Origin of the sequence: Candidatus Nitrotoga sp. M5 (genome assembly GCF_927904885.1) — a bacterium.
GTDB lineage: Bacteria > Pseudomonadota > Gammaproteobacteria > Burkholderiales > Gallionellaceae > Nitrotoga.
In genome coordinates this window covers 1-96,453 of sequence record NZ_CAKMNW010000007.1, presented here as the reverse complement: position 1 = coordinate 96,453, position 96,453 = coordinate 1, and the positions used below count along the sequence as shown (strand labels likewise).

General features: G+C 46.2%; 86 protein-coding genes, 1 tRNA gene and 4 pseudogenes. 30 read left to right on the top strand and 61 right to left on the bottom strand.

The genetic code is table 11. From position 1 onward, the window contains the following. Positions 1 to 364: 364 nt before the first annotated feature. The 8 genes and pseudogenes from MJ770_RS03075 to MJ770_RS03040 all read right to left on the bottom strand — a co-directional run bounded on the left by MJ770_RS03075 (position 365) and on the right by MJ770_RS03040 (position 2,445). Positions 365 to 532, bottom strand: coding sequence for a hypothetical protein (locus MJ770_RS03075; protein ID WP_239250139.1), 168 nt, complete (start codon positions 530 to 532; stop codon positions 365 to 367). An 8-nt stretch (positions 533 to 540) separates the two neighbouring features. Beyond that, positions 541 to 807: a type II toxin-antitoxin system RelE family toxin gene (locus MJ770_RS03070; protein WP_239250138.1), complete on the bottom strand. Its 267-nt coding sequence runs from the start codon at positions 805 to 807 to the stop codon at positions 541 to 543. Beyond that, positions 791 to 1,018: a type II toxin-antitoxin system RelB family antitoxin gene (gene relB / locus MJ770_RS03065; RefSeq protein ID WP_239250137.1), complete on the bottom strand. Its 228-nt coding sequence runs from the start codon at positions 1,016 to 1,018 to the stop codon at positions 791 to 793. The genes MJ770_RS03070 and relB overlap by 17 nt, the downstream gene beginning before the upstream one ends. 88 nt (positions 1,019 to 1,106) lie before the next feature. Further along, on the bottom strand, positions 1,107 to 1,271 hold the full coding sequence (locus MJ770_RS03060; protein WP_239250136.1) for a type IIL restriction-modification enzyme MmeI: 165 nt from the start codon (positions 1,269 to 1,271) through the stop codon (positions 1,107 to 1,109). A gap of 12 nt (positions 1,272 to 1,283) precedes the next feature. Then, on the bottom strand, positions 1,284 to 1,439 hold the full coding sequence (locus MJ770_RS03055; protein WP_239250135.1) for a hypothetical protein: 156 nt from the start codon (positions 1,437 to 1,439) through the stop codon (positions 1,284 to 1,286). A gap of 3 nt (positions 1,440 to 1,442) precedes the next feature. Next, positions 1,443 to 1,496 (bottom strand): annotated as a pseudogene (locus MJ770_RS15480) (hypothetical protein); the annotation flags it as partial. 79 nt (positions 1,497 to 1,575) lie between these two features. Further along, positions 1,576 to 1,938: pseudogene (locus MJ770_RS15475) on the bottom strand (type IIL restriction-modification enzyme MmeI); the annotation flags it as partial. 431 nt (positions 1,939 to 2,369) lie between these two features. Next, positions 2,370 to 2,445, bottom strand: a tRNA-Arg gene (locus MJ770_RS03040). Positions 2,446 to 2,611: 166 nt separating this feature from the next. Here MJ770_RS03040 and MJ770_RS03035 point away from each other — a divergent pair. From MJ770_RS03035 to MJ770_RS03025, 3 genes and pseudogenes are all read left to right on the top strand, one after another. Then, positions 2,612 to 2,833 (top strand): annotated as a pseudogene (locus tag MJ770_RS03035) (JAB domain-containing protein); the annotation flags it as partial. A gap of 529 nt (positions 2,834 to 3,362) precedes the next feature. Continuing rightward, complete coding sequence (locus tag MJ770_RS03030) at positions 3,363 to 8,960, top strand: golvesin C-terminal-like domain-containing protein (RefSeq protein WP_239250132.1); 5,598 nt, start codon at positions 3,363 to 3,365, stop codon at positions 8,958 to 8,960. A 2-nt stretch (positions 8,961 to 8,962) separates the two neighbouring features. Next, complete coding sequence (locus tag MJ770_RS03025) at positions 8,963 to 9,304, top strand: hypothetical protein (protein WP_239250131.1); 342 nt, start codon at positions 8,963 to 8,965, stop codon at positions 9,302 to 9,304. Positions 9,305 to 9,364: 60 nt separating this feature from the next. On the opposite strand, the gene MJ770_RS15560 is transcribed toward MJ770_RS03025, so the two are convergent. The 17 genes from MJ770_RS15560 to MJ770_RS02945 all read right to left on the bottom strand — a co-directional run bounded on the left by MJ770_RS15560 (position 9,365) and on the right by MJ770_RS02945 (position 27,006). Beyond that, the gene (locus tag MJ770_RS15560; protein WP_445083118.1) at positions 9,365 to 9,478 is read right to left on the bottom strand and encodes a transposase; all 114 of its coding nucleotides are present in this window, start codon (positions 9,476 to 9,478) and stop codon (positions 9,365 to 9,367) included. Between the two features lie 519 nt (positions 9,479 to 9,997). Next, positions 9,998 to 10,465: a DUF2726 domain-containing protein gene (locus MJ770_RS03020; RefSeq protein WP_239250142.1), complete on the bottom strand. Its 468-nt coding sequence runs from the start codon at positions 10,463 to 10,465 to the stop codon at positions 9,998 to 10,000. 1,043 nt (positions 10,466 to 11,508) lie between these two features. Further along, complete coding sequence (locus MJ770_RS03015; RefSeq protein WP_239250130.1) at positions 11,509 to 11,913, bottom strand: DUF4332 domain-containing protein; 405 nt, start codon at positions 11,911 to 11,913, stop codon at positions 11,509 to 11,511. Positions 11,914 to 11,938: 25 nt separating this feature from the next. Continuing rightward, positions 11,939 to 12,355 (bottom strand): YidB family protein, encoded by a 417-nt coding sequence (locus tag MJ770_RS03010; protein WP_239250129.1) that lies wholly within the window; start codon positions 12,353 to 12,355, stop codon positions 11,939 to 11,941. A 409-nt stretch (positions 12,356 to 12,764) separates the two neighbouring features. Beyond that, positions 12,765 to 14,021: a TolC family protein gene (locus MJ770_RS03005; protein ID WP_239250128.1), complete on the bottom strand. Its 1,257-nt coding sequence runs from the start codon at positions 14,019 to 14,021 to the stop codon at positions 12,765 to 12,767. Continuing rightward, entirely contained in the window at positions 14,018 to 14,320 is a 303-nt protein-coding gene (locus MJ770_RS03000; protein WP_239250127.1) for a DUF3240 family protein, read from the bottom strand. Before MJ770_RS03000 ends, MJ770_RS03005 begins: the two co-directional genes overlap by 4 nt. After that, positions 14,313 to 17,396, bottom strand: coding sequence for an efflux RND transporter permease subunit (locus MJ770_RS02995; RefSeq protein WP_239250126.1), 3,084 nt, complete (start codon positions 17,394 to 17,396; stop codon positions 14,313 to 14,315). Before MJ770_RS02995 ends, MJ770_RS03000 begins: the two co-directional genes overlap by 8 nt. Beyond that, positions 17,396 to 18,520, bottom strand: coding sequence for an efflux RND transporter periplasmic adaptor subunit (locus MJ770_RS02990; RefSeq protein WP_239250125.1), 1,125 nt, complete (start codon positions 18,518 to 18,520; stop codon positions 17,396 to 17,398). The genes MJ770_RS02995 and MJ770_RS02990 overlap by 1 nt, the downstream gene beginning before the upstream one ends. Before the next feature lie 210 nt (positions 18,521 to 18,730). Continuing rightward, a complete protein-coding gene (locus MJ770_RS02985; RefSeq protein ID WP_239250124.1) occupies positions 18,731 to 20,062 on the bottom strand; it encodes an ATP-binding protein in 1,332 nt (443 codons plus the stop codon). A 1-nt stretch (position 20,063) separates the two neighbouring features. After that, complete coding sequence (locus MJ770_RS02980) at positions 20,064 to 20,744, bottom strand: response regulator (protein ID WP_239250123.1); 681 nt, start codon at positions 20,742 to 20,744, stop codon at positions 20,064 to 20,066. A gap of 78 nt (positions 20,745 to 20,822) precedes the next feature. After that, complete coding sequence (locus tag MJ770_RS02975) at positions 20,823 to 21,020, bottom strand: hypothetical protein (RefSeq protein WP_239250122.1); 198 nt, start codon at positions 21,018 to 21,020, stop codon at positions 20,823 to 20,825. Positions 21,021 to 21,664: 644 nt separating this feature from the next. Further along, positions 21,665 to 22,603 carry a lipoyl synthase gene (lipA, locus tag MJ770_RS02970; RefSeq protein WP_239250121.1) on the bottom strand — a complete coding sequence of 313 codons (939 nt, stop codon included), beginning with the start codon at positions 22,601 to 22,603 and terminating at the stop codon, positions 21,665 to 21,667. Positions 22,604 to 22,737: 134 nt separating this feature from the next. Next, positions 22,738 to 23,367 (bottom strand): lipoyl(octanoyl) transferase LipB, encoded by a 630-nt coding sequence (gene lipB / locus MJ770_RS02965; RefSeq protein ID WP_239250120.1) that lies wholly within the window; start codon positions 23,365 to 23,367, stop codon positions 22,738 to 22,740. A 4-nt stretch (positions 23,368 to 23,371) separates the two neighbouring features. After that, on the bottom strand, positions 23,372 to 23,638 hold the full coding sequence (locus MJ770_RS02960) for an HP0495 family protein (RefSeq protein WP_239250119.1): 267 nt from the start codon (positions 23,636 to 23,638) through the stop codon (positions 23,372 to 23,374). A gap of 150 nt (positions 23,639 to 23,788) precedes the next feature. Next, on the bottom strand, positions 23,789 to 24,646 hold the full coding sequence (locus MJ770_RS02955) for a D-amino acid aminotransferase (RefSeq protein WP_239250118.1): 858 nt from the start codon (positions 24,644 to 24,646) through the stop codon (positions 23,789 to 23,791). A gap of 23 nt (positions 24,647 to 24,669) precedes the next feature. Beyond that, positions 24,670 to 25,809 carry a D-alanyl-D-alanine carboxypeptidase family protein gene (locus MJ770_RS02950; RefSeq protein ID WP_239250117.1) on the bottom strand — a complete coding sequence of 380 codons (1,140 nt, stop codon included), beginning with the start codon at positions 25,807 to 25,809 and terminating at the stop codon, positions 24,670 to 24,672. Positions 25,810 to 26,121: 312 nt separating this feature from the next. Continuing rightward, positions 26,122 to 27,006: an HDOD domain-containing protein gene (locus MJ770_RS02945; RefSeq protein ID WP_239250116.1), complete on the bottom strand. Its 885-nt coding sequence runs from the start codon at positions 27,004 to 27,006 to the stop codon at positions 26,122 to 26,124. A 201-nt stretch (positions 27,007 to 27,207) separates the two neighbouring features. Here MJ770_RS02945 and MJ770_RS02940 point away from each other — a divergent pair, with 201 nt between their 5' ends. The 5 genes from MJ770_RS02940 (at position 27,208) to MJ770_RS02920 (ending at position 31,800) form a co-directional block, all read left to right on the top strand. Then, entirely contained in the window at positions 27,208 to 27,642 is a 435-nt protein-coding gene (locus MJ770_RS02940; protein ID WP_239250115.1) for a copper chaperone PCu(A)C, read from the top strand. A gap of 346 nt (positions 27,643 to 27,988) precedes the next feature. Then, positions 27,989 to 28,873 carry an acetylglutamate kinase gene (argB, locus tag MJ770_RS02935; protein ID WP_239250114.1) on the top strand — a complete coding sequence of 295 codons (885 nt, stop codon included), beginning with the start codon at positions 27,989 to 27,991 and terminating at the stop codon, positions 28,871 to 28,873. Beyond that, positions 28,870 to 29,511: a pyrimidine 5'-nucleotidase gene (locus MJ770_RS02930; RefSeq protein WP_239250113.1), complete on the top strand. Its 642-nt coding sequence runs from the start codon at positions 28,870 to 28,872 to the stop codon at positions 29,509 to 29,511. Before argB ends, MJ770_RS02930 begins: the two co-directional genes overlap by 4 nt. A gap of 198 nt (positions 29,512 to 29,709) precedes the next feature. Continuing rightward, entirely contained in the window at positions 29,710 to 30,825 is a 1,116-nt protein-coding gene (locus tag MJ770_RS02925; RefSeq protein ID WP_239250112.1) for a 3-deoxy-7-phosphoheptulonate synthase, read from the top strand. A 21-nt stretch (positions 30,826 to 30,846) separates the two neighbouring features. Next, positions 30,847 to 31,800, top strand: coding sequence for a cobalamin-binding protein (locus tag MJ770_RS02920; protein WP_239250111.1), 954 nt, complete (start codon positions 30,847 to 30,849; stop codon positions 31,798 to 31,800). Positions 31,801 to 31,888: 88 nt separating this feature from the next. Here MJ770_RS02920 and MJ770_RS02915 read toward each other — a convergent pair whose 3' ends face one another. The 4 genes from MJ770_RS02915 to MJ770_RS02900 all read right to left on the bottom strand — a co-directional run bounded on the left by MJ770_RS02915 (position 31,889) and on the right by MJ770_RS02900 (position 37,298). Then, positions 31,889 to 33,277, bottom strand: coding sequence for a hypothetical protein (locus MJ770_RS02915; protein ID WP_239250110.1), 1,389 nt, complete (start codon positions 33,275 to 33,277; stop codon positions 31,889 to 31,891). Position 33,278: 1 nt separating this feature from the next. Then, positions 33,279 to 34,466 carry a hypothetical protein gene (locus tag MJ770_RS02910; RefSeq protein WP_239250109.1) on the bottom strand — a complete coding sequence of 396 codons (1,188 nt, stop codon included), beginning with the start codon at positions 34,464 to 34,466 and terminating at the stop codon, positions 33,279 to 33,281. A gap of 238 nt (positions 34,467 to 34,704) precedes the next feature. Beyond that, complete coding sequence (locus tag MJ770_RS02905; protein WP_239250108.1) at positions 34,705 to 36,114, bottom strand: undecaprenyl-phosphate glucose phosphotransferase; 1,410 nt, start codon at positions 36,112 to 36,114, stop codon at positions 34,705 to 34,707. A gap of 5 nt (positions 36,115 to 36,119) precedes the next feature. After that, positions 36,120 to 37,298, bottom strand: coding sequence for a glycosyltransferase family 4 protein (locus MJ770_RS02900; protein WP_239250107.1), 1,179 nt, complete (start codon positions 37,296 to 37,298; stop codon positions 36,120 to 36,122). 348 nt (positions 37,299 to 37,646) lie between these two features. Between MJ770_RS02900 and MJ770_RS02895 the strand changes: the two genes are divergently transcribed. The 17 genes and pseudogenes from MJ770_RS02895 to MJ770_RS02820 all read left to right on the top strand — a co-directional run bounded on the left by MJ770_RS02895 (position 37,647) and on the right by MJ770_RS02820 (position 55,787). Continuing rightward, positions 37,647 to 37,895: a hypothetical protein gene (locus MJ770_RS02895; protein WP_239250106.1), complete on the top strand. Its 249-nt coding sequence runs from the start codon at positions 37,647 to 37,649 to the stop codon at positions 37,893 to 37,895. Next, positions 37,892 to 38,779 (top strand): ABC transporter permease, encoded by an 888-nt coding sequence (locus MJ770_RS02890; protein ID WP_239250105.1) that lies wholly within the window; start codon positions 37,892 to 37,894, stop codon positions 38,777 to 38,779. The genes MJ770_RS02895 and MJ770_RS02890 overlap by 4 nt, the downstream gene beginning before the upstream one ends. Then, complete coding sequence (locus MJ770_RS15370; RefSeq protein ID WP_256448788.1) at positions 38,769 to 38,903, top strand: hypothetical protein; 135 nt, start codon at positions 38,769 to 38,771, stop codon at positions 38,901 to 38,903. The genes MJ770_RS02890 and MJ770_RS15370 overlap by 11 nt, the downstream gene beginning before the upstream one ends. Positions 38,904 to 39,093: 190 nt before the next feature. Continuing rightward, a complete protein-coding gene (locus MJ770_RS02885) occupies positions 39,094 to 40,464 on the top strand; it encodes an ABC transporter ATP-binding protein (protein WP_239250104.1) in 1,371 nt (456 codons plus the stop codon). Between the two features lie 221 nt (positions 40,465 to 40,685). Continuing rightward, the gene (locus MJ770_RS02880) at positions 40,686 to 41,606 is read left to right on the top strand and encodes a sulfotransferase family protein (protein WP_239250103.1); all 921 of its coding nucleotides are present in this window, start codon (positions 40,686 to 40,688) and stop codon (positions 41,604 to 41,606) included. Positions 41,607 to 41,848: 242 nt separating this feature from the next. Then, the gene (locus MJ770_RS02875; protein ID WP_239250102.1) at positions 41,849 to 42,862 is read left to right on the top strand and encodes a sulfotransferase family protein; all 1,014 of its coding nucleotides are present in this window, start codon (positions 41,849 to 41,851) and stop codon (positions 42,860 to 42,862) included. Positions 42,863 to 42,974: 112 nt separating this feature from the next. After that, positions 42,975 to 44,054, top strand: coding sequence for a DegT/DnrJ/EryC1/StrS family aminotransferase (locus tag MJ770_RS02870; protein ID WP_239250101.1), 1,080 nt, complete (start codon positions 42,975 to 42,977; stop codon positions 44,052 to 44,054). Beyond that, on the top strand, positions 44,051 to 45,244 hold the full coding sequence (locus MJ770_RS02865) for an ATP-grasp domain-containing protein (protein ID WP_239250100.1): 1,194 nt from the start codon (positions 44,051 to 44,053) through the stop codon (positions 45,242 to 45,244). Before MJ770_RS02870 ends, MJ770_RS02865 begins: the two co-directional genes overlap by 4 nt. Positions 45,245 to 46,144: 900 nt before the next feature. Next, positions 46,145 to 46,960 carry a sulfotransferase gene (locus MJ770_RS02860; RefSeq protein WP_239250099.1) on the top strand — a complete coding sequence of 272 codons (816 nt, stop codon included), beginning with the start codon at positions 46,145 to 46,147 and terminating at the stop codon, positions 46,958 to 46,960. Next, positions 46,953 to 49,625, top strand: a complete 2,673-nt coding sequence (locus MJ770_RS02855) for a glycosyltransferase (RefSeq protein WP_239250098.1) — start codon at positions 46,953 to 46,955, stop codon at positions 49,623 to 49,625. Before MJ770_RS02860 ends, MJ770_RS02855 begins: the two co-directional genes overlap by 8 nt. Before the next feature lie 123 nt (positions 49,626 to 49,748). Beyond that, positions 49,749 to 49,961 carry a hypothetical protein gene (locus MJ770_RS02850; protein WP_239250097.1) on the top strand — a complete coding sequence of 71 codons (213 nt, stop codon included), beginning with the start codon at positions 49,749 to 49,751 and terminating at the stop codon, positions 49,959 to 49,961. A 234-nt stretch (positions 49,962 to 50,195) separates the two neighbouring features. Next, the gene (locus MJ770_RS02845) at positions 50,196 to 51,551 is read left to right on the top strand and encodes a glycosyltransferase family 4 protein (RefSeq protein WP_239250096.1); all 1,356 of its coding nucleotides are present in this window, start codon (positions 50,196 to 50,198) and stop codon (positions 51,549 to 51,551) included. A gap of 96 nt (positions 51,552 to 51,647) precedes the next feature. After that, positions 51,648 to 51,860, top strand: coding sequence for an FAD/NAD(P)-binding protein (locus MJ770_RS02840; protein ID WP_239250095.1), 213 nt, complete (start codon positions 51,648 to 51,650; stop codon positions 51,858 to 51,860). A 27-nt stretch (positions 51,861 to 51,887) separates the two neighbouring features. After that, a pseudogene (locus MJ770_RS02835) lies at positions 51,888 to 52,243 on the top strand (GDP-mannose 4,6-dehydratase); the annotation flags it as partial. Positions 52,244 to 52,277: 34 nt separating this feature from the next. Continuing rightward, the gene (locus MJ770_RS02830; RefSeq protein WP_239250094.1) at positions 52,278 to 53,288 is read left to right on the top strand and encodes a GDP-L-fucose synthase family protein; all 1,011 of its coding nucleotides are present in this window, start codon (positions 52,278 to 52,280) and stop codon (positions 53,286 to 53,288) included. Between the two features lie 41 nt (positions 53,289 to 53,329). Beyond that, complete coding sequence (locus MJ770_RS02825) at positions 53,330 to 54,271, top strand: NAD-dependent epimerase/dehydratase family protein (RefSeq protein ID WP_239250093.1); 942 nt, start codon at positions 53,330 to 53,332, stop codon at positions 54,269 to 54,271. 154 nt (positions 54,272 to 54,425) lie between these two features. After that, positions 54,426 to 55,787, top strand: coding sequence for a glycosyltransferase family 4 protein (locus tag MJ770_RS02820; RefSeq protein ID WP_239250092.1), 1,362 nt, complete (start codon positions 54,426 to 54,428; stop codon positions 55,785 to 55,787). 589 nt (positions 55,788 to 56,376) lie between these two features. Here the strand turns inward: MJ770_RS02820 and MJ770_RS02815 are convergent. From MJ770_RS02815 to nth, 5 genes are all read right to left on the bottom strand, one after another. Then, entirely contained in the window at positions 56,377 to 57,318 is a 942-nt protein-coding gene (locus MJ770_RS02815; RefSeq protein WP_239250091.1) for a right-handed parallel beta-helix repeat-containing protein, read from the bottom strand. Between the two features lie 73 nt (positions 57,319 to 57,391). After that, the gene (locus tag MJ770_RS02810) at positions 57,392 to 58,312 is read right to left on the bottom strand and encodes a NosD domain-containing protein (RefSeq protein ID WP_239250090.1); all 921 of its coding nucleotides are present in this window, start codon (positions 58,310 to 58,312) and stop codon (positions 57,392 to 57,394) included. Between the two features lie 644 nt (positions 58,313 to 58,956). Then, a complete protein-coding gene (locus tag MJ770_RS02805) occupies positions 58,957 to 59,493 on the bottom strand; it encodes a cob(I)yrinic acid a,c-diamide adenosyltransferase (RefSeq protein ID WP_239250089.1) in 537 nt (178 codons plus the stop codon). Continuing rightward, positions 59,493 to 59,915, bottom strand: a complete 423-nt coding sequence (locus tag MJ770_RS02800) for a DUF1841 family protein (protein WP_239250088.1) — start codon at positions 59,913 to 59,915, stop codon at positions 59,493 to 59,495. The genes MJ770_RS02805 and MJ770_RS02800 overlap by 1 nt, the downstream gene beginning before the upstream one ends. After that, positions 59,915 to 60,547, bottom strand: coding sequence for an endonuclease III (gene nth / locus MJ770_RS02795; RefSeq protein ID WP_239250087.1), 633 nt, complete (start codon positions 60,545 to 60,547; stop codon positions 59,915 to 59,917). The genes MJ770_RS02800 and nth overlap by 1 nt, the downstream gene beginning before the upstream one ends. Positions 60,548 to 61,012: 465 nt before the next feature. Here nth and mobB point away from each other — a divergent pair, with 465 nt between their 5' ends. The 5 genes from mobB to moaC all read left to right on the top strand — a co-directional run bounded on the left by mobB (position 61,013) and on the right by moaC (position 63,311). Further along, a complete protein-coding gene (mobB, locus tag MJ770_RS02790) occupies positions 61,013 to 61,528 on the top strand; it encodes a molybdopterin-guanine dinucleotide biosynthesis protein B (protein ID WP_239250086.1) in 516 nt (171 codons plus the stop codon). Then, positions 61,518 to 61,841 (top strand): MoaD/ThiS family protein, encoded by a 324-nt coding sequence (locus MJ770_RS02785; protein WP_239250085.1) that lies wholly within the window; start codon positions 61,518 to 61,520, stop codon positions 61,839 to 61,841. Before mobB ends, MJ770_RS02785 begins: the two co-directional genes overlap by 11 nt. Positions 61,842 to 62,104: 263 nt before the next feature. Next, positions 62,105 to 62,359 (top strand): MoaD/ThiS family protein, encoded by a 255-nt coding sequence (locus MJ770_RS02780; RefSeq protein WP_239250084.1) that lies wholly within the window; start codon positions 62,105 to 62,107, stop codon positions 62,357 to 62,359. Between the two features lie 2 nt (positions 62,360 to 62,361). Next, positions 62,362 to 62,835, top strand: a complete 474-nt coding sequence (locus tag MJ770_RS02775; protein WP_239250083.1) for a molybdenum cofactor biosynthesis protein MoaE — start codon at positions 62,362 to 62,364, stop codon at positions 62,833 to 62,835. After that, entirely contained in the window at positions 62,832 to 63,311 is a 480-nt protein-coding gene (gene moaC, locus MJ770_RS02770) for a cyclic pyranopterin monophosphate synthase MoaC (protein WP_239250082.1), read from the top strand. The genes MJ770_RS02775 and moaC overlap by 4 nt, the downstream gene beginning before the upstream one ends. On the opposite strand, the gene mog is transcribed toward moaC, so the two are convergent. From mog to MJ770_RS02635, 27 genes are all read right to left on the bottom strand, one after another. Beyond that, entirely contained in the window at positions 63,312 to 63,860 is a 549-nt protein-coding gene (mog, locus tag MJ770_RS02765) for a molybdopterin adenylyltransferase (protein WP_239250081.1), read from the bottom strand. 193 nt (positions 63,861 to 64,053) lie between these two features. Further along, positions 64,054 to 65,358, bottom strand: a complete 1,305-nt coding sequence (locus tag MJ770_RS02760) for a putative O-glycosylation ligase, exosortase A system-associated (protein WP_239250080.1) — start codon at positions 65,356 to 65,358, stop codon at positions 64,054 to 64,056. A gap of 4 nt (positions 65,359 to 65,362) precedes the next feature. Then, positions 65,363 to 66,193, bottom strand: a complete 831-nt coding sequence (locus MJ770_RS02755; RefSeq protein ID WP_239250079.1) for a formyl transferase — start codon at positions 66,191 to 66,193, stop codon at positions 65,363 to 65,365. Next, positions 66,186 to 67,409: a hypothetical protein gene (locus tag MJ770_RS02750; RefSeq protein WP_239250078.1), complete on the bottom strand. Its 1,224-nt coding sequence runs from the start codon at positions 67,407 to 67,409 to the stop codon at positions 66,186 to 66,188. The genes MJ770_RS02755 and MJ770_RS02750 overlap by 8 nt, the downstream gene beginning before the upstream one ends. A gap of 16 nt (positions 67,410 to 67,425) precedes the next feature. After that, on the bottom strand, positions 67,426 to 68,847 hold the full coding sequence (locus MJ770_RS02745; RefSeq protein WP_239250077.1) for a phenylacetate--CoA ligase family protein: 1,422 nt from the start codon (positions 68,845 to 68,847) through the stop codon (positions 67,426 to 67,428). Positions 68,848 to 68,849: 2 nt separating this feature from the next. Then, on the bottom strand, positions 68,850 to 69,965 hold the full coding sequence (locus tag MJ770_RS02740; RefSeq protein ID WP_239250076.1) for a glycosyltransferase family 4 protein: 1,116 nt from the start codon (positions 69,963 to 69,965) through the stop codon (positions 68,850 to 68,852). Positions 69,966 to 69,970: 5 nt separating this feature from the next. Then, positions 69,971 to 71,185 carry a TIGR04063 family PEP-CTERM/XrtA system glycosyltransferase gene (locus tag MJ770_RS02735; RefSeq protein WP_239250075.1) on the bottom strand — a complete coding sequence of 405 codons (1,215 nt, stop codon included), beginning with the start codon at positions 71,183 to 71,185 and terminating at the stop codon, positions 69,971 to 69,973. A gap of 153 nt (positions 71,186 to 71,338) precedes the next feature. Next, on the bottom strand, positions 71,339 to 72,361 hold the full coding sequence (locus MJ770_RS02730; protein WP_239250074.1) for a bifunctional UDP-4-keto-pentose/UDP-xylose synthase: 1,023 nt from the start codon (positions 72,359 to 72,361) through the stop codon (positions 71,339 to 71,341). 359 nt (positions 72,362 to 72,720) lie between these two features. Continuing rightward, a complete protein-coding gene (locus MJ770_RS02725) occupies positions 72,721 to 73,692 on the bottom strand; it encodes an acyltransferase family protein (RefSeq protein ID WP_239250073.1) in 972 nt (323 codons plus the stop codon). 4 nt (positions 73,693 to 73,696) lie between these two features. Beyond that, the gene (locus MJ770_RS02720; protein WP_239250072.1) at positions 73,697 to 75,610 is read right to left on the bottom strand and encodes an XrtA/PEP-CTERM system amidotransferase; all 1,914 of its coding nucleotides are present in this window, start codon (positions 75,608 to 75,610) and stop codon (positions 73,697 to 73,699) included. 23 nt (positions 75,611 to 75,633) lie between these two features. Further along, on the bottom strand, positions 75,634 to 76,791 hold the full coding sequence (locus MJ770_RS02715; protein ID WP_239250071.1) for a TIGR03088 family PEP-CTERM/XrtA system glycosyltransferase: 1,158 nt from the start codon (positions 76,789 to 76,791) through the stop codon (positions 75,634 to 75,636). Further along, complete coding sequence (xrtA, locus tag MJ770_RS02710) at positions 76,781 to 78,379, bottom strand: exosortase A (RefSeq protein ID WP_239250070.1); 1,599 nt, start codon at positions 78,377 to 78,379, stop codon at positions 76,781 to 76,783. The genes MJ770_RS02715 and xrtA overlap by 11 nt, the downstream gene beginning before the upstream one ends. Then, on the bottom strand, positions 78,376 to 79,665 hold the full coding sequence (locus MJ770_RS02705; RefSeq protein WP_239250069.1) for a TIGR03087 family PEP-CTERM/XrtA system glycosyltransferase: 1,290 nt from the start codon (positions 79,663 to 79,665) through the stop codon (positions 78,376 to 78,378). Before MJ770_RS02705 ends, xrtA begins: the two co-directional genes overlap by 4 nt. Before the next feature lie 5 nt (positions 79,666 to 79,670). Continuing rightward, positions 79,671 to 80,723, bottom strand: coding sequence for a FemAB family XrtA/PEP-CTERM system-associated protein (locus tag MJ770_RS02700; RefSeq protein WP_445083117.1), 1,053 nt, complete (start codon positions 80,721 to 80,723; stop codon positions 79,671 to 79,673). Then, the gene (locus MJ770_RS02695; RefSeq protein WP_239250140.1) at positions 80,720 to 81,571 is read right to left on the bottom strand and encodes an XrtA system polysaccharide deacetylase; all 852 of its coding nucleotides are present in this window, start codon (positions 81,569 to 81,571) and stop codon (positions 80,720 to 80,722) included. Before MJ770_RS02695 ends, MJ770_RS02700 begins: the two co-directional genes overlap by 4 nt. A gap of 223 nt (positions 81,572 to 81,794) precedes the next feature. Beyond that, positions 81,795 to 82,958, bottom strand: coding sequence for a non-hydrolyzing UDP-N-acetylglucosamine 2-epimerase (gene wecB / locus MJ770_RS02690; protein ID WP_239250068.1), 1,164 nt, complete (start codon positions 82,956 to 82,958; stop codon positions 81,795 to 81,797). A gap of 595 nt (positions 82,959 to 83,553) precedes the next feature. Continuing rightward, complete coding sequence (locus tag MJ770_RS02685; protein WP_239250067.1) at positions 83,554 to 84,561, bottom strand: XrtA/PEP-CTERM system-associated ATPase; 1,008 nt, start codon at positions 84,559 to 84,561, stop codon at positions 83,554 to 83,556. 17 nt (positions 84,562 to 84,578) lie between these two features. Then, the gene (locus tag MJ770_RS02680; protein ID WP_239250066.1) at positions 84,579 to 86,138 is read right to left on the bottom strand and encodes a TIGR03016 family PEP-CTERM system-associated outer membrane protein; all 1,560 of its coding nucleotides are present in this window, start codon (positions 86,136 to 86,138) and stop codon (positions 84,579 to 84,581) included. Then, positions 86,131 to 87,003 carry an XrtA-associated tyrosine autokinase gene (locus MJ770_RS02675; protein ID WP_239250065.1) on the bottom strand — a complete coding sequence of 291 codons (873 nt, stop codon included), beginning with the start codon at positions 87,001 to 87,003 and terminating at the stop codon, positions 86,131 to 86,133. Before MJ770_RS02675 ends, MJ770_RS02680 begins: the two co-directional genes overlap by 8 nt. Before the next feature lie 133 nt (positions 87,004 to 87,136). Continuing rightward, positions 87,137 to 88,687: an XrtA system polysaccharide chain length determinant gene (locus MJ770_RS02670; protein ID WP_239250064.1), complete on the bottom strand. Its 1,551-nt coding sequence runs from the start codon at positions 88,685 to 88,687 to the stop codon at positions 87,137 to 87,139. Positions 88,688 to 88,849: 162 nt separating this feature from the next. After that, positions 88,850 to 89,482 carry an XrtA/PEP-CTERM system exopolysaccharide export protein gene (locus MJ770_RS02665; protein ID WP_239250063.1) on the bottom strand — a complete coding sequence of 211 codons (633 nt, stop codon included), beginning with the start codon at positions 89,480 to 89,482 and terminating at the stop codon, positions 88,850 to 88,852. A gap of 1,131 nt (positions 89,483 to 90,613) precedes the next feature. After that, complete coding sequence (locus tag MJ770_RS02660) at positions 90,614 to 91,750, bottom strand: GNAT family N-acetyltransferase (protein ID WP_239250062.1); 1,137 nt, start codon at positions 91,748 to 91,750, stop codon at positions 90,614 to 90,616. Then, on the bottom strand, positions 91,740 to 92,357 hold the full coding sequence (locus MJ770_RS02655) for a DUF938 domain-containing protein (protein ID WP_239250061.1): 618 nt from the start codon (positions 92,355 to 92,357) through the stop codon (positions 91,740 to 91,742). Before MJ770_RS02655 ends, MJ770_RS02660 begins: the two co-directional genes overlap by 11 nt. A 967-nt stretch (positions 92,358 to 93,324) precedes the next feature. Next, a complete protein-coding gene (locus tag MJ770_RS02650) occupies positions 93,325 to 93,669 on the bottom strand; it encodes a hypothetical protein (protein WP_239250060.1) in 345 nt (114 codons plus the stop codon). A gap of 1,144 nt (positions 93,670 to 94,813) precedes the next feature. After that, complete coding sequence (locus tag MJ770_RS02645; RefSeq protein ID WP_239250059.1) at positions 94,814 to 95,239, bottom strand: hypothetical protein; 426 nt, start codon at positions 95,237 to 95,239, stop codon at positions 94,814 to 94,816. A 25-nt stretch (positions 95,240 to 95,264) separates the two neighbouring features. After that, positions 95,265 to 95,810, bottom strand: a complete 546-nt coding sequence (locus MJ770_RS02640) for a helix-turn-helix transcriptional regulator (RefSeq protein WP_239250058.1) — start codon at positions 95,808 to 95,810, stop codon at positions 95,265 to 95,267. Continuing rightward, entirely contained in the window at positions 95,707 to 96,204 is a 498-nt protein-coding gene (locus MJ770_RS02635; protein WP_239250057.1) for a hypothetical protein, read from the bottom strand. The genes MJ770_RS02640 and MJ770_RS02635 overlap by 104 nt, the downstream gene beginning before the upstream one ends. Positions 96,205 to 96,453: the final 249 nt, after the last annotated feature.

Here is a 96,453-nt window from a genome sequence, read left to right as displayed (position 1 = left end):
CTTTCCAGTCTCTCAAGAATGAGCCAGAAACACCATACAAGCTTGTCGAAGGGCTCCAGTTGCGAAGCGGGTGGTTCGACAAGCTCACCACGAACGGTTAAGTGAACAGCATTGTGGTTAGACCAATGAGTTGAATCCGGATAATCCATTAGCCCGGTTATTCCTTGTCACCCTCGCGAAAGCGGGGGGCAGGAGGGAATCCAGCAAAATAAACTGCCCGCGAAGCGAACAAAACTTACCGCTTGCGGTAAGTTTGAGGGGCGGACTAACCTTGAGATTGCGCGGCGAAAACCCCTTCATAGTTGGGAAAGCGGCGAGTTCAGGGCGGGAGGCGCTTCATTCATGCTCATTTTTGTCCTCAATCTCAAATCTCAAGACGCAGCTCCAAACGCGGAACATCGGCAGAAGTCGGGATATCTTCGCGCAGGGGGAAATCAGCAAAATGTTCCACCAATGCCCAGCCATCGAACGCGATCTGTGCTGCGTTCTTCTCGACACCGGTCATCAGGACCAAACGCTGCTTTGCCTCCATGAATCCAATTATCGGTAAATCTCGCGCCGGTTGCCAACCTGCACCACGAGCACGCGCAATACACCGTCTTGAATGTCGCAAATCACCCGGCAGTCACCCACGCGATAACGCCAGAAACCACCCAGCGAGCCGGTCAGCGCTTTGCCTGAGTCGCGCGGATTTTCCCGTCCGGCGACCCGCTCATCCATAAAATCAACGATGCGCCGCGCCGTCTGCTTGTCCAGCTTGCTTAGCTGCGCTTTGGCCGTCTCCGCGTAATCAATTGTCCAGGCCAAGGTCTTTTCTCACGTCAGCAGCGGAATGCACCTGTTCTTGTCCCTTGCGAACACGCTCCAGCACGTCGGCGGCAAGGTAATAGTCCTCCATTTCCTCGATGCCATGCTCGATGATTTCGCGCAGGTAGTACGCTTTAGTGCGTCCGGTATGGGAGGCGAGGTAATCAAGCCTTTGCTCGATTTCAGGGGCAAGGCGAATCGAAGTTGCCATATTAAAGTTTCTCCAATTGAATGCGTGTATTCACTGTATCACAACGCTATTATTCTGACCAACCGTTGCCACCCTGCTTGCAACGCCCCTACTTGCGGCCTTTGCCCTGCTTGCCTGAACCAGCCGTCATCTTCGTATAAAGTTCAAACAGTTTTTCCAGCCGCTCAGTATCGTTCTTGAAGCAGCGGCCGGTGTAAATGCGCTCCAGCACTTCGTCGTTGCGCTCGTGGGCGTGGCGCAGGTTGTCTGGCATGTTGTCCGGGTCTTACAGCTCGGCAATGGTGGCGGGGAAATGGGCCTCACGCGCCAGCAGGATGGACTCGGCGCAGGCGGTCAAGTCGGCCTTGTTTTGTTCGATGAACAGCGGTATGAGGAAGGTGTTCCAGCCGAGGGTGTTGGAGTACGAAAAGTCAGTGCGCATCCGCACGCAGACTGTGCCAATCCAGACCCAGTGCAGGCGCGAGGCGATAAGCGCCATGTTCCAAAGGGGGGGCGTCGAAGAGGGCGAAATTTCGGTCGCCGATGATTGTTTCACCTTCGATCAAACCCATTGGTAAGTATGGGCGATTTTCGGAACTTACCCTCGGCACAACAATGGTGACTTTGCTAGATTGATGTCGAATTTCGGTAAAGCGATAAGGTGTGTTGGCTTCCTGTTGTGTTTGCTTCTTTGGGCTTGCCAAGCGCATCTGGCGAACTCGCTCAACACGCTGTTGAATCTCAGAAATCTTGACCGCTTATGCTGCATCATCCACATCCAACCAAAGACAATACCTTTGTTTGCCATTGATGAATTCTTCAGAATTGGAAAAATTGCGGATAAAGGCTTGGGCTTGCGGCCATGCTTGGATTAGTTGCTCCTTTTCCTGAAAATCAAAGAAAAGATGACCACCATCAACTGGTCCGCTACCACGATCCATTGCCGTAATCTCAGCCAGCGGACTTACAACCTTCTCCACCACTGTGTTCATACCGGGCACCAAATAGGCATTGATGTGCTCGACTTCTTGGACGAGTGAACTACCGTCATCACCCATTGAGAAAATCCGGCGCAGCTTGCCTGTGTGATTTTTGCACGCTCGTATCCGGCTGAGGTTCAGTGATTGTGGGGCACTGAAGAGTGCTCCATTGTAAATGGTTGTTTGTGAGATCTCGTAGTGTTTCGTATTAATTTACGGGTACTAAACAGTGGCCGCAACACACGGGGATATGATCATACGGGACGGGACATGTGATTTTATGTGATGGTTTGTTGATGCCACAAAGCCCGAAAATTCTTACACTGGCCTTACACGGCGCAGAAACAACTGGAAGTTCAAACGGCCTGAAACGCTGAAAACTTTATGGATATTGGTACCCCGGAGACGAATCGAACGTCCGACCTACCCCTTAGGAGGGGGTCGCTCTATCCACTGAGCTACCGAGGCGCGTGTGCATTCTAACGCAAATGAGCTTTGATCACACCTTTGCTACTCAGCATTTATTTAGTCAGAGTTATTCAAAACAAAGTGAGGTTCAGGTCTAACATTCTAACAAAATATTGGAATGTTAGACCTGAATCTCTGGTTATTTCGCCCCCACTGATTTTTGTAAGTATATCCACGAGATGTGGAACGGGCTGCGTTGAAGCGAAATGCAGCAGCGCATATTTTTACTCATAACCATCCGTCGGGACTGGCAGAACCTAGCAAATGTGACGAAAATTTAACCGAGAAGTTTAAGCGCGTATTGGCACTGGTGTATGTTCGCGTCCTTGATAATCTCGTTGTCGGAGGAGAAGTGGCGATGAGTTTTGCTGAACGAGGGTTGTTATGAATAATATACTTTGGCCTCCAAGACGGGTGGTCATTTTGGTGTGCTAGACGGTATGTATGAAACATAGGTATCGTGTAGACTGATGACTTATAACAGCTAAATTATTGAATTTAAAATTAATATATTTTTAAAACGATCTCCTTAGTCGGACAAAATATCTTGCTGACCAAGATTTTGTCAGGTCATATATTTTTAAATATATGATTTTAGACATGTCGTACATCTATCTGCTTGAAGAAATAAAACTAAAAGGTAAAACTGAAAAACCTGAAATTTCAATGAGTTGTAATACTGAAAACTCTGGAAACTATAAACAAGATTTACTTCTTTCTAAACATTGAAAATGTTGAAGGTGTAAATGACTTAAAAGAAAATCAAGCAATTGAATTTAGTTCCAACCTGACAATTATCTTTGGTGCAATTGGTTCAGGTATATCAGGCTATGTACGATTGCTCAAAAAAGCATTTTATTCATAAGCCCCATCGTAATTTCCTCTTCCCTATTAAGGATTAACCGGATTATGTACACATGAAAATAGCTTTTTTTTCTTCGCTGGTTTTATTGTTGTCCGCTGGAAATTCTCTTTCCTTACAACTGTCGCCAGTTTCTGACACTGTTCCGCCAATTGCAGCGCCTGAGTCTATGCCTGCTATTCCTTCTTGTCAGTGGCTCTTTGATGCAACTGTTACCCTTGGTGGTTGGCAGCCTGATACTGATTTTCCTGTACTTATAGATACTATATGCCGTGTCAAATTTTTTCAATTAGACACATACTGGTCTTATCAGACTGGTCCAACTAGCCCGACTTGTCCTTCCGGGTATGGTTTAGATGCTCCTTATTGGATGTGCTATAGATCGGCTTCTTATGTTCCTCAATGCCCTGACGCTTCTCCTGCATATACTTACTCTGCTTCTACTGGATTGTGTTCGCGCCCTGCTGTAACGTCAGGCTTGCCTCTGGGTGTCCGACCTGAAGAGTTAGGCGCAAGTTCTGCGAGTTGCTCCGCTGATTCTGATCCATTATCAATGAATGGATACGACACACCAATCTGGAGTGGCGACGATTCGGGCAACAATAACTTTGCTGGCGATCCAATCAACACTGCCATCGGCAATGTTGTTGAATCAGCACGTGACTACCGAGGCAGCGGGCCGTTCCCAGTAAATTTTTCCAGGACCTACAATAGCTTGCCAACGCTGGTTCCTGGCATTGTCAACAGCTTGGGGGGGAACTGGCGTGGTACTTACGATGCCAATATCGTTACCCATGATGGTGATATTTATGTATATCGGCCCGATGGGAAGGCAGCTAAATTTTCCCTTGTCAATGGTGCATATGCGTCGGCAAGCGACGTTGTCGCCACACTGACGCCTGTGCAGGCAAACGGGCAGCCAGCGGGATGGGTTTATACGACAGCAATCTACACAGTCGAAACATATGATGTCAATGGTCTTTTGAAGTCCATAGCAAACAGAAACGGCTTGGTTCAAACATTGGCGTATGACGGCAATGGTTTGCTCTCCAGCGTAACTGATCCTTTTGGGCGCGTGCTGCAATTTGCCTACGATGCCTCAAGTCGGCTGGTGACACTTACCGGACCGGATTTCACCACGATTCAGTATACTTACGATGCGAATAACAACCTGATCTCAGTTACCTATCCAGACAGCACAACGACAGGATACCAATATCAAAACAGTGCATTCCCAAGCCTGCTGACCAGTCGAATTGATGCAGAAGGTGTAATCGTCTCTACCTGGGTCTATGATAGTCAAGGTCGCGCGATCGGCAATCAGTTGGCAAATGGAGTAGCAGCTATCACTGTCCTGTACAACCAGGACAGCACCGATGTTACTGATGTCCGCGGCGTGACTCGCACACGCCAGTTCCTACGTATTGGCAGCAGCAAGAAATTCGTCAGTATGACAGTAGCGTGCAGTGACTGCGATACGGGTCTAACGCGCACTGTCAGCTACGATAGTAACGGATTTGAAACCGGCAGTACCGATTTCAGTGGTCTCACGATCCAGAACACACGCGATTCGCGTGGATTGGTGTTAACCAAGACAATTGCAGTGGGAACACCACTGGCGCGCACCATCAATTACACTTGGCATCCTATATTTCAAAAACTGACTAGTATTGTTTTACCTAATAACCAGAATTCTCAGTTCGAATACGACGACAAAGGCAATCTCACTAAACGAACGATGACGGCCGATGGTGTAAGCAGAGTCTCGACATACCAATATAACGCTATTGGACAGCTGATCCAGGTAACGAATCCCGGCGCCGATGGCAAGAATGTCACAACCTTGACCTACGATGCGCAGGGCAACCGTGCCAGCGTAACGAATGCATTAAATCAATCCGTACTTTTCACCCAATACGATGCCAACGGCCGTTTACTCAGCCTGACCGACGCGCGTGGCCGTTCGACAAGCTTCACATACGATGTCCGAGGCCGATTATTAAGCCAAGATACTGCCGGAAGTGTCATCACCTTTAACTATAACGCCACAGGCAATATCACCCAAATTCGCCAAAACAATGGCCAAATACTCAACTATACCTATGACAGCGCCCATCGCCCAACAGGCTATAGCGATACCAGAGGTAATAGCATTGTCTACACTCTCGATGCGGCCGGCAATAAAATACATGAAAATATCTATGATCCCAACAACCAACTCAGCCGTACCCATAGTTATATCTATGACGAACTCAATCGTCTTCGAATTGATATCGGCGCCGACAACCAAACAGCCAATTTAGATTACGACACCAATGGCAACCTTACCGACCAAACCGATCCCAAAGGCAACCCAACCAGCTACGCCTTTGATAGTTTAAATAGACTAATAGATACCACTGATGCCAATAATGGCCAGACTAGCTACAGCTATGATGACAGAGACAACCTTACATCGGTTGCCGATGCCAATGGCAACACCACAACGTACAGTTACGACGCATTTGATAACCTAATTGAGCAAAACAGCCCCGATACTGGGCTCAGCACGTTTAACTATGACCAAGCCAATAATCGACTGAGCAAAACCGATGCCAGAGGCCGCCTCACCAGCTATCAATATGACGTGATCAACCGCCTCACCCATGTTAACTATGCCGATACCAGCCTCAATATTAATTACTACTATGACAACTACGCACAAAATGATAATTACCCAGACCAGCACGGTATCGGCAGATTAACCGGCCAAACAGATAACAGCGGGACAACCGACTATTACTACGATATCCGTGGCAACTTAAGCCATCAACTCATTCAGCGAGGTGAGCAAACATATAGCCTGAACTATCTCTATAACAACACCGACCAACTCACCCAAATCATTTACCCCGATGGCAGAACCGTTGATTATAGTTATGACACAGTCGGTAATATCAGCCAAGTCACCACCACCGATGATCTGGCGACTACCCAATCCATTCTAAACAGCATGCACTACCAAGCCTTTGGCCCGACGACCAGTCAAACCGTTGGTAATGGTATAACCACTAGCCAAATTAACGACTTAAACTACCGTAATGCGCAACTAGTTACCCCTAATATACTAGAGCGCACTTACGATTTTGATGCCAATAGCAACATCATCAGCATTACCGACTGGCTTGAAGCCAACAACAATCAGCAATTTGACTATGACAAGTTAAACAGACTAACCGATGCCAACAGTGCCAGCTATGGTGACATCTACTATCAATACGATAGCGTTCATAATCGCACCAACAAAGCCACTCTGTACAACAGCTTAACGCAACAACAAGGCACCGTCTACGACACAGAGAGTAACCAAATAGTCAGCATTATCAACAACACCGTCAAGACCTACCATTACGATGCCAATGGCAACATCACCGACGATGGCCGCTACCAATTTAGCTACGGTGACGATAATCGCCTACATTCCGTCAGACAAAACGGCTCAACTATTGCAAATTATAGCTACAACGCTCAAGGCCAACGTAGTCTTAAAAAAGCCGGTAACACCACCACTTATTATTTTTATAGCCCAAGCGGCCAACTGCTAACTGAAATCGACAGCTTAGGCAACACCCAAAAAAACTACCTCTATGCCAATGGACAATTAGTCGCGATCGCTCACACAGGTGCGACTACAACTGCACAAGAACTGATTTTAGATAACCTTGATGCCAGCTATTCAGACAACTGGCCTTTATCAACAAGCGTTCAAGGTTATACCAACAGCAATTACCAATATCATGCTAAAAGCTCAGGCAGTACCAGTACCGCTGATGTAGGTACGCCGATTGATAACTTACAAGCGACTTACAGTGACAACTGGCCGCTTTCGACCAGTGTTAATCAATACTATGGTACTAACTACCAATACCATGCACCCAGCAGCAGTACCACAACGGATACACTAGGTACGCCAATTGATAACCTACAGGCAAATTATGTAGGTACATGGCCACTTTCAACGAGCGTGGCTCATTATTACGCAAGCAACTATCAATATAATGCAGCCGGCACAGGCGCTAACACCGCCACATGGACAAGCAATATCAGCACCACCGCCAGTTATGATGTCTATGCCTACTGGACAGCAGCAGCGAACCGAGCCAGCAATGCCCAATACACCATTTATCACACATCAGGCAATGATACGGTTACCGCCAATCAAAAAGAAAACGGCGGGCAATGGAATCTACTTGGCACATACACCATGGATACTGCTAGCACCATCGTCTTAAGCGATAATGCCGATGGCTATGTCATTGCCGATGGCGTGACAATTGTACCGGCAGGCACCCAGCCCAATACCACCATCCAAGCTGAAACCGCGACATGGCCACTTAATGTACCGAGCACAGCCAGTTATGATGTCTATGCACACTGGGCAGCTGCACCCAACCGAGCAAGTGATGCTAAATACACCATTAACCATAGCAACGGCTCAAATACCGTGACCGTCAACCAACAACAAAATGGTGGGCAATGGAATCTACTGGGTACCTATACCTTAGATACAACTAGCACCGCAGAGTTAAGCAGTGATGCTAATGGCTATGTGATTGCTGATGGCATGACTATCCTGCCAGCAGGCACACCACCTGACCCAACAGCGCCAACCTACGAAATCGCGACATGGACACCGAATCAAGCAGGTAGTTATGAAGTTTATGCACGTTGGACCGCAGCAAGTAATCGCGCCACGGATGCTAAATACACCATTAGCCATACAGCAGGCAGTGACACCATTACTGTCAACCAACGTCAAAATGGTAGTGGCTGGCGGTTATTAGGAACATATACATTAGATGCGACAAGCAGCATCACATTAAACGATGATGCCGATGGCTATGTGATTGCCGATGGATTAAAGCTGACGCCAATCACCACCACGACCACAACTAACGGTCTGTACTATGTACATAATGACCATCTAGGCACACCGCAAACGATAACAGACCAACAGCAACAAATTGTTTGGCAGGCCAATTTCGATCCCTTTGGCAAGGCCACACTGCTTGTCAATACACTCGAAAACAATGTCCGTTTCCCGGGGCATTATTTTGATGTGGAGACGAGTTTAGATTATAACTACTTTAGATATTATGATCCTGAGGTAGGCAGATACATTACCAGTGACCCTATTGGTTTGGCAGGGGGGATTAATACTTGCAGCTATGTTAGTAGTAACCCATTAAGCAATGTTGATCCGACTGGATTAGATGTAACTGTTGCACTTTATCCTGGTGCTTTAAGCGCCGGGCACGTTGGTATCGGTGTTAATTCTTCCAGTACGACTGGATTTTACCCATCACCGGGATCATCTAGTTTGTCTTTGGCGTTTAGCCAAACTGTCCCAGGTGCGTTGCTTCCTGATATCCGTACTCCAATTGTAACTATCATAATTCCTGCAACGCCAGCACAAGATAAAGCAATTCAAGATTTTATCTACGTAGGTAGATTTTTTCCAGGTAACTATAATTTATACGGTAAAGATGACGGTGAAAATTGTGCAACGACTGTAAGAGATGCGCTTGGTGTTGCTGGAATTAATACGCCATCGACAATTTATCCACGAGAGATTTTGAAAAACCTACAACAAAAATTTATACTGGGACGATAATAATGATGCGATTCGTTGGTTTGTTTGCGTTGGCTGGGATGCTCATTCCAATAGTACTGAGAGGAGCTTGGGTATTAGTGGATCGCTACCTAGGTAGCAATCTTGATATTCAAGTTGCTATTCAGAAATTGACTCTTGTGTTGTGGCCTAGCTGGTTGATGGGTCTAGCTGATGTTCCTAATAACCAAGAAATCCAATTATTTCTAATTTTGCTTGCAGTTAATATTATCTTGTATGCCGTTCTTGGTGTACTAATTTGGTTGGGTTTGAAAAGTCATGTTAGTTTTTATGGGATTGCGGGCATTATGATGGTTGCGCTGTGGTGGTGGGTGTTGACACTTTAAAAAAGTTCGTTAAAAAAACTGTGGTTCAGGTAGCTTACCAAGTGCATGATACAGTGACAATTATAACATTTCGTATGTCTTATAACCGTAAGCTTTTCTCATAGTAACTTTGGCCTTGTTATTTAATCCCTCAACAACGCCGCTTGAAAACGCTTTTTTGGCCTGAAATAGCAAGCGTAGCCTAAACTAGCGTAGGTTGGCGCTGATCTTGCGAAGCCCAACATCACAAGTAAAACACAGGGGCAAGTCTAGCCAAGTAGCACAACCCCTCTTGTTGTTCTTCTTCAATAAACCAGGATAATCCATTAGGCAATTTAACCAGCCTCGCCCTTTGAAAAAGATGGATTAAGGGGGATTTTTGTGTACCTGCAATGCTCAAATCCCCCCTAGCCCCCCTTTTTCAAAGGGAGATGTGAAGTTATCGCGCGAATCAGGTCTAATGGATTATCTGGGATAAATAAAAAGCCACCCACCTCCGTTATTCCGGAAGCGAGTGGCCTTTTTATAACAACTATTGTTGAACCGATTTAAGTGTTGCGCTATCAAAAAGATCTGACGTAAGTTGCAAAAAGTGGACAATGCGGATCCGAGTCCGGAAGGTCGCTTTGAACCGCTTCATCATTCAGTTCGAAGGGCAGATTGAACTTAGTTAATCACCCCTCGTTTACACGAAATTCCGGCTTCCTCTGCAACTCAGTTAACAAATGCTTTACGAATAGTTTTTTCATCGGGCAATGCACTTACATGCCAACGTATGAGCTCTATTCCCGCAGCGGACAGCGCCTTCACCTTCTTAGCATCAGCTTTAACGCGTATTTTTTTCTGATTTGATTTGTCATCAAGCTCTACGGCGGCGATGACAGTTGAATCCTTGAGACATACAATAAAATCTAGGCTCATACAATTGATACGGTTGTTCCACACACTGCAATTACAACCCTTATTCACGGCAAGCACTTGGGATAACTGCACTTGTGCTAATACAATGCACTGAGGCAGTGCTGCAACAAGGCGATGATAAAGAATTTGCTCTGGCCCTGACAGTGGTTTTTTTGCATGGTATGGCCAAGCTTCATTGCTTTCACCAGAAGATTTACGCATTTTTAAAAAAACAATAATAAATGCAACAATTATTATTAGAACAATTGCAGCTAATAGCATCTTCTCCACACGATTTCCTTAAAAATGTATTAAACGATCTAAACCTCCATTTAAGTATCAAATTTGAATTAGAAAATGATACAGAGGGAATTTAAATTTTTGTTAAAGTGCAGCTCGTTCGAACACTATAGCTTGCCACTAAAGCTATAGCGGCATTTGTAGTCTAATCTTCAATTGAAATAGAACAATTACTAATTACTATCCGCCTGTTCGGGCAGTTCGATGTAACTGCCATATCTTAGTTCCCGTTCTCGAAAATTTTTCGTCAAGCATCGCAATGATTTTGCTGTTGTTGACTTGGCTTAAAAGTCTAACTTGTCTGTTTATAAAAGAAATTATTCTTCGTTGTCCAAATAAATTAAGGTGGCACCTTGCTGCAATTTAAGCGTAGATTACAAGTGAATCGAAGCAAAAGACTTCCTGGTAAGTTTAAGAGGCAGCATTGGCCCACCAATAGCTTGTAGCCAAAGCTCACTTGTCGGTCTTATGAGGAGCTCTACATAAGTCCGACATCCTGACGGGCACAACGTTTATCCTGATGTCTGCTTCAAGATGTAATTTGATTGGAATATTTTGTTAGCTTACGGGACTTTGTGAGGCTGTAAATGGAATTGAGTAAATCTAAGATTGAGTTTGCGACACGCAGTTATAAACAGGCGGGATTTGGCAGCTATTGTAGGGCACCTTTTAAAATCCAATTTAGCGAGCAGCCGTTTTGCGGCTTGCCTGCTTACCCGTTTCGTTTCAATACTGCGTTACTTGAAAATTTATCACTAAGTTATCAATAAATATGCTGCGCTCTAAATTTTTATTCGCGACTTATCCTGCTTAGCAAATTGAATTTGTTGAGGCACCCTTAAAGGAAATCGGCTGCAAATTTAGCTGAGCGGTGACTATTCCGCCACTTTTTTGGCAATAGAGCTGCTCTTACCCTGCAAAATCGTCTAGTGAGATAAACAGGTATTTCGCCGTAAGGTGAAAGTTCGCACAAACTATCCGCGCTCAGCTAAATTTCGCTACGATTCTTTAAGTCCGAAAGGCTGCTAGTGAGTAACAATTTTGGGTAAGTTTTTGGCTTGAGCACACCAGTTTTCAACTGAAGACAGTGGCGGAACTTTTTTTACCAGATTTTTCTCTTCATTGACTTCTGCCATCTTCATTTGGAGATTTTCAGCGTTTCGTTGCGCTAATTCAGGCACTGTATCCACTCCTGCATGTTCGAGCAGATCAGCATACTGAGTGCTTACACCCTTAATTCTTGACAAGTCAGCTCTATTTACCCAACTCAGTAGCATTTTTTCACTAATACCGCTTTTCTCAGCAATATCTTTACGGCCTTTTTTACTACAACATATTTCCAGAAAAGTTGTTTCTGATGTTAAACCAGCAGCTTCAAGTTTTGCTGCGTAAGCTGGGCCAATGCCTTCAATTTTAGATAGTTTGGTCATTGCATTCTCCAAGTATTTTAATTGTTTAAAATAATTTGTTCAGCATACCCGCAGCGCCGCCTAATCCGCCCAGCGAATCAAGAACAGAACCGTCAGAGCTGCCTTTGTCAACCATTTGTGGAATAACTTTCGACAAGCTTTCTAAAGCTGTGCCTTTATCAATCCCTAACTTTTCAGAGAAGTTTGATATCTTATTCTCACCGAAAATTTCTTGGACCTGATGTGGTTCTATTTCTTTATTGGCGCCATCTCCTAACCAGGAAGTAGCTAAACCTGCTAAAGCATTGTTACCCATCATTTTGGTAACAATTGTGGCAATATCAAAATCTTTGGATCCTGATTTAAAAAGGTCGCTAAGCGCGGAGGTGATTTGAGAGGTGTCTCCACGACCGCCTAATTGTGCTTTTAAAAGATTCGTTCCAATTTCGAGTAGGTCCATCATGTCTCTCCTTGTATAAACATAAGAATAGCGTTTATCTGCCGCCCCGCCCAAACTTACTTAAACCGCGTCCCATATTGGAAATAGACAAGCTTTGTTGAATTTAACATTATGGAGAGCGGAACCTATGGGGATTGTAAGGTTTTGCGGCGAGTCGTCAACTTGTATGATCGGGAGTACGTCAGCGTGAGCTCTGCGTGGCGATGGGTGCCGCCACGGAGTGACAGAATAAAGACATGCGTTCATGTTCCTGCAACCTTTATCAGCGCTCCGCAATATATATGTGCTGGTGCATTGATCACCGCCAGTATCTTCGCCATTGCCAACGTTGCTGTTCGTCATGGAACAATTGCTCGCGTGAGGGGGAGGTTATGCTGGCGCTTCTAAAAATTTGATACAGCCATAGCAATTGTTAGCTATGTTCTAAATCCCAAATCATATGAGCATCGACAAGCAGTTTGTAATAGGCTGTCAAGGCCGCGACTTGCGCTTGCAGCGCATGGGTCATCGCAGCGGTTGCTTGGCGACGCGCCAACAGCATGGCTTGTAATCCCGCTTCGCCGAGCGTATAGGCGCGCTGCATCAGCCTGGCATTTTCCTGTACGATTGCTGCGCTTTCATTGGCAATTTGCAGGCTGACATAGGTACCACGCGCAATCATGACGGCGCTCACGATTTGAGACTCAAGCTGACGTTTTTTGAGTTCGACTTCTTGGCGCGAGACTTCAACGGCTGCGATTGCTTTGGAGCTGCGCGAGTCACGAACGCCGCTAGGGAAGGGAATGCTGAGCATTAATCCGGATATACGCTCGCGTCCATCGATCTCCGAAGCATGAAATATTCCCACCGTGGGATCTGGAGTCTTGTTGGCACGTGCTCGATCTGCATAGGCTTGAACCTTTTGCATTTGAGTTTGTGCAACCCGAAACTCATCGTTTGTATCCAAGATGTGGTCGCGCCAAAATGCCGTATCCTCCTCGATAGGCAACGGCATTGGAAGTGGCATAATCTGACGTTTTATACCGGGAAAGCGGATGGATAGACGCGACCAAGCCGCAGCGGCCTGAGTCTTCACGTCGTTGCTTAAGCGTCGTTGCTCGGCCAATTCGGCACGGGCGATGCTCAAATCCAATTTAGAAGCATCGCCGGCACGGACGCGTTTTTGTACAGCTGCAAGGCTGGTTTGAGTTGACTGAAGGCTGTTTTCGGCCAACTCGCGGGCACGCTCTGCCGCCAGCCAATCTATCCATAAAGTCATCAATTCACGTGCCGCTTCGTGTATTGCCTCACCGTAGCGTGCATGAGACTCTTCGACGGTTGCTTTACCGATATTGCGATCGGCCTCGGCTTTTTCAGGAAGCCGGAAAGTTCGCTCGATACCTACATTCCACTCCTCGCGATTGCCATTAGAGATATCATTGGGGCCGTAATTTTGAACTCGGCGTTGTCCCATAACCTTGGCAGTCCATTCATAAGGCGATTTATCGAGAATGCCAGCCTCTTCCAGAGCAACGTTAAGGTTGGCCCGCAGGGCAGCTACGCCAGGATCCTGCTGCAGTAGTTGCTGCGCAATTTCGGTTGGCAAGAGTCCCGGTGGATTCACAGTCTGCACTGCTTGTACGGAACCAGAGACGGTCAACAGTCCTATCAGGAACAATCGAATTATCATGCAATTTCTCCCGCTTCAACGACTGTCGTTACCCAATAGCGCAGACCTGTGCCAGCTAATTTCTGGCGAATAGTATCGAGCAATATTGCTTTGTCTGCAGCTGCAAGAATTACCTGTATTTCGGTGACATGCGCCTGCCCCATTACCTGCTCAGCTTGACTTAAATCCCAGACGACCACGCCATGCGCAGCGGTGGGCTTGCTGGTAAAAACAATAGTGCTGGGCAACATGAGTAGCAAATCGAGCAGCTTTTCTTTAATCGTTGGCGGACACAATAGCGTTAAACATAGTTCAGACATGGGGAATCTCCTGCTTCGACAAACCGAAACGTAAATATAAAATTGGCAATAGCATCAGTGTCAGCGTCGTGGCTGTAACCAATCCACCGATTACGACGATGGCAAGTGGGCGCTGGATTTCGGAACCTGGTCCCGATGCGAACAGCAGTGGCATCAGCCCAAAAGCCGTACTTGAGGCAGTCATTAACACTGGGCGTAAGCGTCGCTTTGCTCCTTGCACAACAAGCTCGCTTAACTTCATGCCTTCGCTTTGTAGTTGATTGAAATAGCTGACCAGAACTACACCATTTTGGACGGCGATACCTAGCAGTGCTATAAAGCCTACAGACGCAGGTACAGACAAATATTCGCCGGTGATCCACAAGGCGACGATACCGCCGACCAGCGCGAATGGAATGTTGCTCAGAATCAACAAAGTCTGACGGACCGAACCAAAGGTTGAGAACAACAGTACGAAAATGAGCCCAAGAGCGATCGGCACAACAATCGTCAAACGTTTAGCCGCTTGTTGCTGGTTTTCAAACTGTCCACCCCAAGTGATGTAGTAGCCAGTGGGTAAAAGCAGGTTCTGCCCGACAAGGGCTTTGGCTTCTTCGACAAAACCGACCAGATCACGACCGCCGACGTTGGCGATAACTACGCTGTAGCGGCTAGCCATCTCGCGATCGATCTTTACCGGACCTACAGCGCGTTCTAATTTTGCGACGCTAGTCAATGGCACCGTGCTGCCATCTTTAGTTGTGATCCGCATGGCCCCAAATTCGGCTGGCGATATGCGAACCGATTCAGTGCCACGCAATATGATCGGCGTGCGGCGGATACCCTCGATTATGACACCGGCTCGTTGACCATCAATTTGTGCGCGCAGAGAATCCTGGATCTCTTCAACGCTCAAGCCCAGACGGCCAGCTTGCAGGCGATCTACCGCGACCCTCAAATACTGCACACCATCGTTTTTAATCGTATACACGTCTTGATTGCCGGGGACCGTCTTGATGAGTGATTGAACTTGGCTCGCATACTCATTGAGTTTGTTGAGGTCGGGACCAAAAATTTTGACCGCTAGATCACCGCGCACGCCTATGATCATTTCCGACACGCGCATTTCGATCGGTTGTGTGAAACTGTATTGGATGCCGGGCATGGGATCGAGCACCTTACGCACTTCGTCCTTCAGCGCTTCCTTATTCTTCATGCGCCATTCGCCTTTCGGCTTCAACAGTAAGTAGGTGTCGGTCTGGTTGAGGCCCATCGGGTCGAGTCCGATTTCATCTGAGCCGACACGGGCTACAATTCCATATACTTCCGGGATAGCCTGCATGATGGCGCGTTGAATTTTTAGATCGAGCGCGGTGCTTTGTTCCAGGCTGATGGACGGTAGTTTCTCAATGCCGACTATTAAGTCACCTTCGTCCATCGTTGGAATAAAAGTCTTGCCGACCTGGGTATAGATCACAACGGCTGCAACCAACATCAAGACCGATACCCCAGCTACGATGCGTTGTCGGCGCAGGGCCCATGAAAGCATTGGTTCGTAAAGCGTCAGCAGCTTGCGGGGTAGCCACGGCTCTTCGTGCTTGATTTTACGCAGCAGATATGACGCCAGTACCGGAATAATGGTTAATGATAAAATCAGGGATCCAGCCAAGGCGAATACAATAGTGAGCGCTACCGGCACGAAAAATTTTCCTTCGAGGCCCTGAAGCGTCAGGAGCGGCAAAAATACAGTAATGATGATCAATACCCCAGAGGTGACCGGAACCGCAACCTCTCTCACTGCACGATATATTGTGTGTAAGCGTGGCAATTTACCGGCAGTGGGATCAGTCGCTAAACGCTGTACAATATTTTCGACCACCACGATGGAGGCATCGACCAGCATACCGATTGCGATGGCCAAGCCACCCAAACTCATCAGGTTCGCCGACATGCCGAAACCGCGCATCAGAATAAAGGTAATCAGTGCAGCCAGGGGCAGCACAAGGGCCACTGTAATTGCAGCCCGGATATTTCCCAGGAACAAGCCAAGCAAAATGATAACCAGAATGGTTGCTTGGATCAGCGCGGTCGAAACTGCCCCAACTGCCTTGCTGACAAGGGAGGCGCGATCATAGAAAACGTCCAATTGCACGCCTTGCGGCAGCGTTGGCTGCAGCTCGTCCAGTTTTTTTCGGACGCCTTCGACGACTTGTTGTGCATTAGCGCCAGCCAGCCCCAGCACCAGCCCCTGGACGGCCTCTTCCGTACCATTTTTGGTCACCGCACCATTGCGTGTCACCATGCCGATCTTGACCTCGGCTATATTACCGATACGGACCAATGCGCCATCTTTTATCGTCACCACGATTTCACGCAGATCGTCCAAGGTCGTGATCTTCCCCTCGCTACGCACCAGAAGTACTTCGTCTCCTTCGCCAAGTCGGCCCGCGCCATCGTTGCTGTTATTGGCGCTGACCGCCTCCTTGAGCTGTGCTATCGTCACACCGCTGGCAGCCATTTTGAGGGCATCCGGTACGACTTCGAAAGCACGAACGACGCCACCCAGCACATTTACGTCAGCCACGCCGGGCACGGTTCTGAGCACGGGACGTATGACCCAATCAAGCAGACTGCGTCGCTCGGTCAGAGACAAGCCTCCTCCATCGACGGTAAACATAAACATTTCCCCGAGCGGGGTTGTGACCGGCGCCATACCACCCACGATGCCATCCGGCAAAATATTCGCTAGCCCGCCTAGGCGTTCACTGACTTGCTGTCGCGCCCAATAGATGTCAGTGCCATCCTCGAAATCGATCGTCACATCGACCAGGCCATACTTGGAGACAGAACGTAGAATTTTGGTTTTAGGGATGCCGAGCATTTCCACTTCAATCGGCACCGTGATGAGACTTTCGATTTCCTCTGGCGTCATGCCAGGGGCTTGCATAATGACTTTAACTTGGGCGCTCGACACATCAGGGAAAGCGTCAATCGGCAACCCCATGTACGCATACAACCCCGCACCTGCGACAACCAGCGTTGCCAGCAATGTGAACAGGCGCTGTGATAATGAAATCTGGACAAGGTGGGAAAGCATTATTTGCTCTCCATCGCATTAAGCCATGCACCCTTGAGTACAACCACGCCGCTGATCGCGATCTGTTCGTTAACCTCAAGTGCGCCTTGCACGCGCACCAGCTGCCCAGCGCTCACCACCACCTTCACAGGTCTGGCTTCAAAGCCCTGTGAAGTACGGACGAACACAAATGCATGGTTGCCGTCGTGGGCTACAGCAGAAAGCGGCACATCCCAACTGCCTGGCGTGGCCGTCAGAGGCAATTCAACCGTCACAAATTCTCCAGCTCGAATCTGGCTAGTATTGCCTTCGACTTCTGCACGCAACTGCACAATCTGACTACTGGAAGAAACGATCGGACTGACACTCAAAATTCGTGCTGCAACATCCCGGCCGATCACTTTGACTTTTGTTCCAGCTGGCCAATTTGTATTGTCCGACATCGGAAGTTGAATGTTGAGCCTGAGTGAATCGGTTTGTGATATCTGTAATAATGAAGTTGTAGGCTCGATCCGTTGACCAGGTTTGACCTCAATACTGGTCACGATTCCAACCTGCGTCGCTGTCAGTGTAATGCTATCTTGTGGTTTGCCAGAATCAGCAATACGCTGGATTGTAGCGGCCGACATGCCGCTTAAACGAAGCGCCGCCTTGGCTTGGTGGAGTGCGGCTTCAGCTTCCATCAAAATTGATTGAGCCTCTTGCGTCCGGCGCTTCGGAGTGATGCCTTCATCGAACAAAGCTTGTTCACGCAGTGCCGATTGTCTTGCAAGTTTGGTGCGGGCAGTGGCTTGCAGCAACTGCAACTGTAACTGGCCAAGTTCTGAGCTGGCGATGCGTACCAGCGGTGTGCCCGGTTGCACTGCCTGATTTTGCTGAACCAGTAATTGCGCCACTAAACCGGCCACCGACGAGCTGACAACTTGTCTCGCTGTTGTGGAGGCGACCACCTCCGCAGGAAATCGCGCTTTTATCAAGTCGATTTGGCTCTGTAATGCCACGGTCTTAATACCCAATATCTGAATCTGATTATTTGGAACAATAAATTGGACCGACCGATTGGTCGCTTGAGCAGTAGCCGTTAATGCGTATGCCATCGTTATGACGCAAGCACACAAATGGAAACGTAGATTTTTCTTATTCATAATCAACCTTATATTATTGCCTGTCGACATAGCAAATATGGCTACTGCGCTCGTTAAGCCGTGGGAAAAGAATCGTGCTAAATCCACAAGTTGTTCTGTTAATGCTAAAAATCGCAATTTGCGTAGCCACGCCAAGAATCGCGAATATGGCTTGTCAGAAATTAAGTGCAATTTTAAAATTATTTATTTTCAAGTTATTTCAGTTCAGTATCATGATTTAAAAATTACCTTTACACTCAATCCATTGCCTTCATCATGAGGCGCGATTTGCAGAGTGGCACCATGAACTTCTGCGATACGATGGACAATAGGTAACCCCAAACCACTACCGCTCGCGCTTGTGCCAAGGGGGCGATAGAATCTTTCCAAAACTTTTGTTAATTCCGTTGCTGGGATGCCAGGCCCATTATCATTCACCGACAGACAAGCCAGCCCTTGCTGACGGGTAATGCTTACCCAAACCGATGTTCCCGGCTGTGTGTGGCGCACGGCATTGTCGATCAGATTGCGCAATAAGATTCGTAGTAAAACTGGGTTGCAACGCACTTCCACTTCGGCACCTTCTATCAATTCGAGATGTACGTGCTGACTCAGTGCAGTCGGGGCGATTTCAGCGATGACCTCAGCAGCAACAACTCTTACTTGGCAGGTTTCAGTCACGTCATTACCCAAAGCGTCGATGCGTGTGAGGGCCAGCAATTGTTCAATCAGATGGGCAGCTCGATTACAACCGAGAATCGCGTTGTCGAGCGCATGGTTGCGTTCTGCTTCGCTGCAAGCTGCTCTGGCAACTTGTGTTTGCGCCTTGATTGCGGCCACCGGGGTGCGTAATTCATGTGCGGCATCTGCAGTAAAACGCCGTTCTTTTTGCAAGGAGGCTTCAATGCGGGCGAACAGCCGGTTAAGCCGTTCGATCAGTGGCACCACTTCACGTGGGGCGGATGACGCATCCAGCGCCGCCAGGTTGTCTGGTTCGCGCTGTTCCACTTCGCAAGTCAGCTTGTCCAGTGGGCGCAATCCGCGCGCAACAGCGATCCATAGCAGAAGTGCCAGTAGCGGCAAAGAAATAAATAGAGGCTTAAGCATATTTCCAGCGATGCCGCGAGCCAAGTCGTCTCGGCCATCGGAACGTTCAGCCACCTGGATCAAATATTCGGCGGATTCATTCCAGGCGCTGAATACGCGCCAGCGGTGACCGTCGAAGGTGTGATCGCTAAAACCTCGCTCCTCATTTGCCAGAGGGTGTGACGGAGCATTGGCGGAATGCAGGCGGAGCTGCTTATCTTTATTCCATACCTGAAACGCGACCTGCCGGGCATATTTGTGCAGCAGCGGTGCATGGCCTGTTTCAAGTTCATTCAGCTCATGTGAAGATTGGACAATCAGCAGCGCAGCCGCCTGCGCTAAATGCGCATCCAGCACCTCGTCGAATTCCTCGCGCGCATTTTGGTAAGTAAATGCAGCCGAACCGAGCCAGACTAACGTGATCGTCGTTAGCGTCAATACAAGCAGTCGTCGCTTAAGTGATGCGCGTCGCCACATTTCAGGCCACCTTGTCGCGCGGCATCAAATAGCCCACACCGCGTATAGTTTCAATCAGTGCAGGAAAAAGCTTACGTCGCAGATGATGGATATGCACTTCCACCGTGTTACTTTCGACCTCATTGCCCCAAGCATAAAGTTGTTCTTCAAGCCAAGCGCGCGACAGTACTTTTCCCGAGTTGAGCATCAGGGCATGCAGCAATGCGAATTCCTTGGCCGAAAGCTCAACTGATTGATCCTGATACACAACACTGTGTGCAGCGGGATTAAGTTTGACTCCGGAAATTTGCAGTAGCGGATCAGTTTTTCCGCTGGCTCGTCGAACCAGTGCACGCAAGCGCGCCGCCAATTCCCCCATGTCGAATGGCTTGACCATATAGTCATCAGCACCGGTATCCAGCCCTTTAATGCGGTCATCCACTGCATCCATCGCGGTCAGGATCAACACGGGTATCTGGGCATTTATTTGTAGATTACGGCTGCGTAGACGGTGCAGCACTTCCAGTCCTGAAAGACGAGGTAGTCCCAAATCCAGTACCACTGCCGCGTATGGCTCAGTAGTGAGCGCCAGCTCTGCCGAAACTCCGTCTTTCATCCAGTCCACGGCATAGCCAAACTGTCTCAAACCAGCTTGAATCGCATCCCCTAACAGGGCATCGTCTTCGACTACTAATATGCGCATATTTATACCGTAACAATAACTCAGAACTGATGTTGTTGCGTTAAATATTATTGTATTAAAACAAATAATTAATTTAAGTTATGATTGTGATGTCCAGTTTGCGCCACAAGTTTTACTTGTTGTCATCAGGTCGCTTTCCGGGTAATCAATCCAGTATGTCGTAATACCCATCAGAATGATGATCCTTAGCCAGAGATATGAGCGACGGATACCTTCTTTCGGTTCTGCGATTTTGAAACTGGCGACCATGGAGCGTACCAGATTCTCGCGATGCATTAAGCGACTCACCACCCCCCAGCTATGTGGGTCAATATCACAAGTGGCATGGCATAGGACATAACCTTCTGCATTGCATTAAGTGATGCGTAGCGTAAAAGAGTAAGCTTAAGGGTTACTTAAGAAAAAATATTTTTTGAAGGATTTCAGAAATAAGGGGATCTCTAAAAATTTAAATTTGAGTCATTCCTGCCCTCGTGGGAATGATAAATTTTTAGAGGTACCCTTGATTAACAATTGCAGAAAGGGCGTCTCAACATGCGTGTGGAAGCTGTCGCACTGGCATATTCATTACCGAAACTCCAGTACGAGATAGTTGGCAACTGTATGCAGGATTGCTATGCAATCAAATTGCGCGCAACCGAATACCGACTGATTTATCAGGCGACAGCAAAACGCAATAAATTATCAAGATAAATTTAGCCACGGTCCTTAAGATGCGCAAAGTACGGATTGGGTAAGCGTAGGATTTTGTCTCCGATTTGGAGTTCGAAATTTTGCTGGCGAGAATACCAAAGGTATCAATATGCAATATAAAGAAGTAATTTACTTTCTCCCCAACTACCCCAAGACTATTCCATTTTTATTACGTTAAATTAAGGCCGTGTCGCATTTACTTGTTAAATTTTATTTGAATGTTATGGTTATATAGCGCCAGCTTGATGCGCTTGCTCATCAGCATGGTAGCTGCTACGCACCATCGGGCCACAGGCTGCATGAGAGAATCCCATTTCAATTGCGGCCTGCTCGAACATTTTGAAGGTATCAGGATGGACATATCGTAACACCGGCAGATGACTGTTGGAGGGTTGCAAATATTGCCCCAGCGTGAGCATTTCTACATCGTGTTCACGCATCTCTCTCATGACCTCTAGCACCTCTTCGTCAGTCTCACCCAGTCCCAGCATCAGGCCGGACTTGGTTTTTACATGTGGAAAGCGTGATTTGAAATCTTTTAACAATTTCAGCGAATGAGCGTAGTCCGCACCAGGACGTGCCAGTTTATAGAGGCGCGGCACAGTTTCCATATTGTGGTTAAGAACGTCAGGCAGGCTATTGGCCAGAATGTCTAATGCAGTTTCCAGGCGGCCACGAAAATCCGGGACCAGTGTTTCCAGTTTGGTATGGGGTGAAGCGGCACGAATGGCAGTCAGGCAATCGACAAAATGTTGTGCGCCACCATCCCGCAGATCATCGCGATCCACGCTCGTAATCACTACATACTTAAGCTTGAGTATCTCAATGGATTGAGCCAGGTGTGCCGGTTCGTTCACATCTGGCGCCAGCGGTTTGCCATGTCCTACGTCGCAGAAGGGGCAGCGTCGAGTGCAGAGGTCGCCTAAAATCATGAAAGTGGCCGTACCCTTGCTGAAGCATTCGCCAATGTTGGGGCAAGAGGCTTCTTCGCATACCGTGTGCAATTTGTGTTCGCGCAGCAGGCGCTTGACGTCGTGGTAACCCTGTCCACTGCTAGATTTAACGCGTATCCATTCTGGTTTGCGTAGTCGTTGCTCTAGCTGAACAATTTTGATTGGGTTACGTGTTGTTTTAGCTGCGCCAGTTTGCTTTTCTATAATAGTCATAATGGATTTTTCTTTCTAGCTGGTTTGCGTGTAAAGCGTGCTCTTACATAAACCATTGTTCATTTTGATGTAAGTGCGTGTCTTGTGAGAAATGTTACAAGTTGGCAGGTGCCTGCTTCTGCTAATGTGATCTATCAAGCGGATTTCTCTGATTTATGTTGCTGCAATAATTCGATCAAATTCTGTGCAAGTTGCTGCTCCAATTTGGGCTGTGGAACGCAGATACCTAAGTCTTTAGCTTGGATAACACGCAGTCCGGCAAAGCCACATGGGTTAATGTAATCGAACGGGGCAAGGTCCATATCTACGTTGAACGCCAACCCATGATAACAGCATCCATTGCAGATTTTTAAGCCGAGTGCGGCAATCTTTGCGTCATCAACATACACGCCCGGTGCTTCATCCCGTCCCTGTGCTATTACGCCGAATGGTGTAAGTAAATTTATCACAGCTTGTTCCATTAGCCGTACTAACCCACGAACGTTAATCTTCCAACGGCGTAAATCCAGCATAAGATAGGCGACGATTTGACCGGGGCCATGATAGGTGATTTGGCCGCCGCGGTCGATCTTGACCACTGGTATGTCGCTGGCATGCAGCAGGTGTTCTGGCTTTCCTGCCAAGCCTTGGGTATAGACTGGAAAATGATTTAATAGCCAGATTTCGTCTCGCGTGTTGGCGTTACGTTCACTGGTGAACTGTTTCATTGCTTGCCAGGTTTGCTGGTATTCGACTAGTCCTAGATGTTTAATCAATGGTGTCATTTCACTAAAGCACCATCGTTACTTGTGGGTGGTTGCACAATTCTTGGTACAGCGCATCGAGTTGTTCGCGTGAAGTGGCGCGTACGGTGCAAGTCAGTCCGATATAGCGTGCGCCACTACTGGGGCGCATTTCAATAGTGGCGGCGTTAAAGTTGTGGTCGTAACGTACTATCACCTCCGCCACTGTTTGTGCGAAGCCCTGATGCGCTAGCCCCAGCACTTTGATGGGGAAGTCGCATGGATATTCGATAAGACTGTCAGTATGCGTCATGTAGGACTTAATAAGTTAATGATTATTATAAGATAATAAAGGGATATGTTAGATTTTTAGGTATGCTCTTTATATAAAATTTGCTAATCCCGAGATCTGCAAAATTGCTGGCTGATTGAACGAGAATACCAAAATTTCTTGCGGGTGCCTTTACGTTTTTCGCATCACGTCGCGCTTAAAGTCCTGATAATGTTTATGTAGTTTGGCGAACATCACCCCTGGTTTACCATTGCCTACCGGTTTATTATCCAATGTGGTGACGGCAAGCACTTCCTTGGTAGAGGAGGTGAGTAATAGCTCGTCGGCGTTGAATATTTCCTCCTTGGCAATCTTGCGAACTTCAAATGGGATGCTGTTGGCAGCGGCGATTTCCAGCAATACGTCGTAGGTGACTCCAGGCAGCATAAGGTTATCTTTAGGTGGCGCGAGAAGGACACCATTTTTTACTATAAAAATGTTGCTGGCTGCACCTTCGGTTAAAAAACTGTGATCACGGATCAAAATCGTTTCGACACAGCCAGCGTCGATCGACATTTGGCGTAACAGCACGTTAGGTAAAAGTGAGATGGCCTTGATGTCGCAACGTAGCCAGCGGTTATCCGGCGCACTGATGGCTCCCACGCCGCTAGCTAATAACGCGGCAGGTGGTGTGAGAAGCGGGTTACTCATCATAAATACGGTCGGCTGAACCGCAGGGTTAGGGAAAGCGTGGTCGCGTTTGGCCACTCCGCGCGTGATATGCAGATATAAATATTGATCTTCTGCTGTGTTGCGCTTGATCAGATCCGTGATGAGCTTAGTCCATTCACGGTCACTGTGCGGGTTTGTCAGGCGTATGCCGTCCAAGCTGAATTGCAGACGTTTGAGATGTTCAGCCAGTCGGAAAGCAACGTGCGAATACACAGGGATAACTTCATACACGCCATCGCCGAAAATGAAGCCACGGTCCAGCACAGGAATGCTGGCTTCTTCAATGGGCATGAATTGCCCGTTCAAATAGACTGTCATTTTAACGATCCTTAAAGAAATCTTTATTTGAAAAGTAAACGGATGCTGTCCCACCCGCGTGAAAATACATTGGCTCGTGGCATAGGTTCCAGCGCTACCAGCTTGTACTCGGCATAGGGTTCGCCGCCAAGGGTTATTTTCAATATGCCAACTTGTTGTCCGCCCGCAATTGGTGCAATAAGAGGCTGTTGAGTTTCCATGGTTGCTTTCAACTGTGTCATTTGTCCCGTAGGAATGGACAGGAACAGGTCGCTGCGGAAACCGATTTTAACCGTGCTCTCCGTACCTTTCCACAGACGTAAGCTGGCTACCGGTGCGTTCTTTTGATACAGGCGTACGCTCTCAAAATTTTTGAAGCCGTAATTTAACAGCTTCTGGCTTTCGATAGCGCGCGAGTTTTCGGAGGATGCGCCTAGTACCACTGATATAAGTCGCCGTTGGTTGCGTTTGGCCGAAGCAACTAAGCAGAACCCTGTACTTTCTGTATGTCCCGTTTTTATCCCATCCACATAGGGATCCATCCACAATAAACGGTTACGGTTTGATTGCTTGATATCGTTGTACTGAAATTCGCGCAAGCTATAAAGCTTATAGTGCTCGGGAAAATCGCGCACTATGGCAGCGGCGAGTAGCGCTGTATCGTAGGCACTGGAATAGTGCTGCGGATGTGGCGTTCCGGTGGAGTTGATGTAATGCGTGTTGCCCATGCCCAACCGCTGTGCTTCCTGGTTCATCCGTTTGGCGAAATTTTCCTCGCTGCCAGCTATGGTGATTGCCAACACGCGCGCTGCATCGTTAGCAGACTGTACGATGAGGCCACGCAGTAAATCTGAAATCGACACTGGTTTTTTTTCGTCGAGAAACATGCGTGGTTCCGTGCCTTGGGAGAGCAACGCTTCTGTTGAAGGGTAGACTGTCTGGCTCAGTGTAAGCTTGTTCAGTTTGAGGGAGTTGAAAGTCATGTAAGCCGTCATCAGCTTGGTAAGGGATGCAGGTTCATTACGGTCATTACCGTTTTGGTCTACCAGAATTTGATTGCTGGTAACGTCATATAGCAGATAGGATTTTGCTGCCAGCACCGGAGCAGAAGGCATATTAGCTAACTGTGCCTGAGCAAACGATGGAATTAACAGAGCTATGAGAAACGATAGCGTAAATTTCATATTGAGGCCGACAATCAAATCCGTAATTATAAACGTGTGGGATTGGTTGGGCTATGGGAGAGTTTTATTGCTTAGTAGACTGTCGGACTTAAGCAATTACAGCGAAGATTTCGCTGAGCGAGGAGTGATTTTGCTGCGTTCACCTTGCGGCGTAATGCCTGCTTCTCCCACTTGACAGTTTTGCAGTGAAATAGTTTTTCTGTTACCACAAAAAATGCGGCGAAATAGTCACCGTTCAGCTAAATTTGCAGCCGATTTCCTTTGAATTAGGCAGGATGTCAGGTTATAGGTGCTGAAAGTCGCATATTCTAATTAATATACAGCTGCAGCTTGCTCCGCTTGCTCAGCTACTTGAACGCCAATTTCCTCAGCCTCGCTTGGATCAATACCTAAAAGCTCCCAATCCTCGTCGCTGATGTTGGCATTGACGCGTTCATTCATACCAAAGGAAGTCAGCAGTTTTTCTGCCATGCTAATCATGTGCACTATTGGTTTTCCTTCGGCAGCCTCGACCACATCCGGTGCATGGTGATAACGCAGCACAGTAATAATTTCATCTGGCAAATTCCAGTGGCGCGCTAGCTCCGCACCCAATTCGTCATGACATATTTCCAGCATTTCCTTTTCTATATCCAACGCAAAACAGTCTGATTCCTTTGCCAAGCGCGCATGCAGCTCATCGCTCCGTTTTGGATCCAGGAAAGCGAGAGCAAGATAGCCGATGTCGTGCAGCATGCCAGCTAAAAAAATTTGGTCATCTTTAGGGCGAAGCTTTGCAGGCATGGCGCGGGCGATGCCGAGCATGGCAAATGCGATGCCGAAGCTGTGTAACCAAAGGTCCTGTGTATTGAACTTACCCGTGGATACTTTGCTTGACAAGGACATGATGGCGATACCAGTCGCAATTGATTTGACACGGTTCAGACCCAGCAATGCCGCAGCTTCTTTTACGGATTTTGCTTTTCGTGTGGAGCCAAGCGTTGCTGAATTGGATAACCCGATAATTTTCGCCGAAATTTGCGGGTCTTGCTCGACCAGCATTAACATTTTTCGTTCGTCTTCATCGGTATCCAGCTCAAGTGCCAGTAGCTTTTGCGCAATGACCGGTATGGCAGGCAGCGTATCAATATATTTGACAGCCTGCCTAAGATCAATATTTTCAGTGCTGGGGGCTGTATGCGTACTGTTGGTCTGCATTTTCATTCCTCGAGTTAATTCTGTTTAATATTATTACATGCTTACGGTGAACATTTTAGTCAAATTACGGGCTAAGAAATATTTTGATAACTGTATGTATATGCTTTGTTTTTTTATTGTACCCTAGGATTATGCATGCTTGCTTACTTCAGCGTAATTCATGTACATTACAGAAAATATTAAAATTTCAAGGAGACTCAAATGCGTTTAACGATTGCAATTATCATGATGTTTTGTGCATCACAAGTATGGGCAGGAAATGTGGTAGTGAGCAACGCGTCGGCACGCGCCACAGCACCGGGGCAAGAGAACGCCGCAATTCAGTTCACCATTGCCAGCAAGAAAAAAGCACGGCTGGTGGCGATTACCAGCCCAATTGCGAGCGCAGTCGAGATTCACAGTATGTCGCATGAAGACGGCATGATGAAAATGCGCGCCCTTGAATTCTTGGCACTACCGGCTGGCAAGAAGGTCCGGTTGGGCAAGAGTGGTAATCATGTGATGTTGCTTGACATCAAAAAACCGCTTAAAGCAGGTGATATTGTGCCACTTACTATCTCTGTGGCATTCGACGATAAGAGTAAGGAACAAATTCAGGTGAATGCCGAGGTTAAGTCACTTACCAGGCGTCACTAATGTGCGCGAACATCACCCATTAGCAAGTGTTAAGCATCATTCGAATACGAATAATAGGGCGCCTCTAAAAATCCAATTTTTGTCACAATTCCGCGTTATTCAAAAAATTATCTTACTTTATATCAAATATATGCTGCATTCATTTTTTTACTCGCGCCTTGTCTTGTCTGGCAACGGGGTAAGCAGCCAAGCTGAGAAGCGGCTGCCAGCAAAATTAAATTTTTGAGGCGTACTAAACGCGGACTGGGCGTGAAATAGGCGGCTAAATGCCGCCTATTTGTTTCACACTGTAATGATGGTGGACTTCTAAGGTAAAATGCGCGGCCGTTTAGTAAAGGAAAACATCATGTCACTTGCCCCCGCCACCGCAATCCAGAAAGCGCGAACGCTGTCTGAGGCCTTGCCATACATTAAACGGTTTTTCGATAAAACGATCGTAATCAAATATGGCGGTAATGCCATGACCGATCCTAAGTTGCAGGAAAGTTTTGCTAGCGACGTGGTGTTGCTTAAACTGGTCGGTATGAATCCGGTAGTCGTTCATGGCGGCGGGCCACAAATCAACAACCTGCTTCAGCGCGTTGGTAAACAAGGGGAATTCGTCCAAGGCATGCGTGTCACGGATGAAGAGACCATGAATGTTGTTGAAATGGTGCTAGGGAAGGTCAACAAGGATATTGTTAAATTAATTAATCGGCATGGTGGCAAGGCGGTGGGGCTGACTGGGCAGGATTCCTCGTTTATCCGTGCGGACAAGATGTTACTTGCAAGTCGCGAAGAGCCGGGCAAAATGTTGGACATCGGACTAGTGGGAGAAATTAATTTAATTGATCCGTCTATTATAACTTTCCTTGATTCTGGCGATTTTATTCCGGTCATCGCACCAATCGCTGTGGGACGGGATGGGGAAGCACTGAACATTAACGCTGACGTAGTGGCGGGCAAGTTGGCAGAAGTACTGAAAGCAGAAAAGCTGGTGTTGTTAACTAATACGCCGGGTGTGCTGGACAAGAACGGCACGCTGCTCACCGGTCTGACACCGAAACAGATCGACGAACTGGTAGCGGATGACACCCTGTACGGCGGCATGTTACCGAAAATCAGTTCAGCGCTGGATGCTGCGCGTGGGGGAGTCAAATCGGTGCACATCATTGATGGTCGCGTGGAACATGCACTGCTTCTAGAAATTCTGACCGACGAAGGAGTGGGAACGCTGATTAAAAGTATATGAGTCGTATCGTCTGGATTTTCGATCTGGATAACACATTGCACAACGCAGTGCCGCATATTTTTCCGCATATCAACCGCAGTATGACTGCTTATCTGCAACAGCATTTGAAGCTGGATGAGCAGACGGCAAACGAATTAAGAATGTACTACTGGCAACGTTACGGCGCGACCCTGAGTGGCATGATGCGGCACCATGCTACCGATCCCGATCATTTTTTGTGGCATACACATCAGTTTCCGCAATTGCCGCAGATGGTTTTGTGTGAGCCACGTCTGCGCCATATATTGAAAAATTTGCCGGGTAAGAAGCTGGTGTTTTCAAACGGTCCGGAGCAATATGCGCAAGCTGTACTGCAATTGTTGTGCATAGATGATATGTTCGACGATGTGTTCGCCATTGAACACACGCGTTACCAACCTAAACCTCAGTTAGCAGGTTTTATTCGATTGCTGTGTAAGCATCAACTAAATCCGGCGCGGTGCGTGATGGTGGAAGATAGTGCGGAAAACTTGCAGGCCGCAAAACGCTTGAGGATGCGAACTGTGTGGGTAAATACCACGTCGCGGTTACCAGCTTATGTGGATGTAAAAATTCGTAACGTGTTGCAGTTGCCGCGCATTTTATCGCGGCTGATTTAAATAAAGACGACATAGGCACCAAGCAGATTCGATATAAATCGAATCTAACATAGTCTGTTGCAGAAAAGCTGGGACAGTCTGAATACATAGCAGTACATGGCAAGAGTGCCTGTACGCAAGATTCGTTGGCATAGTTCCTACAGCAATGAGCCATCCTTTTTCGAAAATGATGGGTTCACAAATTACAGGAGATTCACCATGATATTGATTCTTTCTTCCGATACCAACCAACAAAGCGAGGAATATCAACAACTGATTGCGCACCTCACCAAGTTAGAGGGGGTTAAGATGCGCGTGCATGTTGAACGCGGTGCAGAGCAGGTGTTAACAGAGATTTATTTGATTGGCAATACCAAGCCTTTAGATATCAAGGAGATACAAGGTTTACCCTGTGTCGAGCGTGTGGTGCGCGTGTCGGAAGAATATCGTATTCTTGGACAACATAAAGATGACTCACGTCCAACGTATTTTGATTATAACGGCGTGCGCTTTGGCCAGGACACGCTTAATGTGTTTGCCGGACTTTGTGCGGTAGACAACGCCGAACATGTCGAAATAATGCTAAAAGCACTGCGCGATAATGGGCAGACTTGTGCGCGTATGGGTGCGTATAAGCCGCGTACAAGCCCCTATGCTTTTCAGGGGCACGGCAAAAATTGTTTGCCATTTGTTTTCGATTTAGCGGGGAAATATGGTATCAAGGTGATTGCGATGGAAGTTACGCATGAATCGCATCTCAACGAAATCAGTGAAGCATTGCAGCAGACCGGGAATCCTACTGGCGTGATGTTACAGATTGGCACGCGCAATACACAGAATTTCGAATTACTGAAAATCGTTGGCCGGCAGCAAGAATTTCCGGTGCTGCTTAAACGCGGTTTTGGCATCACTCTGGACGAATCACTCAACGCTGCCGAATATCTGGCGTCTGAAGGTAATCGCAATGTGGTGTTCGGCTTGCGTGGTATGAAGACAAACATGGGCGATCCGCACCGCAACTTGGTGGACTTCGCGCACGTGCCGGTGGTCAAACGTCTGACTCGGATGCCTGTGTGCATTGACCCTTCTCATTCAGTTGGTACGCGCAGTGCCGCGCCCGATGGCATTCTCGATCTGATGCATATCACCGCACAGGGGGTGATGGCTGGCGCCAATATGGTGTTGGTTGATTTCCACCCCGTTCCCTTAAAGGCTTTGGTGGATGGGCCGCAGGCATTATTACTGAAAGAATTGCCGCACTTTCTTGAGGACGTGCAAATTGCGCGCGACGCTTATCTCAAGCGAGTGGCACTGGCGCAAAGTTTTGCTCAGTAACGGACAACTTGAATTTCTGTCGTGCTCGTTCCTTTTCCTTCATTCTATCCGCTTGCTGTAATTGGACGTGCGTGTAGCGAGGAGGAAAGTTTTTTAGGATATTTAAAGCATGCCATTTTTTTCAGCCTGCTACTCTTTTGCGCAAACTCGCACGCTACGCTGCCATTTACTGTTACTGATGCCAGTGAAACGCAAGTAGAGTTTTCCACGCCGCCGCAGCGCATAATCACTTTAGCTCCCAGCCTTGCCGAACTGGCTTATGCCGCAGGCATGGGCCCTTATATGGTGGCGGTTTCTGCATATAGCAACTATCCACAGCAAGCCAAACAACTGCCACAAGTAGGCGATGCATTTCGCCTTGACTGGGAGCGTTTGGTCGCGTTAAAACCTGATCTGGTGCTTGCATGGGGCAGCGCTTTATCATCGCGAGACCGCGCCAAATTTGAAAAATTGAAGTTGAAAGTGCTGGTGCTGGAGCCACGTCGTCTTGATGATATTCCCAAAGTATTGCGCTTGCTGGGGCGTATTATCGGTATTGAGGCAATCGCTGAAGGTTCTGCGACTGCCTTTGTGCAGCAGCTTGACAAATTGCGACAGCAATATGCCGGACACACCAAAGTGCGTGCCTATTTTCAAATAGCTGCAGCGCCGCTGCTTACGGTGAACGGCGCACATATCATCAGTGACGTTTTGAGTTTGTGCGGTGCACAAAACGTATTTGCCGCTGCGCCACTATTGATACCGGCCATATCGGACGAGGCGCTGGTTAAAGAAAATCCGCAGGTGATGATAGCTGTCGCTTCTACGCCTGAACAGGAAGAAGAGACCAAAAAAATATGGCGCAGGTTACCGTTGATTGCTACCCGGCAGGGTCGCATGGCTTTCGTACCTCCCGACCTGATCAGCCGCTCCACGCCGCGCATTCTGCTAGGTGCAAAACAGATATGTGAGCAGATAGAATCAGCTCGGCATTAAGAGGCTTGAGCGCATTCCGTAACTGTTAAGTCTGCCTGTTTATCAATACTTTTGACAGATAAATCTGGTTTCTCTGAGTACTATTTTTTCATGCCGTCACGTCAATTTTTGGCGGGTAGTCATGTAATGATGGGAGACTGATTGCTTCCCTGAATAGCACCATCACGTAAAACAAAAGCATGGGCACAATATGCAACAATGCGCGATTAATCGTAGTGTAGTCTTCTGCCCATGCTTGAGCATGGGTAAAAAAGAAAACGACCGCGAGGAACGAAATAGCGGAGATCAATAGAACTGTCATACTTCGCAAAGAGGGGACAAGAAGTCGCGGAAACGATAAAGCAAGCGCCGCCACTACCAGATACCAGAACAGGTGCCAGTTTTCCATCACCATCATATTTTGCAAAAATGGATGCCAATCTGCCGAGAAGCGCAGATACACATGATAGCCAAACAACTTAAAATCTGTTTCACCAAGAAAAAATAGAGTAGCCAAACCTGCTACTGCCAGCGCAGATATCAACATTAGTCCAGCTCGCGGCATGAACACAACCAATAACGCGGGAAGAAAGGTTAACGCCCATGCAATGCCTGGTTGTTTGATCAAGATGCATCCTAATGCAAACATCACTGCCATGGCACCCTGCCAGAAATCACGCTTCCTGGCCCAGTGGAAAAAAGCCATTGCCGCCAGGCCATAAAATGCTGCCATAAATAAATCTGTATATCCTGCCAAAGCAACATGAACATTCACAAATGGTAGTGAAAGTAGAAAGTAGGTAAACATAAGAGCAAACAAGGGTGGCACCTGCCATTGCCTGGCCTGACCATAAAACGCCAGGCCCAAGGCAACTGCGCATAGCAGCCAGGGCAGGTTCATCAGAGTATCGTCCCATCTGCCCAGGCTGTAGCTTGTCCATACTTGTATTAGTGGTATGGCAGGAGGGTAGTGGGGAGCTGTATCAGTGTAAGCGCCCGCCAATTCGCCGCCAAGCCAAACGTCAGGGGGCACAAATGTCGCCAAGTATCCAAGCTCATACCAAACTCGCGCCTTGGTCGCCCACTGTGACCAGGCGTCCCAAGGAAACAGCGGGCGCCATACAATCTCTAGTCCCAGCCCTACCAGCCGTATAACAATAGTGGTCAATACGATGGCATACACGACTTTTCGCCACCCAGCCAAACTGTGAAAATCTATTCCGGGCCACCTGATTCGCCATGGTTCTCCGCGGCCAAGCCAAGCACCAGCTGCTATCAATAATAAAAGTGCAAGTCCAATACTGAAGAAACTAAGATGAATTCCCAGCGCATCCATCAAACGCATTACAAGCGTGGTTAATAATATTCCGCCCAGATAGCCATACCCCAAGAGCGTTGGCCATTTAATACCGCTGGCTTTGAGCCAAGGTGCACGCAGCCACACTACCCCTAACAGCCAAGGTAAACATAATCCAGCCACTAACGTAAATAATTCCATTTTAATGCACCTTGAACAAAGCATTACCCTTAGCAAAGAGCAGTAAGTCGGCTTTTAGAGATTGTCCATCACCCCATATCAGTAATTGCTGTGAAGGATCATATTTCACTCCTTTTTTTGCAAACAGTGCAATATAGTCCCCAGTTTTGAGCTGCGATGCAGGAGGCAGGTCAGAGCGGGCTAGAACGTTTTGAGGATAAAAATGGTAAGCCCCTTTCCCCCGCGAGTAGGCCTCATCAGAAAAATACAGGATACGGCCAGTAGTAGTAGGCAGCTTTGCTTTCACATTTCTAATAAAGTCGAACAAGGCGTTGTCTTCAGCAACCAGATGTTTTTCTTCCCATGATTTACCCGCAAATTGTTGGTGTGTTAGCGCCAGTTGCTGAAACAAATTGGCCTGCCAACGGACATCCAGTATGAACCAGCCGATGAATAGCATGCCCCACACCATGGCAACATTTAGAGGCATGATTTTCGCTATGGCCAAAATTAAATTCAAGACCAGTGCCACCAATATTATTGCGGCAATGGCTAATACAGGATTGATTTTCTTATCGATTGCATCGCCGTCTAAAAAATGGATAGAAGTTCCTTGCCATCGGTCAAGCGTGAACCATTTCTTGAGCATGTTTGTTAGCGCTGTTGGCAAAGACACAGGCCCAAGCGAAACTTCATTTACCAAAAGCGGTGCAGTCAGTGTGCCCTTGACAACGATAGCCAAGTCTATAATTTGGCCTCGCCAATTTTTATCTACCGCCATTTCCAAAGGCTGCAAGGTTTTAGCAGCCCAAATGAGTGGGCGCACAAAAACACGATTCTCTGCCGTGCGCCACAAAAACTCCATTTCGACTCCCGGCGTGGCACCTGAGACAGACAAACTAAAGGCAGAATAATCCTCTGCCTGAAAAGTTGGCGTGGATAGTGTAGCAACAGCAATACCCTGATTCGTTAGCTTTTTGATCACCAGTTTGTTCTGCTCGCTATAACCTTGGCCTTTATTCAGGGTTAGCTCCGCTCCGTTCCAGTTTAATGGCATGGCGCTGCTCATCCATTTACCTAGCCAATTCTGCTGAAGATAGATAACCGACAAAATCAAAGCGCTTGCTAACAATAGCAGAGGTGCAGCTATCCATTCTCGGTGCAGGAATTTTTTTTTGGAGACAGTGAGGGGATCAGGTTGAATGGTCATACCATAAATATCTTTAATAAAAACATAACAGGACTGGTTAAAAAGTCAGGACGCCTCTAATAATGCAATTTCCGAGAAGTCGCTTCGCAGCTTGCCTACCCCGTTGCCAGACAAGACAAGGCGTGAGTAAACAATTGAACTTACATATATATGATATATAAGCGATTATTTTTTCAAGTGACGCGGTATTGTAACGAAGATTGGATTTTTAGAGATACCCTATATAAAAACTTAATTTTCAATGCGCATTTTTGCCTGTGATCATCATGAAAATCGTCATAAAAATAATTCGCAGGTCAAACCATAAAGACCAGTTGTTAATATAATACAGATCGTGTTTAACTCGCATTTCCATTTTTTCGATCTCCCCCGTTTCGCCTCGCCAGCCGTTAACCTGCGCCCAACCGGTAATGCCCGGCTTGACGTGATGCCGCAACATATAGGCATCGATTTGCTGCAGGTAAAACTCATCGTGCGCCACCGCATGCGGACGTGGCCCTACAATCGACATATCACCTTTTAGCACATTAAGAAACTGCGGTAATTCGTCCAAGCTTGTGCGTCGCAAAAAAGCGCCAAAGGCTGTAATGCGATGATCGCCGGGCCTTGCTTGAGACACTTTTTCAGGTGGTTCAGTATGATGTTTCATTGTGCGGAATTTCCAAACCCAGATGCGTTCACCGTGCAACCCACCACGTAACTGCCTGAAGAATATGGGGCCCGGAGAGCTTAGTTTGACCCCGATTATGATAAGCAACATGAGGGGAATAGCCAATAACATAATTAATACCGCCAGAATTTTGTCTTCGACGGCTTTGACGATGCCCTGTACTCCAGATAAGGGTGATTCCAACAGATGGATGACCGGAAAACCAGCTACTTCGCCGATGGAATGATTGAGTAAATGAACCCCGTAAATGTCTGGAACGAAGGTGACCTGCACCGGCAAGCGACTTAAATGCGCCACCAATGATTTGACCTGCTTATCTTGTTGCAACGGCAGGGCGATCCATACTTGATCAATGCCGAGTTCCACTACTTCTTTAGGAAGGCAATGCAAACCGCCACGAACCGGAACACCTTCTAACACTTGCCTCTGTATTCGAGGATCGTCATCATAAAAGCCTATCACTTTCAAGCCTGTCCAAGGTGAAGCGGCCAGGCGGTTCGCCACGTCACGCCCTAGCTTCCCTGCACCGGCGATGGCGATAAAACGGAGATTGAAACCACGGCGGCGAAAAAAACGCAGTCCGACTCGCAATGTCACTCTGAAAGCGACTAAAGATACGAACCCTGCTATGGCCCACTGCCCAATCCATATACGGGAAAAATAGGTACTGGTTTTAGTGGCAAACAACACAATGATCAATCCAGCGCAAACCACTGTCCAAGCACTCGCCAATATCTGTATTTCAGCCCATAGGCTGGCTCCTCTGCGGGGGCGGTACATGTCGAAAAATGGGAATATTGCGAGGCAAAAAAGAAACCCACCGATGAGTACAAAAACGTAATTCATCGGAAAATCCCAAGACTCGAATCTGATCCCGTAAAGCAATATCCCGCTGGCTACCACCACAAAAGGATCCAGGAAACGCTGGACGAATTCAAGAGTGCTAGCGTTTTCCTTGAGCAGGCTGCGCGAGTCCATGTCAACTACACCTTGCTTGACGGGGCTGTCGTTAGTGACTGCTGGAACCGATCCCACTGATGTCCTACGCACGTCATGAACTCAGCGCGAAATTTCTCGGGCTCAAAACGACAGGCATTATCACGACAGGTCACTGGCAAAATTCGAGCGGCTTCCTGCTCAAATGTAGTTACTGCTGCTTTAATAGCTGAAATAGATTGCTCCGCAAAAAATACGCCAGTCGGTTGTTTATCATCCAAGCCGCGAATGGTTTCCAATACACCGCCCTTACCATATGCAATCACTGGCGTACCACAAGCCTGAGCTTCTAATGGAACAATGCCGAAATCTTCCTCCGCAGCAAATATAAATGCCTTGGCGCGCTGCATGTAATCGCGTAGTACATCATCAGGCTTATATCCCAGCACTGTTACATTTGCCCCCGCTTTCGCTCTGACTTTCTGCATTTCCGGTCCGTCGCCAATAATGATCAACCTCTTTTCTGGCATAGCCGTAAAAGTTTCCGCGATCAAATCAATTTTTTTGTAAGGTACCAAGCGAGAAGCTGTCAGATAAAAATCTTCCTTGTCTTCGCGCAAGGTGAATTTTGAAATTTCCACTGATGGATAAAGTACCGCAGCATCGCGGCGATAGGTTTTCCAAATTCGTCGCCTGATAAAGTGCGAGTTTGCTATAAAAAAATCAACACCATTAGCTGTTCTCACATCCCATATTCTCATTTTGTGCAGTACCCACTTGGCTAACCACCCCTTTGCATCCTTGTCCAAACCCGAGTCTCTCAAATATTGATGCTGCAAGTCCCACGCATAACGCATAGGCGAATTTACATAGCTAATATGAAGCTGATCCGGCCCTGTAATAACGCCTTTCGCGACAGCATGACTACAAGAAATTACCAAGTCATAGCTGGACAGATCGAACTGCTCGACAGCCAAAGGCATTAAGGATAAATACTGCCTGTATTTAGTTCTGGCGAATGGCAGGATCTGTACGAACGAAGTTGTCGCTGTTTTCCCCAACAGAAATCCTCGTTTTTCGGATGGGATAAAATCTACCACGCTGTATAAATCAGCATTCGGGTAGCACAATAATATTTGTTCCAGAACACGCTCGGCTCCCGCGTAGACTGTTAGCCAATCATGAATTACAGCCACTTTCATATTTTGCACTTTAATATTAGGCATCCAAAACCGTCTTCATCCCTTGAAAAGTAAATGTGTGAGGATAGTTTAGCATGTGCTATGCAACGCTCATCTTGGACCAGCGCCAATCCTTGTCATGACCTTTTGACACCTTGCGTACTTAATGTTGCGACCTTTCCCTGTTAGACCAGTGGCCGATCCTGCGGCGAGCAGAATACCTTTGTTAGCAGGGCCGCACGGTCAGTCCTGGATTTGAATTTACCAAAACATAACACCACTTGCTGGATGCCGAAACGGATGAAATTTAGACGAAAATGAAACGAGCTAAATAGATTAAAAATTTAGACCTACTGCCATTATAATTACATGCTTTGCTTATGGATAACTTTAGTGATCATAATCAATACTAACTTCAACGCGATACGCTCTGCCTGTAGCAAGGGTGTGTTGCCAGGGCTTGCGCAGCAAATGGCCAACGTTGCCTGTGTGCAGGAAAATAAGCGCTCCCCTGAATTCGAGCGCAGCATTGCTTGGAGCGATCCCACCATTAATATTCAATGGTGCTTCAGGGGCGAAACCACCTCATATGCAAAGAATCAACAAACCATATCATTGGCAGCAGTGGAGCGCTTCGCGTGACGCCCAATGATCAGCCCCTCGCTTCGCTCTCTCCATTAACCCCTCACCAGGAAACTAACCCACACGCCGCACAACCTACATCTCTTGTGGCATTGGTTCGCAGCCTCTGGCGTAACCGTCAGCTCATCACGCAAATGACCAAACGAGAAGTTGTGGGTCGCTATAAAGGTTCTGCCATGGGGTTGGCTTGGTCATTCTTTAACCCTGTGTTCATGCTGACCGTGTATACCTTTGTCTTTTCCGTGATCTTCAAGTCTCGCTGGGGTGTGGGGAGCGAAGAGAGCAAAACCCAGTTTGCCGTGGTGCTGTTTGTCGGCATGATCGTTCATGGATTGTTTGCTGAGGTACTCAATCGCGCGCCGTCGCTCATTCTTTCTAACGTAAATTACGTCAAAAAAGTCGTGTTTCCGTTGGAGATACTGCCCGTCATTGCCATGGGCGCAGCGCTCTTCCATAGCTTCGTCAGCCTATGCGTGCTGCTCGTTGCTTTTGTCCTATTTAACGGTTATTTGCATTGGACGGCAGTTCTAGCCCCGTTCGTTCTGCTGCCTATAGTCATTCTTACGCTGGGCCTTGCCTGGATGCTTGCATCCTTGGGTGTTTTTCTGCGTGATGTGGGACAAACCATCGGCATCATCACCACGGTCATGCTGTTTCTTTCCCCAATCTTTTATCCTGTGACTGCCCTGCCGGAAGAGCTTCGCCCATGGATTATGGTCAACCCTCTCACCTTCATTATCGAACAAGCGCGAGAAGTTCTGATCTGGGGGCGCCTGCCAGACTGGGCAGGATTGGGGATGTACACCCTCGCTGCCACGATAGTCGCTTGGGCAGGTTACGCATGGTTCCAAAAAACCAGAAAAGGGTTTGCAGATGTCCTTTGACCAATTACTTTTCGCGGACGAACTTCAACCGCGGGAATTCAAATCAAGCTTTGAAGCGGATCGCTTGCTGGAGGCCGTCTTGGGGCAAGCGGTCATCAGTATTGCGAAGCAAGTTCTAAACTGAGCAAGGAATTATTTTGTTGCATGCCAAAATACGCAGGGTGCATCAGTAGTGAGTTACTTAGACATGTATAAAAGTGAGCAACCTTTTTTCAGTAAGTTCAGGCTGGCATTGCCCGTTGAAGACGAGCTCTCGGTTAAACTTAAAAGGGAGCGGCTGTGGCTAACAGTACAAAAAGGAAGTGAAGGAAATAATGTCTACTGAAGTTGCCATTCGAGTCCAAAACATCAGCAAGTGTTATCAGATCTATGACACTCCGCGTGACAGGCTTAAACAATTCATCTTGCCGCGCTTAAGACGGATGGCAGGCAAATTACCCAAGCAATATTTTGACGAGTTCTGGGCGCTCAAAGATATCTCCTTTGAAATACAAAAAGGCGAAACCGTCGGTATCATCGGGAGAAATGGCAGTGGTAAATCCACCTTGTTGCAGTTGATATGCGGCACGCTCAATCCAACCAGTGGCGCTGTTCAAACCAACGGTCGCATTGCGGCGCTGCTGGAACTCGGTTCTGGCTTCAATCCTGAATTCACAGGTCGGGAAAACGTGAATATGAATGCGGCCTTGCTAGGGCTTGGCCAAGATGAAATTGACGCACGGTTTGATGATATTGCAGCGTTTGCCGACATAGGTAATTTTATCGAACAACCCGTAAAGACATATTCCAGCGGCATGCTTGTTCGGCTAGCTTTTGCTGTAAATATAATTTCAGAGCCGGACATCATGATTGTTGACGAGGCTCTTGCGGTAGGTGATATGAACTTCCAGGCCAAGTGCATGACCGCACTTACTCGCATTCAGGAAAGCGGTTCTACTATCTTGTTTGTTAGCCATGATGTAGGTGCGGTAAAAAGTTTGTGCTCGCGAGGTGTGCATCTCGAACACGGTATAGTCAAGGCGATCGGAAAGGCGTCGGATGTGGCAGAGCAATATATCCGAACGATGCGAGAAGAAATGAATTCAGAAATTCGCCGATTCAGTCGTGTATCGTCTGGATTTGAGATGGAGCATAAAAAAATAGAAGAGGAAAAAGTGCAATCCTTGGAAATAGGTAGCGCGGTTTTGAAGCGATCGGATGAATTTGACAAGCGGGTGGCTGCATTTCGGTATGGCTCCGGAGGAGCAAGAATCACCTATGTTGAACTACTCAACATGAGAAATGAGCCGATACAGTTGGTGGAGTTCAACCAACAATTAAAAATTCGAATCCATGTTGAATCATCGTCAGAGCTGAGCATTTCCGTCAATTTCAATATTCTTGATGAGAAAAAAATGAATCTGACAGGATGTGGGTTTACTCAAGTTGAGCACGAATTTCTGACGACCGAAATTGGTGGGCAATATTTGGTCGAATACACTCTTCGACTACCACTGCAAGAAGGCAACTATTCACTTCGAACACAGATTACATCGCCAGTAGTGCGCGGTGAGACGGCCGAGTTTGTGGATGTAATCGAAGATGCGGTAATTTTTCAGATGGAGCGATGGCAAAATGCAAGAATTTGGTCAAAAATACATCTGTTCCCAGAAATGAAACTCAGACATCTAATTTCGAATGCATAGTTTATTTCGGGGAATTATAAAAGCTCCTGTTTTTATAATTCCAGGCATCCAAAAAATTGGTACCATGGCATTACATAAGTACCTATTCCAGCATTTGTCTTTGGCTTTAAATGAGGGCACTGTTGACCAATCCACAGCTTTCGAATTGTCAAGTCGTTACGCATCTATAAATGAGGGTTGCATTAGCAGTTAGAAATGCATTTCGATTGAAAGTAATGTTTATGATGCACTTAGAGACTATAAAGAATTTTTTCAAAAAAAAACAATCCATTCCATTTTCATGTATTGTCGGATCAGGGCGTTGTGGCACAACCATGCTTGCTAAGATGCTCAATTCTCATTCAATGATTTGCGTGCCACCCGAACTTCAGATTCTATTTGAATACAGTGATAATGGCCCTCGACTCTACGAAATTTTCAAAGAAAAGAAGAATAAGTTCTTTGGCCCTAAAGACTTCATGGAGCTGATCGATGTTAGGTGCCCGAAAAAGCTCAGTGTGTATTTTGACTATATGAGTTTCTTTGAGAAGCAACAATATCCGATTCATAGCTTTAAAAAACTTGTAAATAGTTTCTATAGCGAAATAGCAGAATCCAAACAAAAAAAAATATTTATTGATCGTACACCGTGGTACGGCCAAAGAATTGATATTATTAATGAATTATTTCCTGATGCTAAATATATCCATATGATCAGAGACGGCCGGGATGTTGCGATTTCATATGCACGAACACCTTGGTGGCATGATGATATTGGACAAAATCTGGAAAGGTGGCACGCCGAGGTTCGCCAAATTATCGACTCATCAAATCAATTTCTGCACCCAAATCAGATGCTCCAGGTTCGATATGAAGATTTTGTAGATAAACCTGAAGTTGAACTTAGGCGTATATGTGAGCACTTGGGTGTGAATTTCGAGTACTCCATGCTGGATACTGCAACTCACGTAGATTACAGTTTGTACCGCAAGTCAAATTTAGAAAATATTTCATCCGAGGCGCTGAAAGAGTGGTCACAAAGTAAAAATATTCCAACGTTTAAAGGGAGCCGTTACGCTTGGAAATCTTATAAAGATTTTGATTTTTCAGCCCTCCCAGAACATATTAATCAGAGTTTACACGCGCATGGTTATGAAAAATAAATAAGTTGCCAGTGACTAAAGCAACGTAACCAAAACATTTTTTTCCATGACGTGCAATTGTTAACTTTGATTATCTTAAACCAAATAGCAATTATTATTGGAGTCATCAGTTGATGTTCTGGTGTTTAGGTTTAACGATGTAGAGATGCTCGATAGTGGGCAAAAGTGTACCTATTCACCGTCTTGTGACGTAATAAAACTATTGCTAATGAAACAACGATTAATGGCAAAAGAGCTTCAATATGAGTGACAAATTTTTATCTCCAATCATGATATTGGGTTCTGAAAGATCTGGGACAAATCTGCTACGAGCTCTACTGAGCACCCATTCAAAGATAGCTTCTCCGCCGCCAGCAGGTTTTATAGATGCTTTGGGTGAGCTTCAAGCACGCTATTTTCCAAACGGTGAGCCGCATTATCTATCTGACCTTATTGATGATGTTGTTGTGCTAACTACGACTCATCATAACCCGTGGAATATCGATCTCAATGCGGAGGTTGTCAAGGAGAAATTGAACAATGCCTCGTTATGGGAGATTTTCAGAGTTGTGAATGAGATTTATGCAGAGGAATATAGAAGACCCTGCTGGTGCTCAAAGGAACCTGGTCTCTTTAAATACATATCCGAAATCTCGGAACATCTCCCTAATGCAAAATTTGTGTATTTAGTTAGGGATGGGAGGGATGTTGCTGCGTCAATGCTACGAGGACATCTTCACGAATTCCACGTTTATTTTGCCGCCCAAAACTGGGCTTGGGCTCAAAGGCAGTGTCTAAGGGCCCTTGCTGATCCAGCCGTTAGTGAGAAAATATATCTGTTGAAATACGAAAATTTAATCGATAGGCCAGAGGATGCCATGCGGGATTTGATGCGTTTTGTTGGCCTTGAGTTTGAAGAAACGCAATTACAGTATTACCGAAATGAGAATATATTAGAACATTCAAAAAAATCCAGGTTCTGGAAAAATCTTGCCTACCCGATCAACGGAAAAAATAAGGGGGAGTATAAGGATAATCTGGGGGTAAAGAATATCGAGATATTTGAGAGTGTGGCCTGGGATGAAATGGAAATGCTTGAGTATCCTATTGATAGCTTAAATAAAAAATCTTTCACGGATTTTGAAATTCGCATGTATCGCACGATCGCGTTATTGCGAAAAAAATTCTGGAGCATGGATCCGAGGGCCGAAGCATTTCGAAACAGAGCCAGGGTTAAGGTTACTCATGAAATAATGAGAGGTGATAGGTCCCGATGATGTTTGACAATATATTCCTGTTGGAACCCGATGCTTTTAGAGTGTTTCGAGAGATTGATTTATTTAAAACCGGTTCACTGCATGGCAAACATGTGCTAATTGTGGTGAGTAAATGATCCCGGTTACGAAGACATTTATCCCGTCCTTAGAGAATTACACATCTTACCTTGAAGCAATCTGGCAAGCGGGCTATCTCACCAACAACGGACCCCTATGCCGACAGTTGACAGTTGATATCGCGGGTTTCCTTGGTATTCCAAATATGGAGTTGGTGGCTAACGGCACGCTCGCGCTCCAGCTTGCCATCAAGGCGCTAAGCCTCAAGGATGAAATCATTACCACACCATACAGCTATGTCGCCACAATAAATTCTATCTTGTGGGAAGGCTGTGAGCCAGTTTTCGTTGACATTGAGCCGCAAACCTTCTGCATTAACCCTGATCTGATCGAGGTGGCTATCACCGAAAAAACTTCTGCGATTCTGGCCACTCATGTTTATGGCTATCCATGTGACGTGGCAAGAATTCAAAAAATTGCAGATAAGCATAAGCTCAAAGTTATTTATGATGCGGCTCACGCCTTTGGGGTGAAGCTTTTTGGCGAGTCGATTTTGCTGCATGGGGATTGTTCCACTTTGAGTTTCCATGCTACCAAGTTGTTTCACACAGCTGAGGGGGGCGCAGTAGTGTGCAAAGACATCGAAGTCGCCAAACGCGTCTTTCTGATGAAGAAGTTCGGTCACATCGGCGAAGATGAGTATCTCGACATCGGCATTAACGCAAAAATGTCGGAACTGCATGCAGCAATGGGCCTTTGTGTCTTGCCGAAGGTAAATGACATCATTGCCTCACGGAAAGAGCGTTCAGACTGGTACGATGAAAAACTAGAAAGCAGCCTGTTGCAGCGGCCTATATCGCAAGTAGGTCTCGAATATAACTATGCCTATTATCCAGTTATTTTCCCCACCCACGAAGCTATGATGCGGGTACGCCAAGCACTCGTCGATCACCACATCGGCCCTCGGCGATATTTTTATCCATCGCTGAACACCTTGCCATTTTTGAGGCAAGAGCTGAAACGATCTTGTCCGGTTTCGGAAAGTGTGGCGAGACGAGTGTTGAGTTTGCCGCTTTATGTGGATTTGGAGAAAGATGCAATCCATACCATTTGTGGTTTGATTAGCGCGGCATGAAGAAAATATTATTTCTGGGTGCCGCGCCTACTCAAGTATCACCAATTCAGTATGCTTTGGAGCAGGGTCATCGTGTGTTTACGTGTGACTACTTGCCAGAAAATCCAGGTCATCGCTTAGCGCATGAGTCATTTATTGTTAGTACAACAGATAAAGAAGCAGTGTTGGAGCTAGCTAAGCGTTTAAAGATCGATGGGATTGTTGCCTATGCTTCTGATCCAGCAGCACCCACGGCGGCGTTTGTGGCAGAGCAAATGGGGCTACCTGGTAATCCTTATCAATCAGTTCTCACGCTGACCAGAAAAGATTTATTCCGTACTTTTTTGAAAAAACACGGTTTCAATGTCCCACGTTCACAATCATTTTACGTCCGAGAGGAGGCTCGAGTCTGGTTGAATAAAATTGGGATGCCAGCCTTCATTAAACCTGTAGACTCCTCTGGAAGTAAAGGCGTCACTCGCTTGACCGATCTTGCTAAATTTGACGAGGCTTTTGATTGCTCATTAGTTTATTCTCGAGAAAAGATGGTCGTTATTGAAGAGCAAATTATTCGCTCTCATCATCAAATCGCTGGTGATGGCTTTATATTAAATGGTGAACTAATTTTTTGGTGCTGGGCCGATGAACATTTTGACAAGTTGTGCAACGGCCTTGTGCCGATCGGAGAATCTTTTCCAACGCAGCATCCCAATTATTTGCTAGCAATCGCGCAAGCCGAAAGCCAAAGATTACTTACATTGTTGGGTATGAAAACTGGGGCATTGAATTTTGACTTTGTCTTTACTGAGGATGGAAGGTTATTTTTTCTTGAGCTTGGCCCACGTAATGGAGGTTGCTTGATACCTGAAGTAATCAGGTACGCCACTGGCATGGATTTAATTAAGTGCACTGTCGATGCAGCTCTAGGTTTGCCATGCAGTGAATTTAAAATTAATAATGTAGAAGGTTTCTGGTCAAGCTATATGCTTCATTCACTAGAAGATGGTGTGTTTCAGGAGCTTTGGATATCAGACCGGCTCATGAGAAAAATTGTTGAGCAGGACATTTGGGTAAAAACTGGAGACAAAGTAGAAAAATATTTTGGATCCAACCAAATACTAGGCACTATGATTCTGAGGTTTGAATCTATGCTGGAAATGACAGAAATGATGGATAACATGGAGCAAGATATACAGGTTATTGTTCAATAACGCTACACCTTCAGTATATTGCTGTTTTCGTAAGGCGTACAGGGATTAACGATCGTGCTATCTTCAAATAATAAGGCGTGGACTTGAAGTTCCTATTAGTGTCCAACGTAGAGTGTAAGCAGTTTGGGACTGAGTAAGCTTATTGCCCTTGATCATCGATGTATTGATGTGAAATAGCATTGAGAGCAAACAGGTACTTTTAAAAATTACTCAGTTGAAACGCGAGATAAATGAAAATATTCTCAAAAAATAATTACGATTCAATTGATAAGATATTTTGTGGCTCGCTATTTTCGCAGGTAGGTGAACCGTAAATGGCCGAGAAATATCCGAACTCCAAGTAAAGTTGATAATTAAAAAATAATCAAATTGCTACGGCCAAGTACAAAAACAATCTTGTCGATTGGTGTTGTGGGAACGGGCTCGGAACTAGACTGTTGGAGCCGCTTGTAAAGGATGTTGTTGATATGGATTTTACATCTGACCTAATAGATGCAGCGAAGCGATATAGCAGTTTCCATAACATTGAATATGTTAATTCTGATTTATTAAGCCCTGATCCTAAATATTTTTCAGGATCAAAGAATATTGTCAAGTATAAAGCTCTGCTTCATTTTTTTGAAGAACAATTATGTTAAGAACTTTGGAAGTTGGCTCATTTGATTTATGTGGATGTATCCCAAATAAAGCAGAATTAAGCGCGTCTTATTATTCTGAAAAGACATTCGCTTTTTACCTGCGGAGTGAGCGTGAGGGTAAACCACATATGGGTCGGTGGTAGATAATGGAGAAAATTGAGCGAATTTTTTCAGGACGCAGATCTATGACAACATTTTCACCTCGGTCAATGTCGTTGTATAAGGCATATAATCGAGCTGATATTCTCCTTAAAAAATGCCAATGAAGAAGATAGGTATCTTTGGTGTGCCGCGCTCCGGTACATCGTGGCTCGGGCATATTTACAACAGCCATCCTGACGTGGCGTTAAGATTTCAGCCGCTTTTTTCATACGGTCACAAAGGCAGCCTGACTGCACGCTCTTCTGCTGAAGAGATCCGAACATTTTTTGAAGAAATTCTTCATACCCAAGATGCTTTCGCAACAATGACATCTGAGACACAAAATAACTTTCCAGCATTTCAAAAAACCGCACGGCCTACTCATATTGTTTTTAAAGAGACGAGATATCTTCACATCGTTGAGAACATGCTTGCTCAGTGTAGTGACGTTAAAGTAATAGGGATTATCAGGAATCCGCTGGCAGTGCTTGCTTCCTGGGTATTGGCACCAAAGGAATTTAATCCAGGGTGGGATATTTACAGTGAGTGGCGATGGGCACCAAGCAAAAACCAGAATAGGCCAGAAGAGTTTTATGGTTTTGACAAATGGAAGAAATCTGCTGAGGCGTTTTTGCGTTTTAAAATCCAATTTCCACAGCAATTTTCCTTGGTCTGCTATGACGAGTTGAATAGGATGCCGCTTGATACAACAAATAAATTGTTTAAATTTAGTGGGTTAGAAGTTTGTGGCCAGGTAGAAGACTTCCTCAGCGAAAGTAAATCGAGGCATGATTCCGATCCATATTCGGTTTTTCGCTCCAAGGCGGGTGATGATCGTTGGCAAGATGTCTTGCCCAATGAAATTGTGAAACAAATTATGTTAGAACTTAAAAACACCCCGTTGGATATTTTTCTTCAGGGGGGCAAGCATGTCTAAAATCTCTGTCATTCTGACATCGTTCAATCATGAATTATACCTTCGCGAAGCGATTGATAGCGTCCTTAATCAGACCTTTACTGATTACGAGCTGATTATTTGGGACGATGCTTCCTCTGATGGTTCTTGGGAAGTCATCAATAGCTATTCAGATCCACGTATTAAAGCATTTCGAAATGAAGCGACGAAGAGAGGAATCTATGGAATCAACAAAGCCATCTCTGAGGTGGCTACCGGTGAATACATCGCCATTCATCATTCAGATGATGCATGGGAACTCGATAAATTGGAAAAGCAAGTTGCCTACTTGGATAATCATAGTGAAATTGGCGCTGTTTTTACATGGGCGCAAATAATCGACGAGAACGGCGCCAAGTTGGAAAACAATTGGTTTAAACAGGAAAATAAAACTCAATGGCAGTGGCTCAATCAGCTTTTTTTTGAACAAAATCATCTAAACCACCCTAGCGTTCTGATCAGAAAGCAATGCTACCAAGATGTGGGGACATATCGATATGGCCTAGCGCAGACGGGTGATGCTGAAATGTGGAGTAGAGTTTTAATTAAATATCCTATACACGTTATTCAGGAGAATCTGACAAAGCATAGGCTGCCTTCGGATAAGTCAAATACCAGTGGCTCTAGAATAGAAGTTGCCATCAGGGCGAGCAACGAATGGAATGTGTTGCGAGAGAACTATCTTTCGATTTCAAATATCGAAGATATGGTTGCGATATTTCCCAGTCCCCAATGTTTAAGAAATACTGAAGGCGCTGACAATATATTTTTGTTGGCAATGGCTTGCTTGTATGAATGTCAGCAAAAAAGTGCATGGAATTTTGGTTTGAAATTGCTGTTCGACTTGTTCAATGACGAAACACGTAGGAACAAAATATTAGAGATTTATTCTTTCTCATATGTGGATTTCATCAAATTGACCGATAAGTTTGATGTTTATGAGCTGCGTTCATTTGTTGAGTTGGAAGGGCAAGTCGCCAACCTTAACCAAGCTGTGGCTGAGCGCGGCGGCCAGATCACCAGCCTTGCTCAAATGGTAGCCAAGTGTGATGAACAGATCGTTAGTATTAGCCATGCTGTGGCTGATAAAGTCCACCGATTAAATTCGGTTGTGCTAGCCAAGGATGGTGCAATCGAGGTTCGAGCGGAAGAAATTCGGCAACTTTCTTCTGAACTTAAAAATACTCAGCATGAAGTCGCTCAATATACCGAGGGAATCAATTCGCTGAAATCATCGTTATCCCAGCGAGACCAGTCAGTTGAGACGCTAAATAATTCGCTAAGGCATATGGAAGAAGTGCTTGCCAATGTCAAAGAGGAGTTCTCACGAGCAGAAGCTGAGTTACAGTCAATTCGGCGAACCAAATGGTTTAGATTGCGGGACGCAATAATCCATCAACCATGGGGAGCCAGAAAATTTGCTCGTGTTGCGTACTTGGCTGGCGCGATGGCAATTCCTCCATTTATTCGCTCAAGACTCTCGCCGACGGTGTCACGAATTAAAGCTCGGCTAAATGCCTCGCAGCCTGCGTTTTTGTCAAAATCCAATGAAAACTCCGCCTATCTGGTTCGGCAACCGGCACCTGCCGTGCTTAACCGCCCGCATGTGGCGCATATTATTGCCAATTTTATGACCGGCGGTTCCACGCGTCTCGTTGTTGACTTGATCGAATATCTTGCTGCTCATTATGAGCAAAGTGTAGTAACGAGTTACATTCCTACACCACCAGCATACATTGGTGTTGATATTACGGAATTTCGTTTCCCTGAAAATGCACAACCATTTATTGATCATTTTTCACAACTGAAACCCGATCTACTTCACGTTCATTACTGGGGAGATTGCGATGAGCCATGGTACGAGAAGGCAATCTCTGCAGCAGAATATCTCGGCATTCCCATAGTCGAGAATATCAACACACCTGTAACACCATATATGTCTGATGCCGTTCGGCGTTATGTCTACGTCAGCGACTATGTTCGACATGTGTTTGGTCAGAATCATCCCTCACATATCACGGTATACCCCGGATCGGACTTCTCACACTTTGACCGAAAATCAGGTGAGATGCTGGCTGATAATTGTATTGGGATGGTCTATCGTATGGAACGCGATAAGCTCAACGAGGGTGCCATTGAGCCATTTATCAAGGCTGTTCAAAAGCGTCCTCAAACACGTGTATTGATCGTGGGAGGGGGTAGCCTGCTTGAGCACTTCCGTCGCGCGGTTTCAACGGCGGGGCTAAATGACAATTTCGAATTTACCGGATATGTCAGTTATGATGCGTTACCGGATTTCTATCGCCGAATGTCAGTTTTTGTAGCTCCAGTCTGGAAAGAAAGTTTTGGCCAAGTTAGCGCATTCGCGATGAATATGCGAATACCGGTAGTGGGCTACGATATCGGCGCTATCGGTGAAATAGTGGACAATAAGGCACTTTTGGCAGAACCCGAGAACCCTGAAATGTTGTCTGATATTATTGTGCGATTGCTTGAATCACCAGCAGAACGCGAAAAGATCGGCGAACTTCAACGATGTCGTGCCCAAGACTATTTTTCAGTGCAAGCTATGATCAAGGCATACAGCGCTATTTACCAGGAGATGATGGCTGAGCACGCTCCAAAAACATATATACGGGCTGTGTGATGGATAAAGTCGAAAGCATTGCAAAACTGTTTACTAGAGGTGTTTCAGTAACCGATATTCTGATGATCAGCGAATAAGAGACGATAAAGTTAACGAACTCTTTGCGTTGCAAGGCTGGCTATTTTGGGAGAATTGCAATTTAAGGTCGTTGAGGTTTCTCAGACGGGCGTAGTGGTATCCTCAATTCTCATAGATGTGCATCGGCCGGATATAGTAAAGCGATTTAATCTTGATGACGGCGATGATCGTTTCGGCTTTTTCAGCCACTTGAATCCCTACTTGTTACACGCTCAATTTGAGCTGGAAGTTAATTCAATTGCAGTATGTCCAGACTGAGGAAATCCAGCAGCCAAACTCGATCTTGACAGTCAATAAGTCAGCTTTTATACAATAATGGAGGAGCTGTGACGAGCTTACGACCCGCTGTTATCCAAAGGGTGGTGAGATAGTGGTTCAGCTAAGGATATCCACCCTATGCTCGATTCTGATAGGCAAGGATAGCCGCCCTGCAAGTTGTTATTGCAACCCCGCAGCACGTCTATCAATAAATGTTAATGAGAATACTCCATAATGAAGATTGTATTTTTTGTCCATTGCTTTTTCCCTGACCATTTCTATGGTACAGAAACCTATACTTTAGATTTGGCTCGACACTATAAGGCTAGCGGGCATAATGTAACTGTCGTTTCAGCAATTTTTCAGGGTGAGCCGCAAGCTGTAGACTTGGTGACGCAATACACGTATCAGGGTATCTCTGTTGTCTGCATCGACAAAAACCAGCTGCCACATTCTCGCGTCAAAGAAACCTATTACCAGCCCGAGATGAGGGGAGTGCTGGAAAAAGTGCTACGTGATCTGCAACCTGATCTTGTTCATGTTACACATCTCATTAACCATACTGCCGCTTTGTTGGAGGTAACAAAGCAACTTGGAATTCCCACTTATGCCACATTCACCGATTTTTTTGGCTTCTGTCTTAACAATAAACTTGAGGCCGCTGATGGCGAGCTTTGCAAGGGGCCATCACCATCGCGTACCAACTGCTTGGCTTGCCATCTAAAGGAGGCATCGCGTAGTGCGCATGCAAATTCATGGATGAGATGGGCAACTACGTCTTTTTCTGCGCAGTTAATTGCTACGGGAGTCAACTTGGCCAAGCGGCTGCCGACATTGAAAGGTGGCCCAATTGACGGACTTGTTGAAGACATCTTGCAGCGGCCGGATACGCTCGTAGGGCTATACAATGGAAGTTACAAGGGGGCTGTTGCACCAACACGATTTCTGAAAAATGCATACCAAAACAATAGAATCAGCGTGCCGATGCATGACATCTGGTTTGGGGTTGATATTGATCGCAGTCCGAAACCCACGAGAAGCGAAGGGCACAAACCAGTAATTGGCTACATCGGCCAGATTGCTCCCCACAAAGGCACCGATCTGCTTATCAAAGCATTCAAACGCCTACCTCGTAATGATGCGGAACTTCGTATTTATGGGCCATCTGATCAAGACCCAAGCTTTATGAGTAGTCTGAAGTCGCTAGCGACAGGGCACGATATTCATTTCATGGGTACTTTTCCTAAAGACGCCATGGCCGATGTTCTACGTGACATGGATCTCCTCGTCATTCCATCTCGCTGGTATGAGAATAGCCCCTTAGTTTTGCTGAATGCTCTCGCCACTCATACACCTGTTTTGGTATCGGATGTTGCTGGTATGACGGAGTTTCTTGAATCAGGCCGCAACGGATACGCCTTCGAGAGGGGAAATGTTGATCACCTTGAGCAATGTCTCAGTAAGTTAGTCAATAATCCTGAGAATCTCTATTCTCTAGCAACTAAAACAGAATATGAGAGAACTACAAATATAATGGCAGAAGAAACTTTGGCAATTTACGAGCAGCATATCTTAAGTGGCACAGGATAGAAAAATTGAAAGGCATGTAATGAAAAAAGTGAAATACCTGATTCTCGGGGGAGGCCCGAGCGGGCTAGCTCCGGCATACTCCCTAATTGATAGGGGGTGCCGCAGGATAAGGTAGTATTGCTTGAGAATGAATCTACGGTTGGTGGTCATTGCCGTTTGGAGCAGGTGGATGGCTCTCCACTTGATATTGGCGGAGGTCATTTCTTGGACGTTCGCAAGACCGAAGTCCTGAATTTTTTCTTCAGGTTTATGCCTAGGGAAGAATGGAACAGTTTTGATTACATCTCCAAAATTCGTCTTCGTGAGTAGGAGATCGATTATCCACTAGAGTCCAATATGCAGTGGCTTATGCTGCAACAGGACGAGCCAGAAGGTTTCGTATTGCTACCGGCAAGCAATACAGTGTGCGCGATTTCGTGAATGCCGCCGCTAAAGAACTGGGTATGCAGATTCGCTGGGATGGTGTGGGGGTGGATGAAAAAGGATATGATCACTCCGGCAAATGTATCGTCTCTGTCGATCCGCGCTACTTCCGCCATACTGAAGTTGAAACCTTGCTTGGGGACGCCACCAAGGCCAAGGTAAAGCTTGGTTGGTCACCCAAAGTTACATTCGATGAATTAGTGGCTGAAATGGTGTGCGAAGATCTGAAGGCCGCCGAGCGAGATGAACTGGTCAAGAAACATGGCTAGTCGGTCCTGAATTGTCACGAATAGGGTTGTATTTATGAATCTGCAAGATAAAATTTTCATCGCGGGTCACCTAGGTTTAGTTGGTTCGGCCCTTATTCGCCGATTGGAGGCAGGGGGTTATTTAAACCTGCTTACCCGAACCCATGCCGAACTCAACCTTATCAACCAGGCAGAGACGGAAGATTTCTTCGAGCAAGAAAAACCCGAGTATGTATTTCTGGCTGCTGCCAAGGTGGGCGGCATTCTTGCTAACAATAACTATCCGACCGATTTTATCTATCAGAACCTGGCTATTCAGACCAACATTATTCACGCCGCATACAAAAACCAGGTCAAGCGCTTATTGTTTCTTGGCTCGAGCTGCATCTACCCGCGCGATTGCCCCCAGCCAATGAAGAAGGAGCACCTCCTTACCGGCCCGCTGGAATCAACAAACCGCCCCTACGCCTTGGCCAAAATCGCCGGAATCGAGATGTGCTGGAGCTACAAGAGGCAATATGGCACTCAGTATCTGGCTGTAATGCCAACCAACCTTTATGGCCCTGGTGACAACTATGAGCTCAACAACTCTCATGTGCTACCTGCGCTTATCCGCAAATTTCATGAGGCAAAAAATAGCCGTGCGCCTAATGTCACCGTCTGGGGTACAGGGACTCCTAGAAGGGAGTTTCTTTACAGTGACGATATGGCCGATGCCTGTGTTCACCTCATGAACTTAACTGATGATAAATTCCTACCATTGCTTGCGGCAAATCGTAATTATGGGCTATCGCCGGTAATTAACATTGGCGTTGGTAAAGACATTACGATCAAAGAGCTGGCAGAACTAGTCAAACAAGCGGTGGGTTACGAAGGCGAAATAATTTACGACCCAAGCAAGCCGGGTGGTACCCCTAGGAAACTATTGGATAGTTCGCGTAATCTGGAGTTGGGTTGGCAAGCCAGTACCTCATTCTATGAGGGGCTTCGCTTGGCTTACTCAGACTTTCTGAGGCGTGATGTTAGAATTGATCAATGCGCTGTTGGTGGAGCGCTGCCCTATTAATGAGGTAGATTTAAAACTCGCTTTAGTCTGACAGGATATTTATGAAATGCGTTGTTTTTGGCGGTGGGGGCTTTATAGGCTCGGCTATCGTCGAGCGTTTGTTGCGAGATGGACATTCGCTCCGGATTTTCGAGCGTCCTCGCGTTGAGCCATATCGCAAGTTTGAAGCACACGAAAAGGTAGAGTGGATGGTGGGCGATATGCTCAGCACTCATGATGTGGAGGATGCGATAGACGGCACTGATATTATTTTCCATCTGGTATCTACCACGCTCCCTAAAAATTCGAATGATGATCCGATCTATGATGTTCAAAGTAACCTTGTGGCAACGTTGCAGATGCTCAACGCCATGGTGGCACGCAAAGTGCCGAAGATTATTTTTATTTCGTCTGGCGGCACGGTATATGGACCACCAACATATTTGCCTATAGATGAACATCACCCAACTGAGCCGCAGGTTTCTTATGGCATTACAAAACTTGCCATTGAAAAATATCTGCTTATGTATGAGCGGTTGTATGGAATCAAGGCAATTATCCTGCGGGTTGCCAATCCTTTTGGAGAACGGCAGCGAGTTGAGACAGCTCAAGGCGTAGTCGGTGTTTTTATGCATCGCGCCCTCCATGGGTTGCCTGTTGATATTTGGGGTGACGGCAGCGTGGCTAGGGATTATCTCTACATCAGTAATGTTGCCGATGCCTTTGCGAAAGCTGTGAGCTATTCTGGGTCGAGTAGCGTTTTCAATATAAGCTCGGGTGCTGGTACCAGTTTGAATGCACTTATTGAGCTGTTAGAGGATGTGTTAGATACCTCCATCGAGCGTCGCTATCTGCCGGGACGCTCTTTTGACGTTCCGGTGAGTATACTCAGCAATTCTCTCGCCATGCATGAGTTGGGGTGGGTGCCCGAGGTGCCATTAAGAGATGGCGTTGTTCGCACAGCCTTGTGGATGAAGCGTGAATTGAAAAAGTTAGATACTTGATCCGACCTCAGGATTTCGATTATATAAAGATTCTTCTTACGGTTCATTATTTTTTTCCTCGGTATGCTACTGGTCTAAAAGTGTTGATTTCTCGGTTGCTGCGAATTGACGAGACACTGTCATATGGTAGTTACCGGGGCCAGAAATTTATGCAATGAAAATTCTTTTAACGACGCACGTGTTTTTGCCAGAACATTTTGGTGGGACGGAAACACTCGTTCTTGGTGTTGCACTTGCCTTGAAACAAAGGGGGCATACCGTTACGGTCGTGACAGGCTATCCTGAAAAGGATGAGCCAGACTACATTAATCGGTTTGATGAGTATGAGGTCGATTCCATCCGCGTTATTCGATTCAGGCATGGACGTACTGCATTGGGAGAGCAAAGCAGTGTCATGCAAAATGACTATGACAACCCTGTTTTTGAAGCCCGGTTTCGTCAACTGCTTGTAGAGATCGAACCGGATGTAGTGCATTTTCATCACTTGGAGCGGTTATCAATTAAAGCAATTGACGCATGCAAAGAAAGAAAGATACCTGCGTTTCTGACTGCAACAGACTTTTGGTATGTCTGCCCAGCGCATACGCTACTGTTGCCAAATGAAAAAATGTGCGATGGGCCTGCTAACGGTGGCGCAAACTGCCTAAAACATGTGACTGCTATATCTCAGCCAAAATGGGTGGCTGGAATGGTAAGTTCCATTCCTACTTGTGTCGTGGAGCGCATTTTGGGTTATCTCAAAAGATCAAACATAAGGCCTTCAGGCAATGTCGGCGATGTTCAGGCTCTGGCAAGAAGAAGTGAAATAATTAGCGCCAGACTCCTCCTCTTGGAAAGAATTTTTGTCGCTTCCAGTCATGCTAAAAGAATGTTTGAAACTGCTGGAATAAGGGGTGAGAAATTTCGAGTTCTGCCATTCGGAATCAAAAGTCATGGATATATAAAACGTATACGGCAGAGAACAGATAAGCCTTTGGTGCTAGGCTTTATCGGCTCGATGTTGCCTCACAAGGGACTCCATGTATTAGTTGAAGCGAGCAGGCTTTTACCTGCGGATGCTGTTGTCACAATCAAGATCTATGGAAAATCACCAGCTGGAGATTCCGCCTATGCAGATGGCCTGCGTATGCTTGCAATGGGTGATAAAAGAATAAAATTTCTTGGTACCTTCGAGAACGAGAGAATGCCCGTCATACTGGATGGAATCGATGCCTTGGTTATCCCTTCTTTGTGGCATGAGAATATGCCGTTGGTTTCGTTATCTGCTCAGGCAGCGGGTTGTCCTCTTATCGCATCAGACATTGGAGGATTGTCAGACGTCATTGACCCTGGCAAAAACGGACTTTTGTTTAGCCCAGGTTCAGCATCTGGATTGGCTCAAATGGTCATGCGTTTAATAGACGACCACAATCTATTGGAAAAGCTATCAGGAGCTGCTGTCCGGCCAATAGATATTGATCAGTATGTTGATGAGCTTGAGCGGGAATACCAAAAAGTATTGGAGAGTAGGATCTAACGGTGCGCATTTGAATTATCGAAACATCTTTACATTTTGCCGCTGCAATAACGCGGCTGGTTACGTAGTAATGCAGGGTCAAAACCGAGTGATGTCCTCATTGAAAAGCTTCACCCATGCGGGTCACTTGGCTCCAATCTTATTCAACAAAATTTCAGGCATATGTTATTGCTAACGTGAGTTAAAAAGTCTTTAATATGTCTTTTCAATTCCTGTGCTTAATTCAGCCTATTTTTGAATATTAGTTGTTCGTATTGAATTTATATTCAACAGCTTAAGTTACGCTCCATCAGGCTTCAAAGTGTTATTTCATTTTTCAATCAACCATGCAAGATTGAAGTGTGTATTAGAGGTGCCTTCGAAAAGTACCATAACCGAATAGTACGTGGATCCGAGTAATGATTGGCATGATGACTGGATGAGACAAGGTTATAACCGTTTTGGGCGGCTCAGGGTTTGGTTTACACCACCATTGTAGGGGCCTACCCCAATAAGCCACTTTCAATTGCGGAGGCAGTTTAACTTGGTATCACATAACAGTCTGAAAATTTACCGTTCCAGATGCCTTAAATGTGCTTAAGTCAGCGGATTAAAGGGGGGCTGCTGTGGTTAGTGTGCCAGCTACGTTTATGGCGTTATTCGACAGGGCATTTTTGCCGTAAGATGTCAGCGTTCCACTGAATAATTGTGATAACCCGTGTGTACTGCTTCCTGTCACCATGTTCTTGCGCATACTAACCGAGGCGGCACCAGCTGCGCTTTCGGAAGCAACGCCTATGCCAGAATTTGAAACTATCGAATGGGTTATATCTACTTTTGCTGAGGCAGTATTGGTGTCCGCTAGTGAGTATATGCCGATGCTACTTCCTGCCACGACAGTTTTGTTTATAGCAACAGTAGTGGTCGAGCCAGCTGTGGAATTTTGTGCAATGATGCCGGCACTTGTATTACCAAAAAACGTCGATCCAGAAATGTCAGCTGTAGCGCCCTTTAGAAATTGAGCCCCTATGTCATTATCTCGAATAAGGGTTTTAACCACTCGCACCGTTGCAGCTGCTTCAACGAAAATAGCGATCTGGTTAAAGGCACTGCCACTGATCGAAAAATTAGAAATGACACAGTTTTCGATCGAAAGCTTGTCGCCAGCGGTCATTAAAATCCCAGTATCACCGCCTTGGCTATTGATAGTCAGGCCACGCAGTACTACATTCACCCCAGGAGTGGCGATCGTCACACCGTTTGTACCCGGAAAGACGGTAATGCCGGCAACGGCCCCTGGGGCGGCCGTCAGCGAGATTGACTGGGTGAGCGTGACAGTACCATAACCGGCGGAATCGAGTGCCACGACCTCACCGTTGGGATCGACCACAGTCACCGCCTTGGCAAATGTGCGGCATGGGGATGAGGAGCTGCAGATGTTGGCATCATTCCCATAAGAAGCGACAGAAGCTCGTTGGATGGCCTGTGCAGGGGTCGCCATGAAGGCATACAAAATAGCAAACAAATATGCAGCTGTGAAATTTCTTAACATTATGAACTCCTTTGCTTTATTTTACGGCTTGAGTCTTCCTGGCTGCCTCGGATACGCCCGGGTTCCGCTGGTTTTACATAAGTGGAATTTGATTGGGGCCGCCAAGTGCCGGGGAAGCGTTCGTTATGTTATCGGTCACGGTATTATTGACAAGTGTGTTTAGCGTTCCACTGGGCCAAGAAATTCCAATTCCATTTCCTGTCACCATGCTGTCGCTGAGGGTGATCTTGGCAATGCCGGACGAGGCAGACGTTTTTACACCTTCGGCATTATCCGTTACTGTCGCACGCATCATATCTATCCGGGACGTTCCGGATGTGCTTGAAAATGCCTCAATGCCGTTGATTCCCCCTGTCACGGTAGTATCACTGATGGTAACAGCCGTAGTTGTGCCCGCTGTGCTTGTAGCAAGGATGCCATTGCCATTTCCGAGAAACTGAGAACCAGAGATATCGGCCGTAGCTCCCCCTTGAAATTCAACGCCAATGTCGCTGTCGCGAACAAGGGTATTAACTATTCGCACCGTAGCTGGGGTGTTTACAAAAATACCACGTTGGGTGACGCTACTAAAGTTAGATATGACACAGTTTTCGATTGAAAGCTTGGCGCCAGCGGTCATTGAAACTCCGGTAGCACCGCCTTGGCTATTGATAGTCAGGCCGCGCAATACCACATTTACGCCGGGAGTGGCGATTGTAATTCCGGCACCTGAAAAGACGGTAACGCCGGCAACGACACCTGGGGCAGCCGTCAGTGAGATGGACTGGGTAAGCGTGACAGAACCAAAGCCGGCGGAATCGAGTGCCACGACCTCCCCGTTGGGATCGACTACAGTTACCGCCTTGCCAAATGTGCGGCATGGGAAGGAGGAGCTGCAGATGTTGGCATCATTCCCGTAAGATGCGACAGAAGCCCGTTGGATGGCATGTGCAGGGGTGATTGTCACGGCACATACAAGAGTAAATATATATACAAGTGGGGATTTATTAAACATATTGATCTCCTGAAATTGTTGGTTAAATCGAGGATATTCGATGATTCAATGTGACTAGGCTTTGTAAATTCAGACGGACGTTACGCTGGTAATTATGCCGTGTGATGTTGCAGACACAATTTATTGCCAGAGACATTTTTTTTCTGCCACATTAACATAGTTGATTTATGTATTAACACAACTATCGAGTAGAAGCAATGATCAAAAAATTAAATTTCATAAGGGCCTTTAAGATACAGAAAATGAGAGTAATGATGCTACCTTGTTTGCAAGCATGAACCATGCCAGGCAATAACGAATAATTGAATATGTTTTATTTACAATATCTTAATTTATTTAAAGATGAGTGTAATAAATCAAATAATATGTTTCTAATGAAAAGTGTAAGAATATTCGTCAATTGCTTTGCATTTTGTCGCTACGTTGAGACGGGACACGCTAACAAATGGAGTCGCGCTTTCCTTGGCGTCTAATGTAATTTGTTCTTCTATTGATTTGCTGTAATGGCTCTGTCTTGTATACGGACAAACTACGGACACTCTGAGAGTTTCAGCTTAATGTTGTTTGTTTGATCTATCGACGGCAATCTTTGACAAAATGCGGGAGTATGCGATTGACGGTTATGTCTCTTGCCGCTTCACAAATTACCTTTGCCATAACGTTTCTTTTTGTCCCATTGTGCGATTGATTTCACGGCAGAGTATGAACAATAAATCAGAAAGACGGTTCAGGTAGGGCAGGCCATATTGCGGCACGGTTTCGAGCTGAGCGAGCGCGTTGAAGTCTCTTTCAGCGCGGCGTGCCACGGTACGCGCCACATGGCATTGTGCCGCGGCACGGGTTCCACCTGGCAGTATGAATTCTTTAAGTGGTGGCAGGTCGGCGTTATAGTGAGCAATGGCAGTATCCATATACAGAAGCTTGTCTTCGGTAAATTGGGCAGCAGGATATGCCAGTGCGCCACCGAGGTCGAACAAGTCATGCTGAATATGCAGCATCAAGTCACGCACGTCATCCAATAAAGTTTCAGCGAGCAGTACGCCGAGATGGCTGTTGAGTTCATCTATGCTGCCGATAGCATGAATGCGTGCGCAATGCTTTTCCACGCGGGTGCCATCGGCTAGCCCGGTGGTTCCCTTATCTCCCGTGCGGGTGACAATTTTGCTTAAACGATTAGCCACTATTTCTCCTCCAGACAATTCAAATATACATTTGCATCGGGTGCTGTGCCGTTTCGTTGTGCCTGCCAGATCATTTCACCCAGACATTCCATCATGCGATGTTGGGCGTTGTGTTCTGATTGATGTTGTGTGACAAGACGCTGAAAGCGTTCGCGAATGCCATGCGGCTGGTCGATGGAAATCTGTTCCTCGATGGTGAGGTGCATCATCAGGTGCAGAAATGGGTTAGTCGTGCCTTGTTCTGGTGTGTAATCTTTATCCTTGTAGCGTTCTGGGTTTTCCAGTATTGCGTAATACTCAGGATGTTTTTCGATAAGTTGCGCAGCGAGGTCTTCCAGTGGCGTGAGTAATGTACCTGCGCGACGCTTGCGCCAGGTATCGATCAGAAACATTCGTGCTTCATCTCTGCTGGGATTGAACATTATATTTCCTTGTGAGGGTATTCGCACAGATCAACGATGCTACAAATACCACATTTTGGTTTGCGCGCTTGGCATACATAGCGACCATGCAGGATCAGCCAATGGTGTGCATTATGTTTGAATTTGTCCGGCACGAACTTGAGTAATTTTAGTTCTACTTCTAGCACGGTCTTGCCGGGGGCAAGGCCGGTGCGGTTGGATACGCGAAAGATGTGTGTATCCACAGCGATGGTGGGGTGGCCAAAGGCAGTGTTGAGTATTACGTTTGCGGTTTTGCGTCCTACGCCTGGCAGTGCTTCCAACGCCTCACGCGTCTGCGGTACTGTGCCACCATGATGTTCCAATAATAGTCGGCAGGTATGAATAATGTGCTTGGCCTTGGTTTTGTAAAGTCCGATGCGCTGCACATAATCACGCAATTTTTCTTCGCCCAAGTCGAGAATGCCCTGTGGGGTGTTTGCCACTGGAAATAATTGCCGTGTGGCGGAATTTACGCTGACATCAGTAGCTTGTGCCGAGAGGGTTACCGCCACCAAGAGTTCAAACGCTGAGTGGTATTCCAGCTCAGTGGTAGGGTGCGGATTGGCTGCTTGCAGGCGTAGAAAAATTTCCTGCCGTTTTGCTGGGTTCACGATGTAGTCTCACACAAGCAAAATTGGGCTGCAGGGTCGTTGCTCATATATGGATAAATTTGCATAAGGGATGCTGTTTCTTCTGAATGCAGCATCCGAAAAACGGAAGATTATTTCGTTCGGATGATGCATGTCTCATTTTTCGTAGTCTGGTTAATATTTTACATGACAACTTGTGGGTCATTAGAGACTGAAGTAATAAATCTTTTATTGGTGCTTAAGGTTTGCCGGGATAGCAGAGGAGCATCAAGTTTTGAGATGAAATATCGAGATGTGAAAATAGCATTTTAATATGGGGTCGAAGAGTGCATAGGCTCGCGTGCTGGCGAAAATGAAGTGACGTAGTGTTGTTGTGATAGGGATATATTATTGCGCTTAAGTTAGATTGACTTCAGTCTTGACGGATGGGTTGACTGTACGCTACGCTCACGCCACAATTTAGTCACGTGCGTTTAAATAAACTTTATGTTTGATAAGAAAATTATTGGCTTCGCGGGTTATTCCGGTAGTGGTAAAACGACATTACTGGAAAAAGTTATTCCTTTTTTGACTGCACAAGGCTTGCGTATTGCCGTTATCAAGCATGCCCATCATGATTTTGATATCGACAAACCAGGTAAAGATACCTACCGTCATCGCAAGGCAGGTGCAAGCGAAGTGTTGATTGTTTCTTCGCAAAGATGGGCGTTAATGCATGAGCTGAGCGATGAAACGGAGCCTACCTTGGAATATCTTTGTTCACGGTTCACAGCTTATGACCTTATATTGGCAGAGGGTTACAAACATGCAGCCATACCAAAACTGGAAGTGCATCGCAAAGAGACTGGGGCTGAAAGTCTATATCCATCCGAACCGGGTATTATTGCAGTTGTGACAAACAGCGAAGACAAATTTCCGCTACCTGTGCTTGATATTAACGCGCCAAAGGATGTGGCCACGTTTATTTTGAATTATTGTTCAAGGGAAAGTCATGAAATTTGAGATAGTGTATTTTGGTAAACCGAAAGAAAATTTAAACATATCGCAGGAAACTGTAGATGTTCCGGAAGAGTCATTGACGCTTTCCGGTCTGCTTGCATGGTTATGTTTGCGTGGAGATGTATGGGCACAAGAAATGAACGAAGATCGTGTGCGCTGTGCGGTTAATCAGGAGTTTGCCGGGCTGGCAAAACCATTGAACGATAATGATGAAATTGCCATCACCGCCCATTACCATGGTTGTGCAGAATTTTGGGTCGATGATCCACGCTTAAGGCCAAATCATGCACGCATGAAACCGAGTGAATGGTCTTGATTTACGCGTAATATATTCTATATCGCAAAAACTCTCGCGCGCCGTATGGCGGTTTTTCGCTTGGTGAACAGTGAATCCGCTCATCCTTTGAGTCGTTCTAAGGATGATCGGATTTAATTATTTTGCGGGCGGTTGCAGGTTGATTGACCACTCTATTCTATATAGAGTAAAGAGCCAGGATATTCTCATTATCTATAACTTAATATAGGTATGCCCAAAGGAACTGGCCGTATTTATTTTGAATTGTTTTTCAAGGAACTACTATGAAAATTGAATTAGTGTATTTCGGTCGGCCGAGAGAACATTTGAAGATGTCACGCGAAACTGCCGATGTACCAGCAGAGACATCTACGCTGGCGGACCTGCTGGCATGGCTGCGTTTGCGCGGGGATATATGGGCGCAAGAATTGGCAGACAGTCGCGTGCGTTGCGCGATCAATCAAGAGTTTGCTGGGTTACCTGCCGCCATCAACGAAAATGACGAGGTCGCCATTTTTTCACCTATCTCTGGAGGTTGATAATGAGCGTTTTGATACAGGAAGAGGATTTTGACTTGGCCTCCGAATTAGCAACCCTGCGTTCTGGAAACTCGAAAGTGGGTGCCATGGTTAGCTTTGTCGGTTTAGTGCGCGATTTTAGTCATGATGAAACAATAGAGAGTATTTATCTTGAATATTATCCCGGCATGACTGAAAAGGCGCTGAATAAAATCATTGCTGAAGCGACTGAACGGTGGAGCTTAATTAATGTTCGTGTCATCCACCGCATTGGGCAATTGTTTGCAAATGAACAAATTGTGCTAGTTGCGACTACGGCATTGCATCGTGGTGAAGCGTTTGCGGGCTGTGAATTTATTATTGATTACTTGAAAACGGCCGCCCCATTCTGGAAAAAAGAACAAACCAGTGAAGGTTCTCAGTGGCTGGAAACACGTGAGACTGATGTGAAACGCATGGAACATTGGCATAACGATACAGACAGGAAATCAGCATGACAAATGGAATGACCCACTTCGATCAAGATGGTCAGGCGCATATGGTGGATGTTGCCGGCAAGAGCGAGACACAGCGTATCGCAAAAGCGTCCGGTAGTATCAAAATGAGTCCCAGTACGCTGGAGTTGATTGCTTCAGGTACAGCAAAGAAGGGCGATGTGCTGGGTATAGCACGCATTGCAGCGATACAGGCGAGTAAGCGAACCGCTGAGTTGATTCCATTATGCCACCCACTGTATCTGACACGTGTTGCAGTGGAATTTCATCTCGACCATGAGAGCAATACGGTGGAATGTATTGCCACAGCAGAAACGTTTGGTCGCACTGGTGTCGAAATAGAGGCCATGACCGCGGTAAGTATCGCCCTGCTTACTATCTACGATATGTGCAAGGCGGTTGATCGTGGCATGGAAATTAACCGCATACGCTTACTGGAAAAAATGGGTGGACGTTCAGGCCATTGGCAAGCTGCATAATCATTTTTGTCGTTGAGCTGACTTGGGACGAAATGACGTTAATACGTCTGGATTCGTTTCTATGTAGGGTCCACCAATCAAATCTACACAGTAAGGCACGGCGGCAAAAATTCCATCCAGTGTTTCCTTGATTGCCTTCGGTTGCCCCGGCAGATTTATAATCAGGGATTGTCCGCGTATCACGCCAAGCTGGCGTGATAAGATTGCCGTAGGTACATAACGCAGGCTGACAGCACGCATCTGTTCTCCGAAACCAGGTAACACCTTGTGTGCCACGGCCAATGTTGCTTCTGGTGTGACATCGCGTAACGCTGGACCGGTCCCACCTGTAGTCAAGATTAAATGGCATTTTTCCTGATCTGCCAATTCAATGAGTGTCGCCTCAATCACCGCCTGTTCATCCGGTATCAAACGTGTGACACATTGCCATGGGCTAGTCAGCGTTTGTGTAAACCACTCTTGCAATGCTGGTAAGCCTGCGTCCTGATAAACCCCGCTGCTGGCCCGGTCGCTAATTGAAACAAGGCCAATTTTCAGTGTATTTGTCATATATTTTCTTAGATTGGTGGATATAGAAGAGTTTATTGTATGGAGTGTAACTTCGCAATATGATCAAATGTCGGTTAACAAATTGATCAAGTCGGCAATATATTCAATTGTAAATTAGTTTAATTAGCATGTGGTTTTGATTATTTTACAGTAACAGCGCTCCAGAAATTAAATGCAACTATGCACTTCATGGTTAACGAGTAGTTGTCAATTCACTGTTCGTTTGCGTTTCTACTTTCGATAAATTTAATGCACTGATCGCCTGCGCTTCCTCCTTCAATAAGATTACTTTAGTCAGAATAATAATCATCAGTAGGTGGTAAAAGAGATCGAAATTGGACAGTCCTAAAAAGGCTCCGGCCACCCCAAAGCCAACCATGCTTACTTGCCCCATTGCGGCTAAATCCGCCGCCCATTTTTTTCCAGGGTCGCGTTTTGCATTCTTTATTACCCAAGAGCCAGTTCGCCACGTCAACAATACAAGCAATAACCATAGACCAAGCCCGATAAAGCCATGCTCACCCAGTACCTCAAAATATACACTATGTACATCATGGACTCTAAACGGTTCTGGTGCGTATGCGTGGAATGTTTGATATTGGAACATTTCAAATCCACCGCCGGTGACGCGAGCATTAGCCACATTCCATGCTGTCCACCAAGCGTTAATTCGGCCTAAGGCTGATGCATCCTGGTCATATGTTTGAATGGTTGACATTCGGTCATACCACTCTTGCGGCATAACCAGAGCCACAATACCGATTGCGGCGGTAATCATTACGCTGGTGAAAAATTTATTTCGGCTTTTCATCCAGAAGATAAAGCCCATCACTGTCGCGCCTACCAGCGCACCTCGTGATTGTGAGCCGATTGTTGCTATTATGGTCAGTACCATAGCCGCTCCCAATCCTTGCTTCAGCCACTTGCGTGTTTCTTGCAAGTGTAAATAACGTATTAGTGGGATAGTCATTAACAAAGCCAAGGCCATTTCATTGTTACCGGCTATGAAAGTGCCTGGCGGTCCCTGGACTCGAAATGCTCCCCCCTTTAGTATCGTGAAAATCCCGCCTTTTATCCCATAAAAACCTAGTGACAGGGTTATTGTCCAAATTAGTCCATTCAGCCGTTGGCGATTGGTTATTACAAGAGGGGTAAGAAAGATCATGATTTGAATTTTGATGACTTTCAGCAACTGCTCCGAGGCCAGATTGGAGTAAAGCGCAAAATATGTGGTGACCAACATCCATACAATATACATGGATAGTACCGTCATCTCGCGTGTCCATGGCATGCGTTTCGGCTCTTTTGAAGTGAATACGCTAACTATTGTCGTAATTGCCACGATGTATGCAAAGGGCATGGAGGTCGCGAAACCCCAAGCAAGCCGATGGGGATTCATGTAGCTCAACCAGGAATAAAGGTAAAGGCCAACATATGGACGCGACAAGGCCATGGGTATAAGCCCAAACACGACAAGTGTGACGAATAAGTCGCGCACTAATTTATCTCCGTTCTTTCTCGGAGGGTGTGACGGAGAACCATGTCACGCGCTTCTTTAAATGTATGTCTTTGAGCAAACCATTTTGCAAATTTTGTGCGAGGTGCTGCTCTTGGTGCCAGCCGCGATCTTTAACTTGATATAGCTTCCCCTTACCTGATTGTGCTGCACCCAGGTTTTCGTTCCGCGCAAACCGGCCGATCGCTTCAGCGTAGACTTCAGCGCTATCTTGCACAGCGCGCCAAAACAGCGTGAGTTCGTTATCGCCTTCATGCACTTCGGGGCAAATATGAGCGAGCAACCTGCCGGTATCGATTCCGGCGTCGATGAAATGTAGTGTGCAGCCTATTTTTTCTGGTTCGCCGTTATAGAGCGCCCAGAATGTGCAATCTGCGCCGCGGTATTCGGGCGATAAGCCACCATGCAGATTGACGATGCCCAAAGCGCCGCGCGTAAGTAGCGCGCCTTTGATTAACGAGGTGCCGAATACAGCAATTACGTCAGGCCGCAGCCGATCGGCAAGTTCGATTACGCTCGGATGGTTAATATGCGGCACCTCAGTTACCAATTCGGGACTATCGAGTCGCGGCTCGGCATCACCAAAGAAAAACTTACCTTCACCTCCGTCAGCATAACGTTTGCGGTCGCGTAGCCAGCGCCAGACTTTACGCCACAGGTTATCTGGACGCAGCACCTTGAGTATTTTTTTTAAAGTCCAGTGGCTGCCTGCTTCCTGTACGATAGCGACTACGTGCGCGGAACCACACAGTCGGTTTGCGACATAAAGATGTCGTGGTGCGCGGCCGCATAGCACCATGATAGAAAGATCAGTCATGTAAAGATTCTCCTGGCTTGGCAATTCTTGTAGCGACGGGAGGAACCGCACAATCGTGCATATCCATCATCAATGCATCGGCAAAAAATTTAGCTGACCAGTTCGGATATTCGAAACGGGAGTAATCGCCCCAGATTGGCGAGGAGCCTGCGATACCACCTCGCACTGCGTCATCAGCATCACTTAGGCGCTGCGTGCGTTTTACATAGCCGATTGCAAGGCGCGCGTTCTCACGAAATGCCGGCTCGCTGCCTTCTTGCGCCAAGCGTGTCCAATTTAGGCTCATTTGCGCTACGCCAGTGAGACAGCAGTAGTTGGCGCTTGGTACCCAATTATCCGTATAAGTGCCGGCAAGCATGCCGTCTGCGCGCTGTACCTGTGCCATGCCTTGTGCAGCGACAAGCGCCGCTGAAAGGTAACGTGCATCGTCTAGCAATACGCCACTTTCCAAAAAACCACGAATCGCATAGGCGATGGTATGAGTAAATGGTGCTTTGTCTGGAGTAAAGGCGTTGGTTCGAAACCATCCCGAAGCTGTTTGCTGGGTGAGTGCCCAATCGAGATTGCGTCGCGCTGCTTGGGTTAGTTCTGGCTCGTTCGCAATCAAGCCCGTAGCCACTAATGCCCAAGTGCCCCGAGTGTTGTAAACGTGAGGTACATCATTGTGTTCGAAGCGATGCCAGCAGCCACTGGCATCTTGTTGACGTACTAGCCATAAACCAGCTTTGACCGCTGCTTCCAGACATTCCGGACGACCCAGTTGCAGATATCCGGCGAGCATACCATGCATGATTTGACCGGTATTGAAGATTACCGGGCGGCTACCCGCTTCGCCGAAGTGCCCAGGAAACGCTCCATCATTCTGCTGTATGGAGAGTTCCCAGTCGATCATGCGTAAAGCACGTTTCCCCAGATCAGGACGTTCCAGCACTTTGCTCGCTGCGAGAAAGGTTTCGATTATATAGCCGGTGGTTTCTGGATAGCTTGGCAGCCAGCCATCTTCAAAACTCCATCCCGCTGAAACGCCCCCTGCATCGGGGTAGCCGTCCCTTATGTCCTGGGCACGGCACAACCAGTCAATCACGCTCGCGAGGTGAGTCGCATGGTCGAGTTCTGACTGGGCCGGTGCAGAAATATTTTTAAGGATCAGACGCATATGCCGCGGCCGCCAAGGACGGTATCGGAAAGGGAGTGCAAGTAAATTGGTAAGGTTCATGTGACTTATTTTCTTGTTAAATTTTTTCAGGTTGTATGGCGGGTGGAGATTCTCGGAGCGCATTCTCCAAGCCCGATTGCAGTGGTACATGGCTCACCACGTAACGGTATTTCCCCGAGAGTTCGGGTGGAATCGAATCCACAAACCGTATTTCGATCCGTACGTCGTTGCCGAGACGGGCTTGAATTCCGCTCACGGTTTTGTCATGAGATTGCTCGCTCCAGTCAGGGTTTCGTACCACCAGAATTTCTACGTCGCGAATGCCGTGCTGAATGAATTTGAACTCGTCAATACCGTCTGTTGCCCGCAATACGTAAATTACTGCAAGCGCATGCATGATCGTGCCGTCAGAACGTACAACAAAATCCGTGGTGCGGCCCATCACCTCTCCGATCACGTGCAGCCCGCGTCCTGTTTTGCAGGTGTCGCTGGAGTAGCGTACCACGTCACCGGTGCGATAACGGATGAAGGGCTGTGCGAAGGAACAGAGCCCGGTCATGACTGCTTCTCCGGATTCGCCGGGTGCGACCGGATTGCCTTGTTTATCAAGAATTTCGAGAATAATACTTTCGCTCATCAGCAGCGTCTGGCCGTCTGGAGACTCATGGGCGGTGAAACCAATGTCGCGACTGCCGAATTCATTGGCGGCGGGGACACCGAAAATTTCTTCGATAAGTTTGCGTTGGTGCGGATAAAGCGGTTCGCCAGTAGTACACACCACTTTAAGCGAGGGTAAATTAAGCTTGATGCCGCGATCCGCGGCATGTGCCGCTAGTAGAGCCAAGCTGCTAGCGTAGCCATAAATGCATTTGGGCTGGAACCCCTGGATGGCTTCGATGTAAACGTTCATGTTGGCCGTGGACATGTCGAAAGCATTCATCACCAATTGGTTGAGTAGCCGGTCCCGTAGCGTTTTGATACGACCGGTTTTGTTCAATTCGACCGGCGCGCCCCAAAGATAGACTTCTCGGTCACCCACCTCAACGCCCCACCAGCGTCGTGCACGTAGGCGGCCGGCGGCATCGGAAGCTTGGCGCAGGCGTCCATAGTAAAAGATCAGGGGCTGACCGCTAGAGCCGCCAGTATTATATTTATAGGCTCCACTGGGAATGTCGCGCCAAACCAGTTGCTCGATGTTGCGGGTGGCATCCTGTTTGGTCATGGTTGGTAAGCTTCGCAGTGCTTCAAGAGTGAGCGGCATGCTAGATAGCGGCTCCAAGCCAGCTGAGCGAATGTGCTCGGCATGCCATGGACTGTGTTGCTCCGCCGACTGGAGAAGACGCTTGAGTTTGAGCATTTGCAATTGCTCTACCTCTGTGCGGGACAGCCATTGGCTCTTTTCCAGTTCATCCAAGTAATCGAAGGTGGGGCGTTGCATCAGCCTTTCATGCAGGGGGAACAGGGTATGCGCCACTAATTTGGTATAGATATTGGCCATGTTTATTTTTCATCTGGGGTAACAGCCAATGTCACCCTGTCTAATGCCATTTCGTATGCCAAAAATAATTCACCCCGTACGCATTCCCAAGCGAATCGCCGCGCGTGATCCAGTCCAGTTTGAACCATGCTTTCTCGCAAGGATTCATCACGCAACACGCGCAGGATGGCCGCGGCCATCCGTTGTGGATCACGCGGTGGCACCAGCAATGCGGTTTTTCCGTCTTCTACCAGAAATGGTATACCGCCAACATTTGTGCTAATCACCGGCACGCCGCTTGCCAATGCTTCCAAAATTGAAATCGGCATATTATCTGCCAGGCTGGGATTAAGAGCGATATCTGCTTCGTGGTAAAGCATGGGCATGCGTACGTTGTCTACTTGACCTGCAAATATAACAGCGTCGGCCAAGCCAAATTCATTTGCCATCTCTTCCAGGTACTGACGTTCCGGGCCGGAACCCGCGATCGTCATATGCGCATCAGGGATAGATTCGCGCACAATGCGAAATGCTTTAAGCGCGGTGGTGTTGTCGTACAGAGGTTCTAAATTACGCGCCACCACGATATGCGGTGCCAAAATGTTTCGTTTGCGCGAATAGTTAGGTATGAAGCGGCTCAAATCTACAATGTTGGGTACTATGCGAGTGGTGAACTCTCGCTTCGCAAATACATTTTCCAGGAAACCGGAAGGCACGACGATTACATTGGCTCGCCTCAGTGTAGGCTGCACCCAAGCAAATGCCCGAGTGAAAAAATCATCTGCCTCCCCACCGCGGTAATTGACTATCACTGCTTTGCCGCGCAACTTTGCGGCCCACACCGCCGGTGCTGCAAATAAATGCCATGACCAGCCAGAGTTGGCCATAACGTGAAATAAATCGACTCTACCTGCAGTACGCCATAGTTGAAATAAGTATGGAAGCAAGCGAAAGATGGCACGCAGTCCTTTGATACGACCGACGCAGCGTGGACGGTAGGGCGCGTTCACTGGAACAAGCGCTACGTTAATCCCTTCTTGCTTCAGTAGCTCAGCCAGTTGCCTTGTCTGGTTGGCCATGCCGCCCGAAGGTGGTGGCAACGGCCCAACGAGGGCAATTTTTACATCTTGAATTCGCATTCTGCTTACCCTGTCGCTTTGTCGATTAAGCTAGTGTAAACGTTGCGATAGTTAGCTACGGACACTTTCCAGTTCCGCTCTGTCTCAACAAAGCGCCGCCCAGCAGCTTTCATCGTTGGCCAGCGTTCGGGCGCGCTAAGTAAGTCGAGCACCTTGCTTGCCAGGTCTTGCGGAGACTCAGCTTTGAACAACATGCCCGTTTCGCCATCACGAATCAGTTCTTTGTGACCACCTACGTTGGAAGCCACAAATAAACGGCCCTGTGCCATTGCTTCCAGTGGTTTCAACGGTGTAACTAGTTCAGTGAGACGCATTGAATGGCGTGGATAAACGAGTACGTCCACCAGGTCGTAATAGCGGTTTACTTCACTGTGTGGCACTCGACCAGTGAACACAATTTTATCTGCAATGCCGAGTTGGCGAGATTGCTGTTTCAGCGCTTCTTCTTGTGGCCCACCGCCCACTAACAAAATACGTACATCCGGTGCTTGGTCGAGAATGCGTGGTAATGCAGTTAGCAACAAATCCAGTCCTTCATAGGCATAGAATGAGCCTATGAAGCCGATGACGCGGTAGCCTGTCAGATTTAGTTGCTGTTTAAGTACGTTATCCGGTGTGCTTTCCAAGGAAAATTTTTCAATATCCACAGCATTAGGAATGACGGTAATTTTTTGTGCTGAAATACCACGCATCACGATATCGTTGCGCAAGCCTTCACAGATTGTAGTAATGGCATTCACGCGCTTGAATGCATAGGTTTCAAGCGCACGTGTGAGGCGGTAACGCAGACCGTGTTCTTTGCTGGTGCCATGATCTACCGCTGCATCTTCCCAGAATGCGCGAACCTCATAGACCACAGGAATGCCCAAACTGCGTCCAACACGCAATGCGGCTATGGCATTCAGGGCAGGGGAGTGTGCATGTAAAATATCCGGTTTAACTTTTCTGGCTACTTCATCAAGACGGCGGGCAAGACTGTTAATGATGGAAACCTGATTTAAGATAGGTACTTTCGCTATTTGAGTAGTTGCATGGTGAGTACGGAAAAAATGCCAGCCATCGATTTTCTCTTCGCTTGCGCTACAGACACCCTGCTTTGGACTAGTCAGGTGAGTGGTTTCCCATCCCAATGCGCGTTGTTCTTTAAGAATTGAAAGCGTGCGAAAAGTATAGCCACTGTGTAATGGGATTGAGTGATCGAGGATATGTAGGATACGCATTTTTTTAAATCGTTTGCTTATGTTTAAATTGCGAATTTAAATTCAAAGTAAAGTAACTAATAGCGGCTTGATTTGGCGTTCTGCTATTTTGAAAGTATCTCTCCAGGCTTCTAAACTCAGTATTTTGTAAATTAATCTCACAGGTTGCACGGATCATAAAACTTGTCCGCGATAAGCATCAAAAATTTTGCGCAGCGCATCTGCCATCGAAATGGTTGGTTCCCATCCCAGTTCCTCACAGGTGTTGGTGATCTTGGGAACTCGGTTTTGCACGTCCTGGTAGCCATTGCCGTAATAGACTGCTGCAGTGGTTGCTACCAGTTGTACCTTGCTCGCAGAATCGCGGTACTCCGGATATTCTTCAGCTAGTTTAAGCATCATGGTAGCCAAGCTACGGATGGAATAGTTGTTAGCTGGGTTGCCGATGTTGTAAATTTTGCCGGAAGCAATTCCATTCTTGTTCGTAATGATCTTCATGAGTGCAGCTATGCCATCATCGATATAAGTGAATGCGCGTTTCTGTTGTCCACCGTCTACCAGATTTATATTTTCGCCGCGCACAATGTGGCCGAAAAATTGTGTCAGCACGCGCGAGCTTCCTTCTTTTGGGGTGTGGATGGAGTCCAGTCCTGAGCCGATCCAGTTGAATGGACGAAAGAGGGTAAAGTTTAATCCTTGTTCCATTCCATAGCCCCAAATAACACGGTCCATTAATTGCTTAGCGCAGGAATAAATCCAGCGCGGTTTGTTAATCGGGCCGCATACAAGCTCAGAATTTTCGGGGTCAAATTCCTCATCATGACACATGCCATAAACTTCAGATGTTGACGGAAATATTAGGTGTTTCTTGTGTTTCACGGCTGCACGCACGATGGGTAGATTTGCTTCGAAGTCCAACTCAAATACCCGCAGTGGCTCCTTGACATAGGTGGAGGGCGTAGCAATAGCCACTAACGGTAAAATCACATCGCATTTCTTTATATGATATTCCATCCATTCTTTGTTGATGGTGATGTCACCTTCAAAAAAGTGAAAGCGTGGCTGCACGAGCAGATCTGTTATACGGTCTGTGTTTACATCCATGCCGTATATATCCCAATCAGTTGTAGCAAGAATGCAATTGGACAAGTGGTGGCCTATGAAGCCGTTTACACCAAGGATCAAAACCTTTTTCATTGCGGTGTCCTTAAATCATAGATGCTCTGCGAAAGTAGCATTCGCATTATGAATTATTAATCAAACTAATTTGATCGGAAAAAAATGAGCCAACTTTAGGCGCGCTGAATATCATTAATTCCAGTCTGTATACGCCAAGCGACTTGATTACTATGCGCTTGGAAGATGCATGCCGATGAATCCGGTTGTACTGGTAATTCTGTATTTCCATTTTGTTGCCGTGATTAAAGTTTGTTTTGTGCTGGTTAGGTTAAACCTTCCCAACTCAGCGCTTTGTTCGCGCAGCTTTTAGAGCCTGCGGGAGGTGTAATCAAATCGGAGTGGAGTCGAGTGGTCAAGTAGGTACAAAATACGCATGATTAAGCTGTTGAAGTTTTTGTTGAGTCATATCGCCGCAGCCAAGCTACCAAACGTTCGGTGAGCTTCTTCAAAATGACTGCGGCAACAATGGCCAAGGTAATCGCAATCGTGCCGCTCAAAAGCTTTTGTTGGGGCGCGAATCGTGCGAACCCGACAAGGAAAATGCCATGAACCAAAAAATATTCATAAACATAGTTGCGCGAAACGCTGGTCAACCAAGTATCGGAAGTGTGCCATGCAAGAGCTAGCGCAAGCAACGCGATACTGAAAGCCGCATAAAAAGATTGTGGCCAAAGAAAGGCTGCACATAATAGGCTGGATATTACAGCGAGCAACACGGCGGGACGCTGGCAGGTCTGGGCTATGAGACCTGCTACGCAGAACGATAGTATATGGCGACTAAGATCAACCTCGCTGCGAGTTGCAAGCAGGGCAAGGGTGATGATGACGACAATGATAAGTATTAGTCGCGGTGCGCTGAGCCATTTGCAGATAAACGCAATGACATAGCATAGCAAAATGAGTGAGATAAACCAGGACACGACATTGATTAGCTCCCAACCATGCGTGAAATAACCCGTGCCTGCCATTTGAGATAAAAAAAGCCACCCATCAATGCTCTTCGTGCCTGCCGCCCAGGTGAGGAGGAAGGCTGCAATTGTCGTTATCCAGTAAGCTGGATATATCTGCCATAAACGCTTTTTCAGCCAGTCAATAGCAGGTGCTGCCCCGCCGGAGAAAGCTAGATAGCCGCTCAGAGCGCAGAACAATCCCACACCCACCTGCCCCAAATTAATATTTTCCCAAGTGGTTTGTTCGTAATAGCCAGCGACTGCCATTCCGTGCTGCAGTGTAACCAAAATCATCGCGAAAAGGCGCAGGTAATCGAACGATGTAAACCGCGGTATGTCGTTTCCAGAATGTGGCTTCTGCTTTGTTCGTTTGGTTTGACCTGATGTAGTGCGATGCATGAACTTAAAGCCCTGGTTGCTCTTTTATACTACAACTCTGGCGAAGAAATGCTTCGAACATTAGCAGGGTCCACAATGGAGTACTGTAATCACGCAGTCCCGCTTGATGCTGGTCGACCAGTTCACAGAGGTAATCTGCATTAAAGTAACCAGTGGCTGCAAGGGTTGGCCCCAGTACTGCCTGGCGTACCTTTTCTTTCAATGGGCCGCGAAACCAGCTTGCAAGCGGCACCGCGAAACCCATTTTCTTGCGATATAAGATTTCAGTTGGCAGGTGAGGCTCCATCGCTTTCTTGAATATATATTTACCTTCCCCACCTTGAAGCTTGAGCGATGCGGGTAAGCGTGAAGCCCACTCCACTAATTTGTGGTCAAGCAGAGGTTCACGTACTTCAAGCGCATGCGCCATGCTGGCACGATCCACCTTGGTGAGAATGTCGCCCACGAGATAGGTTTTGATATCGAGATACTGCACTCGCGCCAAGGGTTCTTCTGCAGGCGAGTGTTCATCGTGCCGGTACATCACTTCCACCGCGCGGTAGCCATCTAACGCCCGCTTAAAGTCCGGACTGAACAGACGTGCGCGCATTGCATCGCTGAAGAGCGAGATACTATGAAAATAACCTTCTACCGAATCTCGCGCCATACCTTCGAATGTAGATTTGGCACGAAAAATTTTAGGTGCCCAATCTGCTTTTGGATAGAGCTTGCCTAGCAGGTTGAATACGGGGCGACGCACAGTAGCTGGAATAAAACTGCGCATGCGTTCTTCGTTCAGATGCCAGCGATAACGTCGGTAACCAGCAAGGTTTTCGTCGCCACCGTCACCGGAAAGCGCAACCGTGACATTGCGTCGCGCAAGTTGGCACACGCGGTACGTGGGAATGGCAGAGCTGTCTGCGTAAGGTTCATCGTAGAGTGCAGCCAACTTATCGATGAGCTCGAAATCATCGGTATCAACTTGTTCCACTCGATGATTAGTGTGATAGCGTTTTGCGACCATTGCTGCGTATTCGGATTCATTAAATGCTGGGTCGCCGAAAGAGATAGAACAAGTATTAACTGGTTCGGTGGACAATTCAGCCATCATTGCTACTACAGCGCTGGAATCTACGCCACCGGAAAGGAAAGCGCCTAGTGGTACCTCTGAGGCCATACGAATTTTTACAGATTCGCGCAGTAGCGGTACAAGCTCTTCTTGCGCCTCGGCTTCCGTCATTGGCGCCAGAGGATGGAATGGTACGTCCCAATATTCTCGCGGTTGGGGCATTGGCTGCCCACGTTTCACGGTGAGGGTATGCGCAGGTGACAGCTTAAAGGCTTGCTGGTATATGGTGCGTGGTTCGGGAATATAGCCGTAGGCGAAATATTCCTCAATTGCGCGCGGATCAATGTCACGTCGCAACGCTGGGTGAGCGGTAAGGACTTTGAGTTCGGATCCAAAGATAAGTTGCCCGTCGTCAAGCAGTGCATAGTAGAGCGGCTTCACACCGAGGCGATCGCGTGCCAGAAAAAACGTCTCTTGATTGCGGTCCCATAATCCGAATGCGAACATGCCACGAAAGCGCTCGACGCAGGCTTCACCCCATTGCTCCCAAGCATGTACGATGACTTCAGTATCGCAACGGGTGCGGAAGGTATGTCCCAATGCTTGCAATTCAGGAATTAAATCGACGAAATTGTATATCTCACCATTGAACACCACCACTACGCTGCCGTCTTCATTGAACAAAGGCTGGTGACCGGAGGAAAGGTCTATGATCGAGAGCCGCTTGTGCGCCATTGCCATTCCTGGCTCTGCGTGCAAGCCGCTCTCATCTGGACCGCGATGATGCTGAGTCTGGTTCATGCGCTCGAGCAACGCCTGATCAATGGGACGTTTGGTTTGTGTATCAAATATACCGGCTATTCCACACATGATTTTGTTTTCAATTTGTTATGTTATTTGTCTTTAGTTAAATTATTCAGCACTGTGTCATATACGTTCAGGTATCCGCGTACCATGGCTGACATTGAAAAGTGTGCCTCAATTTTGACTCGCCCCGCCGCACCATGTGTGCGGGTACGAGCGCTATCTTGATAATACGTTAGCAATGCATGTGCCATCGCTGTCGGGTTGGTCGACGGCACCAGCGTGCCAGTAATGCCTTCGTCTACTAGTTCGCTGTTGCCGCCGACGGCGGTTGCAACTACCGGCAAACCACATGCCATCGCTTCCAGAATGGTGTTGGACACGCCTTCACCCAACGACGACAAGCAGAAGACATCGAATTGGCGCATCAAATCCGCTATGTCGTCACGGTTGCCCGGTAGCCAGGCGAGATGCTCGACATTGGCTTGCTTGAGCAAAGCCAGGCAAGACTTACGTGCCTCTCCTTCTCCTAAAATTACCAGCCGCGCGCGAGCGCAGATTTCAGGCCTAAGTTCGAGCATGTGCACAAAAGCACGCACCAAATTAGGATAGTCCTTTACCTCTGCCATGCGCCCCACGGCGCCGATCACAAAGCCGTCCGGCGGGCAAAACTCCGGCGGGCCGAAGTTGACTCTTGGCGTAATGAGTGGTGAGAATTTTACACTATCAACACCGTTGTAAATTTGAGTAGAGATTGCCGGATTTACACGCACGGTATTAATTAACCATTGTTCCAGATCTTTGCTCACTGGAATGTAATGCTTTACCAACGGTCGGATTGCTTGCCTCAGCAAATTGTATTTGCGATTCCTGCCCTGCAAGTCAAACATGTCACGCCCATGTTCACTATGTACTCTGTTGCTGATGCCAGCGGCAGTGGCAACCACTTGGCCTTCCAAGGCCGCGAGGTTGCGTGTATGCACAATGGCTGGTTTGAGTCGCCGCAACTCGCGAAACAATCGACCATACAGCCCTATATCATTGCCAGCGCGCTTGTTAAGCGCTACCAATTCGACGTGTTGATTCAGGCGTTTACGAAACTCGCTGTATCCGGTCAAGCATACGATGGCGTGCCGATAGCGTCCTGGTGGCATATGGTTGATCAAATTTACAATACCATTTTCCATGCCGCCCACGCCAAAATGATGAATAACATGCGCAATTAACGGTGGATTATTAGTGTGCATGTGTGCCGTGCTCTGCAACTTCATTGATACTGCTATTGATTGCCGGCAACATATCGTTGACAAAAGATTGCATAGACGATGCAGCTGTTTCCGGCGTACCCTCATAGGGCGCGGCAATAACAATTGCTGCACCATCGTCTTGCCGCCCAAATAGTTTGTCCTTTGCCAAAAGCAACTTTGCCAGATATGGGTTGGTAGTATATGTACCGTCCAAGCTATTCCAATTCCATATTAATAATCGGTTATTACCGGCGCGTAATAATGTTTGCAGGATTGTTTCATTCTTTCCGCTGAGAGAAATCTTACGCGGTCCTTCACCTACGTTGCTCCATAACGGATGTTTCTGCCGGATCATAAAGTTTTGGGAATTAATTAATTCTGCATCCTGGCGTTGAGTCCGGTAATACCCGAGGTATACGCCGATGATTTTATCTCCCTTGCGATAAGTATGCATGGCTTGTGCATGTGTACCAACGTAATGTGGCTGCCAATCTGTAAATGGCGTAGTTTGTAAATTCCAGCCTTGATGTGAATCAGGTAGCTTGATCACTAACCCATCTGTTTTGATTGGGCGATTGTTCAAATAAGCTGCGTAGGCAGGCCACAAGGCAGCAGTCAGAATGGTAACAATGCCCATCATGGCAAATCCTTGATTCGTAATAGTCCTCTGAGCCGTGTTATCGGCAATCATATTTCTTTGTGGCTGGAGATCGGATTGATCTTCTCGCCAGAAAGAGCCAATCCAGAATAGCAACGTCATAACGATTCCGAAAAAGACCCAGCCGTAGATGTAATGGTCAACTCCCAATGCTAATTTCATATTGCTTAAGTGGGCGATCATCACGATCATATAAGCGCGCATTCCATTGGCAAAAATGGGGACGATCAGTGACATTGCTGCAAAGATCAATCTGCGTTTATTACTGCGATAGGTAAGGTAGCCGTACAACGTGCCCAAAGTACAAGATGCGATCAGGTAGCGCAAACCACTACAACCTTCTACGACGGACCAGTGACCACTTGGTATTGTGAAAAACAATCCTTCACGGTAAACCGGAATATTAGTTATTTGTAGTGCGGTTACTACAAAATCGGCAGTGAAATCCATCAACGGGGGGATCAGAAATTCCCCAAAGGGAACGGCAAAAAACAGGAATCCGAGGGGAAATGTAATCGCACGAGTTACCCGCAGCCCCAACATAGTCCAGACTGTCACTGGCATCATTGCGACCAAACAAAACTGAGCGACAACCTGCACACTACCGGCATCGGCAAGCAGCCAGCCCAGGCCTAGCCCTGCCAGAACGAACAAGCCCCGGTAATCCGGGTATGGGGCTATCTCGGCAAGCGATTTACGCTTCAGCCATATAAGATAGGCGCTAATCGGCAAAATAAAGAAACCGTGAGTAAATGTCTCGGATCTTAGCCAGATAGCGACAGTGGATAATACGGTTTGCTGATAAATGGCGAGAATTGTAGCAATGGCCGCAAGCGTGAGGATCGCCATAAAACGCCATTGTGATTTTGGCTGCCCAATATGGTTGTCGATATTGGGAGTAGTTAACGCTTGTGGTGTTGTGCCAGTCATCGCTGCGAATCCTTGATAGTGACCAAGTGTGGTGTTTCTTGTGTTACCTGAGTCCTGGTGTCTGGCTTGCAGGATTCAGACACAGTTATAGGAGAATCAGTAAGCAATGTCCTGACATGGTCAAGGCTGCGTTCCCATTCGTAATCAGCCAGAATTCGGGCGCGGGCGGTTTCACCAGAATGTCCTGCTGCTTTGTTTGAGAGCATCGAGATAATAATACGGCTAAACTCCGGGCCATTGCTGGCGATATGCAGTTCTTTGCCTGATGTCGCTAAAATGCCTTCTGCTGCCTGGGGGGATGCAATAACCGTTTTCGCCATGGCCATGGCTTCCAATACTTTATTTTGTAAGCCTCTGGCGATGCGTAAAGGCGCCACAGAAAGTTTGGCGTAGGCGAGATAGGGTCTGACATCATCTACGGCACCCGTTACCACGACTCCAGATAGATGCGCCAGTTCCTGTACGGCTGCAGTTGGGCGAGATCCCACGATATAAAAGCGTGCATGCGGATGATTGGCAAGTACAGATGGGAAAATCTCCTGTGCGAACCAGTGCACAGCGTCTACATTTGGCCAGTAGTCCATGGCGCCAGTAAATACAATAGCTGCTATGTTTGCTTGGTACGGGTCTGAATATTCTCGGTTAGGCGAATAATAGTCACTATCCACACCATTATTGAAGAATCCAATTTTCTGAGCGCTTTCCGGTGCCAGTTGTTTAAAAAGATCAGCCTCAGCTTCTGAAACGAACAGCGATGCATCATACGTGCATGCCAATTGTCTCTCGTAACGGAGCAGTAAACGGCTTTCTCTTTGAAATAGCCAACTCATGGGCCATGGCTTCCTATTAGCGTATTGACGCCATTTGTCCGAATCTATGTCGACAAAATCGATGATGCAGCGCGTTTGTTGGATGCCGGTTATAAATTGCGCCATGGCAGAAGAGAATATTAGAACGCGCTTTATAGACTGTGTCTTGATTACATCTTTTACCCACTCCTGCAATCCAATATTTCGGTAATAATCCAGTGTAAGAGGGCGATTCATGGTTAATGCGCCCAAACTACGCAGGCGCGCCGTGCGGGGATTTAAAGAAGCGAAATAGGTTTCTTTACACAATTGCTTTACTGTATTTACGTATTGCCAATCATCTGGATCATCGACAAAGGTGCCGAGATGAACATGGTAGTGTTGTGCCAAGTATTTCAGCAAATGATATGAACGTATTTTGTCACCCTTGTTGGGCGGGTAAGGGATACGGTGGGTGAGATACAGCAAATGTTCCATCGGCCCTATCCCAGGTTTTTTACGATGTAGGGTCCAAGCCAGTTGACTACTGGTAGCGGCAATTTTTGCCAGGTCTTGATGAATAACTGGTATTTCGGGTTCAAAGGGTTGGTATCAGGCACAGCTTTTGCTCGAATCAATTGATATTCGTAATGTAGCGGTTGCGGCTCGAACCCCCAGTTTTTTTTGAAATCGAACGGCCCAGTACCGCGCTTGCTGCGTCCATAGTCAAAAATCTTAATGCCGCGTTCGCAAGCCCGCCGCATCAGTTCCCAGTATTTAAAATCATTGGCCGCAAAATTGCGAGCTTCCACGGTGTCACCAGCATAGTAGGGTAATACTTCGTCGCGGAAATAAAAGCTCATTACGCCACTTAAAATGAGTCCATCCTTAACTACGGACAGTATTTCGCAGTCTTTACCAAATATTTCTTTGAGTAATACAAAATAGCGCATGGGTAATGTGGGAGTGCCATGGCGGTGGACGTTATCAGCGAACACGGAAAAAAAGCGCTCCACACCTTCGTCGATTTCGCTAACGAGACCATTTTTAATGCCCTTTCTAACCATAGCCCTTTGTTTGCGAGGGATGGCGAGCATGTTTGCTTCTATATCCGGCTCAATAATCTTGCGAAAACAAACATAAAGATTCTTGCTTGGCCATTCCGTGTGGAAGGGCTGAATGTTGCGGTATTCTAAGAAGTCCACAGCTAGTTTTGCAGCCAAAGTCTGAGCTGCATCATCTAGCGCCATCCTCGCTTGCTCTGTACTTGCAATGATGCCGCCGTAAACGCAAAACGGAAGTGAAGATAAGGAATGTCCAAATAATATGCTGTTAATTTCTGCCAGCGGCAAAATGCCCTGAATTATTCCATTTTCTTCAGCCAGCAGAAAATGAGTGTGGTGTCCGAAGGCTCGTTCAATTACCTCTTTCCAGCCAGCACGATGAAAAAAAGTGGCTTCAGGACACGCATAAACAAATTCATCCCAGCGTACGGCGTCATTTGGTGTCATCACGCGTACCTGCAGCGCAGGTATGACTGTTGAAACGTCCATCATGCGCCTGCATTCATAAATATGTGATCCATGCGGCCCCAGTTAAAATCCCGCAGCAAAGATTGTAAGCGGGATGCCATACGTTTCAGATTGATGTAATGGCGAAAGCGTGTTTTCGTCGAGATGTTATTTTGACGTGGTTGGTCTGGATCAAGCTCCCACGGGTGAAAATAAAAAATACAGGGTTTTTCGTCTTGCTGGTTGACACGTCGTATGAGCCAGCGCGATGCTTGATAGGGTAGTAATCTGAAATAGCCTCCGCCTGCTGCGGGTAAGTTTCGGCCCATGAATACTGCAGTGGTGGGGGGGAGTTCCAGCATGCCTTCCTTTCCGCGTGGATAGTGGGCAAAACGAGGTGCCTCGGGCATACCGTAATGGTCGTGTCGTATCGGATAAATGCTGGAGCTATATTGATAGCCAGCTTCCTGTAGTGAGTCAAGTGCCCATAGATTATCAGTGCCTATGGAAAAACTCGGTGCACGATAGCCAATGACCTGGCTACCTGAGATGTCTTCTAATATTTTTTTTGCTCGTGAAATATCTTCGTTAAATTCGTCGCGGCTTAGCTCGCTTACGCGTTGATGACCGTAACCATGACTGGCAAGCTCGTGTCCATTATCTACAATGCGACGCACGATTGCAGGGTAGCGTTCAGCGATCCAGCCTAAAGTGAAGAAGGTTGCCTGCGCATTTCCTTCGTCTAGCAAGGCTAGTGCGATATCTATATTGCGTTCCACTCGGCACGGCAGACTTTCCCATTGCTCTCGCGGGATGGTGGAGGCGAAAGCTGAAACCTGGAAGTAATCTTCCACGTCGATAGTCATCGCATTACGCATCAGCGCTTTGGCCATCATGTTTTTCCCTGTAAAAATTCATATTTGCGCACATTTGTTGCGCAGACTGCTTGCTTAAATCGTTTCATCTTCATCTATGAGCATTGCAAAAAAAGTGTCTTTCTTACTGGTCGTGATTAGAATTGCTGACGAACTTTGTCTAGCCAACAGGCTGCACATTAGTATGCTCGCAAGCTTCCCGCGTTTTTTGGGCACTCAGTATTCGTAGAGGCGACAATATTTATTTGTTGGGATAGCCGTTTTTAAGCCAATCTAAAACTTCCGCTGCAATACGTGTTGAGGCCTGTCCATCCCAGAGTTCAGGGGTTCTGCCTGCTTTCCCGCCGGTAAGCATGACTTCGTCAAATATTGTTAGTATCTTTGCTGAGTCTAATCCGGCAATCGTGTTGGTTCCCTCATCCACTGTGATCGGTCTTTCTGTGTTATCTCTGAGTGTAATGCAGGGAACACCAAGAGCAGTGGTTTCTTCCTGAATACCGCCTGAGTCAGTCAATACAACTCGTGCATCCTTCATAAGCCCCAGCATTTCCAAATAACCCATTGGCGGCAGTTGCAATACTGTCGGAACATCCAATATTTTATTCAATCCAAACTTTTGAATCATGTCACGAGTGCGTGGGTGCATCGGAAAAATAATTGGTAATTGAGCACTAATTTTGATGGCTATTTCAAGCAATGAACGCAGCGTGTCGGGATCATCAACATTGGAAGGCCGGTGTGCGGTTAGGACCCCATATCCGTCATGGCCGGTAAGAAATTTTTCACTGTCAGAATTTTTCAGAATTTTAGATACTGGTACTGCTTTTTTCAGGTTGTGATGCAAGGTATCAATCATGACATTGCCGACAAATCGAATGCGATGTTTGGATATTCCCTCACGCAAGAGATTTTCGCGACCACTGCGCTCAGTGATAAAAAGGAGCTCAGATATCTGGTCGGTCAATACCCGGTTGATTTCTTCTGGCATAGCACGGTCGAAACTACGCAGACCAGCCTCAACGTGAATTACGGGAATACCCTTTTTTACTGCTACAAGCGCGCAGGCTAGGGTGGAATTCACATCGCCGACTACTAGCACTGCGGAAGGGTTCTTTGTGTCCAGAACTGATTCGAAGCGGAGCATCACATTGGCGGTTTGTGTTGTGTGGCTGCCGGAGCCAACATCTAAATTTATATCGGGCTGTGGTATACCAAGCGCTTCGAAATACTGGTGGTTCATGGCTACGTCATAATGTTGCCCAGTGTGAACCAAACATACATTGATTTCAGGTCCAAGAGCAGCAAAGGCTTCGATAATAGGAGCCATTTTCATAAAGTTAGGGCGCGCGCCTACAACACATAGAATGCTGTAAGGTGTAGGAGCAGATGATTTATTGATTTCCATAATTTATGATATTGATAATATTATTTTTAATAAATTTGCGCGGGGTACCGCACGCTGTTGCACCCTTAGCTATGCTGGCTTGACACGTGGTCTAAAAATGCACGTTGCGACATCGCCCGTTGCTCTACTATTATATTTTTTAAAGTGATCGCATTGATTCTATAGGCTTGGTGTATATGGGCTTTCTGATTAAGAATTCTCAAAATTCGTTAATGCGGAGTCGACCTAGTTGACGTCTCTATGCTATGGTTAACCTGTATATCGTATTGCAGTTTGACTACTCCTGATATTGCAAGTGATCTGCCACTGGCCGCTAATTTTGGATTATGTTCTACTGAATCAGAATCTATATGCTATTCCAACCTCTTTGAGCTAAGAAAAGCGCAAGGTGCTGGCATACTTGCCATTGCTTTCACTGCAGTTTTTTAGCCAGCTTTTTATTTCATTTTCGTTGACCTTGCTCTGCAATATTTTGTGCGGATTTAATTCTTGACTTCAGCTAATTTGTGATTTGCACCTTATACAATTTCGCAATAGTTGCACGCGCAGGTAAATTAATTCCCCATTGAGCAATCAATGATGCTTACGTGGTTTGTTACTTGTTAAGGTCATTGATGTTTGAATCGGGACGAGCAAGAATCCGTTTAACCAGGTCCAGAACGGATATGACTGAACTTTCCATCTTAAAAAGCCTGCCGTCCATACTTTCCAAACTCCCCTGAGTATCATCTTCCTGCCTCGTTTGTAGGGTGTCAGATACATTTTGTGATGCGGCTTCCGATTCAGGGAGAGCAAACTCCTTTTGAATATCGCTAATTACCTCCGCCACATCGGAGCTTCCGAAATGATGACGTTCTTCGAGATAGCCCATTAGAAAAAGTCGATCGCAAAGTGTATTTATTTTGCGCGGGATGCCGCCAGTAAAATTATAAATTTCTAAAAAAGCATCTTCGTTCAAAGAAGGGTCTCCATTCCAGCCAACGGTATTCAATCGATGCTCGATATAGCCTTTTGTTTCCAATAAATTTAGTGGCCCCAAGTGGTAGGTTGCAATTACCCTCTGTTGCAATTGTTGCATGTCGTGACTAAGAAGGGTTCTCCTGAATTCCGGCTGACCTAGCAGGAAAATTTGAAGCAATGATTTGTCAGCAGTTTGAAAATTGGACAGCATTCTTAATTCTTCCACTGCTTGGGGTGAAAGATTCTGTGCTTCATCAACTATCAGTAATGCGCGTTTTCCTTTTTGATCACATTGCCGAAGAAACTGCTCAAGCCTGGTCAGCAGGGTGGCTTTAGAGCCATCTTCGTTGGGGAGCCCAAATGCTGCGACTACCATTTTTAATGTATCTTCTGCATTAAGGTTGGTGTTTACGATTTGTGCAGCTAGAATTTTTTCCGATTCAAGCTTGCAGAAAAGACCACGCACTAAGGTGGTTTTGCCTGCGCCTATTTCACCGGTTATGACGATGAAGCCTTCACCTTGAGAAAGGCCATATTCCAAGTAGGCCATAGCGCGTTTATGACCGCTGCTGCCAAAAAAGAACTGTGGATCAGGCTTTAGTTGAAAGGGCTTGGCACTCAGTCCGTAGTAAGATTGATACATATATTTGGTTGCTCCAGCTAGAAACTCATTGTCAGAGATGCGATGAGGGCATTTTCGCGATAATCACTGCCAATTTGGTTAGAGGTTCGCTCAATATGTCGTAAGTTTACTGCTCCATTAAGTTTGGGCTGTATTTGTCTTGTCAGACCGACTGTGAAGTTTTTTGTATCATCTTCTCTGCCCGTAGCGAGGATACTTGATCTAATGAACCTGCCGCCGACATTGGCGGTGGTTCGTGGACCAATTTTCCAATTCCAACTAACATTGCCGCCAATTTGCTTTATGCTTCCGTTAAGTCCAATACTGTTTGTCCCAATAAGTGCAGCATCATTTGCATCTCCAGCTGTTTGTGGTTCGCGTAACATATGGAAAATGCTAAATATGAGCGTATTTCTTGCGCCACTTAAAGCAACGCTTGCCTGCAAGCGCTTTTGCAGAAAAAATTGATTTGTAAAGAAATTGATTGGGTCAAAAATGGAGGCTTCCAGTCCATTGTCTCTAATAAAGGTATCTACTGTTTGCTGACGCATTAATGGGTCAGGGATGTTGGAAGTCCATAGTTGGTTCAGGAAACTTGCCGTATCGGTCGTGGGGGGGATAAAAAATTGATCGCGGGTTGTGGTGATATTCTGGTTGTAGTTTAGGCTCCAAGCTGATCTGCGAGTGCGATGGCTGGCAGCGAGTGTGTACGTAGTGCCAAAAAAAGCTTTACCAGTATTGGCAGTGATATTAGTTCTCGCAGTTGGTGCCCAAACAAAACCAGCTGTCCAAAAAGACCCAGCCGATAATCCGGTTGTTGATGTATAGCTGTATTTTTGATATCCACTGGTGCCGGTCAAGCTGAATTTGGATGAAATCCGGTAACTAAGATTGCCAGTATATCGCTCATTTTCTATGGATCTGTCACGACTGTCCAATTTTCGTTTATTATAATTCAAGCCCCATCCTACTTCTCTGAAGGAAGAGCCACTGGTTAAGCTAAATAAAATGGCGTCTGATTGCGTCCCAGCTTGCCCCGCAGCACCTGTGGATATTTCATTATGTGTGTAGCGCGCTTCAGTTGAAGCAAAATTCGAGAGGTTGTGACGAATATAAGGACTAATGCTATAGGTTTTTACATTGGTTCGGTTGCCCGTAATATTTTCATTAGTGTCTGGGAGTGGGCCAAGGAGAGAAATGTTTCGCTGACTGATGTTTGCGGTACTATCAAGGAAAAAAAAGTTTTTAATTAGCTCTGCGTTTGCTGTTGCATTTAACTGTTGAGCAGTCCTGTTCCGATTGCTCATCTTGGCGTAAAAAAGATTCTGCATTATATAGTTGATATTGACTTTCAAGCGTGGTCCGTCTCCAGTCAATGATACTCCAGGATTAACTTGGGTGATGAAGTCGCTTTTCTCGTTTCCTTGTGTATCCAGCGTCACATTGTCGGTATAAGTTTCTACTAGTCTTAGTTGAGGCGTTAATTTCCAGTCAGCAGCGGTGGAGTAGGCAGGGCATATCAGTAAGATTATAGTAACTATTTTGACTGTCTTATGGAAAACAAGGCGAAATCCATTATTTCCAGCCACCTTAGTCATAGTAGCCGTAACCGTAATTGGATCCGCCGGCGAATGCCTTCGATTTATTGTAGACTAAGTTAATGTGAGGGTTTGTTTCGATCTGACGAAGCGCCTCTTTAACAGCATGCTGAGTAGTGACTTCGGCTTCTACCACCATGACAATCTGGCCCATCTGACTTGCCAGGACACGTGCCTCAGTTGTAGGCAGCAAGGGTGGGGAATCAAATATCACAATGCGATCTGGATATCGGTTTGCAATCTCATTTAACAGACTGCTCATGGCTTGGCTTGTCAATAGTTCAGTAGCGTGTCTGTGACTTGTTCCTGCGGGTAGAATTCTAAGAGTATCAACATTGGTTTTAAACATGGCGTCTGCTAAGTCGAGTTTTTCGTCGAGAAGAATATCCATTAAACCGACAGCTGACTTCAATCCTAGTGTGCGGAGTACCGATGGCCGAGCTACATCCGCATCTATTAGCAAAACTGTGTGATCCATCTCTGTGGCAATGCTCATTGCCAAATTAATGGCGCAGAATGTTTTCCCCTCTTGAGGTAATGCACTGGTTACCATGATTAAATTTCCATGGTGTATCGCTCCGGCGCCTTTAATGAAAGCATTTTGAATTAATGAGCGTTTTATTCCTCTAAACTCTTGAGCGGCTAAAGTTTTCCCTTGGTCCGGAGTAATCATGCCTAATTGGTGTAAGTTGGCAAGGTTTATTTCGACTTGTGCAATTGTTTTTCTATCTGAGTTACGGGCACGGTGATCATTAATTATTTTTGAATTTTGTTCACTAGGACTTTTTAACGGTATCTTTGATAGGGGCGTTAGATCGCCTTTGGTCTGCTCAAATCTGTTTGCTGCTTTTTCAATAATGCTCACATGATCTCCCAACAGTATTTTGTCTGGCTGTTTTTATGTTCTTCAATTTGGTCGTTTTGAATTAAATAAATTTCTGTCCGTAATTAGCTAGACCATAATTGTTGTTTTAGGTTATGAAGAGGCGCCTTTAATATCATAATTTAAGGTATAAAATTATCATTACCACGCTATACAGGGCAACCAGTAGCGTAATAGCGAGCCCGAAAGCATAAAGACTCCTTTTGTGCTTTGTCTTTTCATGGGGAGTCCAATTCATAGTCACGGTACCCAGTATCGGTAAACCAATTGTTTCCCGTAGGCTATTCTGACTCATAAAAGTAGGTCTAATTTGGCTCATTAAGAGCGCAACCCCTATTCCGCCCAGTAGCGCACCCAGAAAAACCATACTGAATAACATTAACCGGTTCGGTCCTGAGGGCGCAAGTGGAACCGTAGGTGGGTCTATGACCTTGAACGTCAGCATATCTGAAGTGGCACTCAATTCTCCTGATAATTTTGCTGACTCTCGGCGTCCTATGAGGTTTTCATAATTATTTTTATTGATATGATAATCACGGTTGAGTTGAGCAAACTCTTCTGCCACTTGAGGCTTCGCAATAGTCAATGCAGTTAATTGAGCTGCGCGAGAAGAGTACTCGTCTACTCGAGCTTTCATTGCGGCGACCCTGGCTTCTGCCTCTGATAAAGAAAAATTGAGTTGTTGCAGCATTGGGCTGTAATTCCGACCTCGATCTCGATCTCGATCTCGAGTAGTGGCAGGTTTTTGAAGTTTGGCCTCCTCCAGCTTACGCTCTTCAAGTTGTGCAATTAGACGTTTAATTGAAATAACATCCGGGTGGCGTTCTGTAAAGCGCAGACGTAAGGCATCCATGTCATTAACTAACGCTTGGATCCGAGCATCAATTGCTGGGTTAACGATAGTTGATGGAGCTTGTTCTGTATCCAGATCTTCATAAGGAGCGTAATCTTCAATTTGATTTTTTATAGCGTTGCGCGCTTGTTCTGCTTCACGTAGTCCCAATTTTGCTTCGTTGAGGCTGTCCGAAACAGCTTGTAATTGTGTGCCAAAATCACCATCCCGGGGCAATAGACCACGATTCTTTATTTTGAAGTCCGTGACAGCCTTTTCCGCAAGAATCAATCTATCCTCATAATTTTTGATTTGCTCATTGATGAATTTAATTGCTTTTTCGGAGTCTTGCTTCTGATTTCCAAAGCTGCCTTCAACAAAGATGGTTAAAAAGGATTGGACCACATCCTTCGCAATTGTTGGATTTTGGTCGTTATAAGAAAAAACATAGAGATCGGCGCCATTGCTTGCGTTGATACTTATTCGGCTCTTCATGTCACTGACTAGCCGCTCATGATCTTTGGCATCTGTTGCCTTGAGATCTAAATCAACCATTCGTAATACTCGCTCTATGTTTGGACGACTTAGAAGAGTACGGCTCATGATTGAAACCTGCTGATCCATGTTGGGAACAGTTGTCATACCTGCCAGCAGTGGCTTTAAGATAGTTCTGGTATCCACGAAAACTCTCGCGGAAGACTGATAGTTGTTAGGTAAGGAATATACCTTGTAACCTCCCGCTAAAACAACGATCCATGCAATAACCACCGCATACCACCGGTATTTCCATATGCCCTTTAAGTAGGAAAGTATCAGGGATATTAATTCCTCCATTTTGCTAATTTCTCCATAATGGTGTGGTATCAGTTTTTAATTTAACAGCATTTCGTGATTGCATAACGAAATGCTTATTTTGTTATGGAATGTATTGAATAGTTTTATGTGTGACGCTTTCTCACTCAAACTACGTCTGTACACTTAGGAAGATAATATCAATCAGAAAAAACTTTCAGGTATTACTAATACATCCCCTGGACGCATTGGAATGTTGGTTGAGAGATCGGCATCTTGAATGAGATCCTCTAACCGGACAGCAATATGCTGCAACTTTCCATCGATTTTGCGGATAACGCTGGCTTTGTTGCCTGCGGCATAATCTGTTACGCCACCTACAGCAATCAAGACATCCATTAGTGACATACCATTCTTATAACTAAGAGCTTGGGGGGTAGCAGCTTCTCCTATAACACGAATTTGCTCAGTATATGGTCCAACAAAGTTAGTCACAATAACCGTGACAATTGGATCTTGAATGTATATAGCCAGTGCTTTTTCAATGTCACGGGCCAAATGTGTTGACGTTTTTCCCATGGCAGGCAGGTCTTCTACCAAAGGGGTCGTGATTTTGCCATCTGGGCGAACGGGAACTGACATGGAGACTTCTGGATTGTGCCAAACTATAATATTAATGGCGTCGCCTGGGCCAATCAGGTAGTCATGTGAGGGGGGTTCGTCTGATGGAGAAAGAGTTATACGTGGGGTGTTGGCACAACCCCCGAGTGCGAAGATCGAAAGTGCTACAGTAAAAAAAGCTAGCATTTTCAGAGTATTGTTATATGAGGTGTTCATCTGAGCTTCCTTAGGTTTTCGATTTTTGTGATGATGGCAGGTTTGCTACGCGCATAACTATCGCCTTTCATGTTGATAAGATGAGGCCGTATTTTGTTGCTAAACTTTCAATTATTAAGTTAATTGAGTTTTTACTAGGCTAATGATTGGTCATCGGATAAAACATGAAAAGCTTTAGTGTAAGTCTGACTGATTAGCTTTGCTAGTCTAGGATTTTGACCTCTTTAATCTATGAGAGAGGGTATCAAAAAGCGGTATCGTGCAGGACAAACATACTGTTAAGTTGCCTTCAATTCTATGCTATGTAAATTTGTAATCCATTCAGCATCTCTTACCCTCAAAAGAAATAAGGGCTTGCCACTTGTTGCTTTTAATTCGAAGAGGCTACTAATTCTTGCTTCAACCATGAGTCAATTAACTTGTTATTTATAATAACATAACCTTGATGTAAGGATTTGATTAAAGTTATATCCAAGTGTTGGCTACTACAATAAATGCGCCGGAATTTGGTGTGATTTCAATGTCGCAAAGATTGAAAAAATGAGCCCGACAGTCCCTTTTGTTCGCTTGACGGATGCTTGCAGCGTCAGCTAAGTTGCTTGTTGTGCTAATAGTTCAGATAGCAATTTCAGGTCGTCTTGAAAAATGAAAGGAATCGGTTGCGGTGACCTTTGACCAATGCGCCACCCAGCGCGTTAGCGTGGCAACAACTGCCGTTTATACCTCGCTGAGTGTAGCATTCGATCTAACACCAGTGACAAGGTGATGCCGCTCAAGCCTTCTCCGCGCGGGGGCTCAGATGGTTAGCTGTTATGTAAGCTGATATCGCCTGCGTCAACCGACTCATGCCGCGCTTAAGCCCTGTTTGCAACCAGTTTTGAGATATGGGACGGATTTTTGATCTGAGCGCCTTTGTCGTAATAGCACAAATTTAATGCGGCGACATTCTGTCCAAGGAAACGGCCCAACAAATTAATCGACAGCAAATTGAGCATATCAGTGTATTTATCACTGTTTTTTGGATAACGGTCTATTGTTATATTGCAAAATCGTCAAGTGGGGAAGTCAGGGATGCCACTTGGGGTGAAAGCACGCAAAATCACCCCTCGATCAGCTCAATTATCGCTACGATTATTTAAGTCCGACCGGTTGCTTGTGTTTGAAAGGATTGCTGTCGTTTAGCTCATCCACATACTGGGTGATGTTTCCTGTCTCACGCTTTAAGTAATCTTCCACTGCTTGTGAGAATTGCGGATGCGCCAGCCAATGTGCTGACCAAGTTGTTACGGGAAGAAAACCTCTGGCAAGTTTATGCTCTCCTTGGGCACCGCCTTCGAAGATAGTGATCTTATGTTCAATGCAAAATTCAATTGCTTGGTAATAGCAAGCTTCGAAGTGCAGTCCAGGATGATACTCCAACGTACCCCATGAGCGACCGTAAAGAACATCTGTGTTAAAAAAATTGAGTGCACTGGCAATTTGTTTACCGTTGCGCAATGCAATGATCAGTAGAATATTTTCCGGCATAGCCGTGCCGATATTTTTAAAAAAATTAAAATTTAAGGACGGCGGGGAATTGTACTGACTATGGGTACGGGTATAACACTGGTAGAAAAAATTCCACTGTGCTTCTGAGATTTCATTGCCGCGAATACGATTGAAGCTAATATTGGCTTCTTTCACCTTGCGCCGCTCATGCTTAATTTTTTTGCGTTTTTCTTGACGCAGGCTGGTCAGATAATCATCGAAAGTGGCATATCCAGGGTTCTGCCAATGAAACTGTACACCGCGACGCAACATCATTCCTTCCTGTTGCATTTCAAGAGCCTGATTTTCGTCAGGAAACAGGCAATGCAGGGAGGATACGCCAGACTCCTGCGCCATTTGCAGAGCATAGCGAATTAGTTGTGTTCGAATTTCAGGGGCTGTCGCCAACAGTCGTGTTCCGGTGATAGGCGTAAAAGGAATAGCACACAATAATTTGGGGTAATAATTTAGCCCATGTTGCTGGTAAGCGTCGGCCCATGCCCAATCGAAAACGAATTCGCCGAAGGAGTGATATTTTCGATAAATCGGCATGGCACCAGCAAGAATATTGTCTTGCCAGACTGTTAGAAATTGCACTTCCCATCCAGTACGCGCGGATGCACAGCCACTTTCTTGCAGTGCCCGTAAGAAGGCATAGGAAAGAAATGGATTATTTCCCGCGAGGGCGTTCCATTGCGTCTCAGCAATATCTGCTATGGATTCGATTATTTTAATGCTCATGCTGCTGTATGGGTGGTGGAGTGCGTTGCCATACCAGAATTCGGTTGTTGCTGGGCATGGTTACATCTTCGAGTAGGAAAAGGCCATGCGTTTCGGCGAGCCGATTAATATTTTCAAAATCCCGTACACCGCTGTCCCTGTCGCGTGATTTAAGCCATGTATCGAACCGTGCATTGCTTTCAGAGGTAAATTTCCCCTCATAGTTAAAGGGGCCGTACAGACACAGAATACCCCCTGCACTTAAAATACGTGCTACTCCTGCAAACATTAGTTCAACTTCCGGCCACGATATGATATGCACCGTGTTGGCATTAAACACAGCATCTACTACTTCGATAGGCCATTGGCTATCATTAACATTTATGACCACAGGTGGAAGTACGTTAGGTAACTTAGCCTCGTCCAGCCAGGTCAAAATGCCCGCATGATTTTGCAATAAGTCACTGGTTTGCCAAGTAAGGTGAGAGAGCGCACGTCCGAAATAAACGGCATGCTGGCCGGTTCCACTTGCTATTTCCAATACATGCTTTTGCTTGACAAATATTTTTTGTAAAACTTTAAGTATAGGAACCTGATTTTGTTCGCATGATTCTGAGTAGGGTTTCATAGGAGATAGACATCATTACATATTGGATTTGATGTTATAGGTTTAACCTATTATTTTTTTTAATATAGATAATCGCAGATGTGTTGATAAATAACTAGCGATTCGAACTTAAATTTAATTCAGCAAGATGCTTGTAAGGCTTGCTTTTCTTGGCTACTTACTTCAACGTCCTAACGCGTTGCTCGTGGGCCAGTCAGATCATCAGTGGTGTAGTACTTGGTATTTTTGTTGCACTGATAAATAACTCGTAATAGATAAACACAAAGCCTATTGCACCGCTTATGCTCAAGGCGAGAATCTTTTTCCCATGGCATGCTGTCCCGTGATGTGAGCCAAGTGGGCGGATCTATCCAGCATTCTTTCTACCTACGCACTCGGATGAAAGCGCTAGCACAGCAGCACACTATCGGCCCAATGTGCTCAAATATCTCACTGCTTGTCGTACAATCTTTCTGTTGATGCGACGCCAGTTCCAGTTTCTTTGATTTAGTTGTGGGTAAGGATGATTCTCCAATCTGATTGTATGCGTCATTTTAAGACGAACGACGCTAGTAGCAAACTGACGCCGCTTTAGTTGGACTGTTTTGGCATAACAGCTCATGGCTGATCGCAAAGATCTGGGCAGCAAATTAACCGGCGCCACTCAAAATGACAATGATTAAAACTTTATGTGAATATACTGTAATGATTGAACGTCATTGGATAGAATTTCAGCCTATTGCAAACCGGAGAATAAAGTCTCATTAGGCTTTGCGGAATTCAATAATCAAACTGGAGTCATCTATACCGTGCATACGGCCTGCACGATTATGTATATCTGCGACTAAAAGCTCACGTCTATGCACTCGAGGCTCTAAAAATATCAAATTTACCCAATCGATTACGCGAATAGAAAATAAAGGCCAGCTTTAAGCCGGCCTTTATTTCTTTGAGGAAATGATCATTCATTGCTACTGAACGTATTTTATTACCTCCCCATGGGGTAATACTCTTGTTGGTACATCCCTGGATTTCCCAATTGATTGAACGGTCCATTAGGTCCAGACTGAACGATGTTGGTTTGGTTAGAAACATGCTTGTAATGATAGTGTGCAGGCGGTTGTGTCTGAATCTCAAATGCTGTTCCAGATGGCTGAACACGGCCATCCGCGCCTGCAAGCTGGTTACCTCTGCCGCCAGATGGCCCATAGGATACCCCTGTGTTGGTGTATATACCAGAGGCAGTAATACCGGTCATGTTACCAGCATGCGCCAAGGTAGCACCTAATGCAAAACAAGACATAATTGTGATATTTATAAGACTCTTTTTCATGAAAAGCTCCTAAATATAAAGTTGGAAGGATGGTTATATAGGATCAAGGTTGACTTGACTAGCGTATAGTACCAGTTAACCGGATGGTGTAAATAGTTTTATGTGATCTGAGCAATTTGAGCGGTCTCAATTTTCCTTTGAGTCATCATCCAAATGAGTCAGCTTGTAGAACTGATTTAAAAGTGTGGAATTTAGTCCATGTTTTAGCTTTTTTTACACAGAGAGGTTGACGTTTTCCCCTCCGTCAATTCTTAGACAAGGCTTTTCCCTCCGGCTTGCACAAATTGGTGTCGAGTATTCCTTTTTCAGCCTACTAATCTGAAGCACAAAGAGACCGCATCAGCGACGTATCTGTCCTAGGCAGTTGGCCTTGAAGTACCCCAGCGCGCTCATTTGTTTGAGCCGAGCTTAATTGGAAATAATGCTCGAAGCAAAATCTATTGTCGTTACATTTATGGGTCTGCTCCAAAGCGCTACGACGGCGGTTATAGCCGCGATACCAACTCGGAATATACAGGATGTTGGCGTACCTTCAAGTGCCGGCGGATCTCATGTAGGGGCCTAGTTTTTTTGACCCGTGTAATCCTCGGCTTGCCTATCGCTGGCCACTGTTTAGAGTCTTTCAGTTGATGCTAGACAATCTGGCATGGTGAAACAAGCCCGCTGCGCTTTTCCTCTCCACAGAGCTGGCCGCGACTTTGATACTTAATTTCAATTGCAAGGTTTAAACTACCGACTTTAGCCAGTCAGCTTTAGTCTTGCAAATTTAGCATGTGAGGAACAACTACATCACGTTTTGCCCTGCTGGTTTTGCGCGTTTATCCGAACGTGCAAGAGGACTTTAGTCCTCTGCGCCGGCCACGCTAACACACCTACTTTAGTAGGTGGTAGTTAAGTATGTGATTTTCAATCAGTACAATTTATCTCATAGTAACGCTGTGATACAGGTACGTATTTCGATACTTGTCTACAGCGTTCATCATGCTGCTCATTATGAAATGAAGTTTGATCGTTGCTATTAGATGAGATGTTTGCAACTATCCAGTCTGGTGCTAGCCAGGATAGAAAAAGGGTTAAGCATTTCTGCCTAACCCTTTGATTTACTGGTGCGCCAGAAGAGATAAATCTGGGCACTGGCAATTGATCATTCTGCTTGAATAAATTTTGCTTTTTTAGTTTTGGCAGTTGCAATTTTTACCTTATTTTCTTCTTCAACACCCTTACGGGAGACAGTATAGTGAAAATCATTCAACAACTTTTCTACCTTTTCCTTTCCGCCTTCATTTAGGTCTTTCATCAACTGGGCTTCTGATTTTTTTGCAATAGTAAGAATCAGATGAGCCAATTCTATAGCAGCTACCGTTGGTATTGTCATATATTGCCTTGCTATTCGTTTTTCGAGATTGATTGCACTTCTCGTTTCAATAATGGTATGGAATAACAATTTTGTAACCGGAAATCCAAAAGTAATTTGTGATAACCCATCAACGTAAAGATCATCGGCAGTTAAACGGCCTTTTAATACAAATTGTTCATTTGTTATTGTGTCGAAGTCATTTTCCTCTGTCATATCAATCCTTAATTTTTAAATTTTCTCACATATAACACGACTCAATTAAATGCTGAGAGCTTTCACTAAAAATGTTCTTGCTTTCGTATAGAGCAACACTTTTGCTCTCATTTAGGACAATGTGCGCACCATTTTTATTCTCAGTATAAAAATGTACCAATGGCGCTTCATCTTCATAAGATAAAGCCTCAAAATTTTTAGGGTGTGTATCCCAAGTATCTGGCATAAATCTAGAAAATGGCATGAATCGAACCAAAATAGCCGTATCAAACACCTTACTTAACGCCAATAAAGATCGCATTGAATAACGACCGTATGATGGATCTTCAAGTCTTGATACGGTTGTCTGCGTCGTTCCCAGTTTTTCAGCAAGTTGTCTCTGTGATAAGCCACGTTGTTGCCGAATTATACGAATTTGGTGAGCCAAACTATTAACTAGTTCCGCCTCAACATAAGCGGCCCTTGCTTTAGGATTCTTCAGAGCAAGGAAACTTTTCTCCATCGATTTGGAGAGGTGAATTACTAGCTGTTCCTTTTTTAAGGAAATCTCGGCGTTTGCTGGCTGTTTCAATGGCTTCAGCTGGGTCATATATATCCTGTTTATGAGTTGCCCAAATTAATATGGTAAAGTCGTTACTCAAGAGGCCAAAAAAGCCTATTGGCCTCTGCTGAACGCCATTGGCTTCAAATCTTATCTCGTAGATATCGGTCGCTCCTTTTAGTTTTCTAGCGTGAGGTCGATTCCAGTCACGCTTAAAAGTATTCGATAAATACCTAACTCTTGTTTTAAATTTTTGAATTACAACTTCATCTATTTCGTCGATCTGTTTTTGTAATGCAGTACTACCCGTAGGGGAAATATAGACCATAAATTTCCATCCCAATTTATCGCAATTTTGCGATAAATTTTCTTCTACCGCAACCGTTTTGTTTTGGGTTGCAATCTTTTTATTATTTTTTTTCACATTGCATACTCCCATTACCTCCCCGTTCAAGTAACACGGGGGGCTACAAATACATTAACCCCAAATCCTACCAGCAAAATCCCATATGTCGAAATTTGTAGTCAGTTGAGTTGGCGTGAGACGTCCGCGCCAGCGAAGGCTCGCGCCAACTCAATTGCTATAGAAAAGTGTTTAGACTTTTATTGCTTGACAATGTAAAGCTTTACATCGTAAAGTATCGGCAATTATTTCAATCAGGGTTTTACGTGA

What these genes read in the sequence shown, in the direction of transcription:
- wecB (WP_239250068.1), bottom strand. Translation starts at nt 82,958, where the DNA reads ATGGAAATCAATAAATCATCTGCTCCTACACCTTACAGCATTCTATGT.
- relB (WP_239250137.1), bottom strand. Translation starts at nt 1,018, where the DNA reads ATGGCAACTTCGATTCGCCTTGCCCCTGAAATCGAGCAAAGGCTTGAT.
- MJ770_RS02660 (WP_239250062.1), bottom strand. Translation starts at nt 91,750, where the DNA reads ATGAGCATTAAAATAATCGAATCCATAGCAGATATTGCTGAGACGCAA.
- MJ770_RS02685 (WP_239250067.1), bottom strand. Translation starts at nt 84,561, where the DNA reads ATGTATCAATCTTACTACGGACTGAGTGCCAAGCCCTTTCAACTAAAG.
- MJ770_RS03005 (WP_239250128.1), bottom strand. Translation starts at nt 14,021, where the DNA reads ATGATAATTCGATTGTTCCTGATAGGACTGTTGACCGTCTCTGGTTCC.
- MJ770_RS03060 (WP_239250136.1), bottom strand. Translation starts at nt 1,271, where the DNA reads ATGCCAGACAACCTGCGCCACGCCCACGAGCGCAACGACGAAGTGCTG.
- MJ770_RS03010 (WP_239250129.1), bottom strand. Translation starts at nt 12,355, where the DNA reads ATGATGGACCTACTCGAAATTGGAACGAATCTTTTAAAAGCACAATTA.
- lipB (WP_239250120.1), bottom strand. Translation starts at nt 23,367, where the DNA reads ATGACACCATTGATTAAACATCTAGGACTAGTCGAATACCAGCAAACC.
- MJ770_RS02995 (WP_239250126.1), bottom strand. Translation starts at nt 17,396, where the DNA reads ATGCTTTCCCACCTTGTCCAGATTTCATTATCACAGCGCCTGTTCACA.
- MJ770_RS02940 (WP_239250115.1), top strand. Translation starts at nt 27,208, where the DNA reads ATGCGTTTAACGATTGCAATTATCATGATGTTTTGTGCATCACAAGTA.
- MJ770_RS02855 (WP_239250098.1), top strand. Translation starts at nt 46,953, where the DNA reads ATGTCTAAAATCTCTGTCATTCTGACATCGTTCAATCATGAATTATAC.
- MJ770_RS15370 (WP_256448788.1), top strand. Translation starts at nt 38,769, where the DNA reads ATGTCCTTTGACCAATTACTTTTCGCGGACGAACTTCAACCGCGGGAA.
- MJ770_RS02950 (WP_239250117.1), bottom strand. Translation starts at nt 25,809, where the DNA reads ATGAAATTTACGCTATCGTTTCTCATAGCTCTGTTAATTCCATCGTTT.
- MJ770_RS03030 (WP_239250132.1), top strand. Translation starts at nt 3,363, where the DNA reads ATGAAAATAGCTTTTTTTTCTTCGCTGGTTTTATTGTTGTCCGCTGGA.
- MJ770_RS02905 (WP_239250108.1), bottom strand. Translation starts at nt 36,114, where the DNA reads ATGGACTCGCGCAGCCTGCTCAAGGAAAACGCTAGCACTCTTGAATTC.
- moaC (WP_239250082.1), top strand. Translation starts at nt 62,832, where the DNA reads ATGACAAATGGAATGACCCACTTCGATCAAGATGGTCAGGCGCATATG.
- MJ770_RS02780 (WP_239250084.1), top strand. Translation starts at nt 62,105, where the DNA reads ATGAAAATTGAATTAGTGTATTTCGGTCGGCCGAGAGAACATTTGAAG.
- MJ770_RS02695 (WP_239250140.1), bottom strand. Translation starts at nt 81,571, where the DNA reads ATGGCCAAAGCGCTGATGCGTAATGCGATGACTATCGACGTGGAAGAT.
- MJ770_RS03020 (WP_239250142.1), bottom strand. Translation starts at nt 10,465, where the DNA reads ATGCTATTAGCTGCAATTGTTCTAATAATAATTGTTGCATTTATTATT.
- MJ770_RS02825 (WP_239250093.1), top strand. Translation starts at nt 53,330, where the DNA reads ATGAAATGCGTTGTTTTTGGCGGTGGGGGCTTTATAGGCTCGGCTATC.
- MJ770_RS02985 (WP_239250124.1), bottom strand. Translation starts at nt 20,062, where the DNA reads ATGTGGCGACGCGCATCACTTAAGCGACGACTGCTTGTATTGACGCTA.
- MJ770_RS02665 (WP_239250063.1), bottom strand. Translation starts at nt 89,482, where the DNA reads ATGAACACCTCATATAACAATACTCTGAAAATGCTAGCTTTTTTTACT.
- MJ770_RS02870 (WP_239250101.1), top strand. Translation starts at nt 42,975, where the DNA reads ATGATCCCGGTTACGAAGACATTTATCCCGTCCTTAGAGAATTACACA.
- MJ770_RS02900 (WP_239250107.1), bottom strand. Translation starts at nt 37,298, where the DNA reads ATGCCTAATATTAAAGTGCAAAATATGAAAGTGGCTGTAATTCATGAT.
- MJ770_RS02930 (WP_239250113.1), top strand. Translation starts at nt 28,870, where the DNA reads ATGAGTCGTATCGTCTGGATTTTCGATCTGGATAACACATTGCACAAC.
- MJ770_RS02830 (WP_239250094.1), top strand. Translation starts at nt 52,278, where the DNA reads ATGAATCTGCAAGATAAAATTTTCATCGCGGGTCACCTAGGTTTAGTT.
- MJ770_RS02860 (WP_239250099.1), top strand. Translation starts at nt 46,145, where the DNA reads ATGAAGAAGATAGGTATCTTTGGTGTGCCGCGCTCCGGTACATCGTGG.
- MJ770_RS02865 (WP_239250100.1), top strand. Translation starts at nt 44,051, where the DNA reads ATGAAGAAAATATTATTTCTGGGTGCCGCGCCTACTCAAGTATCACCA.
- MJ770_RS02750 (WP_239250078.1), bottom strand. Translation starts at nt 67,409, where the DNA reads ATGAACCTTACCAATTTACTTGCACTCCCTTTCCGATACCGTCCTTGG.
- MJ770_RS02980 (WP_239250123.1), bottom strand. Translation starts at nt 20,744, where the DNA reads ATGCGCATATTAGTAGTCGAAGACGATGCCCTGTTAGGGGATGCGATT.
- MJ770_RS02885 (WP_239250104.1), top strand. Translation starts at nt 39,094, where the DNA reads ATGTCTACTGAAGTTGCCATTCGAGTCCAAAACATCAGCAAGTGTTAT.
- MJ770_RS02740 (WP_239250076.1), bottom strand. Translation starts at nt 69,965, where the DNA reads ATGCGAATTCAAGATGTAAAAATTGCCCTCGTTGGGCCGTTGCCACCA.
- argB (WP_239250114.1), top strand. Translation starts at nt 27,989, where the DNA reads ATGTCACTTGCCCCCGCCACCGCAATCCAGAAAGCGCGAACGCTGTCT.
- MJ770_RS02755 (WP_239250079.1), bottom strand. Translation starts at nt 66,193, where the DNA reads ATGACTGATCTTTCTATCATGGTGCTATGCGGCCGCGCACCACGACAT.
- MJ770_RS02955 (WP_239250118.1), bottom strand. Translation starts at nt 24,646, where the DNA reads ATGACAGTCTATTTGAACGGGCAATTCATGCCCATTGAAGAAGCCAGC.
- MJ770_RS03075 (WP_239250139.1), bottom strand. Translation starts at nt 532, where the DNA reads ATGGAGGCAAAGCAGCGTTTGGTCCTGATGACCGGTGTCGAGAAGAAC.
- MJ770_RS02680 (WP_239250066.1), bottom strand. Translation starts at nt 86,138, where the DNA reads ATGACTAAGGTGGCTGGAAATAATGGATTTCGCCTTGTTTTCCATAAG.
- MJ770_RS02845 (WP_239250096.1), top strand. Translation starts at nt 50,196, where the DNA reads ATGAAGATTGTATTTTTTGTCCATTGCTTTTTCCCTGACCATTTCTAT.
- MJ770_RS02745 (WP_239250077.1), bottom strand. Translation starts at nt 68,847, where the DNA reads ATGGCCAATATCTATACCAAATTAGTGGCGCATACCCTGTTCCCCCTG.
- MJ770_RS02720 (WP_239250072.1), bottom strand. Translation starts at nt 75,610, where the DNA reads ATGTGTGGAATAGCCGGTATATTTGATACACAAACCAAACGTCCCATT.
- MJ770_RS03025 (WP_239250131.1), top strand. Translation starts at nt 8,963, where the DNA reads ATGATGCGATTCGTTGGTTTGTTTGCGTTGGCTGGGATGCTCATTCCA.
- MJ770_RS02820 (WP_239250092.1), top strand. Translation starts at nt 54,426, where the DNA reads ATGAAAATTCTTTTAACGACGCACGTGTTTTTGCCAGAACATTTTGGT.
- MJ770_RS03000 (WP_239250127.1), bottom strand. Translation starts at nt 14,320, where the DNA reads ATGTCTGAACTATGTTTAACGCTATTGTGTCCGCCAACGATTAAAGAA.
- MJ770_RS02655 (WP_239250061.1), bottom strand. Translation starts at nt 92,357, where the DNA reads ATGAAACCCTACTCAGAATCATGCGAACAAAATCAGGTTCCTATACTT.
- MJ770_RS02810 (WP_239250090.1), bottom strand. Translation starts at nt 58,312, where the DNA reads ATGTTTAATAAATCCCCACTTGTATATATATTTACTCTTGTATGTGCC.
- MJ770_RS02800 (WP_239250088.1), bottom strand. Translation starts at nt 59,915, where the DNA reads ATGTTCAATCCCAGCAGAGATGAAGCACGAATGTTTCTGATCGATACC.
- MJ770_RS02730 (WP_239250074.1), bottom strand. Translation starts at nt 72,361, where the DNA reads ATGAAAAAGGTTTTGATCCTTGGTGTAAACGGCTTCATAGGCCACCAC.
- mog (WP_239250081.1), bottom strand. Translation starts at nt 63,860, where the DNA reads ATGACAAATACACTGAAAATTGGCCTTGTTTCAATTAGCGACCGGGCC.
- MJ770_RS02650 (WP_239250060.1), bottom strand. Translation starts at nt 93,669, where the DNA reads ATGAAAAAGAGTCTTATAAATATCACAATTATGTCTTGTTTTGCATTA.
- MJ770_RS02735 (WP_239250075.1), bottom strand. Translation starts at nt 71,185, where the DNA reads ATGCGTATCCTACATATCCTCGATCACTCAATCCCATTACACAGTGGC.
- MJ770_RS02880 (WP_239250103.1), top strand. Translation starts at nt 40,686, where the DNA reads ATGATGCACTTAGAGACTATAAAGAATTTTTTCAAAAAAAAACAATCC.
- MJ770_RS03055 (WP_239250135.1), bottom strand. Translation starts at nt 1,439, where the DNA reads ATGCGCACTGACTTTTCGTACTCCAACACCCTCGGCTGGAACACCTTC.
- mobB (WP_239250086.1), top strand. Translation starts at nt 61,013, where the DNA reads ATGTTTGATAAGAAAATTATTGGCTTCGCGGGTTATTCCGGTAGTGGT.
- MJ770_RS02725 (WP_239250073.1), bottom strand. Translation starts at nt 73,692, where the DNA reads ATGCATCGCACTACATCAGGTCAAACCAAACGAACAAAGCAGAAGCCA.
- MJ770_RS02815 (WP_239250091.1), bottom strand. Translation starts at nt 57,318, where the DNA reads ATGTTAAGAAATTTCACAGCTGCATATTTGTTTGCTATTTTGTATGCC.
- MJ770_RS02925 (WP_239250112.1), top strand. Translation starts at nt 29,710, where the DNA reads ATGATATTGATTCTTTCTTCCGATACCAACCAACAAAGCGAGGAATAT.
- MJ770_RS02910 (WP_239250109.1), bottom strand. Translation starts at nt 34,466, where the DNA reads ATGACCATTCAACCTGATCCCCTCACTGTCTCCAAAAAAAAATTCCTG.
- MJ770_RS02945 (WP_239250116.1), bottom strand. Translation starts at nt 27,006, where the DNA reads ATGCAGACCAACAGTACGCATACAGCCCCCAGCACTGAAAATATTGAT.
- MJ770_RS02785 (WP_239250085.1), top strand. Translation starts at nt 61,518, where the DNA reads ATGAAATTTGAGATAGTGTATTTTGGTAAACCGAAAGAAAATTTAAAC.
- MJ770_RS02700 (WP_445083117.1), bottom strand. Translation starts at nt 80,723, where the DNA reads ATGATGGACGTTTCAACAGTCATACCTGCGCTGCAGGTACGCGTGATG.
- lipA (WP_239250121.1), bottom strand. Translation starts at nt 22,603, where the DNA reads ATGACTATTATAGAAAAGCAAACTGGCGCAGCTAAAACAACACGTAAC.
- MJ770_RS02705 (WP_239250069.1), bottom strand. Translation starts at nt 79,665, where the DNA reads ATGGAACATTTGCTGTATCTCACCCACCGTATCCCTTACCCGCCCAAC.
- MJ770_RS02960 (WP_239250119.1), bottom strand. Translation starts at nt 23,638, where the DNA reads ATGACGCATACTGACAGTCTTATCGAATATCCATGCGACTTCCCCATC.
- MJ770_RS02775 (WP_239250083.1), top strand. Translation starts at nt 62,362, where the DNA reads ATGAGCGTTTTGATACAGGAAGAGGATTTTGACTTGGCCTCCGAATTA.
- MJ770_RS02645 (WP_239250059.1), bottom strand. Translation starts at nt 95,239, where the DNA reads ATGACAGAGGAAAATGACTTCGACACAATAACAAATGAACAATTTGTA.
- MJ770_RS03015 (WP_239250130.1), bottom strand. Translation starts at nt 11,913, where the DNA reads ATGACCAAACTATCTAAAATTGAAGGCATTGGCCCAGCTTACGCAGCA.
- MJ770_RS02670 (WP_239250064.1), bottom strand. Translation starts at nt 88,687, where the DNA reads ATGGAGGAATTAATATCCCTGATACTTTCCTACTTAAAGGGCATATGG.
- MJ770_RS02875 (WP_239250102.1), top strand. Translation starts at nt 41,849, where the DNA reads ATGAGTGACAAATTTTTATCTCCAATCATGATATTGGGTTCTGAAAGA.
- MJ770_RS02915 (WP_239250110.1), bottom strand. Translation starts at nt 33,277, where the DNA reads ATGGAATTATTTACGTTAGTGGCTGGATTATGTTTACCTTGGCTGTTA.
- xrtA (WP_239250070.1), bottom strand. Translation starts at nt 78,379, where the DNA reads ATGACTGGCACAACACCACAAGCGTTAACTACTCCCAATATCGACAAC.
- MJ770_RS02990 (WP_239250125.1), bottom strand. Translation starts at nt 18,520, where the DNA reads ATGAATAAGAAAAATCTACGTTTCCATTTGTGTGCTTGCGTCATAACG.
- MJ770_RS02715 (WP_239250071.1), bottom strand. Translation starts at nt 76,791, where the DNA reads ATGCACACTAATAATCCACCGTTAATTGCGCATGTTATTCATCATTTT.
- MJ770_RS02975 (WP_239250122.1), bottom strand. Translation starts at nt 21,020, where the DNA reads ATGCATCGCGAGAATCTGGTACGCTCCATGGTCGCCAGTTTCAAAATC.